At 35.0% G+C, this 115,343-nt stretch carries 108 protein-coding genes, 2 tRNA genes and 9 pseudogenes (2 of these 119 cut by a window edge); 72 read left to right on the top strand and 47 right to left on the bottom strand.

What is annotated here, in order from left to right; translation table 11 throughout:
- From H5J24_RS11285 to H5J24_RS11270, 4 genes are all read left to right on the top strand, one after another.
- A protein-coding gene (locus tag H5J24_RS11285) for an AraC family transcriptional regulator (RefSeq protein WP_068943110.1) crosses the window boundary here: on the top strand, positions 1–623 show its 3' portion. Its footprint begins 223 nt before the window's first position; the window shows 623 of its 846 coding nt (coding positions 224–846); the start codon falls outside the window, past its left edge; its stop codon occupies positions 621–623.
- 137 nt (positions 624–760) lie between these two features.
- Positions 761–1,249 carry a MarR family winged helix-turn-helix transcriptional regulator gene (locus H5J24_RS11280; RefSeq protein ID WP_068943111.1) on the top strand — a complete coding sequence of 163 codons (489 nt, stop codon included), beginning with the start codon at positions 761–763 and terminating at the stop codon, positions 1,247–1,249.
- A gap of 2 nt (positions 1,250–1,251) precedes the next feature.
- The gene (locus tag H5J24_RS11275; protein ID WP_068943112.1) at positions 1,252–2,016 is read left to right on the top strand and encodes a hypothetical protein; all 765 of its coding nucleotides are present in this window, start codon (positions 1,252–1,254) and stop codon (positions 2,014–2,016) included.
- Positions 2,017–2,496: 480 nt separating this feature from the next.
- Positions 2,497–3,156, top strand: a complete 660-nt coding sequence (locus tag H5J24_RS11270; RefSeq protein WP_232816309.1) for a hypothetical protein — start codon at positions 2,497–2,499, stop codon at positions 3,154–3,156.
- A gap of 3 nt (positions 3,157–3,159) precedes the next feature.
- On the opposite strand, the gene H5J24_RS11265 is transcribed toward H5J24_RS11270, so the two are convergent.
- Positions 3,160–3,573 carry an NAD(P)H-dependent oxidoreductase gene (locus H5J24_RS11265; RefSeq protein ID WP_082811193.1) on the bottom strand — a complete coding sequence of 138 codons (414 nt, stop codon included), beginning with the start codon at positions 3,571–3,573 and terminating at the stop codon, positions 3,160–3,162.
- Positions 3,574–3,576: 3 nt separating this feature from the next.
- Here H5J24_RS11265 and H5J24_RS11260 point away from each other — a divergent pair, with 3 nt between their 5' ends.
- Positions 3,577–3,876: a helix-turn-helix domain-containing protein gene (locus H5J24_RS11260; protein ID WP_390881156.1), complete on the top strand. Its 300-nt coding sequence runs from the start codon at positions 3,577–3,579 to the stop codon at positions 3,874–3,876.
- On the opposite strand, the gene H5J24_RS11255 is transcribed toward H5J24_RS11260, so the two are convergent.
- A complete protein-coding gene (locus H5J24_RS11255) occupies positions 3,873–4,106 on the bottom strand; it encodes a hypothetical protein (RefSeq protein WP_068943114.1) in 234 nt (77 codons plus the stop codon). The two genes, H5J24_RS11260 and H5J24_RS11255, sit on opposite strands and share 4 nt — an antisense overlap.
- 315 nt (positions 4,107–4,421) lie before the next feature.
- Between H5J24_RS11255 and H5J24_RS11250 the strand changes: the two genes are divergently transcribed.
- From H5J24_RS11250 to H5J24_RS11230, 5 genes are all read left to right on the top strand, one after another.
- Entirely contained in the window at positions 4,422–5,705 is a 1,284-nt protein-coding gene (locus H5J24_RS11250; protein ID WP_068943115.1) for a cryptochrome/photolyase family protein, read from the top strand.
- 11 nt (positions 5,706–5,716) lie between these two features.
- Positions 5,717–6,745: a ferrochelatase gene (hemH, locus tag H5J24_RS11245; protein ID WP_068943116.1), complete on the top strand. Its 1,029-nt coding sequence runs from the start codon at positions 5,717–5,719 to the stop codon at positions 6,743–6,745.
- Positions 6,746–6,807: 62 nt separating this feature from the next.
- Positions 6,808–7,488: a MarR family winged helix-turn-helix transcriptional regulator gene (locus H5J24_RS11240; protein WP_068943117.1), complete on the top strand. Its 681-nt coding sequence runs from the start codon at positions 6,808–6,810 to the stop codon at positions 7,486–7,488.
- Positions 7,489–7,773: 285 nt separating this feature from the next.
- Complete coding sequence (locus H5J24_RS11235) at positions 7,774–9,813, top strand: hypothetical protein (RefSeq protein WP_232816308.1); 2,040 nt, start codon at positions 7,774–7,776, stop codon at positions 9,811–9,813.
- Positions 9,814–9,818: 5 nt separating this feature from the next.
- Complete coding sequence (locus H5J24_RS11230) at positions 9,819–10,667, top strand: cupin domain-containing protein (protein ID WP_068943119.1); 849 nt, start codon at positions 9,819–9,821, stop codon at positions 10,665–10,667.
- A gap of 190 nt (positions 10,668–10,857) precedes the next feature.
- Here H5J24_RS11230 and H5J24_RS11225 read toward each other — a convergent pair whose 3' ends face one another.
- The 5 genes from H5J24_RS11225 to H5J24_RS11205 form a co-directional block, all read right to left on the bottom strand.
- On the bottom strand, positions 10,858–11,706 hold the full coding sequence (locus tag H5J24_RS11225) for a universal stress protein (protein ID WP_068943120.1): 849 nt from the start codon (positions 11,704–11,706) through the stop codon (positions 10,858–10,860).
- 21 nt (positions 11,707–11,727) lie between these two features.
- Positions 11,728–12,177, bottom strand: a complete 450-nt coding sequence (locus H5J24_RS11220; RefSeq protein WP_068943121.1) for a MarR family winged helix-turn-helix transcriptional regulator — start codon at positions 12,175–12,177, stop codon at positions 11,728–11,730.
- 212 nt (positions 12,178–12,389) lie between these two features.
- Positions 12,390–12,461: transfer RNA gene (locus tag H5J24_RS11215), tRNA-Arg, on the bottom strand.
- 556 nt (positions 12,462–13,017) lie between these two features.
- The gene (locus H5J24_RS11210) at positions 13,018–13,680 is read right to left on the bottom strand and encodes an alpha/beta hydrolase (RefSeq protein WP_232816307.1); all 663 of its coding nucleotides are present in this window, start codon (positions 13,678–13,680) and stop codon (positions 13,018–13,020) included.
- A 237-nt stretch (positions 13,681–13,917) separates the two neighbouring features.
- Positions 13,918–14,151 carry a hypothetical protein gene (locus H5J24_RS11205; RefSeq protein WP_068943122.1) on the bottom strand — a complete coding sequence of 78 codons (234 nt, stop codon included), beginning with the start codon at positions 14,149–14,151 and terminating at the stop codon, positions 13,918–13,920.
- 305 nt (positions 14,152–14,456) lie between these two features.
- Between H5J24_RS11205 and H5J24_RS11200 the strand changes: the two genes are divergently transcribed.
- Positions 14,457–15,092 carry an NAD(P)-dependent oxidoreductase gene (locus H5J24_RS11200; protein WP_068943123.1) on the top strand — a complete coding sequence of 212 codons (636 nt, stop codon included), beginning with the start codon at positions 14,457–14,459 and terminating at the stop codon, positions 15,090–15,092.
- Positions 15,093–15,148: 56 nt separating this feature from the next.
- Here the strand turns inward: H5J24_RS11200 and uvrA are convergent.
- Positions 15,149–17,942: pseudogene (uvrA, locus tag H5J24_RS11195) on the bottom strand (excinuclease ABC subunit UvrA).
- A 657-nt stretch (positions 17,943–18,599) separates the two neighbouring features.
- On the opposite strand from uvrA, the gene H5J24_RS11190 reads away from it, so the two are divergent.
- The 3 genes from H5J24_RS11190 to H5J24_RS25580 all read left to right on the top strand — a co-directional run bounded on the left by H5J24_RS11190 (position 18,600) and on the right by H5J24_RS25580 (position 21,179).
- Positions 18,600–20,291 carry a TonB-dependent receptor plug domain-containing protein gene (locus tag H5J24_RS11190; protein WP_232816306.1) on the top strand — a complete coding sequence of 564 codons (1,692 nt, stop codon included), beginning with the start codon at positions 18,600–18,602 and terminating at the stop codon, positions 20,289–20,291.
- 172 nt (positions 20,292–20,463) lie between these two features.
- Positions 20,464–20,790, top strand: coding sequence for a DUF2490 domain-containing protein (locus tag H5J24_RS25585; protein WP_283250778.1), 327 nt, complete (start codon positions 20,464–20,466; stop codon positions 20,788–20,790).
- Between the two features lie 20 nt (positions 20,791–20,810).
- Complete coding sequence (locus tag H5J24_RS25580) at positions 20,811–21,179, top strand: DUF2490 domain-containing protein (RefSeq protein ID WP_283250777.1); 369 nt, start codon at positions 20,811–20,813, stop codon at positions 21,177–21,179.
- On the opposite strand, the gene H5J24_RS11180 is transcribed toward H5J24_RS25580, so the two are convergent.
- The 12 genes from H5J24_RS11180 to H5J24_RS11125 form a co-directional block, all read right to left on the bottom strand.
- The gene (locus H5J24_RS11180) at positions 21,176–21,622 is read right to left on the bottom strand and encodes a phosphohydrolase (protein WP_068943125.1); all 447 of its coding nucleotides are present in this window, start codon (positions 21,620–21,622) and stop codon (positions 21,176–21,178) included. The two genes, H5J24_RS25580 and H5J24_RS11180, sit on opposite strands and share 4 nt — an antisense overlap.
- An 80-nt stretch (positions 21,623–21,702) precedes the next feature.
- A complete protein-coding gene (locus tag H5J24_RS11175) occupies positions 21,703–22,038 on the bottom strand; it encodes a YegP family protein (protein ID WP_068943126.1) in 336 nt (111 codons plus the stop codon).
- A gap of 142 nt (positions 22,039–22,180) precedes the next feature.
- Positions 22,181–23,956, bottom strand: coding sequence for an acyl-CoA dehydrogenase family protein (locus tag H5J24_RS11170; RefSeq protein ID WP_068943127.1), 1,776 nt, complete (start codon positions 23,954–23,956; stop codon positions 22,181–22,183).
- A 50-nt stretch (positions 23,957–24,006) separates the two neighbouring features.
- Positions 24,007–24,363: a four helix bundle protein gene (locus H5J24_RS11165; RefSeq protein WP_068943128.1), complete on the bottom strand. Its 357-nt coding sequence runs from the start codon at positions 24,361–24,363 to the stop codon at positions 24,007–24,009.
- Between the two features lie 35 nt (positions 24,364–24,398).
- Entirely contained in the window at positions 24,399–25,577 is a 1,179-nt protein-coding gene (locus H5J24_RS11160; protein WP_068943129.1) for an acetyl-CoA C-acyltransferase, read from the bottom strand.
- A gap of 109 nt (positions 25,578–25,686) precedes the next feature.
- Positions 25,687–26,151: an IS200/IS605 family transposase gene (gene tnpA, locus H5J24_RS11155; protein ID WP_068943130.1), complete on the bottom strand. Its 465-nt coding sequence runs from the start codon at positions 26,149–26,151 to the stop codon at positions 25,687–25,689.
- Between the two features lie 101 nt (positions 26,152–26,252).
- On the bottom strand, positions 26,253–28,646 hold the full coding sequence (locus H5J24_RS11150) for a 3-hydroxyacyl-CoA dehydrogenase/enoyl-CoA hydratase family protein (protein ID WP_068943131.1): 2,394 nt from the start codon (positions 28,644–28,646) through the stop codon (positions 26,253–26,255).
- A gap of 53 nt (positions 28,647–28,699) precedes the next feature.
- Complete coding sequence (locus tag H5J24_RS11145) at positions 28,700–29,152, bottom strand: MarR family winged helix-turn-helix transcriptional regulator (protein ID WP_045502437.1); 453 nt, start codon at positions 29,150–29,152, stop codon at positions 28,700–28,702.
- A 165-nt stretch (positions 29,153–29,317) separates the two neighbouring features.
- Positions 29,318–30,241 carry an ABC transporter ATP-binding protein gene (locus H5J24_RS11140; protein ID WP_068943132.1) on the bottom strand — a complete coding sequence of 308 codons (924 nt, stop codon included), beginning with the start codon at positions 30,239–30,241 and terminating at the stop codon, positions 29,318–29,320.
- 86 nt (positions 30,242–30,327) lie between these two features.
- On the bottom strand, positions 30,328–30,705 hold the full coding sequence (locus H5J24_RS11135; RefSeq protein WP_068943133.1) for a GxxExxY protein: 378 nt from the start codon (positions 30,703–30,705) through the stop codon (positions 30,328–30,330).
- Positions 30,706–31,225: 520 nt separating this feature from the next.
- Complete coding sequence (locus H5J24_RS11130) at positions 31,226–32,197, bottom strand: iron ABC transporter permease (RefSeq protein ID WP_068943134.1); 972 nt, start codon at positions 32,195–32,197, stop codon at positions 31,226–31,228.
- A 20-nt stretch (positions 32,198–32,217) separates the two neighbouring features.
- The gene (locus tag H5J24_RS11125; RefSeq protein ID WP_068943135.1) at positions 32,218–32,781 is read right to left on the bottom strand and encodes a TlpA family protein disulfide reductase; all 564 of its coding nucleotides are present in this window, start codon (positions 32,779–32,781) and stop codon (positions 32,218–32,220) included.
- A gap of 32 nt (positions 32,782–32,813) precedes the next feature.
- On the opposite strand from H5J24_RS11125, the pseudogene H5J24_RS11120 reads away from it, so the two are divergent.
- Both H5J24_RS11120 and H5J24_RS11115 read left to right on the top strand, forming a co-directional pair.
- Positions 32,814–33,937 (top strand): annotated as a pseudogene (locus H5J24_RS11120) (2Fe-2S iron-sulfur cluster-binding protein).
- Positions 33,938–33,993: 56 nt separating this feature from the next.
- On the top strand, positions 33,994–34,551 hold the full coding sequence (locus H5J24_RS11115) for a SanA/YdcF family protein (RefSeq protein WP_390881157.1): 558 nt from the start codon (positions 33,994–33,996) through the stop codon (positions 34,549–34,551).
- On the opposite strand, the pseudogene tamL reads toward H5J24_RS11115, so the two are convergent.
- Positions 34,548–37,147 (bottom strand): annotated as a pseudogene (tamL, locus tag H5J24_RS11110) (translocation and assembly module lipoprotein TamL). The gene H5J24_RS11115 and the pseudogene tamL sit on opposite strands and share 4 nt — an antisense overlap.
- Here tamL and H5J24_RS11105 point away from each other — a divergent pair.
- Positions 37,133–37,858: a TrmH family RNA methyltransferase gene (locus H5J24_RS11105; protein WP_068943139.1), complete on the top strand. Its 726-nt coding sequence runs from the start codon at positions 37,133–37,135 to the stop codon at positions 37,856–37,858. The pseudogene tamL and the gene H5J24_RS11105 sit on opposite strands and share 15 nt — an antisense overlap.
- Before the next feature lie 101 nt (positions 37,859–37,959).
- On the opposite strand, the gene H5J24_RS11100 is transcribed toward H5J24_RS11105, so the two are convergent.
- From H5J24_RS11100 to porQ, 5 genes are all read right to left on the bottom strand, one after another.
- A complete protein-coding gene (locus H5J24_RS11100; protein WP_068943140.1) occupies positions 37,960–38,457 on the bottom strand; it encodes a phosphoribosyl-ATP pyrophosphatase in 498 nt (165 codons plus the stop codon).
- Positions 38,450–38,770, bottom strand: coding sequence for a phage holin family protein (locus H5J24_RS11095; RefSeq protein WP_068943141.1), 321 nt, complete (start codon positions 38,768–38,770; stop codon positions 38,450–38,452). The genes H5J24_RS11100 and H5J24_RS11095 overlap by 8 nt, the downstream gene beginning before the upstream one ends.
- Positions 38,771–38,850: 80 nt before the next feature.
- The gene (locus H5J24_RS11090) at positions 38,851–39,201 is read right to left on the bottom strand and encodes a YtxH domain-containing protein (RefSeq protein ID WP_068943142.1); all 351 of its coding nucleotides are present in this window, start codon (positions 39,199–39,201) and stop codon (positions 38,851–38,853) included.
- Positions 39,202–39,296: 95 nt separating this feature from the next.
- Positions 39,297–39,971: a (d)CMP kinase gene (gene cmk / locus H5J24_RS11085; RefSeq protein ID WP_068943143.1), complete on the bottom strand. Its 675-nt coding sequence runs from the start codon at positions 39,969–39,971 to the stop codon at positions 39,297–39,299.
- Positions 39,972–40,044: 73 nt separating this feature from the next.
- Positions 40,045–41,037, bottom strand: coding sequence for a type IX secretion system protein PorQ (gene porQ, locus H5J24_RS11080; protein ID WP_068943144.1), 993 nt, complete (start codon positions 41,035–41,037; stop codon positions 40,045–40,047).
- 168 nt (positions 41,038–41,205) lie between these two features.
- On the opposite strand from porQ, the gene pyrH reads away from it, so the two are divergent.
- The 4 genes from pyrH to H5J24_RS11060 all read left to right on the top strand — a co-directional run bounded on the left by pyrH (position 41,206) and on the right by H5J24_RS11060 (position 44,462).
- On the top strand, positions 41,206–41,913 hold the full coding sequence (gene pyrH / locus H5J24_RS11075) for a UMP kinase (RefSeq protein ID WP_068943145.1): 708 nt from the start codon (positions 41,206–41,208) through the stop codon (positions 41,911–41,913).
- Positions 41,914–42,039: 126 nt separating this feature from the next.
- Positions 42,040–42,594 (top strand): ribosome recycling factor, encoded by a 555-nt coding sequence (gene frr / locus H5J24_RS11070; RefSeq protein WP_068943146.1) that lies wholly within the window; start codon positions 42,040–42,042, stop codon positions 42,592–42,594.
- Between the two features lie 175 nt (positions 42,595–42,769).
- On the top strand, positions 42,770–43,831 hold the full coding sequence (locus H5J24_RS11065) for a 3-oxoacyl-ACP synthase III family protein (RefSeq protein WP_068943147.1): 1,062 nt from the start codon (positions 42,770–42,772) through the stop codon (positions 43,829–43,831).
- A gap of 4 nt (positions 43,832–43,835) precedes the next feature.
- The gene (locus H5J24_RS11060) at positions 43,836–44,462 is read left to right on the top strand and encodes an immunity protein Imm33 domain-containing protein (protein WP_141395681.1); all 627 of its coding nucleotides are present in this window, start codon (positions 43,836–43,838) and stop codon (positions 44,460–44,462) included.
- Between the two features lie 179 nt (positions 44,463–44,641).
- On the opposite strand, the gene H5J24_RS11055 is transcribed toward H5J24_RS11060, so the two are convergent.
- From H5J24_RS11055 to H5J24_RS11035, 5 genes are all read right to left on the bottom strand, one after another.
- Positions 44,642–45,439: a hypothetical protein gene (locus H5J24_RS11055; RefSeq protein WP_068943148.1), complete on the bottom strand. Its 798-nt coding sequence runs from the start codon at positions 45,437–45,439 to the stop codon at positions 44,642–44,644.
- Between the two features lie 293 nt (positions 45,440–45,732).
- Positions 45,733–47,190: an LptF/LptG family permease gene (locus H5J24_RS11050; protein ID WP_068943149.1), complete on the bottom strand. Its 1,458-nt coding sequence runs from the start codon at positions 47,188–47,190 to the stop codon at positions 45,733–45,735.
- Between the two features lie 107 nt (positions 47,191–47,297).
- Positions 47,298–47,945, bottom strand: a complete 648-nt coding sequence (gene lolA1, locus H5J24_RS11045; RefSeq protein WP_068943150.1) for an outer membrane lipoprotein periplasmic chaperone LolA1 — start codon at positions 47,943–47,945, stop codon at positions 47,298–47,300.
- A gap of 119 nt (positions 47,946–48,064) precedes the next feature.
- The gene (locus H5J24_RS11040; protein ID WP_068943151.1) at positions 48,065–48,526 is read right to left on the bottom strand and encodes a hypothetical protein; all 462 of its coding nucleotides are present in this window, start codon (positions 48,524–48,526) and stop codon (positions 48,065–48,067) included.
- Positions 48,527–48,621: 95 nt separating this feature from the next.
- Entirely contained in the window at positions 48,622–51,159 is a 2,538-nt protein-coding gene (locus H5J24_RS11035) for an FtsK/SpoIIIE family DNA translocase (protein WP_429832688.1), read from the bottom strand.
- On the opposite strand from H5J24_RS11035, the gene H5J24_RS11030 reads away from it, so the two are divergent.
- From H5J24_RS11030 to H5J24_RS10950, 18 genes and pseudogenes are all read left to right on the top strand, one after another.
- Positions 51,104–51,334, top strand: a complete 231-nt coding sequence (locus H5J24_RS11030; protein WP_228407700.1) for a hypothetical protein — start codon at positions 51,104–51,106, stop codon at positions 51,332–51,334. The two genes, H5J24_RS11035 and H5J24_RS11030, sit on opposite strands and share 56 nt — an antisense overlap.
- A gap of 388 nt (positions 51,335–51,722) precedes the next feature.
- Positions 51,723–51,863 carry a hypothetical protein gene (locus H5J24_RS11025; protein ID WP_167386995.1) on the top strand — a complete coding sequence of 47 codons (141 nt, stop codon included), beginning with the start codon at positions 51,723–51,725 and terminating at the stop codon, positions 51,861–51,863.
- A gap of 758 nt (positions 51,864–52,621) precedes the next feature.
- Entirely contained in the window at positions 52,622–55,489 is a 2,868-nt protein-coding gene (locus H5J24_RS11020; RefSeq protein WP_141395682.1) for a DUF8202 domain-containing protein, read from the top strand.
- Positions 55,490–55,520: 31 nt separating this feature from the next.
- A complete protein-coding gene (locus tag H5J24_RS11015) occupies positions 55,521–56,021 on the top strand; it encodes a hypothetical protein (RefSeq protein ID WP_068943154.1) in 501 nt (166 codons plus the stop codon).
- A 206-nt stretch (positions 56,022–56,227) separates the two neighbouring features.
- A complete protein-coding gene (locus H5J24_RS11010) occupies positions 56,228–56,788 on the top strand; it encodes a cysteine hydrolase family protein (protein WP_068945080.1) in 561 nt (186 codons plus the stop codon).
- Between the two features lie 69 nt (positions 56,789–56,857).
- A complete protein-coding gene (locus H5J24_RS11005) occupies positions 56,858–57,241 on the top strand; it encodes a Crp/Fnr family transcriptional regulator (protein WP_346729975.1) in 384 nt (127 codons plus the stop codon).
- On the top strand, positions 57,238–57,438 hold the full coding sequence (locus tag H5J24_RS25940) for a cyclic nucleotide-binding domain-containing protein (RefSeq protein ID WP_346729974.1): 201 nt from the start codon (positions 57,238–57,240) through the stop codon (positions 57,436–57,438). The genes H5J24_RS11005 and H5J24_RS25940 overlap by 4 nt, the downstream gene beginning before the upstream one ends.
- A 287-nt stretch (positions 57,439–57,725) precedes the next feature.
- A complete protein-coding gene (locus H5J24_RS11000; protein WP_068943156.1) occupies positions 57,726–61,001 on the top strand; it encodes a cytochrome c biogenesis protein CcsA in 3,276 nt (1,091 codons plus the stop codon).
- A gap of 392 nt (positions 61,002–61,393) precedes the next feature.
- The gene (locus tag H5J24_RS10995; protein ID WP_068943157.1) at positions 61,394–62,260 is read left to right on the top strand and encodes an SPFH domain-containing protein; all 867 of its coding nucleotides are present in this window, start codon (positions 61,394–61,396) and stop codon (positions 62,258–62,260) included.
- A gap of 84 nt (positions 62,261–62,344) precedes the next feature.
- Positions 62,345–62,533, top strand: coding sequence for a type II toxin-antitoxin system antitoxin (locus tag H5J24_RS10990; RefSeq protein ID WP_068943158.1), 189 nt, complete (start codon positions 62,345–62,347; stop codon positions 62,531–62,533).
- Between the two features lie 463 nt (positions 62,534–62,996).
- Entirely contained in the window at positions 62,997–64,547 is a 1,551-nt protein-coding gene (gene amaB, locus H5J24_RS10985; protein WP_068943160.1) for an L-piperidine-6-carboxylate dehydrogenase, read from the top strand.
- A 114-nt stretch (positions 64,548–64,661) separates the two neighbouring features.
- Positions 64,662–65,987 (top strand): L-lysine 6-transaminase, encoded by a 1,326-nt coding sequence (lat, locus tag H5J24_RS10980; RefSeq protein WP_068943161.1) that lies wholly within the window; start codon positions 64,662–64,664, stop codon positions 65,985–65,987.
- A 61-nt stretch (positions 65,988–66,048) separates the two neighbouring features.
- Positions 66,049–66,276 carry a DUF2007 domain-containing protein gene (locus tag H5J24_RS10975; protein ID WP_068943162.1) on the top strand — a complete coding sequence of 76 codons (228 nt, stop codon included), beginning with the start codon at positions 66,049–66,051 and terminating at the stop codon, positions 66,274–66,276.
- 302 nt (positions 66,277–66,578) lie between these two features.
- A pseudogene (locus H5J24_RS10970) lies at positions 66,579–67,092 on the top strand (N-acetyltransferase family protein).
- Between the two features lie 116 nt (positions 67,093–67,208).
- Positions 67,209–67,664 (top strand): transcriptional regulator, encoded by a 456-nt coding sequence (locus tag H5J24_RS10965; protein ID WP_068943164.1) that lies wholly within the window; start codon positions 67,209–67,211, stop codon positions 67,662–67,664.
- 105 nt (positions 67,665–67,769) lie between these two features.
- On the top strand, positions 67,770–68,852 hold the full coding sequence (locus H5J24_RS10960) for an efflux RND transporter periplasmic adaptor subunit (RefSeq protein ID WP_429832561.1): 1,083 nt from the start codon (positions 67,770–67,772) through the stop codon (positions 68,850–68,852).
- Positions 68,852–71,998 carry an efflux RND transporter permease subunit gene (locus H5J24_RS10955; protein ID WP_068943166.1) on the top strand — a complete coding sequence of 1,049 codons (3,147 nt, stop codon included), beginning with the start codon at positions 68,852–68,854 and terminating at the stop codon, positions 71,996–71,998. The genes H5J24_RS10960 and H5J24_RS10955 overlap by 1 nt, the downstream gene beginning before the upstream one ends.
- A 75-nt stretch (positions 71,999–72,073) precedes the next feature.
- Positions 72,074–73,488, top strand: a pseudogene (locus tag H5J24_RS10950) (efflux transporter outer membrane subunit).
- Positions 73,489–73,776: 288 nt separating this feature from the next.
- On the opposite strand, the pseudogene H5J24_RS10945 reads toward H5J24_RS10950, so the two are convergent.
- Together H5J24_RS10945 and H5J24_RS10940 are read right to left on the bottom strand one after the other, a co-directional pair.
- Positions 73,777–76,657 (bottom strand): annotated as a pseudogene (locus H5J24_RS10945) (type I restriction endonuclease subunit R).
- Positions 76,658–76,747: 90 nt separating this feature from the next.
- Entirely contained in the window at positions 76,748–77,674 is a 927-nt protein-coding gene (locus tag H5J24_RS10940; RefSeq protein WP_034866709.1) for a tyrosine-type recombinase/integrase, read from the bottom strand.
- A gap of 109 nt (positions 77,675–77,783) precedes the next feature.
- Here H5J24_RS10940 and H5J24_RS10935 point away from each other — a divergent pair, with 109 nt between their 5' ends.
- The 3 genes from H5J24_RS10935 (at position 77,784) to H5J24_RS26185 (ending at position 80,170) form a co-directional block, all read left to right on the top strand.
- Entirely contained in the window at positions 77,784–78,926 is a 1,143-nt protein-coding gene (locus H5J24_RS10935) for a restriction endonuclease subunit S (RefSeq protein ID WP_232816305.1), read from the top strand.
- Between the two features lie 649 nt (positions 78,927–79,575).
- Positions 79,576–79,866 (top strand): hypothetical protein, encoded by a 291-nt coding sequence (locus tag H5J24_RS10930; protein WP_232816304.1) that lies wholly within the window; start codon positions 79,576–79,578, stop codon positions 79,864–79,866.
- Positions 79,832–80,170, top strand: coding sequence for a restriction endonuclease subunit S (locus tag H5J24_RS26185; RefSeq protein WP_429832558.1), 339 nt, complete (start codon positions 79,832–79,834; stop codon positions 80,168–80,170). Before H5J24_RS10930 ends, H5J24_RS26185 begins: the two co-directional genes overlap by 35 nt.
- A gap of 237 nt (positions 80,171–80,407) precedes the next feature.
- Here H5J24_RS26185 and H5J24_RS10925 read toward each other — a convergent pair whose 3' ends face one another.
- The 4 genes from H5J24_RS10925 to H5J24_RS10910 all read right to left on the bottom strand — a co-directional run bounded on the left by H5J24_RS10925 (position 80,408) and on the right by H5J24_RS10910 (position 84,633).
- A complete protein-coding gene (locus tag H5J24_RS10925; RefSeq protein WP_232816303.1) occupies positions 80,408–81,268 on the bottom strand; it encodes a restriction endonuclease subunit S in 861 nt (286 codons plus the stop codon).
- 47 nt (positions 81,269–81,315) lie between these two features.
- Positions 81,316–82,866: a type I restriction-modification system subunit M gene (locus H5J24_RS10920; RefSeq protein WP_002984843.1), complete on the bottom strand. Its 1,551-nt coding sequence runs from the start codon at positions 82,864–82,866 to the stop codon at positions 81,316–81,318.
- 264 nt (positions 82,867–83,130) lie between these two features.
- Positions 83,131–83,970, bottom strand: a complete 840-nt coding sequence (locus H5J24_RS10915) for an RteC domain-containing protein (RefSeq protein ID WP_002984842.1) — start codon at positions 83,968–83,970, stop codon at positions 83,131–83,133.
- Positions 83,971–84,108: 138 nt separating this feature from the next.
- Positions 84,109–84,633 carry a dihydrofolate reductase family protein gene (locus H5J24_RS10910; protein ID WP_034868159.1) on the bottom strand — a complete coding sequence of 175 codons (525 nt, stop codon included), beginning with the start codon at positions 84,631–84,633 and terminating at the stop codon, positions 84,109–84,111.
- Positions 84,634–84,719: 86 nt separating this feature from the next.
- Here H5J24_RS10910 and H5J24_RS10905 point away from each other — a divergent pair, with 86 nt between their 5' ends.
- Entirely contained in the window at positions 84,720–85,067 is a 348-nt protein-coding gene (locus tag H5J24_RS10905) for a winged helix-turn-helix transcriptional regulator (RefSeq protein WP_002984839.1), read from the top strand.
- 92 nt (positions 85,068–85,159) lie between these two features.
- On the opposite strand, the gene H5J24_RS10900 is transcribed toward H5J24_RS10905, so the two are convergent.
- Both H5J24_RS10900 and H5J24_RS10895 read right to left on the bottom strand, forming a co-directional pair.
- The gene (locus H5J24_RS10900) at positions 85,160–85,768 is read right to left on the bottom strand and encodes a class I SAM-dependent methyltransferase (RefSeq protein WP_002984837.1); all 609 of its coding nucleotides are present in this window, start codon (positions 85,766–85,768) and stop codon (positions 85,160–85,162) included.
- 8 nt (positions 85,769–85,776) lie between these two features.
- The gene (locus H5J24_RS10895) at positions 85,777–86,052 is read right to left on the bottom strand and encodes a hypothetical protein (protein ID WP_034868157.1); all 276 of its coding nucleotides are present in this window, start codon (positions 86,050–86,052) and stop codon (positions 85,777–85,779) included.
- Positions 86,053–86,161: 109 nt separating this feature from the next.
- Here H5J24_RS10895 and H5J24_RS10890 point away from each other — a divergent pair, with 109 nt between their 5' ends.
- Entirely contained in the window at positions 86,162–86,542 is a 381-nt protein-coding gene (locus H5J24_RS10890) for a Fur family transcriptional regulator (protein WP_002984834.1), read from the top strand.
- Between the two features lie 16 nt (positions 86,543–86,558).
- On the opposite strand, the gene mobB is transcribed toward H5J24_RS10890, so the two are convergent.
- Both mobB and mobA read right to left on the bottom strand, forming a co-directional pair.
- Complete coding sequence (gene mobB, locus H5J24_RS10885) at positions 86,559–87,821, bottom strand: conjugal transfer protein MobB (RefSeq protein WP_034868155.1); 1,263 nt, start codon at positions 87,819–87,821, stop codon at positions 86,559–86,561.
- Between the two features lie 4 nt (positions 87,822–87,825).
- Positions 87,826–88,260 (bottom strand): conjugal transfer protein MobA, encoded by a 435-nt coding sequence (gene mobA / locus H5J24_RS10880; RefSeq protein WP_034868169.1) that lies wholly within the window; start codon positions 88,258–88,260, stop codon positions 87,826–87,828.
- Between the two features lie 547 nt (positions 88,261–88,807).
- Here mobA and H5J24_RS10875 point away from each other — a divergent pair.
- The 4 genes from H5J24_RS10875 to H5J24_RS10860 all read left to right on the top strand — a co-directional run bounded on the left by H5J24_RS10875 (position 88,808) and on the right by H5J24_RS10860 (position 90,870).
- A complete protein-coding gene (locus H5J24_RS10875; protein WP_002984828.1) occupies positions 88,808–89,308 on the top strand; it encodes a DUF3408 domain-containing protein in 501 nt (166 codons plus the stop codon).
- Positions 89,309–89,811: 503 nt separating this feature from the next.
- Complete coding sequence (locus H5J24_RS10870) at positions 89,812–90,195, top strand: hypothetical protein (RefSeq protein ID WP_002984826.1); 384 nt, start codon at positions 89,812–89,814, stop codon at positions 90,193–90,195.
- A 100-nt stretch (positions 90,196–90,295) separates the two neighbouring features.
- Complete coding sequence (locus tag H5J24_RS10865; protein ID WP_034868167.1) at positions 90,296–90,592, top strand: helix-turn-helix domain-containing protein; 297 nt, start codon at positions 90,296–90,298, stop codon at positions 90,590–90,592.
- Positions 90,589–90,870: a helix-turn-helix domain-containing protein gene (locus H5J24_RS10860; protein ID WP_034868152.1), complete on the top strand. Its 282-nt coding sequence runs from the start codon at positions 90,589–90,591 to the stop codon at positions 90,868–90,870. Before H5J24_RS10865 ends, H5J24_RS10860 begins: the two co-directional genes overlap by 4 nt.
- 77 nt (positions 90,871–90,947) lie before the next feature.
- Here H5J24_RS10860 and H5J24_RS10855 read toward each other — a convergent pair whose 3' ends face one another.
- The gene (locus tag H5J24_RS10855) at positions 90,948–91,517 is read right to left on the bottom strand and encodes a hypothetical protein (RefSeq protein ID WP_034868166.1); all 570 of its coding nucleotides are present in this window, start codon (positions 91,515–91,517) and stop codon (positions 90,948–90,950) included.
- Positions 91,518–91,601: 84 nt separating this feature from the next.
- Positions 91,602–92,851 (bottom strand): annotated as a pseudogene (locus H5J24_RS10850) (site-specific integrase).
- 470 nt (positions 92,852–93,321) lie between these two features.
- Here H5J24_RS10850 and H5J24_RS10845 point away from each other — a divergent pair.
- The 19 genes and pseudogenes from H5J24_RS10845 (at position 93,322) to H5J24_RS10755 (ending at position 105,739) form a co-directional block, all read left to right on the top strand.
- Positions 93,322–93,768 (top strand): GNAT family N-acetyltransferase, encoded by a 447-nt coding sequence (locus H5J24_RS10845; protein WP_232816302.1) that lies wholly within the window; start codon positions 93,322–93,324, stop codon positions 93,766–93,768.
- A 43-nt stretch (positions 93,769–93,811) separates the two neighbouring features.
- Complete coding sequence (locus H5J24_RS10840) at positions 93,812–94,309, top strand: MarR family winged helix-turn-helix transcriptional regulator (RefSeq protein ID WP_232816301.1); 498 nt, start codon at positions 93,812–93,814, stop codon at positions 94,307–94,309.
- Positions 94,310–94,740: 431 nt separating this feature from the next.
- A pseudogene (locus tag H5J24_RS10835) lies at positions 94,741–96,869 on the top strand (type VI secretion system Vgr family protein).
- A gap of 4 nt (positions 96,870–96,873) precedes the next feature.
- A complete protein-coding gene (locus H5J24_RS10830) occupies positions 96,874–97,680 on the top strand; it encodes a hypothetical protein (RefSeq protein ID WP_068943173.1) in 807 nt (268 codons plus the stop codon).
- 4 nt (positions 97,681–97,684) lie between these two features.
- Complete coding sequence (locus H5J24_RS10825; RefSeq protein ID WP_232816300.1) at positions 97,685–98,275, top strand: PAAR-like protein; 591 nt, start codon at positions 97,685–97,687, stop codon at positions 98,273–98,275.
- Positions 98,272–98,988: a Hint domain-containing protein gene (locus tag H5J24_RS10820; protein ID WP_232816299.1), complete on the top strand. Its 717-nt coding sequence runs from the start codon at positions 98,272–98,274 to the stop codon at positions 98,986–98,988. Before H5J24_RS10825 ends, H5J24_RS10820 begins: the two co-directional genes overlap by 4 nt.
- Before the next feature lie 43 nt (positions 98,989–99,031).
- Entirely contained in the window at positions 99,032–99,361 is a 330-nt protein-coding gene (locus H5J24_RS10815) for a hypothetical protein (protein WP_232816298.1), read from the top strand.
- Positions 99,361–100,029 carry an SMI1/KNR4 family protein gene (locus H5J24_RS10810; protein ID WP_082811200.1) on the top strand — a complete coding sequence of 223 codons (669 nt, stop codon included), beginning with the start codon at positions 99,361–99,363 and terminating at the stop codon, positions 100,027–100,029. Before H5J24_RS10815 ends, H5J24_RS10810 begins: the two co-directional genes overlap by 1 nt.
- 185 nt (positions 100,030–100,214) lie before the next feature.
- Positions 100,215–101,582 carry a Hint domain-containing protein gene (locus H5J24_RS10805; protein ID WP_228407625.1) on the top strand — a complete coding sequence of 456 codons (1,368 nt, stop codon included), beginning with the start codon at positions 100,215–100,217 and terminating at the stop codon, positions 101,580–101,582.
- Between the two features lie 5 nt (positions 101,583–101,587).
- Entirely contained in the window at positions 101,588–102,025 is a 438-nt protein-coding gene (locus H5J24_RS10800; protein WP_068943174.1) for a hypothetical protein, read from the top strand.
- Positions 102,026–102,079: 54 nt separating this feature from the next.
- Positions 102,080–102,571: pseudogene (locus H5J24_RS10795) on the top strand (hypothetical protein); the annotation flags it as partial.
- 15 nt (positions 102,572–102,586) lie between these two features.
- A complete protein-coding gene (locus H5J24_RS10790; protein ID WP_068943176.1) occupies positions 102,587–103,024 on the top strand; it encodes a hypothetical protein in 438 nt (145 codons plus the stop codon).
- Positions 103,025–103,299: 275 nt separating this feature from the next.
- Positions 103,300–103,593, top strand: a complete 294-nt coding sequence (locus H5J24_RS10785) for a hypothetical protein (RefSeq protein WP_068943177.1) — start codon at positions 103,300–103,302, stop codon at positions 103,591–103,593.
- A 7-nt stretch (positions 103,594–103,600) separates the two neighbouring features.
- Complete coding sequence (locus H5J24_RS10780; RefSeq protein WP_232816297.1) at positions 103,601–103,885, top strand: hypothetical protein; 285 nt, start codon at positions 103,601–103,603, stop codon at positions 103,883–103,885.
- Complete coding sequence (locus H5J24_RS10775) at positions 103,777–104,301, top strand: HEAT repeat domain-containing protein (protein WP_346729996.1); 525 nt, start codon at positions 103,777–103,779, stop codon at positions 104,299–104,301. Before H5J24_RS10780 ends, H5J24_RS10775 begins: the two co-directional genes overlap by 109 nt.
- Entirely contained in the window at positions 104,294–104,623 is a 330-nt protein-coding gene (locus tag H5J24_RS10770) for a hypothetical protein (protein WP_068943179.1), read from the top strand. The genes H5J24_RS10775 and H5J24_RS10770 overlap by 8 nt, the downstream gene beginning before the upstream one ends.
- 112 nt (positions 104,624–104,735) lie before the next feature.
- Positions 104,736–104,888 (top strand): hypothetical protein, encoded by a 153-nt coding sequence (locus tag H5J24_RS10765; RefSeq protein WP_346729995.1) that lies wholly within the window; start codon positions 104,736–104,738, stop codon positions 104,886–104,888.
- Between the two features lie 66 nt (positions 104,889–104,954).
- Positions 104,955–105,284: a hypothetical protein gene (locus H5J24_RS10760; protein WP_068943180.1), complete on the top strand. Its 330-nt coding sequence runs from the start codon at positions 104,955–104,957 to the stop codon at positions 105,282–105,284.
- 11 nt (positions 105,285–105,295) lie between these two features.
- A complete protein-coding gene (locus H5J24_RS10755; protein WP_068943181.1) occupies positions 105,296–105,739 on the top strand; it encodes a hypothetical protein in 444 nt (147 codons plus the stop codon).
- Between the two features lie 120 nt (positions 105,740–105,859).
- Here the strand turns inward: H5J24_RS10755 and H5J24_RS10750 are convergent, their stop codons facing one another.
- Together H5J24_RS10750 and H5J24_RS10745 are read right to left on the bottom strand one after the other, a co-directional pair.
- On the bottom strand, positions 105,860–106,486 hold the full coding sequence (locus H5J24_RS10750) for a hypothetical protein (RefSeq protein ID WP_068943182.1): 627 nt from the start codon (positions 106,484–106,486) through the stop codon (positions 105,860–105,862).
- A gap of 140 nt (positions 106,487–106,626) precedes the next feature.
- The gene (locus H5J24_RS10745; protein WP_068943183.1) at positions 106,627–109,236 is read right to left on the bottom strand and encodes a TonB-dependent receptor; all 2,610 of its coding nucleotides are present in this window, start codon (positions 109,234–109,236) and stop codon (positions 106,627–106,629) included.
- Positions 109,237–109,864: 628 nt separating this feature from the next.
- Between H5J24_RS10745 and H5J24_RS10740 the strand changes: the two genes are divergently transcribed.
- Both H5J24_RS10740 and H5J24_RS10735 read left to right on the top strand, forming a co-directional pair.
- Positions 109,865–110,734: an AraC family transcriptional regulator gene (locus H5J24_RS10740; RefSeq protein ID WP_068943184.1), complete on the top strand. Its 870-nt coding sequence runs from the start codon at positions 109,865–109,867 to the stop codon at positions 110,732–110,734.
- A 777-nt stretch (positions 110,735–111,511) separates the two neighbouring features.
- A tRNA-Ala gene (locus tag H5J24_RS10735) sits at positions 111,512–111,585 on the top strand.
- Between the two features lie 118 nt (positions 111,586–111,703).
- Here H5J24_RS10735 and H5J24_RS10730 read toward each other — a convergent pair.
- A complete protein-coding gene (locus H5J24_RS10730; protein WP_068943185.1) occupies positions 111,704–111,931 on the bottom strand; it encodes a glyceraldehyde-3-phosphate dehydrogenase in 228 nt (75 codons plus the stop codon).
- Between the two features lie 201 nt (positions 111,932–112,132).
- On the opposite strand from H5J24_RS10730, the gene H5J24_RS25575 reads away from it, so the two are divergent.
- The 3 genes from H5J24_RS25575 to H5J24_RS10720 all read left to right on the top strand — a co-directional run bounded on the left by H5J24_RS25575 (position 112,133) and on the right by H5J24_RS10720 (position 114,868).
- Positions 112,133–112,498, top strand: coding sequence for a drug/metabolite transporter permease (locus tag H5J24_RS25575; protein WP_283250775.1), 366 nt, complete (start codon positions 112,133–112,135; stop codon positions 112,496–112,498).
- Between the two features lie 76 nt (positions 112,499–112,574).
- A complete protein-coding gene (gene yddG, locus H5J24_RS25570) occupies positions 112,575–113,030 on the top strand; it encodes an aromatic amino acid DMT transporter YddG (protein ID WP_283250774.1) in 456 nt (151 codons plus the stop codon).
- 80 nt (positions 113,031–113,110) lie between these two features.
- A complete protein-coding gene (locus H5J24_RS10720) occupies positions 113,111–114,868 on the top strand; it encodes a DUF885 domain-containing protein (protein WP_228407626.1) in 1,758 nt (585 codons plus the stop codon).
- A 127-nt stretch (positions 114,869–114,995) separates the two neighbouring features.
- Here the strand turns inward: H5J24_RS10720 and H5J24_RS10715 are convergent, their stop codons facing one another.
- Positions 114,996–115,343, bottom strand: partial view of an NUDIX hydrolase gene (locus H5J24_RS10715; protein ID WP_068943187.1) — the 3' portion only. 156 nt of this gene lie beyond the right edge of the window; only the last 348 of its 504 coding nucleotides appear in the window; its start codon lies beyond the right edge, outside the window — the gene reads right to left on this strand; the stop codon is at positions 114,996–114,998.

Genomic DNA, 115,343 nt, shown 5'->3' with positions numbered 1-115,343 from the left:
TAGAATGTCCCATTGCGTTTATCGATAAGATTCGTCTGGAAGCAGACCGTATTGAAAGTTGTGAAAATCTGTATAAACTTCAATATATCAGTAATAATTATCATGCCCGTGCCGGCTGTGTATTCCGTAATAAAAATGATGAAGATTTTGCAAAGACCCTTATTCAGCAGATTGCTTATGAATTCGGGAATAAAGCAGAAGATTATCTTGTGATCCGTAATTGTATTTCAATTTTACTTAATCTTATTGCCAGAAATATCATTCAGAGTGAAACTTCAGATTTACAGGAGAATAAAAAGGCCTTTTCCATTATGAAGATCATTGCTTACATTCAAAAGCATATAAAAGATAGAGAAAAGACCGGAATCCAGACCATTGCAGACCATTTTGGGATTTCGGGAAATTATTTCGGAGAGTACTTTAAACAACAGACCGGAGTTTCCTATCAGGATTACTTACTGGATTATCGACTTAAACTGGTAGAAACCTATTTGAAATACAGCAGCATAAGGCTAAGTGAGATTGCTTATGAGCTGCAATTCAGTGATGAAAGCCACCTTTCCAAGCTCTTTAAAAAGTATAGAGGCATTACTCCAGGTGAATACAGGAAGAAGAACAGATAACAAATTACAGTAATAAAATTTATTTCTGTTTTTGTAAACCGTTGATTTATTAATGTTTAAATCTTTTTCTAAAATTAATATAGCGAACTATATAGTCAACTATATTTTTTTATATATTTACATCAAAGATTTTTAAAATGGATTTTGACTTTATTAAAGAATTGGGATACAAAGCATTAGATAGCAGGTTAAAAAGAATCAGTGACCGGATGTCTCATGATGTAAGGAAATTTTATAAAGAGTTTGGCATTGATGTAGAACCTAACTGGTATCTCATTTTTAAGCTGCTTCAGAAGAAAGGGGAGATTTCTATTACAGATATTGCAGAACCATTGGGGTATTCTCATCCATCAGTAGTGGTTATTGTAAAAAAAATGACAGAAAAAGGATACCTGATCATTCAAAAGGATAATGAAGACAAACGCAAACAGATGATTTCATTATCTACTAAAGCTATTGAAATGCTTCCACAATTGGAACAAATCTGGGACAGCTGTGAAAAAGCTATTCTAAAATTATTGTCAGAAGATTTATCTATCCTTTCTTACCTTGACACCATAGATCAGGAACTGAAAAACGAATCTTTCCACCACCGTTTCAAACAGGAATACTTAAAAACAATATAATCATGAAAACACTTCTTCTCATTACCGCGTTATTTTTTTCTAACCTTGTGATTTCTGCTACCGAAACTAAAGTGATGGTAAGAGCAAAAGCTAAAGATGCCAAATTCATCGGAAGCTCATTGGGGGGTGCTCATATCATTGTCCGGAATAAATTAAACCAAAGAATTTTAGCAGAAGGAAAAACAACCGGGAGTACCGGGAACACTGATCTGATCATGAAAACCCCTAAAGTGAGAGGAAATTCAATTGCTGATGATCAGACTGGTGGCTTTGTAGCTACAGTTGATATTGACGAACCTACATTTGTGACGATAGAAGTTATTTCTCCTTTGAACAGTAAGCAGGCACAGGCTGTTGTCAGTACGGAACTATGGCTGATACCAGGGAAAAACATTTTAGGAGAAGGTATTATCCTTGAAATTCCCGGTTACATTATTGATATTTTAAAACCAAGAACACATCAATATATTGCATTGAATACCATTAAGGATAAACCTTTCCTGTTTCAGGCCAATATTGTCATGATGTGTGGCTGCGTCATTGAAAAAGGCGGAGTTTGGAACTCAGATGAGATTGAAGTGAAAGGAATCCTTAAAAAAGATGGGAAATTCGTTAAGAATATTGATATGTCATGGGTTTCTACGAACCTATTTGAAGGAAATTATGTGATTAATACCCCAGGAAATTATGAACTTGTTCTCTATGCTTATCATGAGAAAACAGGGAACACCGGAGTAGATAAAGTAAACTATGTGGTTTTTGAATAATATATTGTATGGGTATTCCGTTGTGATATCACCTGTAAGATTACTGTCTGATACATATGCATCGGTCAAAAAAATATCTTATTTTTATCATAATATGGAAATGATTATTCCTATTTTTAGAGATTGAACTAATCATCGTGAAAAATCTCATTACAAAGGTTGTATATGAGATAAAACAAAAAATATGAAAAAATATATTGTATTAGGTTTACTATTTTCTCTGTCAGTTCATGCTGAGAAAAAAAATGAATCTATCGGATCTCATCAAAATATCCCTGTAAACAATCGGGAAGTCAAAAAAAAGATAATGAACCTCATTATGGTGTTTATATCTCTACCAATAATTGTTCTTTTGAAGTTTTAATTAATGATATTCCTGTTATAATATACAAAGACAATTCCGGCAGTGGTTTGTCAGGTTCTTATTTCCCACTGAATGAATGGATTACTAAAAAGGGAAATCAAAAAATCACGATTAAAATGACTCCGGGGTTTGATCAGGATAAGAAGATTTTAAATACAGAACTTTCTCCCAACTCAGCAATACAGATGAAGATTGTAAAATCAACAATCAATACAGCCGGGAATTCTGCAGAAGATGAGATACGAAAATATTCAACCTCTAAAAAAAGGATTGAAAACAACAAAGCATTTGAAGATGCATTCACCTTCTTTGCTGAAATTCCTTACGATATAAAAACTCTTGATAATGCTGAGGTTTTACTTACCGACGATAAAGATAAGCTGCAAGCTCTTGAACAGCAAGTATTGACTCAATATGATAAAATAAGAAATATCTACATAAACGGTTCCTGGAGTGCGTTGGCTAACATTTATTATAACAGAGAAAAAAGAGTGGCTCAACAGTTATACTTATTACCAGAAGAAATAAAGCAGAGATGGAACGAATATGTATTCAGAACCAAAACTGATATTTCATCTTTTGATATAAAGCCTATAGAAGATTATAAAATGACTTTTTATGCCAATGGCAAAATCGTATGTTTGCAGAAGATTGATAATGAAAAATCAGCACTTTGGGGCAATTTCAAAAGAAAAGGGAAGGATAATGCAGAGGTTACTTACATTACCCTTTACCTTTATCGTCTTAAAGGCAGTAAAGAATTTGAAGTTTATTAAAGTTTATAGAGAATCGGTAATGGCAAGTTCTGTGATGGTATCTAGCCATTGTTCACGGTTCTTTTCCGTTAATTCATACAAAGGACCAATAAAATGGTTTTCAACAGATGAAACTCCACAATACTCCAAAATTCCTTTCTTTAGCTGAATAAGGCCGCTTGATAGGTATTCATCTTCATATAATTTAAGAGATAGGTCGCCAGCTGTGGTAATGATCCTTGCTGATTTCGCATTGAGTAATCCTTCATGGCTTCCTTTTTTATCCGTTTTAAAAACAATTCCGGGAAGAAATGCCCTATCAAAGAAACCTTTCATTACAGCGGGCATACCCAGCCACCAAACAGGATGAATCCATATCTGATGCTCACTCCACTGAATATCTTCAAGGGCCTTTACGAGGTCAGGTTCCAGTTCCATTCTTTGTTGGTAGCCAAAAATATACGCCAACCCAAACTTCTGAAAGTAGAAACTATTGCCAATGAGTTTGGATTATCTCCAACTTATCTTGGAAGCTATTTCCGTAAACAGTGCAATGAATCTATCCAGCAATATATCTCTTCCTATAAAATCCGTTTAATAGAACATAGATTACGTTTCAGTGATAAAAGAGTTCATGAAATTGCCGATGAGTTTGGTTTTGCCGATGAAAGCCATATCAACAAATTCTTCAAAAGACATAAAGGGAAAAGTCTTAAAGCATATAGGCTAGAAGTAGCTTAGAGTGTATTAAATACTTCCATAATAGCCTCAATAAGCCCTCTTTCTACCTTAGACTCCGATGAGGTATCCTGAATCATAGCCCGCATATTACCTTCATCATCGCGTTCAAAAACGATTTCGTTACCATTCACATCTACATAGAATTTATAACCATAGGTGAAGGTGGCTAATTTTACATTAAAAAGTTCTTCTTTTCCTTTATAGGTTACAGGGAGTTCGAATTCTTCCATTACGCTGAGTTCTGTACGTTTAATGCAGGCAAATTTCGTAAATCTTATTTACAAATGCTAATGATTGTGAGGTTTTCAAGAGAAATCAAAAGCTAAAATGATATTGTTTTAGTATCCTATATACAATGCCGGAAGCCTTTTAAAATAAATTTTTCACCTATTTCTGGCTTTTTTATCCGTCATTTAGATTCAGAATATATTTTCTTTTATTCATTTCTAATCTAAAATTAGTTTATTAATATTCTTTTCACTGGTTTTAAATAGTATATTTGTATTTATTTTAATTGCAAATATTTATATTTTAAAAGAGAGGTCATGAATAGAGTGAATATTTTTTGGTTCAGGAGAGACCTTAGGCTGGACGATAATATCGGGCTTCACCATGCCCTAAATGCTGGGAGAAATGTTATTCCCATTTTTATTTTTGATACAGAAATACTGAATCAGCTTCAGAATAAGTATGATAGAAGGGTAGATTATATTCATCAGGCTTTGCAACAGATCCATAAAGAGTTGAAGAAACATAACAGCGGTCTTCATGTCTACTATGGAAACCCAACGGATGTGTTTAAAAAAATAGCGGAAGAATTTATAATTGATACAGTTTTTTGCAATAGGGATTATGAACCGCAAGCCATAAAGCGGGATCGGCAGATAGCCGATTTGTTATTAAAATACCATATTCAGTTTAGGGACTTTAAAGATCAGGTGATATTTGAAAAAAATAATATTCTGAAAAATGATCTTTCTCCCTATACTGTTTTCACTCCATACTCCAAGAAATGGAAAGAAAACTGTAAAAATATAGAGTCTGTTACTACAAACTGGGATCACTTTGCAGGTTACAGTGGACCTTCAGAAATTATTTCATTAAAAGAAATAGGATTTGAGAAAACAGATCTTGAACTGGCAGAACCTAAATTGGATAGAGATATCATCGATTCCTATGGTGATTATAGAGATTTTCCTGCTATGGATCGTACGACTCATCTTGGGATTGCGCTTCGTTTTGGGACAATTTCCGTCAGAAAATGTGTACAATATGCTGCTAAGCACAATGAAGTATGGCTTAATGAACTTATCTGGAGAGAATTCTTTATGCAGATTCTTTATCATTATCCAAGTGTTGTGCATTATTGTTTTAAAAACAAATATGAGAATATCTCCTGGAGGAACGATGAAAATGAATTTAATGCATGGTGTGAAGGCAAAACAGGCTATCCCATTGTGGACGCAGGAATGAGAGAACTTAATGAAACCGGATTTATGCACAACAGAGTAAGAATGATCACTGCAAGCTTTCTTACCAAACATTTGCTTATTGACTGGCGGTGGGGAGAAGCTTATTTCGCAGAAAAACTCTTAGACTATGATCTGGCAGCAAATAACGGGAACTGGCAGTGGGCTGCAGGATGTGGATGTGATGCAGCACCTTATTTTAGAATATTCAATCCCTATGAACAAGCTAAAAAGTTTGATAAAGACGGTCAATATATTAGGAAGTGGCTTCCTGAAGATTATATTGAAGAACCTATTGTAGAGCATACAAAAGCCAGAGAACGAGCATTGACGGTTTATAAAGAAGCATTGGCAGAATAACAAATAAAAAAATGACTAAAAAAGGAATTTTATTAATCAATCTTGGGTCTCCAAGATCAACGGCGGTAGAAGACATAAAAGAATATCTGGATGAATTCCTGATGGATGAAAAGGTAATTGATTATCGGTGGATTTTCCGTGCACTTTTGGTTCAGGGAATAATTTTAAAAACCAGGCCAGCAAAATCAGCAGAAGCTTATAAAACGGTATGGACAGATGAAGGATCACCGCTCATTGTTATCACTAAAAAGATACAGCAAAAGCTGCAAAAGCTAGTCGATATACCGGTTGAGATCGGAATGAGATATGCGGAACCAAGTATTGAAACAGGCATCAGAAATCTTGTTGATCAAGGAGTCACAGAAATTGTATTGTTTCCTCTTTATCCACAATATGCAATGAGTACCACAGAAACGGTTATTGAAAAAGCAGAGGAAATCAGAAAGAAAAAATTTCCCAATGTAAGAATCAATTATATTCAGCCTTTTTATAACCGGGATCTATACACGGACTGCCTAGCAGAAAGTATCCGTGAGAAGCTTCCGGAAAACTTTGATGCCTTACTGTTTTCTTATCATGGGGTCCCTGAGCGGCATATTTATAAAACAGACCGCACAAAGACTTGTAATATGAATGACTGCTGCCATAAAGAGACTCATCCCAGCCATTCGTTTTGTTATCGTCACCAGTGTTTCAATACTACTGACCGGGTAATCGGCAAGCTTGGATTACCAAAAGATAAAGTCATTGTTTCTTTCCAGTCCAGGTTAGGAAAAGATAAATGGATAGAGCCTTATACAGATCATACATTAGAAACAATCCCCGGCAAAGGCATTAAAAATCTTGCCATTGTTTGTCCGGCATTTGTTTCAGACTGTCTTGAAACGCTGGAAGAAATTTCGGTAGAAGGAAAAGAATCATTTCTGGAAGCCGGAGGTGAAAATTTCACCTATATTCCTTGCCTCAATGATGAAGACCGTTGGATTGAAGTTATCCGAACGCTGTGTGAAGAGCAGCTTAATCAATTCTATTTAGTATAGTTTTGAGTATATTGTAATTATTTTTTATAAAATTAAGTATTTTTGTAGACTATTTGAAACGAATGAATTATACGCTTATTAAAGACTTCATAGACCTTCTGCAGGACTTTGAAAGAGAAGGCCGGATTTATCCTGATGTGTACCCGGGAACCATTCAGGGTTTTAAAGCATGGATTTCTGATAAGGAGAATACCGGAAAAGAATACCATTCTGAAGAGCCTTACTGGGAAGGCAAGGAGAATGGAAGAACCCCGGAAAGTGCTATAAGTACATTGCTTGTTCATCTTAACCGATATGCAAAAACCTATTCAAAGTCTGCCATATCAGATTCTGAATTTTCTACTCAGGAAGACTTTATTTATTTAATTAATTTAAAAGCTTTCGGAGAGATGAGCAAAATGGCCCTGATCAAGAAAAATATCCAGGATAAACCTGTTGGGATGCTTATTATTGCAAGGCTTTTACGCCAGGGACTTATTGAACAGATGGATTCTGATGTAGATAAACGCAGTAAATTAATCCGGATTTCTGAAAGAGGGCTGATGGTTTTGGAAAAGCAAATGGAGAAGATAAGACAGGCCACTAATATTGTTGCGGGAAATCTTAATCATAACGAAAAGATGGAACTTATACGTATTCTTAATAAATTGGATCGTTTTCATTATCCCATTTTTTCACGAAATATCAATTCTGAAGAGCTTATCAGTACTGTGTATGATGAGTATTCATTTAAAGATGAGTAGTGTCTGAAATTTCTTCTAAAGCAGAATTGTATTAAAAGGCTTTATTAATTTTACTCTATAAATCGCCTACTGTTTTCAGTTGGCGATATTTTTTTGAAAATAAATCAACAATGAGGAGATGGATTTTTTGAGATATAATGATAAGGTATTATGTGATTATTTAATATTAATTATTGATTATATGTAAAAACCCGGTACCACAAATTGGGTATAAATACTTAATTGATATCGTTTTGAACCTATTATTTTTATCCCATAATATTAATCCATAAAAAACTAATAACCATGGGAAATTTTGCATCATCTAGAAACCTGGGTAATGGATATCCAACTCCTGGCCCTCAGCGTCCTGATATTCAGGATATCATGAATCACGCTTATTTTTTGACAGAAGGTCAATGGAAAGAAGCTAAAGAAAATAATTCTTACGACTATATCGTTATTGGCTCGGGCTTCTGCGGATATGCCTTCGCTAAAAGAATTTTGGAAAAAGATAAAGAAGCTACAGTTCTAATGATTGAAAGGGGAGGCTTTTTATTGCCAACCCATTTTCAGAACTTAGGAGCAAGCTATAAAAAACTGGTTGGGCCTATTTCTGAGACTTTCCCTTGGAGCTTATCTCAATCTACAATGCTTGAAAAGGCCCCTTATCGCGTAACGCAGCATGGTATGCTGCCTTATTTTGGGGGGAGAAGTTTCTTGTGGAGTGCCTGGTGCCCACAACCGGAAAAAGAACAAGCTGCTAAGTGGTCCCCGGTTTTATTTAAATCTTTAACGGAAAAAAATGGTGAAACATCTTATTTTGAAGATGCTGTCCAGCTATTACATGTCCATAAGTCTAATAGTTTGCCTTTTGTGAAGAACTTAAAAAAATTAAAAGGACTGGACTTGGAAGACAATTTGAGTAAATTACAATTACCAGAATATGGAGGATTACAAGATGCTATTTACAATAAAATTAATAGAAATAGAGAAAAATTCAACTCGAATGTTAATGGAGGAAATCATACCGGAGCTCAACTTATGAAGGTTGAATACGCCTCTCTGGCTTGTGGTGATGGTGAGAATAAAGGGATTGATTTTAATAAGTTCTCTACCCCAACTGCTATTCTGAATTTGGTAGACAGTACTGCATTTGGCACTGAAAAAGATCCTATTACAGAAAAAAAGGGAAAAGAAAGAAATAATATGTATCCAAACAGGTTGCATATTGTTACAGAGTGTGTCGTAGAAGAGATTTTGAATGAGGATAATAAAGCTTATGGCTTATTAACAACAAGGGGTACGATTGCATTGAATGATGCAGAATTAATATTAGCAACCGGTGCGATGCCGCCTGCTACGCTGATTCAGAAATCATTCAATCATGAATTGGCAGGTCAGCATTTTACAGCCCATACGATTTCTGCAATAACAGCCAGAGTAGAGAAATATAAATTTATGGAGCTTTTAGGAAAAGATTCGATTTCAGAAAATGATAATTTGCAGATGGGGGCGATTTACTTGCCATTCTTTGCTAAAAATAAACAGCAGTTTCATATTCAATTGTCGATTATTCATGATCCTCATCCGGATAAGAATAAAGAACTGGCCATGCGCTATATGCCGGATGTGGTATCTACAGCCTCTCCGGAACAATTAGCAGACTCAGAAAACCATGTGATATTAGTATGTGCTATTCTGGGTGAATTAGATATTCATAATAAAGAAGCATCTTTTCATGCTAATAAAGACCATGATGCTACGACTGCTAGTGTCCTTCGCTGTAATCCAAGCTTGATTGATAAAGAAACATGGGATGACATGGGTAAAGCAACCTACGATATACTTGATTACCTATTTGGTGACCCTGAATACTGGTATAGTGATTTGAATTATTATCAAGAGTCTCAATTAGGCAAAGATGTTGTCAAAGACTTGGAAAAACGTTCTGTCATGCAAAATTCTTGGGTAAAGAAAGATAAACGTACGGCTTACCCGCATGTTCCAGCAATGGTGCACGAAGGTTCTACGCTTCCTATAGTTAATAATAATGATATTGAGGCTGTGGTAAACTTAGATTATCAATTGATAAACAAAGGAAAACCTGTATCCAATTTATTTATAACAGGAGCGTCATTATGGGCACAAAGCGGTGCCTGGAATCCTACTTTGACCATGACGGCAATGGCGCTTCAATTAGCTGATAAAAGAATTGCTGCGAAAAACGCAGGTAAGCCGATTAATGCTAAAGGAAAAAGTATCAATGGTAAAGAAAAACATATTAATGATCATAATATTGAGTTTAATGAAGTTTTTTCTTTAATGGACCAATCTAAATTTTAAGCGGCATGGATAATAACGAAACGGCTACACTTGTAGAAGCTGGACTGGATTTAAGTCCTGTACTCAATATGGATGGTGTCTACACCTGCGTAAAAGATGTTGATTCCAGATTTGTATATTGCAATGAAAATTTTGCAAAATTAGTAGGAAGTTCTGTCTCTGATATAGTAGGAACTATTGATGATAGAGCACAGCATGTAAAGGATGATGAAGCGGTACGAAAGTCTGGTGTGCCTTTATTGAACCATCGCGAAGTGATAGAATTACCAGACGGATCACAGCAGCCTATTCTTACCCAAAAGGGTTTATGGCGAAGCTCAACAAATGAATTTGAAATTTTGGGGACTACCGTTAACTTCGCATTGCAGAAAACTAAAGAAGCGTGGATTAAAGATTTGGGATTAAAACGGGTAGATCGTGTCGGTTATTTTGGTATTGATCCTACTCATGAAGCAGATAAAGACAGTACTTATTCCCTGAATTTTATTCTGATAGATAATCATCCAAAGTTAAAACTGCATAAGCTTACAATGGACGAACAATGGTTTTTTCACGAAGGCTCAGCATTGCAAATTTATATCTTCGACCTGGAGAAAAACAGAGTTGCAGTTAAAGTGATAGGCCGGAATACAAATAAAGGAGAAAAGTTACAAGCCATTGTACCCAAAAATACATGGTTTGGCGCTAAAGTTGTAAATGAGGATTTTAATTTGAGCAGCTGTAGTTTAGCACCAGCTTTTCATGAGGGTTGCAGCACCTCTTTACCAAGTGATGACAAAGAGCGAAAGGCTTTTTTAGATCATTTAAAACAAGTTTTTCCGGACTATACCGCTATAATAGACGAATTATCTTAAGTTGATAAGTGGTGACCGCTTATCTAATTCAGAGTTTTACTGAATACATTTTTTGATTCTTAAAATATGCAGTTTATTGATTTAATAAAATCATTGTAAAAAACGCGCCAATAAATTTGGTGCGTTTTTCATCTGCTATAATAAAATATTTTCCAGTTGTCTTAAAAAAGCAATTGTATTCAATCAACCTTTATTTCAAAATCAAAACAGGTAAATTGGTATTTTGATAAAGACCTTCAGAAATGCTTCGGTTTGCTATATAGTAAAGGAAACTATGTCTGCCCGGTAAAGCAATAATAAGATTAGCATTATTTGAAGCTGCAAAAGCCAAAATCCCGTTGATTACATTTTCATCATACGAATAATGAATACTGCTTGGAATCTCTGTTAAATGTTGATGAATATAGCCTTCCAGTTCTTTCTTTTTATCGGGGTTGATATCCGTTTTTTCTTTAGTATTGATATTCAGGAATAATAAGTGTCGATCCTGTTTCTGAATAGTAGATTTGTGCTGAAACAGCCTTTCAAGCTTTTTAACTCCATTGACATCACAAGGAATCACAATATTTTTAATACTGCTGTATTGATAACTATTGGGAACAATCAAGGTTTTAACGGGACTTGTTCTTGCAATACTGATAATATTATCGGACACAAAGCTTTCATTGGAGGAAGTAGAATCATCACTTCCCAAAATGATCATTTCGATAGACGGCTGGTTTTTCAGTACTTCATTAATACTTCTTGTCAGTGCCCAGTCACTTAAAAGCCTGGAGACTTTTACTTCTGGTGAAATCTCTGCAACAACCTTACTTAGCTGGTCAAATCGTAACTCTGTTCTTTCTAAAAGACTATTGACACTTTCTTCATTAACGAATGAATGCCCTTCTGCAATATGCAGATAATCAAATTCAGATTCTCCGGCAATTTTCAAAAGAATAATGTTTTGGTAATCATAATTTTTTGCCCATTCTGCGGCAACTTTTACTGCATTTTCTGTAGTAGATGTAAAGTCAATAGGGACGAGGATTGTTTTCATGTTGTATATTTTAAATCCTGATTATTCTAAATTAGCAGTCATTTTTTTTACTAAAAGAAGAGCTTTGCTGATTTCGTCTTCATGAAGATTACCGGCAGCTTTTTTATAGAGCTCCAGTGCCCATGGATACACTTTTTCTACAAGCTTTTTTCCTTTTGAAGTAAGAAAGATCTGCTTGTTTCTTCTATCATTTTTATAAGCAACCCGTTCTACCAGTTCTCTTTTTACGAGAGCATTGATAAGATAGGTGATGCTTGATTTATCTTTACTTACTTTATTGGCTATTTCCTGTTGATTGATCCCATCATTGCGGGATAGAAGTCCAAGAATTTCAACCAGTTCAACGGAAAGATCCGGATCATACTCATTAACGCACGCCTGAATTTTTTGCCGTAAGCGGCTCTTCATTTCAGTCATTGCCCAGCCTAGTTCTAAGGCCAGTTCGGACAGGTTATTTTGTTTTTCAGACATAAAATTTTATGTTGATGCTTCCTAACAAATGTACGGAAAATTAGTTTTAATTTCAACTAATTGAATATAAAATGTTAGTGAATAGGTTTTTATATCTGAAGAAGAGGGTTTGTAAAATTGTTTGTGGTGGCCAATCAGGTTATTATTGGAAAAAGAAGAAGGAGCTGCTATGGTAGCGGGTCAAAAAATGATTGATAGTAAAAGGAAAGAAATAGCCCCACCAAGAATCGAACTTGGATCTAAAGTTTAGGAAACTTTTGTTCTATCCATTGAACTATAAGGCCAGGGGAATAAAAATACAAATTATTCTTTTATATATTTTTGAATCGATCTGTTTTATTTAACTAAGGATTACAGAAAGTAGAATGCTTCCTATAATTTTAGATAAATATTATTATCTTTACTCTATCATTCAATACTAAATTGAGTTGATAATATTAGCTTTTATCCTCGGAGAGATCCGGGGATTTTTTGTACATATTTTTAATGCATCAGGTTCTGTTGTAAGCATTTTAATCTTTAGAATAAAAAGAATCTGCCCTTTAGGGGCAGATTCAGTAGATAATACATCTCATTTTTTTAATTAGACAACAATAAAAAAGCACAGCCGACAATGCTGTGCTTAAATTTTTATTTCAAATTTAATTGCAATTTCAAGAGTAGTAAGAAAAGCAAATAAAGTTTCCACTTCGATGTTTATTACATAGTAAATGTAGTGATATTTTTAATACGAAATATGAATTTAATGTTAAAATTCACAAGTTATCCACATTTTGTTGTGGATAAGTCTGACTCGGGCCGATAAATTATCATTGAGAAGGAACAAAAAAATGTTTAAATTCAATGCTCATTAAGGTATTTCAGGACAAAGTCATTCAATATCTTTTTCTCTTCATCACTGCCTTTATTGTCCATGTGGCTATGGTTAATGGAGGTGGGTTGAATGGTCATATGATATTTTTTCTGCTCTTCTTGTGTAGGTAAGACTCCTTCATCAGCAGGATAATCATTGGAGCGTAATGAATAAATTTTAGGAATACTTGTTCTCGGAAGGAACATTCTTCGGTTATCCATCGCAATAATTTTATAGACCAGATTAGGATGCTGATTCCCAAATAAAGCCACCATGTCCCCACCATTAGAATGTCCGATTAAGGTAAGGTGTTTGTAATCCAGCTCCGGATTTGTTTTTTTAAGCTCATTCAATACATATAATATATTGTCGGAACCATTTTGCCAGAAAGGTCTTCTTACGATTTGAAGGTTTCCTTCTACAGGTAAGGGAGCATCTGTAGTCTGCTCATGCTGAATACTTACAGTAAAATATCCTTTGGAAGCCAGTTTTTCTGTTAAATAAGAATACACAAAATAATCACCACCTTTATTGAAACCATATCCATGATTAAAAATAATCACCTGCTGATTCGGTATCTTCTTATTGGTTTTAGGAATATAATAAGCAACAGGAATCTTACGGTTTCTATTCTGGTCAAACAAAGTCAATGTATCCCGCTTTGTTTCATATTCATTTTCTGAATTTATATTTTTCTTTACTGAACAACTCATCAGAAAGAGAATGCAAGGCAGAGGATATATTACTTTTTCGAATTTCATGGTGTAATGGGTTGACCACAAAAATCTGAATTTTTACTGATATAAAAGAATGGATTTGATACAAATTATAAAAATATAAAAAGAGCAGTAGGAACTGCTCTGTATTTTATCTTACAAACTATTTTTTTATGAATATACACATCCACATCCTGTGTCCCATGGCATACAGTCGCGCTTAGGTTCGTGGCAGTTATCATCAGGATTACCTCCGCCGGAAGATCTATAACAAATTCCTCCGCTGCAATAGTAAGAACCTGAAACAGCAGGGCATTTTCCTTCTATATCACAATCTGCATAAGGTACATCTCCACCGTTTATGAGTACAAGATGATGTCTTTTTAATTTCTTTAAATTTTTCATAGTAATTGATTTTTAGATTATTAAGTCTAAATTATGTAAAATAGAATACCCGCACAAGTGATTTAAATAATCATTAGTCAACAGGTTAGCTAATTTTTATCTCAAAATTGAGTATCTTTATTTCATTAAAATCTTATTCTAAATATCACCCCGATTCAAGCATAATTCTAAAGCTTGAAAATAATAAGTTCAGAAGTCCTGAACCAAATACTTTATTATTTAAATCCAATCAAATTGTAGAAGAACAGACTCTCCATGATTAAAATGGTTTGAATAATAACCATCATATTTTAAATAAGATTATTATGAAAACAAATACAATTGCCGTTATCGGCGGAACCGGAAAATCCGGAAAATATCTGGTACAAAACCTTCTTGAAAAAGGATATCCAATCAAACTTTTATGGAGAAATCCTGAAGACTTCAAAATGCAGGATCCCTTGATTGAAATCGTAAAAGGAGATGTAAGGGATGGAGAGGCAGTACATACATTAATTGAAGGCTGTGATATGGTGATCAGTACATTAGGTCAGCCAAAGGGAGAGAAGTCTGTCTTCAGTGATGCTGCAGAAAATATCATCCGAACGATGAATTATTATGGAATCAAAAGATATATTGTAACCACTGGGTTAAGTGTGAATACTTCGGCGGATCAAAAAAATGACCGCGTTAAGATGGCTACAGAATGGATGTATCAGAATTATCCTGAAACCACTTCAGATAAACAGAAAGAATATCAGTTGCTTTTAGAAAGCAGTCTGGATTGGACTTTGGTACGATTACCACTTATTAACCTAACAGACGAAAGTTTCACCACTGAAACGAGTCTGATTGATTGTAAAGGTGAAAATATCAGTGCTGCAGATCTTGCAGAGTTTTTGGTTTTGCAGATTAAAAATTCTAATTACATCAGGGAAAGTCCATTCTTATATAATATTTAAACTAAACATTTTGGAGTAATAATAAAACAGAGAGCTCAATGGCTCTCTGTTTCTATTTATTTTTCAAGTTTTTCCTTGATGTATTTCGCTGTATATGACTTTTTATTTTTCGTAAGATCTTCAGGAGTTCCGGCGAAAACTACTTCACCACCATGTTTTCCTGCTTCCGGTCCAATATCAATGATATAATCAGCACATTTGATGATATCCGGCTGATGTTCAATAACGATCACCGAATGTCCAAGATCAATCAGGGCCTGCAATGATTTCAACAGCTTTTGAATATCGTGGAAGTGAAGTCCGGTAGAAGGTTCATCGAAAATAAATAAGGTTTTGTCTGTAGTAACTCCTTTTACCAGGAATGAAGCCAGCTTTACACGCTGTGCCTCACCTCCGGAAAGGGTAGAAGAACTTTGTCCCAGCTGTAAATAACCTAATCCTACATCCTGTAAAGGTCTCAGCTTGGTTACAATTTTTTCTTCATTATTATCCTTAAAGAATTCCAATGCCTCATCTACTGTCATGTGGAGAATATCGGAAATGCTTTTCTCATCGAATTTTACTTCAAGAATTTCACTTTTGAATCGGGTTCCCTTACAAACTTCACATTCAAGTTCAATATCAGCCATAAACTGCATAGAAACATTGATTACCCCTTCACCTTTACATTCATCACATCTTCCGCCATCTACGTTGAAAGAGAAATGTTTTGGTTTGTAGCCCATCATTTTTGCTACTTTCTGCTTAGCAAAAAGGTCACGGATGTCATCGTAAGCTTTCAGATAAGTTACAGGGTTGGAGCGGGAAGACTTTCCGATAGGATTCTGATCGATCAGTTCAATATTTTTGATAAGTTTTTTCGGGAATTCTACAGAATCATAATCTCCTTTTTTTCCACCCATTCCCAGCTGAATCTGGATGTCGTTGGTAAGGATTTCCTTCATCAATGTAGATTTTCCACTTCCGGAAACCCCTGAAATAACGGTAAGACTTTCCAAAGGAACATCTACATCAATATTTTTAAGGTTATTTTGACGAGCTCCTTTAATATGAATCCACTCTTTTGCTTTTCTGCGTTTCTTTGGTACTTCTATTTCCAGTCTTCCTGTAAGGTATTCTGAGGTAAGCGTATTAGCTTTTTTCAGATCCTTATAATCTCCTGCAAATACCAGTTCACCACCAAGATAACCTGCTTCAGGACCAATGTCAATGATATAATCGGCAGCATGCATTACATCTTCGTCGTGTTCTACTACGATAACCGTATTTCCTAAATCACGAAGGTTTTTCAATACTTCGATTAGGTTTTCTGTATCTTTAGAGTGAAGTCCGATAGAAGGTTCATCTAAGATATAAATGGAACCTACCAAAGAACTTCCTAAGCTTGTTGCCAGGTTAATTCTTTGACTTTCCCCTCCGGAAAGCGTATTCGAGGTTCTGTTTAAGGTTAAATATCCTAACCCAACCTTTAATAAAAATTCCAGGCGGGTTGTGATTTCGTATAATAACCTCTTGGCAACTTCCTTATCGTGATCAGATAGCTTTAAGCTGTTGATTAATGGTGCTAATTCATCCAACGGAAGTTCAATCATGGATTGAATATTATGTCCGTCTACTTTTACCCAGCTTGTTTCTTCACGAAGCCTCAATCCTTCACAGGTTGGGCAAAGTGTTTTTCCTCTGTAACGGGAAAGCATAACACGGTACTGGATTTTATAAAGATTTTCTTCAAGCATTTTGAAGAAATTGTTGATGCATGGGAAATTGCTTTTGCCATCACCTTTCCCAAAGAAAGTTTTTCTGTTCCTTGGTCAATTGATGATAAGGTTTATGAATAGGGAAGTCCCCGGCTTTTTTGATGAAATCTTTTTTCCATTCGCTCATGGTTTCTCCTCTCCAGCAGACTACAGCGTCTTCGTAGACGGATAGTGTTTTATTAGGAACCACAAGATCCTCATCTATTCCAATTACTTTTCCATAACCTTCACAAGCAGGACAAGCTCCATATGGATTATTAAAGCTGAAGAAATGAACATTGGGTTCAAGAAATTCTATTCCATCCAGTTCAAATTTATTGGAGAACTCTTTTACCTTTTCTGTATTTGTATTCTTCAAAGAACAATAACCACGGCCTTCATAAAATGCCATCTGAATAGAATCTGCCAAACGCTGTAGGAAGCTTTCATCTTCTTCATAAGAAAAACGGTCGATTACCAGGTTGATTTTCATCCCTTTTTCCGGAGCAAATCCGAAACTTTCAAGATCTTCGATACCTGCTAGATTTCCATTGATCTCAAGTCTTGTAAAACCTGCCAGTTTTAAAACGTTTAACGTTTCCTTAAAATTATCAGCATCGTATTCCAATGGGGCTGTTAATAAAAAGGAAGTATCTTTTTGGGAAGCCTTAATAAAGTCTACCACATCAGAAACGGAATCTTTTTTCACTTCTTCCCCCGAAACCGGAGAAAATGTTTTCCCAATCCTCGCAAACAAAAGTTTCATATAATCATAGATCTCTGTAGAAGTTCCTACAGTAGAGCGCGGATTGGATGAGATTACTTTCTGCTGGATGGCAATGGAGGGAGCGAGTCCTTTAATATCATCAACTTTAGGTTTTTCTAATTTTCCTAAGAACTGACGGGCATAAGAACTTAAACTTTCCACATATCTTCTCTGGCCTTCTGCATAGATCGTATCAAATGCCAGAGATGATTTACCACTTCCTGATACGCCGGTAATAACAATCAGTTTATTTTTCGGGATCAGGACATCTATATGTTTCAGATTGTTAAGATGTGCATTCTTAACGAAAATCTGTTTTTTAATATCTATTTCTGTAGTATCAGCCATATTTTGTTTATTCATAAAAACAACTGTACAGTGTTGTAAACTGCCAGTTTAATGGTGTTTCCCGGAATATTCCGGGCGTCATCAATTCGAACTTTCAACATATCTTCGTATTCATCTGAGTGAGGCGGCTGTTTGTAAAAATGCTGCCAAAGATACAGTTGAAAAAGAATGTTCTCGCTGTAAAATTAAGACCCACAAAATTACGAATTTTTAGCGAAAATTATATGCTTCTCCTGTTACTAAAATTGTATATCAAAAAATAAAAATAGGACATTAGGTACCACAATAGGGCACTCAAAAAAAGGTAATTTAAAATATTTTTTGTGGAATTATTTTCTTTTTGCACTGTGTTTTTATTGAATTTTAAACAGTTTTTGATCTTTTAACATGTTTTTTTATCTGGGTATTGTTTTATGTTTTAAAATTATTTAAAATTGTATTCATAAATATGTAATATAGAAATGAGAAAATTATTCAGAGATCTAGTTACACATTTAATGAGAAAAAGATAGAAACCTCCCTCAAAAAACATAGACGCAGCATTCAGGCTGCGTCTTTTTTTATGACAAGTATCATTTGCCTGTCTTCATGAACTCCCTTACTTTTGAACCTTGTTAAAAGAAACTACGGAAACGGTTATGATCAAAAAGATAGGAAGTGCTTTTTTTTCTGGGATCTCTGCTTTGGGTACAGGCTCAGGAGAAAACTACAGATATTGAAAATATTGAATTTCAGGGGAAATTTATCTCTACACCTTACAAAAGTGCCAACCAGAATATTACGGTTATCACCAAAGAAGAAATTGCCAATGCACCCTCCAAAAGTATTGATGAAATTCTTCAGCAGGTTCCGGGTATGGATATCAGAAGGAGAGGGTCTAATGGAGTTCAGAGTGATATCAGTTTCCGGGGAAGTTCCTTTGAACAGGTTTTGCTATTATTAAACGGGGTTAGAGTCAATGATTCTCAGACCGGACACAATTCTATGAATATTCCAGTTGATCTGGAGGATGTGGAAAAAATAGAGATCATCAAGGGCCCTGCTGCCAGACGTTTTGGTCAAAATGCCTATGCAGGAGTCATTAATGTGATTACCAAACCAGGAATAGGAAAAAAGGTTAAAATCACTGCGGAAGGGGGTGATTATAGTTCTTATAGATTAGGCTTTAATGCCCAGATGGGAAATGAAAAGTTTTCCAATACCCTTCAGGCCAATACTTCAGGATCAGAAGGCTATATGTATAATACTGATTATGAAATCAGAAATGTATTCTATCAGGGAAAACTGAATATTAAAAATGGAGATCTGAGACTTCAGGCTGGTTTTTCGGAAAAGAAATTCGGTGCTAATGGGTTTTATGCTTCTAAAACGGCTGTAGATCAATATGAAGAAATGCAGGCTTCCGTTATAAGTATTGCACATCAACAGACTTTTGGGAAATTAAAAATTAATTCTAATGTATATTGGAGAAGAGGGCAGGATATGTACCTTTATAAAAGACAAGATCCTTCTTTTTACAGAAATATGCACATTGGGAATAATGTAGGTGGTGAAGTGAATTCCAGTTACCAATGGGGACTAGGAACTACCGGAGTGGGGGTGGAACTGAGAAAAGAGTTTCTGGTAAGCAGCAACTTAGGTAATCCAAATCGTTTTGTTTCTCAGGTTTTCTTTGAACACCATTTCTCATTATTAGATAAAAAACTAAACATCAGCCCCGGAATTTCATGGGCTAATTATTCTAAAGAAGGAAACTTTTTCTATCCCGGCCTGGATGTGGGATATAATTTCAATCCTAACAGTAAGATTTACGGAAATATTGCAAAAGTACATCGTGTTCCTACCTTCACGGAACTTTATTATATAAGCCCTACGGAACGTGGAAACCCTGGTCTGCAACCTGAAAATGCGATTTCGTCAGAAATAGGATATCAATACCAGAATAGGAAGGTCTTGGCAAAGGTGAGCGGATTCTTAAGGGATTCAAAGAATTCTATTGATTGGCTTAAAAAGGATCCCAAAGATTTAACCTGGTTAGCTGCAAATGTTGGAGATATCAAGGTGAAAGGTGTGGAAGCAGAGATTAGCTATAAGATAACAAACTGGCTGAAACCTACAGCTGGATATACCTATATTGACAGCAAATATCAGGAACCTAATGAATGGACTTCAAGATATATCTTGGATAACCTGAAGCATCAGATCATTGGTAAGCTGGAAACAAAATTTCTTGGTGGTTTTACCAATGAATTGGTGTACAGATATAATGAGAGAATGAATTTAGGAAGCTACCATCTTTTGGATGATAAATTAAGCTTTTATAAAAAGACTATTCCGTGTATGTTTTAGTGAATAATATCACCAATACAAAATATACGGAAGCATTTGGGGTTGAAATGCCGCAAAGGTGGTTCCATATTGGTTTTTCATACACAATTAATATGAAGTAAGTGTTAATCTAATATTAATGAAAGTTAATATTAACAAATTGTTAAAAAAATTAAATTTGCAAAAATTTTTTATGAAACGTTTTCTAGGTTTAAGTCTACTTCTTAGTCTATCTTTCTTCAAAGCACAGGAACACATTTCCAGCTTCAATGCAGTGACTTTAACCTACAAGTTTCATCCTAAGTTTTTCATGTATGGAGAAGGGCAGTTGAGAGGTAACGAAGATTATACCTATCCTGATTATTATGAAATAAAAGGGGGATTAGGGTATAATCTTACCAAGAATCATAAACCATTTGTGGGACTTGGAAGGTATGTGAATTACAAGGATAAAAAATTAAGCAGAGAAGAGTTTAGGGTTTGGCTTCAGGATATCATTGATGTTAAAAAGGGATTGTGAAGTTTGAGAACCGTTTTCGTGTGGAAAAAAGTTGGTTTTATGAACCACAAACAGATCAGACTTCTCAAAGAATGCGTTACCGTTATCGTCTGAATATAAGTGTTCCTTTAAACTCTAAAACGATCAAAAAAGGGACTGTCTTTGCGAATGCTTATGATGAACTTTTCCTGGTAACCCCGATGAAGCCTACTTTTGCGAGAAACAGAGTCTATGGCGGTTTCGGCTATCAGATCGATGATTACTTTGGAATTGTAAGCGGATACCTTTGGCAGCGCGAATTTGAAGCCAAAGGAAATAAAAATCTACATTTTATCTACCTGGCTTTGAACATCAACATTGATGGCACAGACCATGAGGTAAAAACATATGATTTCCCTGGTGCAGATTAATATTTTTCTATCAGATAACGGTAGGCTTTAAGATATTTATTAAACCTTTTAATGTCCTTAGGAGTAAGCTCACGGTTTACTCTTCTAAGGTCCATATTGTCGCGAAGATCATTAATTTTTACTGCGACTGCAAGAAGAGATCTTTCTGTTCTCTTAATGAAGTCATCATAATCTTCTTCCGGATCAAATTTAGTAAGGCAGCTGATGGCGAAAATAATGTATTCAGGAAAGCCCTCTGTTCTTAAATAATCAAGACTGAATTCCAGTGGATGATCTTCTACAACATCATGCAGTATACCCACAATTTTTTCATCAATTGTTTTCCCGTATTCCATGACACGCATAACGTGGCCAATGTAAGGAGCGTGGTATTTATCAGTTTGTCCTTTATGAGCCTTATCGGCAATCTTTATCGCTTTATTGAGTAATTCTTCTTTTGTCATTTTTCTATGAAAATAGAGTACAAAAATAAAAAATGCCTTAAAAAAATAAGACATTTTTATAAAGATTATTTACAATTATTCTAGAAATTCGTTTCATCCTCTACAGGAGCATTAGGAGCGTTATTTTTTACGGATTCTATTCCGTTTTCCATGCCATTGTCTGATTCATACATTTGACTGGTTCCGATGATTTGTCCGTTTCCGGCTTTAAGATTGAAGTAACACCTGCCGTCTCTGGCCGTGTTCCTTTCAAATTTAGCATCTTCCTGAGAGTTGGTTTTTACAGAACTGATTCCGTTTTCACAAGATGGTTTGGTACTGTATCCCTGGCTTGTTAGAATGACCTGGCCATTCCCGGCTTTAAGATTGAAATGGAATTCGCCATTGGTTCTTTTAGAAATAATAAATTTTCCCATAGGTTTGTATTTTGAGTTAATGGTTTAGTTATAATAAATTTAGGAAAAAATATTGGAATTGTTCAAGATTTGCGTTCAAATGAATAAATAAGAAAAACGCCCCGAAATGGGGCGTTTTGAAATCAAATTTATGGTATAAAGACTAATAAGCTCCTTTTTCAATATAGTGAGCAGCTACTTTTTCAGTTAATGCTACTACATTTGGATGATTAGTATACTTAGTGAATCTTCTTAATCCTGAAAGCATCATTCTCTGCTCATCTCCTTCAGCGAAAGAAATAATTCCTTCTTTAGCGGCTACAATGATTTTCTCAACAGCCTTGTAAAGGTTCAATTGAGCCATCGCTGCTTCTACAGAATCAGGGGAGAAGTGTTTTTCAGCTCTTAATACTGCAGATTCTGCCATATAGATTTGGTTAAGGATCTCAGAAGCATTCAATAATAAATGTTGTTGCTTTTCGATATCCATCATATACTTTTGAAGAGCCGCTCCAGAAACCATAAGGAATACTTTCTTAAGGTTAGCGATAATCGCTTTTTCTTCGCTCATGAATGCTGAATAATCAGGAACTTCAAAAGAAGGAATACCCATCAATTCTTTGCTGATTGCCATGGCAGGAGATAAAAGGTCTAATTCACCTTTCATTGCTCTCTTAATAAGCATTCCTACAGCTAGTAATCTGTTGATTTCGTTAGTCCCTTCATAAATTCTTGAAATTCTTGAATCTCTCCATGCAGCTTCCATTGGAGTATCTTCAGAGAATCCCATACCTCCGTATACCTGAATACCTTCATCAGCAGTGTGCTGTGCAAGATCAGAAACAAACACTTTAAGGATAGAACATTCTACAGCGAATTCTTCAACACCTTTAAGTTCAGCAGCCTGGTGATCCATTCCACCAGCTACCAATTCGTCAATTTTGTCCTGAACGTTTTTCGCAGCTCTGTAAGAACCAGCCTCACTTACGAAAACTCCGGTTGCCATTTCAGCAAGTTTCTTTCTGATCGCTCCGAAAGTAGAGATAGAAACGCCAAACTGCTTTCTCTCGTTAGAATATTGGATAGAGTGGTTTAAAATTCTTCTTTGAGCATCTAAACAAGCAGCCGCTAATTTGATACGACCTACGTTCAATGCATTTAAAGCGATTTTGAAACCATTGTTTCTTTCTCCTAAAAGATTCTCTACAGGAACTTTCATATCATTGAAGAAAACCTGACGGGTAGAGGACGCACGAATACCTAATTTGTGTTCTTCTTCACCGAAAGTTAAACTTTCAGGGTTCTCCAATTCAGATCTGTTGATTACAAAACCAGTGATGTTTTTATCATCATCAATTTTAGCGAATAGTGTGAATGTATCAGCAAAACCTGCATTAGAGATCCACATTTTCTGTCCGTTGATGATATAATGTTTTCCATCTTCAGAAAGCTTGGCTCTTGTTTTCCCAGAGTTCGCATCTGAACCTGCATCAGGCTCAGTTAAGCAATAAGCTCCGAATTTTGTTCCTGTTGCTAAGTCCGGAAGATATTTTTTCTTTTGCTCTTCAGTTCCATAAAGAACGATAGGCAGGGTTCCGATTCCGGTGTGTGCCCCATACGCCGTTGCCAATGATCCTGTAGTTCCGGAAATGTAATCACAAGCTAACATCGTAGTTACAAAGCCCATCCCAAGACCTCCGTATTCTTCAGGAACTGCGATTCCCAACATTCCCATATCTCCAAGCTTACGCATTGTTTCTTCTGTGAATGCATAATCTTTCTTTTCGAAACGTTCTCTTTGAGGGACAACCTCTCTATCTATAAATTCCTTCGCAGAATCACGAAGCATTTTTTGTTCTTCATTCAGTTCTTCAACACTGAAAATTTCGTTTGCAGGAATTTCCTTGATCAGGAACTCACCTCCTTTTAGTGTAGCCATATATTATTTTGTTTTTTTAGATTAAAGAACAAAGAGAAAAGAATAAAGACTTACAATGTTAAATTTTTTTGAAAGCCAGAAATCATTCTCTGTAGTTCTGTGATTTTATTTTCTATTTTTTCGGTTTTAGAAACTTCAAGATAATTTCTGTTGCCCGAAATAATAATTTGAGTTTGTAATTCATAAAGAGAGCCAATACTTATTTCTAAAAAACGATTAAAATCCTTGGTTGAACTTCTGCTTGAGCCTTCTGAAATATTAGAGGCTACAGAAACTGTACATCTTCTAATTTGAGATTTAAGTCCAAATTCTTCGTTTTTTGGAAAACTATCTGTAATACCATAAATTTCATCAGCTAATTCAATGGACAGTTTCCAGATGTTAAGATGTTTGAAATTATGTTTCATTATAGTCTTTGCTCTTTATTCTTTACTCTTTTAGTCTATAAGAGTTCAAAAATTGAAGCCGCTCCTTGTCCTGTTCCAACGCACATAGAAACCATTCCATATTTGTTGCCACGTCTTCTCATTTCATCAAGAAGCTGAACAGTTAGTTTAGTTCCTGTACATCCCAGTGGATGACCAAGAGCGATAGCACCTCCGTTTACGTTTAAGATATCCGGATTTAATCCCAATTCTTTTTTAATTGCTACCGATTGTGATGCAAAAGCTTCGTTTAACTCAATTAAATCAATATCTTTTAGTTCAAGACCTGCTTGTTTTAAAGCTTTTGGAATGGCATAAACAGGTCCCATTCCCATGATTCTAGGCTCAAGACCAGCAGCAGCATAGGCTACTAATCTTGCTTCCGGTTCAAGACCTAATTCTTTTACCATTTCTTCGCTCATTACCATAACGAAAGCAGCACCGTCACTCATTTGAGAAGAGTTTCCAGCTGTTACACTTCCTCCGTTAGCGAAAACAGGTCTAAGTTTAGCTAAACCTGCCAGAGAAGTGTCAGCTCTTGGACCTTCATCTACAGAGAAATCGAATTTCTTAGTCTGAATCTTCTGATTTTCATCAAGGAAGTTATATTCTACTGGGATCGGAACGATCTGGTTAGCAAATTTACCTTCCTGATTCGCTTTTAAAGCTTTCATATGGGACTCAAAAGCAAACTGATCTTGTTCTTCTCGGGTAATATTATATTGCTTTGCTACTTCTTCAGCGGTGTAACCCATTCCCCAATAATAATCAGGGTTTGTTTTTGCAATATCCGTTTCCGGAACCGGCTTATAACCACCCATCGGAATGTAAGACATAGATTCTGTACCACCAGCGATGATACAATCTGCCATACCAGCCTGAATTTTTGCAGAAGCAATAGCAATCGCTTCACTTCCTGAAGCACAGTATCTGTTTACAGTTACTCCCGGAACTTTATCTGTATTTAGACCCATTAAGGAAATCAAACGAGCTACGTTTAATCCTTGCTCTGCCTCAGGCATTGCATTTCCTACAATAAGGTCATCAATTCTGTTTTTATCTAATTGCGGAAGCTCAGCCATTAATTTTTCAATAACGGTAGCTGCCATGACATCAGGACGTGTAAAACGCAGGGAACCTTTTGGTGCTTTTCCTACTGCTGATCTGAATCCTTTTACAATGTATGCTGTTTTCATTTTTTTTAAATTAAATTATTTTTTGAAAGATTTTTGCCTCGTAGAGGTAAACTGTCCATAGCTTGTTTGTGTTGTTTTGCAATTTGAGGAGCTCCGTAGGAGCGACCTGCTAATAATCAATCCATTCAAATAAATAGTTCGAATCATATTCTATTTCAAATTTTGACATAAAGTCCAGATATTCTTCTCTAAAAGTTTTCTTCTTATGATGTTCTTCCTGGTTTAAAATATATTTTACAACCGAATCAACACCGCTTTTAGAATAAGAAAAAGCTCCATACCCTTCCTGCCAATTGAACTTTCCATTCATCCATCTTTTTTCATTGATGAATTTTGAAGAACCTGCTTTAATATCTCTAACTAAATCTGAAACTGACATTGTTGGATTCATACTTATGAGAATGTGTACATGATCAGGCATTGCAAACACTGCGAATAATTTTTGATTTCTATTGGAAACGATACCTGTAATCAACCGATGTAATTCTTCTCTGTTTTCTTTTGAAATCAGGTTTTGTCTTCCTTTTACAGCGAAAACAATTTGAATATAAATCTGGGTATAGGTATTGGCCATAAATCTAACGTGATCGTCTATTATCAGGTCGCCTCTACGAGGCTTTCCTATATTCTAAATTATTCATAGCTATTAACAGTTCGCTCCTACGGAGCTCCCCATTAGTTTCTTAATGGTTTCCCATTTTGTAACATGTACTGAATTCTCTCTAAAGTTTTTCTTTCACCACAAAGCTGAAGGAATGTTTCTCTTTCAAGGTTCAATAAATATTGTTCAGTAACTATTGTTGGTTCAGATAAGTTTCCACCTACCATTACGTTGGCTAATTTATCTGCAATTTTCTTGTCATGTTCAGAGATATATTTTCCTGTTAGCATCTGGTCTGTTCCTACATAGAACATTCCTAATGCATCTCTACCCAAAACTTTTACTTTCTGTTCGATAGGTTGAGTATATCCTTGTTCTGCCAATAGTTTTGCTACTTTTTTAGCTTCAGCAATCTGTCTGTTTTTGCTTACGGAAACGATGTCTTTTCCTTTTTCAAGAATTCCCATATCATAAGCTTCATAGGCTGAAGTTGCTACTTTACCCATAGCAATGTTCATAAAAGCATCACGAAGTCTGTTATTTTTAACATCATCACTGTGGAATTCTCTTGAAGTTCTTAAGGTAAGCTCCTTAGTCCCACCACCACCAGGAATTACACCTACACCGGTTTCTACCAGTCCTATATAAGTTTCTGCTGCAGCAACCACTCTGTCTGCGTGCATTGTCATTTCGCAGCCACCTCCTAAAGTCATTCCGTGAGGAGCAACTACTACAGGAATAGAGGAGTAGCGTACTCTCATCATTGATTTCTGGAAGTAAGCAATTGCCATATTCAAGTCATCCCAATCCTGCTCAATAGCCATCATAAGGATCATGGCAAGGTTAGCTCCTACAGAGAAATTAGCTCCTTGGTTTCCTACTACTAATCCGTCGTATTCTTTTTCTGCTAAATCAATCGCTCTGTTTAATCCATCTAAAACTTCGCCTCCGAGAGAGTTCATTTTAGAGCGGATCTCGAAGTTGATAATACCATCCCCTAAGTCAAGAATAGCTGAACCTGAATTACTCCAAAGCGTTTTATTTTTTCTGATATTATCAAGGATAATAAAAGCATCCTGCCCAGGTATTTTGTTATATGCTCCTGAATTTTTATCTACATAAATGCTTTGTCCTTCATCGTTAACTTTGTAGAATGTTTCTACATTTTTAACCCAGTCAGAAACTTCGTATCCAGCATCTTTCGCTAATTCAATACCTTTTTGAACTCCTACAGCATCCCAGATTTCAAATGGGCCGTTTTCCCATCCAAAACCAGCTCTCATAGCATCGTCAATTTTGTAAACTTCGTCTGAAATTTCAGGAACTTTATGAGAAACATATGCGAATAATGCTCCTAATGATTTTCTGTATAGTTCACCTGCTTTATCTTTACCTCCGATTAGTACTTTGAATCTGTCAATTGGTTTATCAATAGACTTAGTTAATTCTAAAGTAGGGAATGAAGATTTTCCTTGAAGTTCATATTCTAAGGTATCAAGATTTAGTCCATGAATTTCAGATTTTCCATCTGCGTTCTTCACTTTTTTATAGAAGCCCTGCTCCGTTTTTGAACCCAGCCATTTATTATCCATCATTTTCTGGATATAAGGAGGAAGAGCAAATACATCGTTAAAGTCATTCGCTTCAGCACCACTTTGACGAACACCGTTGGCTACCATTACTAAAGTATCAAGACCCACAACATCAGCAGTTCTGAAAGTCGCAGATTTTGGGCGTCCGATTACTGGTCCTGTTAATTTATCAACATCAGAAACAGTAAGTCCTAATTTCTGTACATTGTGAAGAAGATCCATCATAGAGAATACCCCAATTCTGTTGGCAATGAATGCAGGAGTATCTTTTGCTAAAACGGTAGTTTTACCTAGGAATTTAGCTCCATAATTCATGTAGAAGTCTATGATTTCAGGATCTGTATCGTTAGTTGGAATAATCTCAAGAAGAGGAAGGTATCTTACCGGGTTGAAGAAGTGAGTTCCTGCAAAGTATTTTTTGAAATCTTCGCTTCTTCCTTCAGTTAAAAAGTGGATAGGAATCCCTGAAGTATTGGAAGAAATTAGTGTCCCTGGTTTTCTGAATTGTTCTATTTTTTCGTATACAGACTTTTTGATATCCAGTCTTTCAACAACTACTTCAATAATCCAGTCCGTATTTTTAATTTTTGGTAAATCATCATCGAAGTTTCCGATTTTGATTCTATCTGCAAACTTTGGTGAATAAAGAAGTGCAGGGCTTGCTTTTTTTAGTTTTTCGAAGTTTTCGGAAGCAATTCTGTTTCTTACTGCCTTGTCTTCTTTGGTCAAACCTTTTTTCTGTTCAGCTTCAGTCAATTCGAACGGGACAATATCCAAAAGAGACACTTCCACACCAATATTGGCGAAGTGAGCCGCGATACCGCTTCCCATAATTCCTGAACCAAGAACCGTTACATGTTTGATTCTTCTTTTCATATCTATTTTTTTATTATTTATAAGGTTATATGAACCATACGGTTCATGATAATTTATTTTCTGTTATTTAATAGTTCATTGGCTATTTTCATGATCTCAGTCATCACATCTTTAAAAGTATCCATCTTTTCCGGGCTGATCTTCTCCATTACTTTTTTATTAAAGTTGACAACAACTTCCTTAGACATGTTTCTGGAGTTTAATCCTTTATCTGTAAGTTTGATAATCACCTCTCTTTTATCCGTGGTGGTTTTCTCTTTATAGATATAGCCGTTATCTTCCAGAAGTTTAATAATTCTTGTGAGGGAAGTGGGTTCAATGGCCATTTTAGGTCCAAGATTCGTACTTCGCGTTCCTTCTTTGGGATCAATTTTAAGAAGGGTAAGTGCTTGTACTGCCGTGGAATCATGTTCCTGAGCCAATTCTGTGTACATTTTAGAGACAGCCAACCAGGTCTGCTTTAAAATTAAATCTACGTTTTCTATTTTTTCCTTATTATTATCCATCATTTTTGCGCTAATGGTTTTACCCAAATTTAGTAAATATTATGCATGCATAATATTTATTAACGTTAAATTTTGTTAATAGACTGATAATAAAGAAGTTAAATTGTATGATTTGCATAATACTATGCATGCATAGTATGTGAAATAATCAAAGAAAACTACTGATTAATAAATGTTTCCAATGAAATTTGTGATTTCTTCAAAGGATTCGCATTGTTGTTTATGGGAATCATTAGTAATTACCCAAAAACTATTCTTAAACTCAAAATGAAGGGAGGAAAGGTCTTTTGAGAAGTTTTTTTGAAGCAAAGAATAGAGCATTTCCTTCTGAACTTGCGGGGCAGAGATGTGTGGCGGAATAAAACTCTCGTGTATTTGAAATAATGAAGCATTCGTTAGTTCATCATGTTGCAATAATACATCTTCTACAATTCCTGCATGAAGCTGTGAGTCTTTTACATACCAAATTTTATCTGCAAACTCTTTGGCCAGACGCCAATCATGTGAAGAAAAAAGAATAAGTTTATTTTGTTCCTTAGCCAGTCTTCTCAGGGTTTTCAGGATAATAATCTTATTTTTTTCATCCAAATGAGTGGTGGGTTCATCCAGGATAATAACGGGAGAGTTCTGGGTAATAGCGCGTCCAATAAATGCCTTTTGAAGATTTCCATCCGAAAGATTCTTAAGAAGTGTGTATTTGTATTGCCCGAGATCAAGTTCTTCAATAATATGAGCTACTTCTTCACGGTCTTCTTTTTTCAGTTCAAAGTAGAAAGGATAGTAGATGTACTTTCCTAAAGAAATAAGATCTTCCACAGTATAATGCTGTGGGATCATTGATTTTGAAAAAACAATCGCAATATTCTCTGCAATTTCTTTTACAGAAAGCTTTTTTACATTTTTATTATTAATTAAAATCTCTCCGTTCAATAATGGAATCTGATGCAGAATAGATTTGATCAAAGTTGTTTTCCCTACACCATTATTTCCAATCAATAAGCATACATCACCAAGCTTTAATTCTGCATTAGCATTTGAAATTAATGTTGTATTGTATCCGATATTGGCTTGTTTGATTTGTATATACATGCTTGATGTTGGTTAAAATGCAAAGTTGCAAATTGTATTACAAAAATACTGTTTTAGGGCGCATGGAATTTGACTTTATCAAATTTTTATAGATTATTTACTATTCTTGAAATTCCATTTTTAAAAATATCAGATTGAAAATTGAGTAGCATACCCAGTTTACAATTGGCCATTTTTAAATAAGTTAAAAGTTGGGCTTTATGAACAGGACTGATATAATCAACAGTTTTTATTTCTAAGATAACTTTGTTTTCTATAATCATATCAAGCCTGAAAGCATTTTCAATTTTCAAATCCTCATAAATAATAGGAAGTAGTTTTTGTCTTTCCACTAAGAATCCTGATTTTGTTAATTCATAGAACATACATTCTTCATAAACATGTTCAAATAATCCCGATCCAAGTTTTTTATGAATTTTTAAACCAGCATCAAAAACAATTTTTGATAATTCGTTTTCTGTCATTTGTTGTGTGTTTTTTGTAATTATAAATATAAGAATTGTTGGATAAACGCAAAGACGCAAAGGTCTATCATGCATTGTGTATATTTTAAGGCGCAAGAAAATCAAAGATTTTCAGCAAGCAGAGTTTTTATTGATGTGGTATTCAATTTTATCGTAGATAAAATCTTTGCGCCTTAAAGCATTATGCAGATAAATAATTTTTGCGTTTTCCAACAGGAATATCACACTTTATTTTGTCTCAAAAACATCTTTATCACAAGAATTTCAACTCCAGAACTTATTTTGATATTTTATTTCTGTAGATTTTGTAATTATAAATATAGTGATTGTTGGATAAACGCAAAGACGCAAAGGTCTATCATGCATTGTGTATATTTTAAGGCGCAAGAAAATCAAAGATTTTCAGCAAGCAGAGTTTTTTATTGATGCGATATTCAATTTTATCGTAGATAAAATCATTGCGCCTTAAAACATCATGCAGATAAATAATTTTGCGTCTTTGCGTTTTCCAACAGGAATATCACACTTTATTCTGTTTCAAAAGCATCAGCAGGATCACAGGAATTCCAAATACGGAACTTATCACATTCAGCGGGATCTGAGTTTTTTCGGCAATCACAGAGAAAAACAGCATCACCAGCATCCCCAGGAACATATTTAGAATCCACTGCTGCCATAATTTGGAAGGGTTGTAGATCAGTCTGCAAAAATGCGGAACAATAATTCCAATAAACAGAATCGGTCCTAAAAATGCAGTAATAGAGGCAGAAAGTAGGGAAGATGCTACTATTATTAAAAGTTTTAAATGCTTCAGATTAACTCCTAAACTCTGGGCATACGAAGTGCCTAATGAATTTCCGATTAATGGTTTTATAGATTTAAAGCAGAAAAATAACCCTATCAATATTAAGATGGATAACACATAGATCTGATTTCTGGTGACCATATTATTAGCCCCGAAAGACCATAAAATATAGTTTTTCAGGCTTTGATTTTCCGCGTAAAATTGTAATAAAGAAACGATAGCTCCTGCAAAAGCAGATACCAGAAATCCAAAAATAATCAGGTAAGATTTATCCTGAAATTTATTGGACATGGATAAAAGGATCAGCATCAGTAATAAACTTCCCCCAATAGCTGAGAAACTTAGAAAACTGTTCTGCAGAAATTCCGGGATCAGAATATTATGGGAAAAGAAAATATAAAATGCCACTGATAAACTGGCCACAGAGGTAATTCCTAAAATATCAGGTCCGGCTAATGGATTTTGGAAGTATTCCTGCATCAAAAACCCTGATGTTGGAATTGAAATTCCAGCTAATAGCATAACCAGAACTCTGTTAATACGGATTTCGGCAATTTGACTTTGTGCAGAATCCTGGATGAAATCCTGAAGGCTTAAACTCAAAAACCCTGTGTTCAGGTTAACAATTGCGCCTCCAATAATGGCAATCGTCAACAATAAGCACAGGATCTTAAATCTTTTTGACATGATTCAGAAAGATGTATATTTTATTTTAGAAATGCATCAATTTTAGAGTTCAATACTTCCTCTGTCATCATTCCTAAATACTCATCTGTTTGGTTTCCTTTTCTCATGAAGGTAAAAGGAATTGAACCTCCATCCCATTGTTTAAAGTTTTTGGAAAAGAAACTTGGATCCAGCTTTTGTCCATCCAGTAAAATAACGTCGGCTCCAAGATTGTGCTCTGCCACAAAATCTTTTACTGCAGTATCCCAATCTGCCTTGTCATCAAGGTTTACGAAGGTGAATTTTACAGGTTTATCTTTTAATTCCTGCATTTTGTTTTTAAAACTTGGAATTTCTCTGATGCATGGGCCACACCAGGTTGCAAAAAAGTTGGTAACGTATAAAGTGTCATTATTTTTAGCCAATTGCTTTCCGATATTTTCAGGAGAAAGTTCTTTGGGAGTAAATGTTGCTGCCTGGCTTGTTGCGTTTGGAGCTACAGCTGTTGAATCTGTTGCAGAAGGAGTATCTTCAGATTTTGAAGTTTCTTTTTTACAGCTGTAAAGAGCAGTCAGGATCAACGTGGATAAAATTATCTTCTTCATAAATTATTTTTTATCTATTTTTGAATTGAAGTATGGAACAACAAATCTATAAAGGGAAACTTATACAGTTTCATCCGTTAAAAATAGCGAAAAAGGTAGAGCTGACCAAAAATACTTTTTCTCTGGAGTTTGATATTCCTGAGAATTTGAAAGAAAACTTTAAGTTTGATGCGGGGCAGTTCGTCAGTGTAAAATTTCAATCACATGGAGCAGAAGTTATTAATGATTATTCAATGACTTCTGCTCCTTATGAGGGAAAAATATGTTTGGGAATAAAAGTTAATTCTCCAGATGGAGCTACTTCTCAGCTTTTTCAGAACTATAGTGAAGGAGATGAGTTAATGGTAAGTGAGCCTGCCGGAAGATTTACAATAGTATCGAAGCCGAGCGAGTTCAGAACAATTGTTGCATTTGCCGCTGGGATTGGAATTACACCTATTTTAAGTCATTTTAAAAATATTCTCCATAATGAACCAAGAACAAGATTGTTTTTATTCTTTGGAAATAAAAGCTCAGAAGATTTAATCTACAGAGATCAATTAGACAATCTTGCCAGGACATGTGGAGACAGACTTCAGATCTTTTACTTCTTTTCACAAGAAAAAACGGCAGATCAGTTTTTCTATGGCCGTTTAGATGAAAAAAATTAAACTTAATTATCAATCAGATCCTTCATTTGGATGATACTGACGAGGAATCTACAATTTGGGATGCTGTGGATGAAGTATTGATCTGTGGAAAAGGAGAGATGATTAAAACGCTTGCAAATGCTTGTTATCATCACGGAATTCCCAAAAGAAATATTCATTTTGAACTTTTTGAAGAATATAATGATGATATTTATCCTGTAGAAAAAGAATTTCCACTTATTGAGAATATAGAGGTTGAATTTATCATGCTTGGAAAGAAATATACCACTCAACTTCCTGATAATAAGGATAGAATATTACAGCAGCTTTTGATTCAAAAATTTCCGGTTCCTTATTCTTGTAAGTCGGGAATCTGCGGAAGCTGCGAATGTTCTTTGGAAGAAGGAGAAGTGGAACTGCTGGAAAATGAATATCTTACCGAAAAAGAGGAAGAACAGGGACATATATTAGCATGCATGTCAATAGTGAAAAGTAAAAAAATAAAGCTTAACTTTGATCTTAGTTGAGAATTATTAGGAACATATTTAACCTGGGATTGGTATCATTGGAATTGGGAATTTTGATGATATGCTTCTGTAATGTTTGGGTTTTCGGACTTACCAACGGGCGTACCTATACCAAAATTTCAAAAATTCCGCCACGGGAAGTTGCCTTAGTGCTTGGAACTTCTCCAAAGATGAGATCTGGTGTATCTAATCCTTATTTTACTAAAAGAATGGATGCTGCAGCTCTTCTTTATCATCATGGAAAAATTAAGAAAATTATTGTAAGCGGAGAGAAAAGTAAAGGGTACAACGAACCCGCTGCAATGAAAAACTATCTGACCTATCAGGAAGGTGTTCCCGGAGATATCATTGTTGAAGACCCGAAGGGTTTTAACACCTATAAAAGTATTCTTCGCTGTAAAGATATTTATAAGAAGAAAAATGTCATTATTGTTTCTCAGGGATATCATAACCTCCGGGCTTTATTTTTTGCAAGAAATAATGATATGAATGCGTTGGGATTTGATGCGCAGGATGTAACGAAACCTGAAAGTTTCTACAGAAATCAGGCGAGGGAAATCCTCGCCCGTGTTATTGCTGTAGTCTATTTTATTTTGGGTGTCTCTCCGGATTAGAAAGGATATCCGAAAGCAAAGTTGATCGTAGGTTTGAAAGGCTGTAACGTTTTGAATCTCCAACGGTCACCTTCTGGTTTATTCGGATCAAAGATTTTATAAGCAAAATCTAATCTTAGGGTGATGTATGCTACGTTTATTCTTAAACCGAATCCACTACCAATACCCATTTGTCCTAAGAATTTATTGAATCTGAATTCGTCCTTGTGAGCATCATTATGATTACGAAGACTCCATGTATTTCCTATATCCGTAAACAGTGCTCCTTCATACATATTATTAAATGGAACTCTATACTCGATATTGGTTGTTAGTTTTACATCATTGGTCATGTAAGCACGTACTCTTTCGTCAACCTGTGAATCTGCGGGACCTAATCCTCCGAAAGCTACCCAAGCTCTGATATCATTAGATCCACCATTGAAATAAGACTTAATAATAGGCATGTCATCAGAATTTCCATAAGGAATACCAACCCCAATAAACTGGCGGAGAACTAAGGTCTGATTGCCATTGAATTTGAAGTATTTTCTGGTATCAATATCAAATTTTACGAATTGGGCATAAGGAATTCCAAAGATCGTTTTTTGGGGGCTGAAACAACCCCGCCGTCATTACTTTTCTTATTGAATAAACTTAAAATATTACCTGCAAGCTCAACTTTTCCATTAAAATAGAAGGCATTTGGATAATCTTTCTTTCCAATTTCATTATAAACAAAGTTATAGATCATGGAAGATATAAAAACATCCTGTGTCTGTCTTTCTTTATTAATTAAACTTCCTTTGAATGTTGTAAAAAGATCTTGGCCCTGTTGATCAAGGCCGTTCAGATAACCTTGATTATTAAGGATCTTTTCAGTAAGTTCATCTGCCGTAAGTTTTCCGGATTTATAATCCGGTTCAAGGTCAGGATAATTGTTAAAATAGCTCTTAAACATTTCGTCTCTTACAATCCCATCGTTTACAAAATAATCATAATAGGCATTTTTATTTTTTGTCAAACTGATTTGTGTATTAAATAAAGTCAGTTTATGATATACCAAATCATTTACCGTTGCCTGGTAATTTAATCCTGTATTAAAGTTAACCCTTCCAAGCCCGATATTGTTCTGTATAGATGCTCCCAACAAAATTGATGAAGTAGGAGTGTATCTTTTAGGAATGAATTTATAATAATTAAACGGCAATAGTAATCTTGGAAAGTTCAGGGATGCCTGAGCAGATATTTCATATGCCAATACTCTTTTATCTGTATTTTCTGTACTTGCAATAGATCCAAATGTTCCGGAAAGGCTGGTGGAAAGGTTTTCTGCCCCTCTGAAAAGATTTCGGGTAGTAAGATCCACAGAAGGAGAGACTCCAAGATTCAGAATCTGGGAATAATTAAGATCAGTTCCTACTTTAAGCTCATACTTAGGGAGCGGCTTCAATAGGTATAAGACATCTACAATGCTGTCATTAGGGGAAGTAAATCCTCCATGTCTTAGAGAGTCTCTGGCTTTTACGATACTGAAGTTGTTCATCGTGAGAAGATTCCTCTTGGTTACATCCAGTTTCTGCTGATCATAGGTCTGTTTACTGTCTACAATGATGGTTCTCCACAATGATGATGTTTTATATTTATCATTCATTTTATGGAATCTTATCCTTCTTAAACTGTCTTTAACCGTGTTTTTAGGATAATCACTGGCTTCATCTACAATGGCCACATCAATATTTCCAAAAGTAGCCTTTTTATAAGGTCGATCAAGAGAATCCTTATGGATCTCCAGAGTTAATGGAACTTGTTTTTTGCTTTTTAAAGAGTCAGCAACAAAATAGACTTCATCATTGGTACTGTTGAATTTATAATAGCCATATTCTCTCATCAAGTCAGTAATCCTTGTTACTTCCTTTTCAAGGACGGTCTGGTCCAGTATTTTACCTGACCTTATCAATGTTTTGTTCAGATGGGCATTATAAACCTGTTTTATTCCCTGATCCGGAATATTAAAAAAGTAATCTTTAATATAGGTAGGATCATTATGTTTGATGAAGTAGTTTACCGTCGCCTTCTTAGACGCAGAGTCTAAATTATGTCTGTATTTCACCTCTGCATCCCAAAAACCTCTATAGGTAAGTCTTTTTTTGATAGATTCCGAACTCTTTTCACTTCTGGTCTGATCCAGAATAACAGGAGGAGAACCCCATGTGTGCAATAGACGGTCAAAGAAAAGATTTTTTCCGACACTGTTTTTCATATTATACTTAATAAATAATGAATCCCTCAGTTTCTGATCTCTCATTTCACGAGGATAGGTCATATATTCATTAAGGATTGTGTCGTATTTTGGGTTGGCCATATTGTAAAACATAAGGCCTAAAGGCATAAAAAGAACTTGCTTCTTATTAGGCTTCTGCTGAACATAATCTTTCAGCTCTTCATCAAAAAATTCTTTCTTATCTTCGAATTCAAAATTGTTCTTAGTAAGCAGATAATCACCATCTGGAACCTTTTTTGTGGTACTACAAGCATAAAGGAGACCAACAAATGTTGCAAATGAGATAATTTTATAATATTTTTGAGGAGAATTCTTATAATGCTTACAGCTCATACAATAAAAGTTTTACAATCTTTAGATAAAAAGAAGTTCAGACAAAAATACAATTTGTTTTTGGTTGAAGGTAATAAAATCATTTGTGAACTTTTCAATTCTAACTTTAAAGTTAAAGAAATATTATCAACCGATCCGCAAAAATTGGACCGTACTGATATCCCTATGACTCATATCTCTGAAAATGAGTTAAAAAAAATCAGTTTTCTTAAAACTCCCAAAGATTCTGTTGCGGTGTGTTATCTGGCAGAAGAAGAAACATGGGAAGATAAGAAGATACAACTTGTTTTGGATGGTATTCAGGATCCGGGGAATTTAGGAACCATTATTCGATTGGCAGACTGGTTCGGGATAGAACAGATTATCTGTAGTGAAGATACTGTAGATGTTTATAATCCTAAGGTAATTCAGGCCACAATGGGGTCTTTTACAAGGGTAAATGTCGTGTATACAGATCTTGTGGAATATCTTTCTAAAACTGAAAATGTAAATATCGGAACGGATATGGATGGAGAAAATATCTATACTTTTGAGAAACCTGAAAAAATCAATTTGATTCTTGGAAATGAAGGAAATGGAATGAGGCCGGAAACGGAAAGACTATTGCAAAAATGCATCAGCATTCCAAGGTTTGGAAAATCCCAGTCTACAGAAAGCCTGAATGTATCCATGGCTGCCGGAATTATTTTAGGACAGCTATTTTCTAAATAGATTTTAGGCTTCAGATATCAGATTTAAGACATTATTCACGTGGGGAAATTGATTGCCCAACTGATCGTTCTGAAATCTGATATCTAATACCTATAAAGTTTCTATATCAATTGTTCCATGCTGGAAACACTTTTGTTTTTCTGATATACTTCCAGTTTTTTTCTGACATATTTCAGTGCAATAGGAGCGAGGTAAATCAATGCAACACCTACCAGCTTATTTTTCCAATTAGAACTTTTCATATTCTTTTTGGCGTAGTTGCCAACGATAGCGGTAACCCCTAGCTTGATAATACTGTCTGCAATATTTCCTTTAAAAGCTGTGCTGGCAAGTCCTACAGCAGTATTTTTACTGATCAGAAGGTCTTTAACTTCTGAAGTAAGCTGCTTGGCGATGACATCTTTTCGCAGGACCACTTTTTCATCACCGTCTTCATCTACTTTTTCCTGAAGATACTGATCGCTTAAACCATTGGTAAATGCACTCAGGCTTTCTTTGGTATTCTTAAACGTAAGAAGGTTTTCCAGATCACTAATTTCACCTTTAAGCAGTTTTTTCTTTCTTCTTAATTCTTCTATGCTTTCATATTTTCTACTCATGGCTTGAATGATTTAAAAATTTAATAACCTGATCTGCAACAGTGTTCACGATCTTATTTTTGAATGAAATGACAAAAGCCATTACTAAAGCATAAAATGCCGCTACAATTAAGAAACCATAGGAATAATTATCCAGGGCTTTGCCGATAAGAAAAGCGATTCCAAAATTGAAAAGGATAATAAAAAAAGCAAAAGCAACAAGCAGTACTACAAAGTAGGTAATGAGCCCGGCAGAAAGAGATGACTTTTCCGTAGCTTCTATTTTCAGAAGATCGATTCTCTTCGAGGCGTATTCTTTAATAGTTTCTATCATTGTTTTTTTTTAAAGTTACAAAAAAAGGAACTTTCGCACAAAAGTTCCTTTCTGTAATTTACTTAAAAAAGATAAATTACTTATGATTTAAGATCGTTCAATTCAGCTTCTACATCTTTTACTACATCTGCAGTTTTAGAAACAATCTGATCTTTGTATTTATCATACCCGTCTTTCACAGTATGTGCTACGTTATTTGCTGTTTCTTTAAAAGTAGAAGAAATATTGCCATATTGGTCTTTCACTTTTTCAGAAACCTCTCCGTATTTGTCTTTTGCCTGATCTTTTAGATCATTTGCTTTAGTTCTGATTTTTTTTCTGGTTTCTTTACCTTCTTCCGGTGCATATAACATTCCTAAGATTACACCTGCTGCAGCTCCTGCAAGAAGTCCTGCCAATATACCTGCTGTATTTTTTCCGTTTTTAGACATTTTAAGTTTTTTAATAGTTAATAATAGATTAGTTTTTACACTAATAAAACTTACAATTTGTATACCAAAGGAGGCTGTGTGCCTATTAAAAATTGTTAAATCTTTTCGATGTAAGAAAGAATCAGTTCTATGGTTTCTTCTTTAGTAAGCTCAGAATTGTCGATTACTGTAGCGTCGTCAGCCTGCTTTAACGGAGCAATTTCACGCTCACTGTCAATTTTATCTCTCTCAATAAGGTTTTGCTTTACCTGTTCTTTATCGGCTTCAATTCCCAGGTTTTTTAATTCGAGAAATCTTCTGTTGGTTCTTTCATCAATACTGGCAGTAAGGAAGAACTTATAGTCTGCATTTGGCAGAACTACTGTCCCAATGTCACGTCCATCCATAATAACACCTCCTTTTTCTGCTATAGAACGCTGAGATTGTAATAAATAATCTCTTACTTCCTTTTGTTTGGCTACCAGACTTACATTATCAGAAACCTCATTGGTACGAATTTCTTTAGAAATATCAACATTGTTAAGAAAAAGAACTAAGGTTCCTTCATTATTTTTAAATTCAAGATGAATCTGATCTAAAGATGAAAATAAAGTCTTCAGATCAATCCCGCCTTCTTTATTCAGACAATGCTGCAGGGCAAACCAGGTAACTCCTCTGTAAAGTGCTCCTGTATCCATATGAATCAGTCCTAGCTTATCAGCAATGATTTTGGAGATAGAACTTTTTCCGGTAGACGAGTACCCATCGATAGCTATTACAGGTTTTTTCATACTGCAAATTTCAAGATTTTTTTTAGAAAATCAAGAACTAATGAGAAATTTTAAGAGGTATTTAATACTTTTTTTATTCTCCTCTGTGGCTGGAAAGATCCATAGAAACTCCTATCTGATTGACGTTCGAAGCGTTATGATATCTGATATGGGCATAATCTATACGGAATCTTGAAACTTTAATTCCAAATCCGCCGGAAAGTCCTGAAAAGTTTCTTTGATCTGCTACAGCAAGCTCATTTCCTCTTTTTACATTGTATCCCAATCTGATATTAAAGTTTTTTTCAGGGAATAATTCTGCTCCTAAAGAGAAGTGGTCTGCAATTTTTCTTCCTGCATTTACTTCCTGGCCGTCCTTATTATATTCAGATGAAATATTAAACTGCTGAAGATCGTGTGCTGTAATGGTAATCGCAAGAGGAAAGTTCTTTAATATTCTTGTATATCCTACGTCCACTCTGAATGGAAGGTTTTCACGGGTTCCATTGAATGATTTCAGCTGGAAACCGAAGTTTCTCAATACAAGGGAAAGAACTTCTTTATTTTTTTTATTATGATACGTAATTCCGGCAGTTCCTGAGATCGCGGAAGAAGTATAGTTGTCAATTTTTGAGGTAACGAAATTTAATCCTCCACCAATGGTCCAGTCTTCTTCAAATTGGTAGGCATATCCGGCGCCGATAGCTACATCGGAAGCCTTATATTCACCATCCTGAAATCCGCTTTCATCAGTTCTCGGAATACTTCCATAGCTCATGTACCTTGCATTGATAGTAGCCATGTGGCCATTTTCAAAGTCTTTGGCATACGCAATGGTTCCGTATTTGGAGTCGGCAAGATAAGCGGTAGCATTTACCGAAAGCTGCTTGTCTGAATCTTTATTTAACAGGGCCGGGTTTGCAATAGCAAAGGAAACATCATAATCTCTTATCGAAATTGCATCTCCACCCAAGGCTGCCTGTCTTGCAGATACAGGTACATTTAAGAACGGATACACATTTGTTCCTGTTTGCGCATAAGAAACAATTCCTGATAGAAATAATGAAAAAATGATAATTTTCTTCAACTCAATTTATAATTAATGCAAAAATAATCCTTTTTCGTACTTTTCAAAATATTTCTTACATTATTTCTAATTAAATATTTTTCTTTTACCAATATTTTTAATGATTATATTTGCAAAATCAAATTTTGGGGAAACCCACACTAGTAAAAAGTTTATTAAAAATAAAAGATGAAATATAAAAGAATCCTTCTAAAACTTAGCGGTGAGGCCTTAATGGGGAACAGACAATACGGTATTGACAACGAAAGACTGCAGGAATATGCTGCAGAGATCAAAAAAGTAGTTGAAAAAGGCTGTGAAGTGGCGATCGTCATTGGAGGAGGAAACATTTTCCGTGGTGTAGCTGGAGCTGCGAAAGGCATGGATAGAGTACAGGGAGACTACATGGGAATGTTAGCGACTGTGATCAACGGTATGGCGTTACAGGGAGCATTGGAGGATGCAGGGATCAAAACCAGACTTCAATCTGCTATTGAAATGGATAAGGTAGCGGAGCCTTTCATCAAAAGAAGAGCGGTAAGACACCTTGAAAAAGGAAGAGTAGTGATCTTCGGTGCAGGGACTGGAAACCCTTATTTTACAACAGATACAGCGGCAACATTGAGAGCGATTGAAATTGGAGCGGATGTTATTCTTAAAGGAACAAGAGTAGACGGGATCTATGACAGTGATCCTGAAAAGAATGCTGATGCAGTAAAATATAATTCACTATCTTTCGACGAAGTATTTGAGAAAAACCTTAAAGTAATGGACATGACTGCCTTTACTTTAAGCCATGAGAATAAATTACCTATCATTGTATTCGATATGAATAAAGATGGGAACTTAGTAAAAATCGTGGAAGGAGAAAATGTAGGTACTCTGGTTGATTTGTAATCAGGTGGTGGTATCAGATAACAGGTAAAAGAATTTTATAATTACCTATTATTGATTCCTCATCATTTGTTGTTTATCAATCATCATTTATCACTAATGTGCAATTTATCAAACTATACTATAATAATGGAAGAATTAGATCTAATATTAGAATCTGTAAAACAGGACATGGACGCAGCGGTAAAACACCTTGATCATGCATTTCAAAGAATCAGAGCAGGACGTGCTTCTACATCAATGGTTCAGGATGTAATGGTTGAATATTATGGAGCAATGACTCCCATCAACCAGGTTGCCAATGTTTCTATTCCAGATGCAATGACTATCTCTATTCAACCTTGGGACAGAACAGCAATCAATGCTATTGAAAAAGCAATTATCAATTCTAATTTAGGTTTTGCACCTTCTAACAATGGGGAGAATATTATCCTTAATGTACCACCTTTAACGGAGGAAAGAAGAAGAGAGTTGGCAAAACAAGCTAAAAGCGAAACTGAGCAGACAAAAATCGTTGTAAGAAACGCAAGACAAGATGGTTTGAAAGAGCTTAAAAGACTTGAGGGAGTTTCTGAAGACGTTGTAAAAGGTGTGGAAGAAGAAATTCAGACTTACACAGATAAGTACACCAAGCTTTGTGATGAGCATCTTAAGACTAAAGAAGCTGAAATTATGAAAGTATAATTTTCAGTTTTTGAAAATACAAAAAGAGGATTCCAGTGTTGGAGTCCTCTTTTTGCATACTATTATTTATAAATTAATTAGAATTATCTGTTTGTTATAATATATTGCTAAGTATTATCGTTATATTTATCGGATTATTCCTGAAAGTACTATAGAACAGGATAACAGCATAAAGATGATGACCAGAATTATTGGAGTGGGAAACTATATCCCATCTGAAACAATTACCAATTTATTTTTTGACAAGCATATTTTTCTTAATGAGGAAGGTGTTTTATTAAAAGACAATAATGCCTCTATTACAGAGAAACTAAAAAAAATTACAGGCATTGAAGAAAGAAGATATGCCAAAAGTACACAAGTCACTTCCGATTTGGGACTTAAAGCGGCTCAGGCTGCCATAGAAAATGCAGGAATAGATCCTGAAACATTAGACTATATTATATTCGCCCATAATTTTGGAGATGTTCGGTTTGGCACTGTTCAGTCTGATATGGTTCCAAGTCTTGCAGCGAGGGTAAAGCATTTGCTGGGAATACGAAATAATTTTTGCGTCGCTTATGATGTATTATTTGGATGTCCGGGATGGATTGAAGGAATAATACAGGCCAATGCTTTTATCAAGGCGGGGATTGCCAAGCGTTGCCTGGTGATTGGAGCTGAAACCCTTTCCCGTGTTGTAGATATCCATGACAGAGACAGTATGATCTATGCAGACGGTGCTGGTGCTGCTGTTCTGGAAACAAATACAGATGATGAATCGGGAATTAAATCTCATTTATCTGCTTCTTATACCTTTACGGAAAAAGATTATTTATACTTTGGAAAATCATATAACAATGAGCGATGCCCGGACACCAAATATATTAAAATGGATGGAAGGAAGATTTATGAATTTGCTCTTGTACATGTTCCGGAAGCTATGAAAAAATGTTTGGATGACAGTGGGTATTCAATCCATGAACTCAATAAAATTATTATTCATCAGGCTAATGAAAAAATGGATGAAGCTATAGTTAACAGGTTTTATCAGCTCTATAATACTCCAGCGCCGGAACATATAATGCCTATGGTGATTCATAAGCTGGGTAACAGCAGTGTAGCTACAATTCCTTCTTTGTTGGCCATGATTTTAAAGGGTGAATTGGAAGATCATGAGATCAAAAAAAATGATGTTGTTTTGTTTGCTTCTGTAGGAGCGGGGATGAATATTAATGCTTTTGTTTATCAATTTTAACGATATGATTTTACATAAGGAAATTGAAATATACCTAAATGATGATATGTATGTTGAAACTAAAGGATTAAAACTTTATATAGATAAAGAAATCAGAGTGAACTCTGGTGAACATCAATCGGAAAACTACATAGAGGTTATTAAATACCTTATAGATTACATAGTAAGTAGTAAGCCAATTATTTCCGAAAACCAAAATATTGGCTATTATTCATGGCTTTTGCAATTTCGAATAGAAGATCAAAATTACTATGACCTCTACGAAGTAAACGCCGATGGCAGTAAATTTAATAAAGGATGTGATACAGCAATTTCTGTAGTCAGAAGTCAATCTGAAACATGCGCACAGCAGAATCTTGTTCCCCATTTTCCAAACTTCAATCAGTCTGTTGTTATATCAGATGGAGTGTATGAAGAGAAGAATATTGAAGGAATCAGATATGACGCTCCCCAGAACGAAAGTGGTTGGTATCTTATCACAGATGATTATAATGACGATATTAAGTCATTAAAAGTTGTGCATTTTTATCATGTTGCTTTTGCAAGGCCTGATATTCTGAAATATTTAGCGATACCTTTCGGACATAGATTTTTAATGAAAGATGGAAATATTAGTATTTCCAAAGACTAATATTGGCGTTGAGAATTGCATATATCAATTCAGATCAAATGAATTTTAAAAAGGTGTATCACAACTAAACAATGTGGTTTGAGAATCGTTTAAACGAAATCCCTCGATATAGGAAAATTTCATAAAAAAGAGGCCGTTTTCACGAGTTGTGAGACGGCCTCTTTTATAATATTGAGTTATTATTTACAGTTTTCGTTGTAATCTATAATGACTTCTTCCACAATTTCCTGAACATTAGACATGACATCATCAATCTGGCTTTTAATTAATCTGCCAAGGCCGGATCTTTTCTTTTCATCATTCTTCAGGGAAGCATAAGTACCACTGGTCATTTTATCTTTTGCATAACTACAGTCTGCGATAATTATTTTTGCTTTAGCAAAGGTAAGTTCTTCAATTTTGCCTCCTTTTTTACTGTAGATATAAGATGGATGTTCTCTCATTCTCTTGGTTTCTGCATCAGCAGCAGCAATCTGGCTGGTTCCGGCTGAAAAAGTGGTTGGGTAACCGTATAATTTATATACTTTGATTTTTCCATCTGTTACAATTTCAGCAAACTGTGTGCTTTTAGTAAGGTTATTGAATGCTTTGAGGTTACCGCTTAAGCCTCCTGTTGCAGTATTGAAACCTTCTTTCGTATTGGTGTATTTGATATTTTCGAAGTGCCTTTCAACATTGTTGTTATCAATAGCCATATATTCTTTAATATCATCAGTGTCTAGTGTTTTGAACTTCTGTTTCTTTTTAGATTTATCAATATCAGATACGGCAACAAATTTTACTTTCTTCTGATTGTCCCAAGGAGACATGGCATCTCCGTTCAGTCTTACGATTCCTTCGACTTTTTTGCCGCTTTTGTCAATAATATAACCATATCTTTCATCACCTCTTAATTCGTAATCCGTATTGTTATCTTCCTGCGCATAAGCATTAAAAGAAACCAGTGCAAACAGGCTTAAAGCCAGTACTTTTTTCATGGAGTTAAAGTTTTATTTTTTGCAAATATAATCTTTTTGGTATAGTCTGGAAGCGGGAAGCAGGAAGAGTGAAGTTATTTTTGTTTTATAGAGTAATTAGAGCCTATTTAGAGATCAAAAGTGAGGTGTGGAATCTTTTTAATGAAGCAGAAAATTCAATTAGGATAACTACTCATTATTGTTTTAGAAATCTGTTTTGATAATAAACCTGTAAGTAACTTCCAGCTTCCCATTTCCAGCTTTCAAGAAATCAAAAAGGCCCGGATTTTCCGGGCCTTTTTGATTTCTTGAAATTATTGATATCTCTGATGTTCTTTACTTTTCGAGAATCTTTTCGTAATGGGTTTGAACAGTGCTTTGTACTTTTCTGCATCAAACAATTGTGAATCAGTTAGTGCTTTATAGGTCATCCATACTCCAAAAGGAAGAAGGATGAGATTAGGAAGCCACGCTGCTAAATAAGGGTTCATTTTACCACTCCAGGAGACGTTTTCCACTCCAACATTGATCACATAGAAAATGATAAAAATAACAATCGCTATAATGACCGGAAGTCCCATTCCTCCTTTTCTGATGATAGAGCCCAAACTTGCTCCAATCAAGAAGAAAATAAGACAGGTTACCGAATAAGAGATGTATCTCTGCTGGTAAATAACAACTTTACTGAAGTATTTTACATTGGTACTGAACTCATTTTTTTTAGCATCCAGAGTAGATTTAAGATTATCAAGCCTGTTATAGGAGTTATAAATCATCTCAAGCTTCTTGTCACTTTTTACTGTATCCATTTTTATCTGTGCTTTGGGAGCAACTTTAGGCTTATTAGCTTGGTCCATGTAAGCAACGAGACTATTGGTTTGATTTAAGACATCAGTTCCTATGCTTTTAAAGAACACTGCATTTTCCTTTTTACTGGTAGCAATGGTGGTGTTGAGCTCATTATAAGTTTGGAAGCGGTAGTCATCCGTGATCTGTTCTTTTTCGATGGCTTTGTTGATGAGCTCACTGATGTCAAAGTGATTCACTAATGTATCGAACTTAATCGCCTGATCAGGTTGTTTTTTTCTTACATCTTCTCCTTTTCCTGCAAAACTGTCTTCAAATACATATCCATTATAAAGAATAAGTTTTAGAAAGTTCTTGTTGGCTGCCGGCACAAATTTTCCTTTTTCAGCTACAACAGATTGTTGGTTTTCATAAGTATTGGCCTTTTTATGAACAAATACCCCTTCAATATTTTCTCCGTTCTCCCCATAGATTTTATCAAATTTCACCAGATATCCGGGAATCTGATCAATGAACTGTCCGGGAGTAAAGTTGATTGCTGGTTTTGTTTGGGCAATATTAAAAAGCATATTCTTTGCCTTTCTCTGAAAATCAGGAATAATATTGTTAGAAAAGAAAAACAGCATAATGGCAAGAATCGTTGTAATTCCCAGTAGAGGAGTCATTACCCTGGTGAGAGGAATTCCAGCAGCTTTCATAGCCGCAAGCTCATACCGTTCCCCAAATTCTCCGAATGACATAATACTTGCCAAAAGGATGGTAAGCGGTAGAACCATACTGATAACGTTCACCCCAAGGTAAAAAAGAAGTTTCAGGATCTGCCAATAGCTTAATCCTTTTCCCATAAACTGTCCTAATTGAACCCAGATAATGTTTACAATGAAAATGAAAAACAATACGCTGAATATAAAGAAAAACGGTCCAAAGAAGGTTTTTATGATATATCTGTCTAGTATTTTTAACATGCGCCAAAATTAATCAAAAAGCCGCAAACTTGCGGCTTTTATATTTTGTTATTTTTTTTCTGAAGTGAAATTCTTAAAAGGTGATTTACCTTTTTGATTATCAACTTTTAAAGTTCAGTAATGACATAGTTTTTGAACTTATTCTTGTCAAAAACGAACATATTAGGGTCCAGATCCTGATTCTCTTTGTATTCTTTAATCGCAATCACAGCAACATCTTTATTGTTTCCATGCTGTTCCAGTTTTACCATTTGCTTTTTCGCAGAATCTACAAAAAGATATACAAATTGAATTCCGTTTGCCTTTACCGGAGTAAGTTTTATGAAATCTGTGTTTACACCATTTACTGTTTTCTTACCATTATAAGTTACATTGTATTCGTTTCTGTAATTAGTAAGGTAATTAATAGGAGAGAACATAGCACTGCTTCCGTTAGGTTTTGCAATAGTTACTTCCATATCATCGGCGTTGATATTATAGATTTTATTTCCATCGAAGATTTGTTCAGTATCCATAATCTTCAGTTTATATTTGTCTCCAGCGGCATAATAAATCCCAGGTTCTGTTTTGTTCACCTGCCCATTTAATCCGCTTCCAAAAGAAAATTTGAAGTAAGAATTCTTTTTAGAATTGTAATTGGCTGTAATGTCATCCAATATTTTTTTAGCTTTTGCGTCTATTTTCTGAGCATTAGCCATACCTACTGCACCTACTACAAAACTTCCCAATATAACTTTTGAAATAATATTCTTCATTTTTCTTATTTAATAATCTTTAGATAATTTTAAAATTTCAAGGGTAAAACAATAGCGCTTTTTCCCTGTATTAATGCTGTTCTTCCAAAAACTGTTCCAAAAAAACACTTTCAGCACAGTTATCTTATCTCCGGTCTTTCAATGTACTTATCAAAGTTTTCCGGCAGGATATTAGTAATGGTTAGTTTATTAGAAGTAATAGTGGGTTCAATTTTTATAACTTTAGTATGTTCATTAATTTCAACCGTATGCTTACTTCTCATATTCACCATGTCTATGTGGAGTGCTGTAAACTCATGGTTTCCATTTTGTAAATTAACAATAACATATTCTCTTGGTCTGATTTGTCCCAGAGATTTACCATCCAGCCCAATATTTAATCTTGCTGTATTGTCCACTTTATGAAGAACTCCGGCACCGTTATAAATAAGTACTTTACCATTTCCCAAAGTATTATTGTCAATGACCTCTAGTTTTACAGAAGTATAATCACTGGGAACGGATCGTAAAGCACATGAAGATAGGGTAAGAGTGCATGCAAAAAGACCCAGTTTGATAGTTTGCTGTATTGAAATTTTCATGATTATTTTTGAATTGAATATAATTTATATTATTCGGGCATATTTAAACAAATATGCCCGAAATTGATTTTTTGAATTACTATTTTTAGGATGGATTAGCTTCTTAAATCTTCAAGAAACTGTTCCAAAGAATGAAGGTCACTAATCAAAACTTCTCTTGCTTTAGCTCCGTTGAATCCACCTACAATACCGCTTGCTTCTAGCTGGTCCATGATTCTTCCAGCTCTGTTGTATCCAAGTTTCAATTGTCTTTGAAGCATAGATGTAGATCCTTGTTGAGTAGAAACAATAATTCTTGCTGCATCTTCAAATAATGCATCTTTTTCATTAGGATCAAAAGAACCGGCAGCAGAACTATTCGCGTCTTCTGAAACATATTCCGGTAAAAGGAAAGCTGATGAATATCCTTTTTGTTCTCCAATGAATTCTGCAAGTCTTTCCACTTCTGGAGTATCTACAAATGCACACTGAAGTCTTAATATTTCATTTCCATTGAAATAAAGCATATCTCCTTTACCAATCAGCTGATCTGCCCCAGGAGAGTCAAGAATTGTTCTTGAATCTACACTTGAAATTACTCTAAAGGCAGCTCTTGCAGGGAAGTTGGCTTTAATCATCCCTGTAATTACATTTACAGAGGGTCTCTGTGTAGCTACGATAAGGTGAATTCCCACGGCTCTTGCCAGCTGTGCCAAACGGGCGATCGGTAATTCAACCTCTTTTCCAGCTGTCATGATTAAGTCTGCAAACTCATCTACCACCAACACAATATAAGGAAGGAAACGGTGGCCATTTTCAGGATTTAATTTTCTTTCTGCAAACTTTTTGTTGTATTCTTTCAGGTTTTTACAGAATGCATTTTTAAGAAGATCATATCTTGTATCCATCTCAATACACAGAGAGTTCAGGGTATTGATTACTTTATTGGTATCAGTGATGATGGCTTCTTCAGCATCCGGTAACTTGGCTAAATAATGTCTTTCAATTTTTGAATATAAAGAAAGTTCCACTTTTTTAGGGTCTACCATGACGAATTTTAGTTCACTTGGATGCTTCTTGTAGAGTAGGGAAGTAAGGATTGCATTGATCCCTACAGATTTACCTTGTCCTGTTGCTCCCGCCATCAATAAGTGAGGCATTTTGGAAAGGTCCGCCATAAAGATCTCGTTGGAAATGGTTTTTCCGAAAACCACCGGAAGATCCATATCCGTATTTTGGAATTTATGAGAGGCAATCACTGAACGCATAGAAACCATTGTAGGATTTTTTCTAGGGACTTCAATACCGATTGTTCCCTTTCCTGGCATCGGAGCAATAATTCTGATTCCTAAAGCGGAAAGGTTCAATGCAATATCATCCTGCAGTTTTTTAATCGCTGCAACACGGATTCCTGCTTCCGGTACAATCTCATATAAAGTAACTGTAGGACCGATGGTTGCTTTGATCTCTGCAATTCCTACATTGAAATTTTTCAGAAGTCCAACGATCTTATTTTTATTTTCTTCTAATTCTTCTTTGTTGATGGAAATTTCTTCGCTTCCATAATCTTTTAATAGCTCAACAGGCGGCATCTGGAAGTTAGCCAGATCCAATTTGTGATCATATAAACCATGCTTTTCTATAAGCTCCTGAGATTTTTTATCAGAATCATCCAAAACATCAATTACTGGAGCTACTTCTACATTAAATTTAATGTTCTCCTGTGCAGGCGTTGGAGTTACAGGAACTACAGGAGCAGGGGCAGTCACAGGAACAGAAGGTCTGATATCAAATGCTTCCTCCGGACTTGAAACAGGAACTGCTGGTTTTGAAGAAAGGTTTAAGCTTACAGGTTGAGAAATCTCCTGTGGTTCATTGTCAAATGAGGTATGATTAGGAGTTGTAATGGTTTCAATAGCACTTGTTGCCGGAACTTCGGGAAACCCTTTTGGAATATTTACCGGTTCCGGTTCTTTAAATTTGTTGATGGTGCCGTTGGAAGTAGGAGGCGTAGCATCACTTACTGTAACATGAGGGGTAACTTCTTCTTTAATTTCTGTTTCCTCAATTTCTTCTTTTAAATCTTCATCAGCCTCAAAGTCTTCATCAGAATCAGGCATCATAGATTTTACTTTTCCAATGGTATTTTCATTGATCTTAGTCAGCTTTGCTTTGATAGAGCTTGGACGAAGATTGAATTCAAGAATGAAATATAACAGGATACTGGCAGCCAATACGGTCCATAATCCTACAGATCCGATAATGGCATGTAAGTAATCCATGATCTGATATCCGTAAACACCACCCAGAACTCCTTGTCCTTTTGTAAGTGCTCCCATAAAAATTGGAAGCCAGCAAATGAAAAACAGAGAATGGCCAATTGTTTTCCATGGTTTGAATATCTTCTTTTTAAGGATCAGGGTTCCAACAACCAGAAATAAAAATGCTATAATAAATGAGGCGATACCAATGCTTTCAAATATGAAAATGTTGCCAAACCAATCTCCGGCTTTGCCAAAAATGTTTGAAGATTTTATACTTTTGTCCAGCATGGTTCCTGCCTGGCTTTGGTCTGCCTTCCAGTTCATTAAATAAGAAATGAACGATAGAGCGAGAACAGCAGAGAACAGTATAAAAGTAAGCCCGAAAAATATACGTGGCTTAGATAAAATTCTGCCTTTTTCAGGCGATTCAGTCGGTTTTTTTTGTGTCTTTTTATCCATAAATATCAATGAGGCAAATTTAATGTTTTTTCAATATGAAAAAGAATCTTTTTTCTTCAAAAAACATTTTGTAATACCACTTTTTACTGCGATTGTTTTAAGTTGATTTGAAAATATTTTGTGCTAGAAATATTGGTTGAAATAAAAGTAAGGTTATTTTTATAGTTAATCCAAATACAGTGCTGTTAAATTATATTAATTGATCAGTATTTCTTTATAATATTTCTAGAATAACATCAGATTTGAATTTATAATTTACAAAAAAATATTAATTATTTCAGTCAGGTTTTTATTTTAAATTGAAAAAAAGTTATCATATCTAAAGAAATAGTAACAGTTTCAATTTATTTTTTATCAATTTACATTTTCCTTACTTCTTAGCAAATTGGAAACTTGTTACCCGATTTGCTGATTTGAAAAAACAGATACAAACATTAAAACTAGATCAATGGTAAAAGTAATGCTCTTTGCGTCTTGTTTGATAATTGTATGTTATGGACAATATTCGGATGATATCAAGAGTGGCAAATCCTTATATCAATATCAAAAGTCCATATTCAGGAGTAATTTGCTATGATACAGTAAGCAAAACAATGGCTGTATTTGATGGATTAAAATGGAGCTATTGGAAATAGATAATGTTTAAATGAATAGGAATGCTGAAAAATAGACTTTCAGTATTTTTTTTTATGCCACAATATTGATAAAAACAATTATCTTTTTTGACGTTCTGATACCAACGTGAGCAATTTATTGTTTTTTTACTATTTTTTTAATGGTAAAAATTATTAATTTTTATTCTTAAATTGATTTAAATTTGAATCAGTATTAGCTATGATAAGTAAATTATTTGCAAAATAATGAAAAATTATATTTAATATTTTCTTGTCATTTTTTAGTGAATTAGTATTGTTTTCTGGTGTAATATGGTAATTATTTAATATTTTTAATAAATAACCATTGTTTTATTAAAAAACAAGATATATCTTTGCTGTCAATATTAATAATTACTGAACTCTTAAATTCAGTAGTAAGATTAATGGCTATTGATCATATTTTAATTTTTAACATATGAAGTGAAATATTTATCATTAGTAAAAAACACAATTTAACACAAATGAGAAAAGATAAACAAATATGGATAACAAATGCCTTGTTATTGCCAGCACTACGTGCCTGTATATACTGATTAAATTCAATATAATTTACCAAGATTAAAAACTAAAACAAAAGGATTAGGTCTTAACAGACTTTATATTTACCTGTATTTTTTGTGATTAATTGTACTGCTTAATGGAGTACACAGGTATTTTATTGACTTTATGTTCCAATCCCTACTTATTCATAAAATAATTATCAAAATAAACACAACAATTGAAAAAAAAACCAACAAATGAAAAAGCTATTTTTTTTAGCCCCAATGCTATTAAATATTGTTGCTTGGGGACAGGTAGCTCCAGGTGGTGTTAGCCAAAACCTTGAATTTTGGTACAAAGCAGATCAGGGGTTCTCCGGTTCTCGATGGGATGATTCTTCATTGAAAGGAATACCTTTAGTCCAGTCGCAATCTCATCCGACTCCGGTACTCTCTAACACTGCAGCTCCTCAACGTAACTTTAATCCTTCAGTGGGATTTTCCCAGGTTTCTAATTACAGCATATTATTCAGAAATCAAAATGTTTTGCCTACTCCTTATGTAGCCGGGCAAACCCAGGGCTCTTTTTATGCCGTAGCCAGGCCTAAAGTAATAGATGGTAATTGGCAGACTGTGTGGGATATGAAAGATAATGGAAGTAATTTAACTCTTGACAGAAAATGGACTTTCTGGAATAACGGATATTTTAATAATGCAGGAAATACAAATGATCCTGCGTTGCAACCCAATGTCAACACCATACAGATAGCAACGATACACTTTGCTTTCCAGCAAAGGTCTTCTTTTGAAGTAAATGGGTATTGGACAAATGGTAATGCAAGTGCCAATGGCCTTGGGAATGGTTTTTATACAGTGGGAAATCAAAATCCGAATGGGAATGTTGAGCCATGGAGAGGAGATATTTCAGAGAATTTTGGGTACTCAAAAAAACTCATTGGCACTGATCTGGAAAAAGTGAATACTTATCTTGCTATTAAATATGGAATTACGCTTAAAGACACTAATGGACTGTATGATTACAGAAGAAGTGATGGAATGGCCATATGGAATGGTGCTACAGTCAATTCTGCTTATCACAATAATGTGGCAGGGATAGGAAGAGATAATGCTTCTGCATTGCACCAAAAACAAGCTAATTCTGTAAACGATGGTCAGCAGGTAGTTATTTCAGTAAATGATTTTGTAACAAATGACAATGCTGCTAATGGGGGAAGTATTCCTAATTTACAGTTTCTAACCTGGGGTGATAATGGACAAAGCAGATCTTACGGAACAAGAATTACGGCTCCTTCAGGTATTATTGCAAGTAAAAGAATGAATGCGATTTGGAAAGTACAGCGTACTTCTGAATTTAACCAACATGTAACGGTAGCACTTCCGAATGCAGTACCTGCTAATACTATATATATGGTAAGGTCTGTAGATGAAGTTTTTGATTCTTCAGATACCTGGATCCCAATGAGTGTAACAACAGTAGGTGGGATAAGCTATGTGCGTACACCCAATAATATAGATTTTTCTGTTAAAGGTGAGTATTTCACGTTTGCAATGGCAGAAGCTTCTCCTGGTGGTGTTAGTGAAAATTTAGAGTTTTGGTACAAAGCAGATCAGGGATTCTCCGGTTCTCGATGGGATGATTCTTCATTGAAAGGAGTGCCTTTGGTCCAGTCGCAATCTCATCCGACTCCGGTACTCTCTAACACTGCAGCTCCTCAACGTAACTTTAATCCTTCAGTGGGATTTTCTCAGGTTTCTAATTACAGTATATTATTCAGAAATCAAAATGTTTTGCCTACCCCTTATGTAGCCGGACAAACCCAGGGTTCTTTTTATGCCGTAGCCAGGCCTAAAGTAATAGATGGTAATTGGCAGACTGTGTGGGATATGAAAGATAATGGCAGTAATTTAACTCTTGACAGAAAATGGACTTTCTGGAATAACGGATATTTTAATAATGCAGGAAATACAAACGACCCTGCTTTGCAACCCAATGTCAACACCATACAGATAGCAACGATACATTTTGCTTTCCAGCAAAGGTCTTCTTTTGAAGTAAATGGGTATTGGGCAAACGGTAATGCAAATGCCAGTGGCCTTGGGAATGGTTTTTATACAGTGGGAAATCAAAATCCGAATGGGAATGTTGAGCCATGGAGAGGAGATATTTCAGAGAATTTTGGGTACTCAAAAAAACTCATTGGCACTGATCTGGAAAAAGTGAATACTTATCTTGCTATTAAATACGGAATTACGCTTAAAGACACTAATGGGCTGTATGATTACAGAAGAAGTGATGGAATGGCCATATGGAATGGTGCTACAGTCAATTCTGCTTATCACAATAATGTGGCAGGGATAGGAAGAGATATTGCCTCTGCATTGAACCAGAAACAAGCTAATTCTGTAAACAGTGGTCAACAGGTTGTTATTTCCGCGGGAGACTTTATAACGAATGATAATATTGCAAACAGTACAAATATTGACAATTTGCAATTTTTAACCTGGGGAGATAATGGACAAAGCAGATCTTACGAAACAAGAATTACAGCTCCGTCAGGGATTATTGCAAGTAAAAGAATGAATGCGATTTGGAAAGTACAGCGTACTTCTGAATTTAATCAAAATGTAACGGTAGCACTTCCGAATGCAGTACCTGCTAATACTATATATATGGTAAGGTCTGTAGATGAAGTTTTTGATTCTTCAGATACCTGGATCCCAATGAGTGTAACAACAGTAGGTGGGATAAGCTATGTGCGTACACCCAATAATATAGATTTTTCTGTTAAAGGTGAGTATTTCACATTTGCAATGGGTGATAATAATAGTCATTGTACCAAAGATCCAGCAACAGGAACGCCTACAGGATTTACTAAAATAGGAATCACTGGACAATCGAGTATTCAAAACGGATGGCCTGGAAATATTCCTAACGGATTTATTGCTCTTGAATCTAAAAACAAAGGAATGGTAATTACGAGAACTACTTCAGCAAATATAGCAGTACCGGTGGAAGGAATGCTGATCTATGATACTGCAGACAAGTGCTTTAAATTGTACAATGGTACTGTATGGAAATGTATTACCAGATCTTGTAATGACTAGGATTTTCAATAATGATTAAAAAAAAAACAAAATGAAAAAAAATATTCTAATAATAATGCTGTTTTATACAGGGATGATCTCAGCACAGATTGCCATTGAGAAACCTCAGGTAGATGGAGATGGTCTTTTGGATTTTGCTGCTAATACAACAAAAGGTATTTTATTACCCATTGTAGAAACGCTTCCTGCCAATGCTGTTGCGGGAACTCTTGTAATGGATAAAAATGATAAAACAATAAAAATGAATGTGGAATCTTCCTGGGTGTTTTTAAGTGATGAAGGTTCTATTACGAGTGCCGTTTTTAATACCAATGAAGAAATTCCAGGACAAAATAGAATTATCATGGGGGCGAGTACTACGACTGCTCCGGGAGTTTTGGTATTGGAATCCTCAACAAAGGCGCTTATTTTACCTAAAGTAGCTGTCCCTCATACCGTTGTCAAAAGTCCATATCCGGGAATGATCTGTTATGATACGGTGAGTAAAACGATGGCTGTATTTGATGGATTGAAATGGAGTTATTGGAAATAAAAAATGTAAGGCCGAAGGAATATTCTTCGGTTTTTTATTTTTCAATCTTTACACGTTTTTTTGAACTAGTTCAAAGGATAGGTATTTAGGATGTGGTAATTTTGCTCCATAAAATATAATCAATGAGAAATATACTGAAAAGGACACTAATTTTATGTCTGGTTTTACTATCGCTGATATCAACGAACGCACAACAAAAAAGAAAAATGGAAAATACTGCATTATTAATTATCGACGTACAAAATGATTACTTTCCCGGAGGAAAAATGATATTAGAAGGAGCTGAACAGGCAGGTAGAAATGCTCAGCAGGTTTTGGGGTATTTCAGGAAAAATAATCTTCCTGTATTTCATATCCGTCATATTTCAACCAATGAGGGAGCTTCTTTCTTTTTGCCAGGAACTTCAGGAGCAGAAATACATCCTTTGGTTTCTCCTTTAGCTAATGAGATGATCATTGAAAAACATTTTCCTAACAGTTTCAGGGAAACAGATCTTTTAAAATATCTGCAATCAAAAAACATTAAAAACCTTGTTATTACAGGAATGATGACAGATGTTTGTGTAGAATCTACGACAAGAGCCGCTTTTGATTTTGGTTTCAAGAACACGATTATTGGAGATGCTACAGCAACAAGAGATCGGGAACTTAACGGGCAGACCATAAAAGCCTCAGAAGTTCAACAGTCTTTCCTCGCAGGAATATCTGCACTGGGTGATCTTTATGCGAATGTCATCAATACAGAGGATTTCTTAAAAGGAAAATAAAGTTCACCAACTTATTAATGAATAAAGATATCAGGAATATGGGTATCTTTATTTTTGTTAAATCATATTATGTTCAAACAGCTTTATGACAATATCAGTCATTATATTGATCTTTCTGAAGAGGAATTCAGTCAATTTTCCGGACCTTTTCAATTAAAAAGTTTTAAAAAGAAAGAAACAGTTCTGAAAGAGGGAGAATATTGTCTTTTTGAAGGCTTTGTACTGAATGGATGTTTCAAAGTCTATTATCTTAATGAAAACGGATTTGAACAGACTCTCTATTTTGCAATAGAAGGGTGGTGGATCACGGATATAGACAGCTTACTGAATGATGTCCCAAGTATTCTGAATATTGAAGCCCTTATGGAGAGTGAAGTACTGATGATTTCAAAAAAGATAAGGACGCGCTTTATGAAACCATGCCGCAAATTGAAAAGCTTTTCAGGATCATGAATCAGCGGTCATCAGTGGCATTGCAGAGAAGAATTCTTTCTTTAACAGGAAAAACGGCAGATAAACGGTATCTTGAATTTCTTGATAAATATCCTGGTCTTGAGCAGAAGCTTACCCAGCAACAGGTGGCATCCTATCTTGGAATTACCCATGAGTTTTTAAGCAAGATCAGGAAAAGAATATCTCTTGAAAAATAAATGAGTAACTGATTGTTTTTTTAGGTGAAAGCTGGTGGTAATATTTGAACATATTTTTCTATCTGAAATAAAAAGTATTACTCTGAAATAGAAGTTTTCAATCTCTGGTATAGGTATTATAAATCCTTATTTCTTCGGTGTTAGAAATTGATTTTTTCATAATAGCTTCAATATTATTAAGAATAGTTCAAAATAAGGCTAGCAAGGCTCAAAATGACAAAAAACAGCTTTTTTTCAGCTCTTTATGGTTTATCATCCTTATTTTTGCATGTCAAGTACATATCAACATGAAGAAGCTCCAAGATATTATTATCTCAACCAGGACAATGGCTGTATTGTTACTGGTTTATGCATTCGCAATGGCCTATGCAACGTTCTTAGAAAACGACTACGGAACTCCTACAGCAAAAGCATTAATTTATGAGGCGAAATGGTTTGAACTCATTATGGTGCTGCTTATCGTTAACTTCATAGGGAATATCGGAAGATACAGACTGTGGAAAAAGGATAAATGGCCCGTTTTGGTTTTTCACCTTGCCTTTGTATTCATTTTTATTGGTGGTGCCATCACAAGATACATCAGTTTTGAAGGGACCATGCACATCAGAGAAGGGGAAACATCCAATGAAATCGTAACGGATAAAAACTTCCTTAAAATCCAGATCGAGGAAAAAGGAGATGTGCTAAACTACCAGGATATTCCTTACCTGATGTCTCCACTTCACAAAGATCTTAATGCTACTTACGATTTCCACGGAAAAGAAGTAAAGATCTTTGCAAAAGAATATATTCAGAGAAAAAAAGACAGTTTACTGGCTGATCCTAACGGAACTGAATACCTTCACTTAGTTTCAACAGGAACAACAGGAAGACAGAATATTTATATCAAAGCAGGAGATACAAAATCCATTAACGGAACTTTGGTAACTTTCAACAGAGCTATTGATGGAGCTGTTGAATTCAAAAACGAAGGGGGGAAATTATTCATCAAGACTCCAGTAGACGCAAGTTACATGACCATGGCAACACAGGCTACCGGAAATACTGTAAAAGATGAATTCCAGCCTTTAGCATTGAGAAGTTTATACAGCATCAATGAGCTAAAGCTTGTAGTACCTGAAGGCCTTAAAAAAGGGAAACTGATGGCTATTGAAGGGGACAGAAAGAAAGATGCTGCTGTTCCGGATATGCTTCAGATTGAATTGCAAGGGCCAAAAACAAAACAATTGGTTGATCTTTCCGTTGAAAAAGGAAATCCAAATGCTTACAAGCAAATTACGATGGACGGGTTAAACATTATGGTTGGATTCGGACCAAAAGTATACAATACTCCTTTCGCATTGAAATTAGATGATTTCGTGATGGAAACCTATCCTGGTAGCAGCTCTCCGAGTGCTTATGAAAGTCACGTGAAAATTGTTGATGAAGGAAAAGAAACCCCTTATAAAATCTATATGAACCACGTTCTAAACTATAAAGGTTACCGTTTCTTCCAGTCAAGTTTTGATCCGGACAGAATGGGAACTGTATTATCTGTAAACCATGATTACTGGGGAACTTTAATTTCTTATATCGGATACGGTCTTTTATTCTTAGGAATGTTTGTGATCTTCTTCTGGAAAGGAACACACTTCTGGAAATTAAATAAGATGCTGAAAGACGTTAATAAAAAGAAAGCTGCAGCAGTACTTTTATTGTTCTTAAGCTTAGGGTTAAACGCTCAGAAAATTGAAACCCATGGAACTACTGACGGAAGCAGAGACCATGTACATGTAGAAGGTGACGGGCATACACACGCAGCACCGGCTCCTCAAGCTCAAACATCTCAGGATAGTGAGATGAGACAAAACTCATTAGCCTCTCCAATGGGGAAAATGAGAACCATTTCAGCGGATGAAATTATTTCGAGAAATAAAATCAGCAAAGAACACGCAGAGAAATTCGGTTACCTTTTGGTTCAGAACTTTGAAGGACGAATTATTCCAATGAATACACAGGCTTTGGAAGTTTTAAGAAAACTTTACAAGCATGACAGCTTTAAAGGGACAGACGGAAAATCACTGGATGCTAACCAATGGTTCCTTTCAATCAATACAGATACAGAAAGCTGGACATCAGTTCCTTTAATCAAAGTTGATGAAAAAGGAGGAAAAGCACTTCTTGAAAAAACAAAAGCCAATGAAGAGGGGTATACTTCTTTACTAAATTTATTCCCGGTAGATAAGAGAACAGGAATGTTAACTTATATTCTGGAAAAAGACTATAACACAGCTTTTGCCAAAAAACCAGGAGACCAGTCTGAATACGACAAGCAGGTAATTAAACTTAATGAAAGAGTTCAGATTTTCAATGAATTTTTCAGTGGTCAGTTCTTGAGAATTGTTCCTGTGAAAAATGATGCAAACCACACTTGGCACTCTTGGCTGGATCAGAAATTTGAACCGGACATGGAGTCTCAGCAGGTAATGGGACCTTATTTTTCAGAAGTAATCGGGGCACAGAGATCCGGAAACTGGAGCAAAGCAGATACTGAATTGGTAAAGCTTTCAGACTATCAGAAAAAATGGGGGAAAGCCGTAATTCCAGATCAGTCTAAAGTAGATCTTGAAGTATTCATGAACAATGTGAATATCAACTTCAAATTATTGATTTTCTATACCATTATTGGAGGACTTCTTTTAATTCTAGGTTTTATTGAGCTATTCAAGCCTAAGAAAGCTTTAAACAAAGCTATTAAAGTAATCATTGGTATTGGATCTATAGGATATGTATTCCACTTCCTGGGTCTTGTTGCAAGATGGTATATTTCAGGACATGCGCCTTGGAGTAACGGATATGAAGCGATCATCTTTATCTCATGGGTAGGTATTTCCGCTGGATTTGCATTATATAGAAATTCAAACGCTTTGATTCCTGCTTCAGGTTTCATGGTAGCGGTTATCATGATGGGATTTGCACACGGAGGTTCAGCACTTGATCCGCAGATCACACCACTTGTACCAGTATTGAAATCTTACTGGCTGATTGTTCACGTAGCGATCATTACATCTAGTTATGGCTTCTTCGCCCTGTCGATGATTATTGCTGTACTATCTTTAGTATTCTATATTATTTCGAGCAAAGAAACATACAAAATTCACCACGATACCACATTGAAAGAATTGGTAATTGTTTCTGAAATGTCATTAACGGTAGGTCTTTTTGCCTTGACAGTAGGAAACTTCCTTGGAGGGATCTGGGCGAATGAATCTTGGGGTAGATATTGGAGCTGGGACCCGAAAGAAACCTGGGCTTTCATTTCCATCATGGTATACGCTTTTGTATTACACATGAGATTAGTCCCTGGATTAAGAAGCAGATGGGCATTCCATGTAGCAACTATGTTTGCTTTCTGTTCAATGGTAATGACCTATTTTGGGGTAAACTATTACCTGAGCGGGCTTCACTCCTACGCAGCAGGAGATCCGGTACCAGTACCAGCTTGGGTATACATCGGAATCGCTACAATGATTACTTTAGCTGCTGTATCTTATTTCAAGTTTAAAGCTTTAACAAAGAAATAATCTTTTAGAACATACAACTCAAAATCCCGGAATTCATTTTCCGGGATTTTTTTGTGTAATAAGAAATAAAATACAGAGTTTTCTTCGAGATGAATTATGAATAATTAGAACTGTAGCCGTATTTCAATATCTGAAATTTTAACCACAGATTCTGATAAAAAAAGAATGCAATATAATTTAAAAAATAAAAAATAGAGTATAAGCATCTGTGAAAATCTGTGCCATCTGTGGTTTAATTAAGAATTCAACTCGTAATTGCAGGCGTAGATTTCAAGCGCATACCATAAATAGCAAATCTTATTTTCATCAAAAAAACAAAATTTATCATTCAGAATCCAAAAATTACTGCTATCTTTATGATATCAAAATAATATCAAATTAAAAATTCAATCATGGAAAAAACATTAAAACCTATGTCAGGTTATCTTACATTAGTCATCTGTCTGATACTCTTTGTTGCTGCTGCTTACTTTTTTATTTCAGGAGTAGATCAAAGTGCTACATTCGTTGTTATTTCAATGTTGTGCTTGTTGCTTGCTTTCTTTTTCTTAAAAGGGTTAATGATTATTCAGCCTAATCATTCAAGAGTATTGAATTTCTTCGGAAAGTATGTTGGAACCGTAAAAGATAACGGGTTATTCTTTATCAATCCATTATACTCATCTCAGAAAATGTCATTGCGTTCAGAAAACTTACAGGGACAAACTTTGAAGGTGAATGATAAGATGGGAAATCCTATCGAAATTGCAGTAGTAATGGTATGGAAAGTAGGAGATACTTATAAAGCAGCTTTTGATGTTGAGCGTTATTCAGATTTTGTAAGAATGCAGAGTGAAGCAGCTGTACGTCATTTGGCGATGAGTTTCCCTTACGATAATTTGGAAGACGATCATGCTCCGATTACATTGAGGGAAGGCGGAGACAAAATCAATTCTATTTTGGAGCAGGAACTTACAGACCGTCTTTCAAAAGCAGGAATCGTAATTCAGGAAGCAAGAATTTCCCATTTAGCGTATGCTTCTGAAATTGCCGGTGCAATGCTTCAGAGACAGCAGGCTACAGCTATTGTAGCAGCAAGAACAAAAATCGTGGAAGGAGCAGTAGGAATGGTAGATCTTGCGCTGAAAAAACTTTCAGAAGAGAATATCGTTGAACTTGATGATGAAAGAAAAGCAGCGATGGTAAGTAACCTGATGGTGGTACTTTGCGGTGAAAAAGCGGCAACCCCGATACTGAATGCAGGAACGCTGTATAATTAATCAAAATAATCAATAATTTCAGGTTTATCAGAGTTGTAAATCTGGAATATAATCCAATGCATCTTGCATCAAAAACAAGAATAAATGAAATCAGAAAAAGCTCAGAACACTTCGGAAAACAAAGGCAAAAAATCCTTTGTCTTAAGGATAGATGAGTCTACTTATAAACTCCTCGAGAAATGGGCCAACGATGAATTCAGAAGTGTAAATGGTCAGATTGAATATTTGCTTCATCAGAGCCTTGTTAACTCAGGAAGAAAGAAAAAAGAGTAGCTGGTAGATGAAAATGGCGAACGAAAAGACTTTTTCAAACCATTTTCAAGTCAATAAAAGAGTGTAAACAGGTTTAATAGATGAAAAATTCGTTATTTTAAGACGCTTTGTTTATCAAAAAAACATTTAATTAACCCTAACCTTAAAAAGAAAGCAGAGAAAATTTTCTCTGCTTTTTTATTTCATACAACTTTGAAGCGAATCTGCTCCAAAGTAGAATATTACGAGCCAAATCAAGCCTTTAATGGTAAAGAAAGCAAACCCTGCCCATCCCACACGCTTGAACCACTTTTTAAACTTTGAGTTATTTTCTTGTGAATTTTCCATTGGTGACTGTCAAAAAGATTACCCTACAAAGATAAGCATGTTTATAATTAGTCCAAATAAATAACATATTAAAAAATTAAAGTTTTGAGGTTCGCATAATATTTTTATCTTTAGAGAGAACGAAAAGTAAGATTTTATGTCAAAAAAAGTAAAGGATTTCGGAATCGAAAAAACACTCAAAAACCTTGGTATTAAAGAAGAGAATAAAGGGACTTCAGTGGGCGGTAAATATTTCGCTTCAGGAAAAACGATTGAAAGCGTATCTCCTGCAGACGGGAAATTAATTGCTAAAGTAAAGACTTCCGGAGAAAGTGATTATGACAAAGTAATTGAAACGGCTCAAAAGGCATTTCAGGAATTCAGGCTGATCCCAGCTCCTAAGAGAGGAGAGATTGTAAGGCAGCTTGGTTTAAAGTTAAGAGAATATAAAGATGATCTTGGAAAACTTGTTTCTTATGAAATGGGTAAATCTTTGCAGGAAGGGCTTGGAGAAGTACAGGAAATGATTGATATCTGCGATTTTGCCGTAGGACTTTCAAGACAGCTTCAGGGATATACAATGCATTCGGAAAGACCTGGTCACAGAATGTACGAACAATATCATCCGCTTGGGGTGGTGGGAATCATCACTGCATTCAACTTCCCGGTAGCAGTATGGTCTTGGAATACGGCTTTAGCTTGGATCTGTGGTAACGTTACCATCTGGAAGCCATCAGAAAAAACTCCGCTTTGTGCGATTGCATGTCAGAATATTATGAATGAAGTTTTGAAAGAAAACAATCTTTCAGAAGGAATTTCAAGTGTATTGGTTGCTGACCATGAGATTGGACAAAAGTTGGTAGATGACAAGAGAGTAGCTTTAGTATCTTTCACAGGTTCTACAAGAGTAGGAAGAATGGTTTCTTCTAAAGTAGCAGAAAGATTCGGAAAATCTATCCTTGAATTAGGGGGTAATAATGCGATCATCATTACTAAAGAAGCAGATCTTAACATGTCTATCATTGGAGCGGTATTCGGAGCGGTAGGAACTGCAGGGCAAAGATGTACTTCTACAAGAAGACTGATTATCCATGAAGATGTATATGATGAAGTAAAAACAAGATTGGTAAAAGCTTACGGGCAGTTGAAGATTGGAAATCCATTGGATGAGACCAACCATGTAGGACCACTTATTGACGTTGATGCTGTAAATCAATATCAGGAATCTATCAAAAAATGTAAAAAAGAAGGTGGGAAATTTGTTGTTGAAGGTGGCGTTTTATCTGGAAAAGATTACGAATCCGGATGCTATGTGAAGCCTTGCGTTGCTGAAGTAAAGAACTCTTATGAGATTGTTCAGCATGAAACTTTTGCACCAATTCTATACTTAATCAAATACAAAACATTAGAAGAGGCTATCGCTATTCAGAATGATGTTCCACAGGGATTATCTTCTGCGATCATGACACAAAACCTAAGAGAAGCAGAATTATTCCTTTCTCATGCAGGTTCAGATTGTGGTATTGCGAACGTTAATATTGGTACTTCAGGTGCTGAGATCGGAGGAGCTTTCGGAGGTGAAAAAGAAACCGGAGGTGGAAGAGAGTCAGGATCAGATGCCTGGAAATATTATATGAGAAGACAAACCAATACTATAAATTACACCACACATCTTCCTTTAGCACAGGGAATTAAATTTGATTTATAAAAGCTTTACTTAAAGCAGCCAAAAAACTATAAAAAACTTAATAACCTGAATGATTACATGCTCAGCCTTTTGATCGTTTCATCATTCACTTATTAAATCACACAACAATTTATTATGGAACACACATTAGATATACAAGCAAATAAAGTTAAAGAAACAGTTGGAAAACATGTGTTGGCAGATGGTTTCGATTTCGTGATGGATATTGAAAAATCACATGGATCATGGCTTTATGATAAACTTACAGACAGAGAGTACCTGGATATGTTCTCTATGTTTGCATCAGCTTCCATTGGGTACAACCACCCGTATCTTGTAGAAAGATCAGAATGGTTGGGAAGAATGGCTGTCAACAAACCAACATTGGCAGACGTTTATTCAGAAGAATATGCTCACTTTTTAGAAGTATTCGAAAGAGTAGTAATTCCTGAAGAATTACAATATGCTTTCTTTATCGAAGGGGGAACTTTGGGGGTTGAAAATGCATTGAAGGCTTGCTTCGACTGGAAAACACGTAAAAACTTTGAAAAAGGTCTTGATACTGAAGCTGGAATCTGTATTCATTTCAAACAGGCTTTCCACGGAAGAAGTGGGTATACTTTAAGTTTAACAAACACTTCAGATCCTAGGAAATACCAATATTTTCCAATGTTTAACTGGCCAAGAATCTTAAATCCGAAATTATCATTCCCGATTACAGAGGAGAATCTGGCAGAAACAATTAAGAATGAGCAATTAGCTTTAGTTCAGATTGAAGAAGCTATCCTGATGAATCCTAATAAGGTAGCTTGTATCATCATTGAGCCTATTCAGGCAGAAGGTGGTGACAACCATTTCAGAGATGAATTCTTGTTAGGCTTAAGAAAAATCTGTGATGACAATGAAATCTTACTCATATTTGACGAAGTTCAGACAGGTATTGCCATTACAGGAAAAATGTGGGCTTTCCAGCATTTTACAGCGAAGCCGGATATCATTTCTTTTGGTAAAAAAGCTCAGGTTTGCGGGGTATTAGCCAACAAAGAAAAATTTGACGAAATTCCTAATAACGTTTTCAGAGAAAGTTCAAGAATTAACTCTACATTCGGAGGAAACTTTATTGATATGCTTCGCTTCCAACTGGTAATGGAAGTTATTGAAAAAGAGAATCTTGTTGAAAATGCAAGAGTGGTAGGAGATTTCCTATTAGAAAGCTTAAAAGCCATGGCTGACAAATATCCTTCAAAGATTTCCAATGCAAGAGGAAGAGGACTAATGTGTGCCATTGATCTTCCTTCCGGAGCAGACAGAAACAAAATGATGACTGAATTATTCAATGATGGATTGATTATTCTTCCATGTGGAGATCAGTCTTTACGTTTCAGACCACATCTGAATGTTACTAAAGAAGAAATTCAATTAGCATTAGATAAAATTGAAAATAATATTAATAAAATTTAAAAACAAAGATTTGTAATTTTCGAAAAAACATTGTACATTTAGATACTCAAACAATTAGAATATGGAAAGAAGTACGAGAGTATCAGTTTACGAAAGTGATAACCCTTCAGAAATTCAGTTGGTTAAGTCTAAATTGGATGACGCTCAAATTACAAACTCTGTTGAAAACAACTATCTGACATTTACCACAACCCCTACAGCAACATCGCTAAAGGTAATGGTGGATCTGGAAGATGAGAAGAAAGCATTTGAAATTATTGATGCTTATCTTCAACAAAGTGAAAATTAATAAAACAATTTCATAATTTTAAATTTTACTACTTCGAACCGAAAATTAATTCTTAATTAATTTTCGGTTTTTTAATTAAATCAATCATTAATTCATTAAAAAATTAAATGTTTAAAAGATGACTTGAAGAACTATGTTCGCTTATTCAACGACGAGGTCGCAACCTTTGCTTACTCAAAATTTTAAGCCTTATAAATAAATCTTTGCGTTAATAAAAATTGGGCTTTAGTTAAGATAATTAGAGATAAATAGTTCAGAATTTTACCTTTTTACCTTTATGTTTTTTAATCAAAATCAACAACATGAATCCAGAAATCAAACTAAGAAAATCGGAAATTGAAGACAGAGACATTATTTGGGGAATCATCCAACAGTCCATTGAAAGAAGAAGACAGGATGGAAGCACACAGTGGCAGAATGGCTATCCAAATCTTGGAACCGTAGAAAGTGATATAGCGAAAGGTTTCGGATATGTGCTTACAGTAGACGGGGGAAATTGCGGTATACGCTGCTTTGATCCTTAATGATGAACCAGCCTATAGTAAAATTGAAGGCGCATGGTTAAGTGACGGAGAATTTGTAGTGGTACACCGTGTTGCTATTGATGAAAAGTTTGCAGGGCAGGGAATGACAAAGAAGCTTTTCGATCATATTGAAGATTTCACCAGAGATAATGGAATTCAGAGCATTAAGGTAGATACGAACTACGATAATATTGCAATGCTGAAAATTCTTGAAAGCAAAGGATATTCGTATTGTGGAGAAGTTGTTTTGGCAGACGGACTGAGAAAAGCTTATGAGAAGATTATAATTTAAGCAAAAAGTTAAATCCAATTTCATTGAATTTTTAAACCACGCTGTATTTATAATGTCTATCAGCTTTGTTCGTTTGGTTCTGAACTAATTTTTACTTTTGTTCAAATTTTTATATTATGCACCAAAGTATAGAAATTGATGAAAAAATTTTTCAGGATGCCGTAAAATTCTACGGCACCATTTTCAACCTACCCCCATTAGCTTCAAAAATCTATTCCTACCTTCTTTTTGATTATGAGAAAGTAGGAATTACTTTTGACGAGTTTGTTGAAGTGCTCTCTGCGAGCAAAAGTTCTGTTTCCACTAGTATTTCATTACTATTGAATGCTCAGCTTATCGTAGATCATAACAAGATGGATGAGCGGAAACGGTATTTTTTCATCAATGATGAATACAAAAAGATCCGATTTGAGAAAATTGTCCAGAAAATGCAGGACGAATTAAGACTACTAGATGATTTAAACAATTTTAAAAAAAGTAAAGACGATGGATACAACGAAAGAATAGAAGTTTACAAAGCACTCTTAAATAAAAACATAGAAAATATTCAGGAATCTCTTAATAAACTATAAAATGAATAATAAGCTAGTTATACTTTCCATTGCAGCGCTTTCTCTCACAGCCTGCAAAAAGAAGCTCCGAAACAGGATGGTGCCAAGCCGTACCCTGTTGTTTCTGTGGAGTCAAAAAATATAGTAGGATATCAGACGTTTCCGGCTACCATCCAGGGTAGAGTAAACAATGATGTACGTGCTAAAATACAGGGATATATTACCCAGGTATTGGTAGACGAAGGACAATACGTTACCAAAGGGCAGCCTTTGTTCCGTTTGGAAACCAATATTCTTACTGAAAATGCCGCTGCTTCTAAAGCAGGAATCGGGGCTGCTGAATCTACTATTGCCGCCGCACAGGCATCTGTAAATGCTGCCCAGGTAGAAGTGAACAAACTCAAACCTTTGGTTCAGAAAAATATTATCAGTAATGTACAGCTACAAACGGCTCAGGCTCAGTTAGCCCAGGCTCAGGCTCAATTACAGCAGGCACATGCTGCCAAAAGACAGGCTGAAGCCAATTACAAAGGAGTAGAGGCGAACATCGAATATTCAATCATTCGTGCACCGATTTCAGGAGTTGTAGGAAGACTTCCGTTAAAAGTAGGAAGTTTGGTAGGGCCGTCTGATCAGACCCCTCTTACAACAATTTCTGATACTTCTGAAATCTTTGCCTACTTTGCGATGAATGAAAAAGAGTATTTTGATTTCCTAGAAAAATCTCCGGGAGCTTCTATGCCTGAAAAAATCAAGAACTTACCCATGGTTGAGCTCCAGTTAGCCAATGGAAGTCTTTATCCTGAAAAAGGAAGGATTGAAGCCATTACCGGTCAGATTGATCCTACTACAGGGACTATCCAGTTTAGAGTTGCCTTTACTAATGCCCAGAAATTATTAAGCAATGGTAACAGTGGAACCATCAGATTCCCTCAGAATTATGATAACGTTCTTGTAGTTCCTGAAAGTGCTACTTACGAACAACAAGGCATTGTGTACGTATATAAAATAGAAAAAGGAGATACTGCGAGAAACGTTGTTGTTAATGTTATTGACAGAATCGACAATTTAGCGCTTATCAAATCAGGAGTTAACAAAGGTGAAAGAGTTGTTGCAGCTGGTATCGGAGGTTTGAAACCGGGAACAGCAGTGAAACCAAAGCCAATTAAAATGGATAGTCTTGTTCAATCAATAAAACCGAAATTCTAATGATAAAAAACTTTATTAACAGACCGGTTTTATCTACCGTAATCTCAATCTTGATTGTGATTCTCGGTGTGCTAGGGCTGATCTCGTTACCGGTTACACAGTATCCGGATATTGCGCCACCTACGGTAAGCGTTTCTGCGAACTATACAGGAGCTAATGCTGAAACGGTGATGAAAAGTGTAGTAGTACCTTTGGAAGAGCAGATCAACGGGGTGGAAGGAATGGACTATATTACTTCCTCTGCAGGAAATGATGGTTCTGCGCAGATCCAGGTCTTCTTCAAACAAGGAATAGATCCGGATATTGCTGCGGTAAATGTACAGAACCGTGTTGCCAGAGCAACACCTCTTTTGCCATCTGAAGTAACCCGTTCAGGGGTTGTAACCCAGAAACAGCAGACCAGTGCCCTAATGTATATGTCTTTCTATTCTGAAAATAAAGATCTAGATGATGTGTATCTTCAGAACTTCCTGAATATCAATATTATTCCAAACCTGAAAAGGGTAAATGGCGTAGGGGATGCCAACGTTTTCGGAGGTAAAAACTATTCCATGAGAATATGGTTGGATCCTGCAAAAATGGCAGCTTATGGTGTAACTCCTACGGATGTTACCAATGCGATCAATGAGCAGAGTAGAGAAGCCGCAGCGGGTTCTATTGGTCAGAACAGTGGAAGTTCTTTTGAGTATATCATCAAATATGTAGGTAAGTTCAACGATAAAGAACAGTATGATAACATCATCATCAAATCTCTAGCAAACGGCCAAAACCTGATGCTGAAAGACGTTGCTAAAGTAGAATTGGCAGGTCAGTCTTATACAGGAGTCGGGGAAAACGGAAACAATCCTTCCATAAGTATGGGGATCTTCCAGACGCCTGGTTCCAATGCACAGGAGATTATTAAAAATATCAAAACCTATCTGAAATCTGCAGAAGGTACATTCCCTAAAGGGATTAAATATACTTTCAACTTTGATACCAACGAATTCTTAGAAGCTTCTATTGAAAAAGTAGTGCATACGCTGATTGAAGCTTTTATCCTGGTATTTATTGTGGTATATATTTTCCTTCAAGACTTCAGATCTACCCTGATTCCGGCCATTGCGGTTCCGGTATCTATTGTAGGGGCATTTTTCTTCCTGAATTTATTTGGATATTCATTAAACCTATTAACTTTATTTGCATTGGTACTGGCGATCGGTATTGTTGTGGATGACGCTATTGTCGTCGTCGAGGCTGTGCATGCAAAGATGGAGCATGGTATTTCAGATGCTAAAAAAGCCACCGTAGAGGCGATGGATGAGATTACAGGAGCTATTATTTCTATTACATTGGTAATGGCAGCAGTATTTATCCCTGTGACATTTATTACGGGCCCTACAGGAGTATTCTACCAACAGTTTGGGATTACCCTGATTATCGCGATCATCATTTCTGCGATTAATGCATTAACGTTGAGCCCGGTTTTATGTTCATTATTCTTAAAGCCACATGCTGAACATCACAAGGAATATCAGAACATGAATTTCCTTCAGAAGTTCTTCTATAAATTTAATATTGCCTTCAAAACAACAACAGATCGTTACGGAAGAGGATTTGTATTCTTATTGAGACACAAATGGGTAACCTTAGTGATCTTTGCCATTACAGGAGGTATTTTATATTGGGCAAGTGGAAGCATGAAGAAAGGTTTTGTACCTACAGAAGACAGAGGGATTATCTTTACCGATGTCCAGCTTCCTCCGGGAGCTTCTATGGAAAGAACTTATAATGCATTGAAAACACTTCAGGCTAAAGCAATGAAAGTTCCGGGAGTACAGAATGTAACGATTTCCACTGGTAGAGGATTCTTATCCGGAAACGGTAGTAATAATGGTCTTGCCTTTGTTAAGCTAAAACCATTCGAAGAAAGAAAAAAAGACGGCCAGACTTCTGAAGATATCACCAAAAAATTATTTGGAATTGTAGGAGCTGTTCCTGATGCTAAAGTAGTATTCTTTCAACCACCAAGTGTACCGGGATTTGGTAGTAGTGCAGGTTTTGAAATGGTATTGCTGGATAAATCAGGTGGAGAATATGTTGATCTGGATAATAAAACCAATGAATTCATTGGGAAATTGATGGAGAGACCGGAAATTCAGTTTGCACAGACTTCATTCAATACAAAATATCCTCAGTATCAGATGGAAATTAACGTTCCTCTGAGCAAGCAGCTTGGGGTTTCTGTAAATGACATTCTGGCTACCATGCAAGGATATATTGGTGGAATTTATACGGCCGACTTTACCAAGTATGGAAAACAGTTCAGAGTAATGGTTCAGGCTCTTCCTGAAAACAGAAAGAGCATCGAAAATCTGAACCAGCTTTATATCAGAACAGGTTCAGGTATCATGTCTCCGATTTCACAGTTTGTAACCCTTAAAAAAGCATATGGACCGCAATCTGTAAGCCGTTATAACCTATTTACTTCAGTGAAAGTGACAGGAGCAAACTCTGAGGGATACAGTTCCGGGGATGCTATTGCTGCAGTACAGCAGGTAGCCCATGAAACCCTGAATCAAAACTACGCAGTAGAATTTACTGGGTTAACCAGAGAAGAATTAAATTCAGGCTCTCAGACACTCCTTATTTTTGGTTTAAGTTTGGTCTTTGTTTACTTTATTCTTTCCGCACAGTATGAAAGTTATATTCTTCCGCTTATCGTTGTTATCTCTCTTCCTCTTGGGGTAATGGGAGCTTACTTCGGACAGAAGATTATGGGCTTGGAAAATAATATTTATTTCCAGATTGCCCTGATCATGCTCGTCGGATTGTTAGCAAAAAATGCGATCCTTATTGTCGAATTTGCAGTCCAGAGAAGGCATCATGGTGAAACCATTGTAATGTCTGCCATCAATGCAGCGAAAGCGAGAGTAAGGCCGATTCTGATGACTTCATTTGCCTTTATCTTCGGTTTATTACCATTGGTGTTAGCAAGTGGAATTGGAGCTGTAGGGAACAGATCCATTGCAACAGGAGCAGCCATAGGATTGTTGATAGGTACTATTTTAGGGCTTTTTGTAATTCCGGTATTGTATGTGATTTTTGAAACCCTACAGGAAAAAATTAAGCCTATTAAAAAAGAAGATATCAATTTAGCAGAGTAAATTAATTTAGTTTAAGGTTTTAGAGTTAAAGTTAATACTGAAATCCAGAAACCTTAAACTTTTAAATTTCAAATAATGAAAAGTTTAATAAACATCATAAAAGGAATCACTTTCTCAGCGATTATGCTGGGAGCCATCACGTCCTGTATGGCCAGAAAGGAATACGAAAGGCCGAAGAACGTTGTTGACGAAAAGCTTTTCCGTACAGATATGCTTCCTTCAGACAGTACTACTGTTGCCAATGTTTCCTGGAAGGAAATCTTTACAGATCCCTTGCTTCAAGGACATATTTCAAAGGCTTTAGATAATAATCTGGATATCAGAATTGCTTTACAGAGTATCACTTCTGCAGAAGCTTACCTTAAACAAAGTAAGGCGGCTTATGCACCAACCCTTTCGGTAGGACCTAATTACACTTTCCAGACCCAGTCTATCAATACTCAGTTTGGGCAGATCATTGGAGAAAGACGTTATGTTAATCAGTTTGACATTACTGCAAGTTTAGGTTGGGAAGCAGATATATGGGGGAAAATGAAAGCACAGGAAAAAGCACAATTAGCGGCTTATTTAGGAACTGTTGCAGCTCATAAAGCAGTAAAAAGTAGTCTAGTTTCTTCTATTGCTTCTGCATATTATCAGCTGTTAACATTTGATGCTCAGAAGAAGATCATTACAGAAACCATGCAATTCGTGAGAAGAACCTGGAAACAACAAAAGCACTGAAAGCTTCCGGAACCCTTACAGAAGTAGCCGTACAGCAGAGTGAAGCCCTTGTTTTCAATGCAAAATCTTTATTGATTGATATCGATACACAGATTCAATTATTGGAAAACACCATGAGTCTTTTAATGGGAGAGCCATCACATACTATTGAAAGATCTACATTGGAAGGTCAGAATCTTCCAATTGATCTTAAGTTGGGTTACCCGGCTCAATTATTGGCTAACCGTCCGGATGTCATGAGAGCAGAATACAATTTAATGAATGCTTTTGAGCTGACCAATGCTGCAAAAGCACAGTTTTATCCTACTTTAAAGCTTACAGGAACGGGAGGACTTCAGTCTGTTGATATTGATCACCTGTTCAATGTGAATTCATTATTCGCAAATGTGGTAGCAGGATTGGCCCAGCCTATTCTTAATAAAAGAACTATTAAGACGAACTATGATGTGAGTCTTGCCAATCAGGAGACAGCCTATCTGAACTTCAGAAAAACAGTTCTTACAGCAGGAAAAGAAGTTTCTGATGCGATCAGAGTGTTTTCTGTTCAGGATTCTTTTATAGACTTAAAGCAAAAAGAACTGGATGCCTACAAAAAATCAGTAGATTATTCTCAGGAATTGGTCAATTACGGTATGGCCAATTATCTTGAAGTGTTGAATGCCAGTGTAAACTCATTGAACGCGGAACTTAATATTTCTAATGCGAGATATAACAAAATGAAAGCCGCCGTTGAACTGTATCAGGCTCTTGGTGGAGGCTGGAAATAATACGGTTTTATAATAATTTAATGAAAACGTGTATCAGTAATGATGCGCGTTTTTTATTTTAAAGTTTTCAGGGAAAAGCTGTAGAGGTTGAATACTAAGCTTTTATAAAGATTATCAAAAAAGTCAGGTAACGATTTGGTAACGGTGCTTACTGCTTTGCTTTTCAACGTACTTCCGTTAGCTCAAGGCAAATATACAAAAATAGAAGGATAGGAAAATTAAAACCTATCCTTTATTTATCACTCTTAAATATTTTTGATTCTTATTAATAGCTACTAGAATAAAACATTAATTTCCTGATATTCCATTAACAAAAGTATCTACGAAACCTATGATTTTATTTAGAATACGATCTCCGATTTCCTTAGATTTTAATACACTTGGTCTTCCTTCTTTCCGTAAATCTAAAATTTCTTTTCGCAAAGGTTCACGTTCTGTAAACAAATAATTCTCTATAAGTCTTTCTGTTTTTTCTTCGGAAAGATTTTCTGTATTGACTAATTCCTGAAGTGCCTTTTCTTGCTCTACAGTCCAGAATTTTTCAAACTCCTCAGGAATGGTATCCGTATCTTCAATATGTGGTAAACTTTCCTGAATAAATTTTTCAATTAATTCCCTTTTGCTTCTTAATGATACTTCGGTGTTCAGTAAATTGAATATGTCTTTTTCAATACTTTCTTTGTCTTTTGCACTATGTTTCGACTTAAATTTAATCAATAACTGGAGTATGTAAGTTACATTGATTGTATCACGCCTAATCAATTCCAATTCAAAATCTATATCATTAAGAATAGACGCTTTTTTAGACGGGTCAGTAGGATCAAGTCTTTCCTTTAAATCCAAATATTTACTGGTATAATCTGCAAAAAGCTGTTCTTCCATCTGTAAATCATCCCAAGTAAATTCTGTATAATGACTCATTTTCTTGTGCAAACGCATCATGGCGCGGAAAGCCAAAATAAATTGTAGCTGATCTTCTTCCGAATATAAGCCATCAACAGACACTATTTCTGGAACAATTTCTAATAATTTCTGCGTGGCTTCGTTGAACTTTTCTACATACACTTCGTAGGGTTCAACTATGATTTCGTCAATTGCTTCTTTATTGCTGAATAAAGCGATCGCTTCGTCTGTCTTGTCTTTAAGGTTTCGGAAACATACAATATTTCCCTGTGTTTTATTCTTATCCAGGATACGATTGGTACGGCTAAAAGCTTGTATCAATCCATGATATTCTCAGATTTTTATCAACGTATAAGGTATTTAAGTTCTTGCTATCGAATCCTGTCAAAAACATATTGGCGACTAACAGAATATCTGTTTCTGGCTTAGGATGTTTTGATTTTTTAGCTACGGCATTGTAATAGTTGTAAAATCCTTCCGTGTCTTTGATGCTGTGCTTTTCACCAAATAGTTCGTTAAAATCCGCTACATAAGTTTCCAACAGTTCCCTGCGATGGGGTACATAACGACTTTCGTATTCCACCTCCGGCTCTGCGACCATATTTAGCGGGGCATATACTTGCTCTTTCATCTCCTCTTCGTTCTGAGCAAAGCTAAAAATAGTCGCTATTTTTAAATCGTGTTGTCCCTCTTGTTTTTTACGTTTAAAGATTTCATAGTATTGAATGACCGAATCAATGTCCTGTACACACATCATGGCACAAAATTTCCTGTTTTGCGTTTTCTGATCGTGGTATTGAATGATGTAATCGACAATGGCTTCCTTTCGTTCAGGAGCCTCAAAAACTTCAGTTTCATTGATTTCCTCTACTTTTAAATCAATGATATGTTCTTTCTGTTTGAAAGTCTGAATGTATTCTACAGAAAACTTCAGTACATTCTCATCACGTATGGCATCTGTAATTACATATTTATGTAGACATTTCCCAAACAAGCTTGCGGTTGTTTTTTCTCCATCTGCATTCTCTGCCAAGATAGGTGTACCTGTGAAGCCAAATAGTTGAATATTGGTAAAATAATTGACGATATTTTTATGGGTATCACCAAATTGCGAACGATGGCATTCGTCAAAGATAAAAACCATCCTTTCGTTCTGAATGGATTTCATTTTTGATAAGTTTCTTCCTGAAATCGCATTATTCAGCTTTTGAATGGTCGTAACGATAATGCGAACATTCGGGTCGTTTAATTTGCGAATAAGGTCATCCGTATTCGTTGCAGAACTTACGGATCCTTTACTGAACTTATCATACTCTTGATTGGTTTGATAGTCTAAATCTTTTCTATCTACCACAAAAACCACTTTTTTGATAGCTGGAATTTTAGATAGAATTTGACTGGCTTTAAAGCTCGTTAAAGTTTTTCCACTTCCAGTTGTATGCCAGATGTAGCCATTTTTTTCGATGTTATAGCCATTCAGAATTTCGTTTTCTTTTACCTTTTTGATAATACTTTCTACCGCATAATACTGATATGGACGAAGTACCATCAGACGTTTATCAGTTTCATTCAGAACGATATATTTACAGATCATTTTACTGATATGACAAGGTTCTAAAAAAGAATCGGTAAAGCCGTTTAAAATATTATTTAATGGATTATTTTGTTCGTCTGTCCAATGAAAAGTTTGAAGATATTCCTGTTTATGTGTTCCAAAATTGCTGAAATATTTGGTATTTACACCATTGCTAATAATGAATAACTGTACAAAATGAAACAAACCCTTTCCTGCACCAAAGCTATGTTTTTGATAGCGGTTGATTTGGTTGAATGCTTCTTTCATTTCCAAACCTCTTCGTTTCAGCTCGATTTGTACCAAAGGCAAACCATTCACCAGTAAGGTAACATCATAGCGGTTTTCATATTTCCCCTCCTGCGTGATTTGATTAGTTACCTGATATTCGTTCTGACACCAATGTTCTACATTGAGAAATTCAAAATAGAGGTTATCACCATTATCCCGAATAATATGATGTTTCTTTTCACGCAATATCTTGGCTTTTTCAAATACAGAACCTTTGTTGAGTATGTTCAACACTTTTTCAAATTCACTATCGCTAAATTGTATATGATTGTGCTTTTCTAATTGTGTTTTCAGGTTTGCCAGTAAAGCTTTTTCATCAGCAATAAAAGCGTATTTATATCCCAATTTTTGTAATTGGGCAACGAGTTGCTCTTCTAAAATTTGTTCGGACTGTTTGCTCAAAATAATTATGAATTAGGAGTTTATCTTGTTCTTTTCATCTATGTACAAATTTAACAAAATAAAATGTTCTCCTAATCCATAATCTAAAACTTATCTAAGAGCCTTAAACATCTGCTCAATAGCTTTCTTCTTTTGTTCCATATTAGGATGTACATAAAGATTTAACGTGGTGCTGATGTTGGAATGCCCTAATAGTACACTTACCGTTTTATAATCGCAATTACTTTCAATACATCGGGTTGCGAAACTATGTCTTAACCCGTGAAATTTAAGTTCAGGCATTTTTAATTCTTTCATTAAATTTTTGTAATAGCTTCTGTAGGTTCTTGGCTCCGTTGGTTTAGCATCGTTTGTCAATACAAAGAATGATTGATTTACAATCTTTTTAAATGGTTTCAATATTCTTAATAAATCCTTACTTATCGGAATTTCACGAATAGAATTTTTAGTTTTCGGGGTATCCAGAATCAATTCCGTTCTACGAGTTCCATCCTCTATCACATAAATACGCTGGATAGTTCTGTTAACACTGATAATTCCGTTATCGGTATCAATATCTTCCCAAGTTAAGGCACATACTTCCCCAATACGCATTCCTGCACTTAAACATATATATACACCTAAATTTCTAAATGTAAAATGTTCTTGTATATAGTTCATTATTTTTTTCTGATCAGTCTTGGTTAGCACTTCAATATTATGCTTTTCTCGTTCAGTAGGAAACTGAATATCAAAAGGGGTATACTGTAACCATTTGTTTTTAGCTCCAAATTTCAAAATCATTTTCAGAACAATTAAAATATCCTTAATTGTTTTATGACTTAAACCCGTTTCCAATTTTTGAAAAACAAAGCTTTGAACATCAGCTTCCTCAATCGCAATTTTGTTCCCGAAATTAGGCAGTAGATGATTTTCAATCAATAGCGTATAAGCTGAGAAACTTGATTTTTTTACATACTGTTTTTTGTCTATTTTCCATAGATCGATAACTTCTGAGAGTTGTTTTTGTTCATTCATTATAATTTAATTTTTTAAAATCTCAAAGGAAAGCAATTGAAGATTAAGGATTATTAATCTTTCGAATAGATTTGGAACTAAGGTTCCCAATTTGAGATTTCCTGAATTTATGGAGGAGTGGGAAACTAAGAAGTTGGGGGAGATTGCTACGTTTTCAAAGGGAAAGGGAATTTCTAAAAGTGATATAGAAGAAAATGGAATTATTGAATGTATAAGATATGGCGAACTCTATACGCATTATAGAGAGGTTATCAACGAGATAAAATCCAAGACTAATGTAAATCCATCGACTTTAGTCTTAAGTGAAAAGAATGACGTCATAATTCCTGCTTCTGGCGAAACAACAATCGATATTGCAACAGCTTCCTGTGTCTTGAAATCTGGCATTGCACTAGGGGGTGATTTGAATATTATTAAGACTAATATTAATGGAATCTTTTTGTCTTATTATCTAAACAGTAAAAAGAAAATGGAAATAGCTAATTTAGCACAAGGTATTTCCGTAGTACATCTATATTCAAGTCAACTAGCTTCTCTTTCTTTAAGTCTGCCAAAGCTCAATGAGCAAAATAGAATTTCTTCATTTTTGGCTTTAATTGACGAAAGAATTCAAACCCAAAACAAAATAATTGAACAATTAGAAACCTTAATTAAAGGGCTTTGTCAGAATTTAGCAAATAACAAACAATGGGAAAAACAATATTTACGAAATATACTTACTGAACGTAAAGAAACGAATAAAGACAATTTGCCAATTTTTTCTGTTTCGGTTAGTAAAGGTGTTATTAATCAAATAGAATATCTTGGGCGTTCTTTTGCGTCAAAAAATACAACTAATTACAATGTAGTACATTTTGGCGATGTTGTTTATACTAAAAGTCCAACGGGTGAATTTCCGTATGGAATAATAAAACAAAGTTTTATTAGTGAAAATGTTGCAGTTTCTCCACTATATGGAGTTTATGAACCCAAAAATGTATGTATTGGAAATATTCTCCACTATTATTTCAATAGTCCGATCAATGCTAATAACTACCTGCATAGTCTAGTGCAGAAAGGTGCAAAAAATACTATAAATATTACCAACCAAAGATTTTTAGATAATACGATTTTTTTACCAACCGATGAAAAGGAAGTAGAAAATATTGCATCATTGTTAAATAATATTGATCAAAAAACCCAAACCGAAGAAGCAATTTTAACACAGTTTGAAAATCAAAAAAAATACCTTCTGAATCAAATGTTTGTATAGATTTTTATACAAACATTTGTTGAAATAAAAACGTTTTCTGTTCCTTCAGCTCTTTTATATATTGAGTTTCGATATTAATTTTTGAATCGATTGAAGATAATAAACTTTCTATTTTATTTTGTTCTTCCAAAGGGGGCAATAAATAAATGTTTCTCCATAATCTTTGAAATAGATATGTGGAATCCCAGAACCAACTTTGTATTTCTCAAAGTTGAAGTATTTTAAACAGAAAAAAATTATTTCAAATTAACATCTGGTTTTACAGTCAGATAGTTCAAAGTACCAATAACCGAAAACTTATCTGATGCGTATTGAACCTTTCCAACTCCAGATCCATCTTTGATTATTAAAATTGCATCTTCATTAATTTGAGGATTTTCCGTAAATGCAATAATACCTGTAGCTCCATAAACTGGGTAAATCCCATTTTTATCAATTACATCGGATTCTGTTAATGATGATGAATAGGAAGAAACACAATTATTTATTTTCTTATTTGGTACTTGATTTAGAATTAGCTTCTGACAAAGCCCTTTAATTAAGGATTTTATTTCCTATGTGATTACGATTAGTAAAGAAATTATTCTCAAGTCAATTGAGATTTAAAAATGGAAACAATGAAAACTATATAGATTGGAATACTAAAAGGTTGGGAGAGGTTACAACTCTTGTAAATAAGAGAAATAAAAATAACGAAAAGCTTCCTGTTTATTCTATAAATAACAAATTAGGATTCGTTCCGCAAAGTGAGCAATTCGAGGGAGTTGATAGCGAAGATAGAGGCTACGATATTAAACTATACAAAATAATTGACACGAACACCTTTGCCTATAATCCAGCAAGAATTAATGTGGGGTCTATTGGCTATAGTGAAAACTTAGAGAATATTATTATCAGTTCATTGTATGTTTGTTTTAAAACAGATAACCACCGTAAATGACAACTTTCTATATCAATATCTAAAGACAGATTTTTTTAATAGAGAAGTTTTAAGAAATGTTGAAGGAGGAGTAAGAGATTATCAATTTTCTACGACAATTTTGCGAGAATTAAATTTGGTTTACCTTCGTATTGAAGAGCAAAAAAAATTTGCTGATTACCTTTCATCTATAGATTCAAAGATTGATATTGAAAGCCAACTATTGCATAAATTTGAAAAACAAAAGAGATACTTGTTAGCTAATTTAATTTATATAAATAAATTAGCTAACAAGTATTGTTTCTGCTTAAGTAATAGCGTATGAATTTCAAATTCAGTTTTTATTTTATCGTCAATACTTGCTAGAAAATCTGCAACATATGTTTGTTGAATATAATTTGGTAATTGCATTTCCATAGTCTCAATTTCGGAGATATAATGCCGTTTGTGTTCATTTGATGATAGATTTAAAAATGACAAATACTCAAATATAAATTTTAGGTTCACATTTGGTTTCGCTGTCAGTATTTTAATTGCTGAAGATTTTACTTTGAATGGAAAATTAACAAACTTTATATCCAGTTGTAAAATCATCGAAAATGATACATTGACCTTTGTCATAAATACCAAATTCTTCATCGGTATATCCTAATACAAAAGCTTTATTTGCAGTTAGAACTGGAATTAGCGAAATATCAGATGAATAATCCGTATTTGTAACCAAATATTTAGTTGGCTGTTCATAGTTTAAAGTATCCTTAACTTGAACATATTCATTTTCGTGATTAAGAATTTGTTCGTATAGTTGATAGCGAAGCGTAATCTTTAATAATTTCAACTCCTCAATTATTTTGTTTTGGGTTTGGATTCGAGAGTCTATTAAGGATAGAAATGACGAAATCTTTTCTTGTTCTTGGATTGACGGAATGACTATTGGTAACAATTTATATTCTTCCGCATTAATTCCTGGTTGCCCTGAGCGCATTGACATTGTTAGTACCCATCTTTGATATTTTTCGGTCAGTGTTTGTGAAAAAATAAAATATGGGTCTTCGGCTCTCACATTAAGACGAATTAAAAAACCTGCAAAGTAAATCTTACCATCCTTATCATTATATAGATAAGACTTTCCGACACTCGCTCCTGTCCTTGCAAAAAGTATATCTCCCTTATGTAATAAGTATTTATTGTCTAACTCTCCATCTGGAGATGATAAAGGATTAGGACAAAATAATCTAGTTTGTTCGTCGATATCTGTGATTCGTATATACTGATTTTCGCCATCGTAATTAGTTGCAGCAGCATTCATACCGTACATAACATTTGTTGCTACTTCCCCCAACTTCTTAGTTTCCCACTCCTCCGTAAATTCAGGAAATCTCAAATTGGGAACGTTACCTACTTTTAATTTTTTATTTATCATCTCGATGATTCAATTTTCGTTAGTAAAAACATTAAGGATGTAAAAAATTAAAAAACAAGTCCCAATTCTTTGAAATACACGTCGATTTCTTTGTCCAGTTCTGCTCGTTTTGCTTCTAAAGATTTGATTTCCTGCATTACGGCTTGGATATCGATTTCTTCTTCGGCTTCAAAAGTGTCCACATATCTTGGAATATTAAGATTGTAGTCATTCTCTTCAACTTCTTTCAAAGTAGCTAAGTGACTGTATTTTTCAATAGTCGTTCTGTTACGATAGGTTTCAACAATCTTATCAATATGTTCTTCCCGCAACATATTTTGGTTCTTTACCTTTTCAAATTCCTTACTAGCATCGATAAATAAAATATGGTCAGGATCTTCCTTACACTTTTTAAACACCAGAATACAAGTCGGAATACTGGTTCCGTAGAAAATATTGGCAGGCAAGCCGATGACTGCATCCAAATAATTTTTCTGTTCAATCAGGTATTTACGGATGTGTAATTCTGCTGCTCCACGGAACAACACACCATGAGGAAGAACAATAGCCATTGTTCCATTCTCTGCCAAATGATAAATCATGTGTTGCACAAATGCAAAGTCAGCCTTGCTTGATGGTGCTAATTTTCCATATTGACTAAAACGGTCATCGTTTAAAAATAATGGATTGGCACTCCATTTCGCTGAAAAAGGAGGATTTGCGACAATTGCTTCAAATGGCATATCGTTTAAATGCTGTGGATGTTCTAGTGTATCCTCTTGTTTTATATCGAACTGACGATAATGCACTCCATGCAAGATCATATTCATGCGAGCAAGATTGTACGTTGTACGGTTCATTTCTTGTCCGTAGAAATTATTGACATCTTTTACTTCTCTTGCAACACGTAATAGTAATGATCCTGAACCACAAGTTGGGTCATATACCGATTTTAAACGATTTTTACCTGTTGTAACAATTTTTGCAAGAATTTTGGATACTTCTTGAGGCGTATAAAACTCTCCCGCTTTTTTTCCTGCACCGCTGGCAAACTGACCGATCAAATACTCATAAGCATCTCCTAAAACATCCAATTCTGTATCATTCAATTTGAAGTCAATTTCATCGAGATGCTTTAGAACTTTTACAATAAGTGTATTTCTAGCATCAGCAGTTCTACCCAGATTATTACTATTCAAATCCATATCAGAGAACAAGTCCTCAAAGTCTTCTTCACTTTGTGTACCCATTGTACTGAGCTGGATATTGGTCAGGATTTTTTGTAAATCTTCAAGAATAAAATTGTTATCACCTCTTTTGGTAATTTCGCTAAATAGCTCAGAAGGTTTTAAAAAATACCCTAATGTTTCCAGAGCTTCTTCTCGAATGGCTTCAATATATTCTAAACCTTTAGGCGTATCTTCTTTGATATCTCTGAATTGAATTTGATCTTCTTCCAAAATGGAATTTGCATAGATTTCCATTTTTTCAGCCAAGTATTTATAAAAAATAAATCCCAAAATATAATCTCGGAATTCATCGGCGTTCATTTTTCCACGTAATGTATTGGCTATATTCCAGAGCTGTTGCTCTAATATTTTCTTCTGTTCTTCTGACATTGAAATAAGCGTTATTTGATTAGGGATTTTTAATCCTTAAGAATCCACTAAAATAGTAAACTTTTAGCTACTAAACATTATTTAGGCTGTAAAAAAGGTAGTTGTTTGAATAGACAAATTTGGTTTAGAAAATTTTGAAAATGCATTTGTTACAAGTAATACTAGAAGAAATCAGCTATTTCTTTCTATAAGAATTTAAAGAACATTTTTTTTCTCTTTCGTTTTATTCATCTGTTTTTGACAAGGATATCTTAGAAGTATTTTTTATAAATCTTTGTCCATATATTCTTCCAAAGAAGATTTCAGTTGGTCTAAAAATGCTGTTCGGGATCCAGCACGATATTTCATTCGGTGGAAAGAATGATGCAAATCTCCTAAAGAAATTTGAAACATTCTTTCTAAAGCCAAACTGATTTTGCGTATACCTATTTTACCATTAGAAAGAGAGCTATTTGCGTAAAGAGCATAAATCAGTTCTATCAAGGCATTTTTGGTATCCGTCCAAAGGATGCTATCAGATATATCCCTCGCAGAAAAATCTGCCATTTCATCATCATTGATTTTTTGGAGAATGTAGGTATAGAGTAGTTCATTGGCTATTATCCGAGCCACTTTGTTATCATAATAAGTTGAAAACAGAGGGTCAATTTCAAAGACAAAACTGTTCAAACCATCGTGGAAATTGATGTTGCCTAACCTAAAGTAAGTTTCATCACGATCGGTTCTTCCTGAACGGTAATATCTGTAAAAATCTGAATTGTAGATATGCTCCCTGTATTCCTGTTTTAATTCCTTCAACTGTTCCAAAAAATAACTCGCATACATTTTCCCACCATCAACAGGGCAAGCTGTCTGTATGCGAAATATCTTATTGTGATAAATGAGCTTGGAGAGAATATATGGCTTGATATTGCGAAAGAAATTGATCTCCTCCCAATGGTTTTTAAAACCTTGCTTTGTAACATCCTCTCGTATAGACCATAAGTATTCTTTTAGGTATATAGTCATTTGATATGCTTCATCAATTGCATTAGGTGCAGACAGCGAAATAGCATTTTCTTTTCGCTGTATCTTTGAGATAATATGATTTAATGAAGATATCATTCAGTTTATATAATGGATAACTTGCAAACGCTAAAACAAAAGATAATGTCCATCTATTTCACAATTTCTTTAAACTCATTTCTGTCTTGTTATTACAAATAAAAATTCAGGAATCGGTTCAACTCCTGTTTTCCAGGGCTATAGGTTCGTTTTTATTCCTTCTTTAGCTAGATGTAGCTGAACAAAACCGTTTTTAAGTTTCTGTTCTTTATACTTAAATTTTGAATGTAACTCGCTGTTGTTTCCTAAAATAGCTCCAGCTCCAGTGATTATTGGGTTAACGTTAAAATAAATATCTGTAACCAAATCTTTGTCTATAAATGCATTGAAAGTACCTGCTCCGCCTCCAATGGCAATTTCCTGCACATCTTTTCCAGACATATATTCAACTGCCTCCTCCGGACTACTTACGGTCTTGTAGCCATCAACTGTATAAGGTTTATCAGACAATATGATGATTTCTACCCCTTTAAAAAGCTCTTTTACTTCTTTTGGGAATTTTAGAAAATTTTCAAAGGTTTTCAATCCTATCACAATGTTACCAACTTGTCTTACAAATTGCACGTAAAATTCCATAGCTTCTGGTGGTAACTGATGATGAGGATTATCAGCTATTAAAATTCTTCCATTAGCCGAAATGTTTGCTATTACTGTTACTTTCATAATGAATTATATTATTTCTGACTACAAAACTATCAGATATTCGATTTATATTTGTTATTCATTACCTTTAGGAAAGTAACTATTTTATGGAAGATAAAAAAAATAACATCAATAAAGAAAGCATATTGGCGTTAAAAGATGGCATTGAACTGTTGAGTGGCAAATGGAAATTTTGTATCCTGCACAATTTGCAGAACTATGGTACAATGAGGTTTAAAGATTTGCAAGAAATGGCTCTGGGAATATCACCAAAAGTTCTATCTAAAGAGCTTCAGGAATTGGAAGATAATTTATTGATTACCCGAACGGTTAATAATACCAAACCTGTTACCGTTTCTTATGCACTTACCGCACACGCCAAAGAAACTGAAACAGTTGTCAATGCTTTAATTGATTTTGGACTAAAGCATAGAAAGAAGATAAAAGGGAAATAGTTTTTCTATATTGAGTTCAGTTTGTCATTTCTGAAAAAATATTCAGGCAATAGAACAATTGCCTATCTATATAACGGATAAGTTCTTCTTCGTTATAGTGTTCTTTTCTTGCATTTGATTAAGTAAAACGGATAGTTTTCTGTCACTTCGGTTATTTCAAGAAGTCCTGTATCGGCAAATTCTTCTTCAATGGTTTGCCTATCATAAAAGAAGATTTTAACTCCACCAAACATTTCATAACGATCTTTGCCTATTAGCGTTCCTTGTCCATAACTTTGAGCGTCCTTAGTTATTGCTGTAAAAATGATTAATCCATCTTTGGTCAATTGACTAAAACAGTCTTGGATCAATTTTGCTCTTTCGTCCTTATCCAACAAGTAAATTAAACCGTAGCAAAATATTCCGTCATATAAATTGTTGTCAAAAGGCATATCTGTAACAGAACCGTGATAAATTTTCAATCCGCTTCCAAAATGTTTTTGAGCCAAATCAATGGCTGTCTGCGAGATTTCAATACCTGTTACGGTCATTCCCTTCTCAATAAAAATTTGTGCATTACGTCCATACCCAATTCCTGGGATAAGGACATTCTTGATATTATGTTCAAGAAAAATGTCCTTTGTCAAAACGGCAGATTTTGCAGGTTCTAAGCCCCACATTTCTTGTTTGTCTTTAAATGCTTCTTCCCAAAATTCTGTCATATTCTTTATTATTTACAGACTTTATCTTCTAAAATATCGCACATAAACCCCGATTGCTTTATGATTGAAATTATATTTTCTGAATTTATTTCGTTGTCTTCAACTCGTAAAATCGTATGTCCACAAGGATAAGATAATTCGGTTTCGCATAAATCAAAATTGATTTTCAATTTTGGAAAACTGCTTTCAAGTATTTGTACAATGCGTTCTGCCTGAATTTTGCTTTTGATATTTGTAGTGAAAACTTCTATTCCATCAAATTTTAAGGTTTTTTCTGCTGTCATTTTATTCAAATCTTTTGGCAAAGATAAAAAAGTTTCTATTATTGCGACAATGTAGCAATAAGTTAATGCAAATTATTTGCATTAACTTTGCCAAAGAGAAATAGTAGATATGAAACGTAGAAATACACCGTCAAAAGAAGTTATTTTTAACTTGTTGGCAAATACAGGAAAAGCAATGAGCCGTGATGCGATTGAACAAAAAATAGATGTAGAAATTGACAGGGCTACTATTTACAGAATATTAAATCGTTTTTGTGAGGATGGGTTAGTGCATAAAATTGTAGCCGAAGACGGAAAACAATATTTTGCCATATGTATAAAATGTGATGAAAAAAGTTTTGCCGATAATCATTTTCATTTTCGCTGTGTCAAATGTCAGACAATAGAGTGTTTACCCGAAGCTGTTAATTTTTCTGTTCCCAATGGCTACAATGTTGAAAGTGTGAATTGTGTACTCACGGGAATTTGCAAGGATTGTTCGATTTTATAGTAAGAAAAACAGATTATTACAATCTCCTCCCTTTCTTCTTTTTTTTCATTCGTTTGGCAAACTGTTCTTCCTCGTAGTCCTCGCCCTGTGCATCGGGTAATAAGCTGAGCAATCCTAAATCGGAATTGGACGAATGCTCTTTTGAAAGAAATTCAAAAAGGTCTTTTGTCGGTACGCTGTCTATTTTATTTGCTTTAGAAACAGGGTTATTCTGTATCTTCAATTCGGGTTTGTTTCCATTGTTCCACCAATCATTGAACACGTTTGCCGAGAGGTTTTTATCCAATTGCGAACCGTTCCAAACGCTACGGCTTTCGTGGTCAATAAATGTCATACCGTAAATCCGTCCGCTGTCGTTCCTACGGACAACTGTATTGATGCCCTGCTCGGACAATTGCTTTTTAAAATCCGTTTCGTTGCTTGTCGTATGAATGGCAAGTTCAACCATGTTTTTCAGAACAGACCTTGCAGTATTGGTTTTCATTTTCTCTTTGGACTGTTCAAGGTGTTTTTGAAGTTGTACAACGCCTGCATCTTTTCCGAATAGCGATGCTTTGAACGGATTGCTAACCTTGTTTCCATTCTCGTCCAATGCTACATACACCAATCCGTTTACAGGTTGTCCGTTCCGTTCACCTCTGACTTCCTCCACTGTGATGTTGAAAAGAGAAAGTAACGCATTGTAGCTACCCATAGTTGAAAAGCTATAATACTTTGGCAGATGCCGTACTACCGAAGCAATCTGACTTTTGATGTCGCCATTTTTATGATTTACAGGCTTGAAAACTTTATTGGCTTGTTTCTGCTCTTGTTCAGTAGCCTTTTGCAGATTATACTTCTGTTCCAAATCCCGACAGATTGCCATTGAACGTGGATGGTCGTAATCATCGGGGATTTTCTTTCCGTCAATACCTACGCAGGTTGAAACGATATGAATGTGCGTGCGATCAATGTCCGTATGTTTGAAAACTATGTACGGTTGGTTGCCATAGCCCATACGTTCCATATACTCCTGTGCCATTTCCATAAATTGTTCATCGTTGACCTTATCCGAAGGATCTGGGTTCAACGATATATGCCTTACTGTTTTTTCCGTTTTGATATTTACCGATAAATACGGCTCAAAGCATTTGTTAAAATAGGCTACAGAATACTTGCTGTCAACTGTGTCAGGTATCTTGTTCAAGAGCAGAACCGCTCCGTTTTCTTTATCTACTTTCTGTTGATTGTACAAAATCGCTCCATACATATTGCTTCCCTTTCCAATTTTTGCAATCATAACTTTACTCTCTTTTCAGATGTTTTTCTTCAAATTCCTGTGTCAAACGGATAACCTCTTTAGTAACTTGTACCAATTCTATGGTTTCCTTTTCCAATTTAAAAAGATATGTTCCTGCTTTTTTCTCGGAAAAATTGCGATACAATACCTTCACAATCTGATTGTAATTTGTTCCGATTGATCGGAACTGGCTAAAAAATCGGGTCAATTTTTCGTGATATTCGATAGCATCCATATCAATTTTAACGGTCTTTACCGTCTTCTGAAAGATGCAGGCTGTAATGAAATGTGCCTTTACGTTCATACCCGATTGGTCAAAGAGGGCAAGAAATTTGGCATTATCCTGTGCATTCAGGTTGATGGAATACCGATGTACCGCAGGGTCAATCTTTGGTTTTCTTCCTGATTTCTTAATCTGTTTTCTGTTTTTCTCTTCCATAATAATCCATTTTAATATTAAACAAACGAGCGACTTCGGAGCCGTTTCCAGCCCCCCTGCAGGGCAAGTGCTCTTGAGGTACGGAAATTCATTTCGAGGACCTCAAGAGATAACTTGCTCTGAACAGGAGTTCAGAAAAATCCGTTTTGCAAACGGATTGGAGTTAGCCGAAAAAAGCAGTCGCTTCCATTACAAAGTTCCATAAGACTATTTGAATAACAACAACTTACAATCACGCCAAACAAAGCCAATAAACGCCAAATACTACCACCTTTATGGGGATTGGAATTGCTTTTATTTCCTTTGTAACTGGTTATCTGGCTGATTGGTTATAACCTTAACTATGTAGCCAATCGGCATAAAGCCCGACAGCAAATCTGCGTGATTGAATGAAAACGAATTATACACTTTTCAGTTAACGAAACAGCTAATTAAGGGTATGCAGGTGCATAGGTAGATAGGTTGTTACATAGGTGCAATCGTACATACAACTGACTGCTTAGCTAGTCAAACAGCTAATTGGATATAATATTAAAATTTAGAGATAATGATACACGAAGAAAACAAAAATCAGCAACCTGAAAAAGAGGATTTTTCTATTGAAAATTTCCTAACTGATGAAAAGAAACAACCTTTGATGAAACAACAAGGAATAACACATCGGGAAGACTTTGCCAAACCTGATGTGGATGAGGAAGCTATTATGCGTGTAATGGCAGGAAAAGAACCCGAGGAAATAGCAATAGAAACGGAACAAACTAAACCGTCAGCGAACAGTACGAAAAAAAGTACCTCCAAGCCTAAGAAGCTGACCAAACAGGACTACTGCGGACAGTTCTTTAAAATTCCGAACAGTACTGCAAGCAAAGGCAAATCGGTGTATGTACGGCAGGAACACCACGATAGATTTAATAGGCTTACAAGTATTATGGGTATCGACAAGTTGACGATTTATGCGTATCTGGATAACATTATCGAATACCACTTTCAGGAGTTCGGAGAGCTGATTAAGGAAATTTATAACGATAAGCACAAGCCGTTGTTTTGATAACTGTCCTTTGGTAAGGATGCGTAACTCCTTTTAAAATTGTTTCCAAAACAAAAAAACAGAAAAAAAGAAAGCCATTTTATCAAGGCGGACAAGCGGAAAACCAAAAGGAAACGGAATAAGTCCCGAAGGGTGGCAGGGCAATCACACAACAACTGGGCGAAGCCACCATATTTGCCCTGCCATTATGCCGTAAGCTTTTGGTTGGGTGGTGCGGTGGCTGTCCGCCTTATCTTTGCTATCTTTTGTTCTTTTTTTAATCCATTCCAATCAAAGAAAGGATACAAAAAACACGTATGGGATAAATATTGGGTGTTTTTTGGATGCTTTCTCTTATCCGTACAAAACTTTTTAAATGTGAAGGGGCTTTGCGAGGAAAATTTAAAGTGTTTTGAGGATTGCTTTCCATTTATATTGTGCCAACACAAGCCAAATACTGCCACGTAATGTCAAATTAAAATAATACATTCCTTGTGTTCTAAATTAGGGGAAATTTTGAACCTATGGCACAAAAAACAATTACCGAAAAAGAGCGTAAAGAAAACGAGCTATCCGAGAAGAAGAAGAACACTCCTTTTATGCAGGTCGATAAGCATAGCGACCCGATTTCCAATTTCATTACTAACTTTAAACGTCAATTCAAAGATACAAAGGGCTTAGGTCTGGGCAAGCTGTTCGGTGGCAAGCTTGTTGAACAACAAAAACAAACTACCGAACCTGAAAGCATAATAGGTGCAACAAAAACGGTTATACTTTCGGATTTCAAAAACGATGAAAAAAGTCAGATTGTACAGAAAAACAATAAGCCTGCCTTGAAGGTAGACAACGCAATCAAACCACAACAAGCTCTCCAGAAGAAAAACAATAAGCCAAAGTTGGGATTATAGCCGAGTATTTTACATCTGAACGCCAAATGCTACCTCTGACGGCAACATTGGAATGACCTATGTAAATAGCTTTTATTTTCGGGGTTTAAATGATGCAGATATGGAAATAACAGTTTTAGACATTCAGATTTTAAAAGCATTGCATGGGGAAGTTAAGGAAGTTTCCAATTTGATAGCGGAAATGACTGCACCATACAAAGCATTGCAACAGGCAACGAAATGGCTCGACCAACAGGAAGTCTGCCAACTGCTCAATATCAGCAAAAGAACATTGCAGACGTACAGGGTTAAAGGCATTCTTGGGGCAACGCAAATCAATCGGAAGACGTATTTCAGGTTATCCGAAGTGGAATTACTTATGCAGGGAGAGCGACCATCAAAAAAGCAAAAGAAATGAAACAGATTGGAAATTCAAACGAGGATATGCTTGCTCTGCTCGAAGCTGTGGTAGGCATCAAAAATGAACTGCTGTATATAAGGGAATATTTCCACCCTTTATTGAAAGGGGAAATCTATCTTTCAGGCGAACAGGTTTGCCAGATGTTACACATTAGCAAACGGACGTTGCAACAATACAGAGATGACGGACTGATACCTTTTATCAAACTCGAACGGAAAATCCTTTTCCGTGAAAGCGATATTATAAAAGTGTTGGAAGATAACTATCAGCGTTAGCCGATTGTTTGAAACTGTAACCGTATCAGTCAATTAAAGAAACAGCCCACTGCTTAAAGCAGTGGGCTTTGGTATTATTACATTTCTATCATTCCATTATTTAATATACTACCAAAATAGCAAGTCAAATTTGATGAAATTTTTTCAAAGACATTAGGAATATAGTCTGATATATTTTCAACAGTCAATTCCTTTTCGATAGGATAATTATGATATGTATTAAGGTAGTTTTTTATATCATATTTCTCCGTATCATTGAGTTTTTCAAAGGGGTTTTGAGCCGTGTAGTTGTGGAAATCTGACAAATGAATGGAAGCACAACCAAATTTATATACATATTGAATATACCCATAAAATTCATTTGCCTTCCCAACCATATCTTTATCTGTTATTTGTTTCCATTTGTTATTTGACGTTAAAACGGTCCATTTCTCTCCTGACAAAGTCTGGTTCATCATTCTTTCTCGTTCATCGAAATCGGATATTCTACCTAAATACATTACTCTGATAAAAGAGTCCAACTCTTGTCTTAATATAGAAACGCAGTTGCCAAATAATCCTTGTGAAAATAAAAGTGTCAATGCTTTTTTATTTTCTTCACTTCTATTCTGAATTAGTGAAATATATTTTTGTCTTATATCCGCCATTATTTGAAGCATTTTTTCTAATAGCTAAAGTACAAAAAAAGCCAATGCTTATATCATTGACTTTCCTTGGTTACTTTATAGATTTCAGAGTTGCGAAACAAAAGAGCGTTCCATACCTTTAAATTTATGCGATACTTTTTGCATATCCTTACCAACTTTCTCGTTGAGTATCTTGGCGTAAATTTGTGTGGTAGCAATATTTTTATGCCCTAACATTTTGCTCAAACTCTCGAGCGGAACGCCCTCGCTCAAAAACAGCGTGGCAAACGTATGGCGTGCTAAATGAAAGGTTACTTTCTTTTCTTTCAGGCATTCAATCTGTTGTGATATTCTCTTTAGGCTATCATTACAGACTGTATTTGATGGAACAGGAAATACCTTTCCATCCTTTGAAAATCCTGCATATTTTTCGATAATCATTTTGGGAATATCCAACAGCATAACATTTGACGATGTGGCTGTTTTTTTCTACGTATGATAATCCACTGGTTACTGTCAAAGAAATCCTGAATATTGCTGTTTCTAAGCCCTTTCATATCTGAATAGGAAAGACCAGTAAAGCAACTGAAAACAAACAGGTCTTTAACCAATTCGTCTTTCTTTTTCTCGCAGTTGAACGTTACAAGCTGTTCTAACTCGTTCCGCAACAGATAACCTCTGTCTTTGTCCTTTTTGGTGTTCTTATACTCGCTGAACGGATTAAAAGCAAGATGCTTTCTGCTCATTGCCAATCGGCAAAGTGTGGTAAAGCCAATCATATACAGCCAAATCGTGTTATGTGTCAAGCTTTGGTCATCACGTAGGTAGTAATCAAAGTCCTGTACAAAATCAGGAGTAAGGTCGTTAAAAGACACATCGGAGTAACCGTATTTTGTAAGTACAAAATTGCGAAGATGTCTTAATAGTGTTTTATACTTACTTCGTGTTCCATTTACCCGAAGCCCGCTATTGACCTTTTTCTCATAGTCGGAAAGAAACTGTTCATAGAACTTGAAAAAGGTCATTTCTCCGCTTTCCATACCGAGGAAGGCATTTTTAAGTTTAGTACTGTTTACAGCCCCCTCGTTCTTCAGAATTTTGGAATAGCATTCCTCAATGCCCAAACGAATTTTATCAAGCTTGCCGTTCACATCTTGGGCTTCTCGGCTTTTACCTAAAACCCTGCCGTACTTCAAATCCCAATTTGATGCAGAAATATCCAGCTTGGTACTGAATGCAGACTGATTACCGTTTATGGTAATTCTGCACATAACCGTAACTTTCCCGTTCTTCTTCGGGGCATTCTTTTTAAGGTAGAAAAGAACCTTAAACGTTGATTTTTTTGTCGTTTCCATACTCACAATTCTTAATGATAAAATTAAACCTATGTGAGCTACGGAACAATATGAAAAAATATGCAGAAAGCTGAAATACAGTGTTTTATATCGATTGTTTCGAATATTTAAAAGTAACGTTTTAGTAACCTTACTTTTGCCTAACCTCGCTTTTTTCTGCTTTTTACATCATTACCAAAAAATCAAAAACGATTGTAAAGCCTTTATTTACAATCGTTTTACCTGTTATTAATCTTTGATGTATTTTTACTGAAAATTTATTTTAAATAAGCTTATAAATTAATAGATATAGAGTTTGAGTAACAAAAGTATTTTGTTATTTGTGATGACTTGGTTTCTTCAACCTTCAGCGTATAATAACACAAATACAATATCCATCCTACAGCTCTCTTTAATTTCTTATAAAAATAAATTTCCATTTGTATATATGTATTTAACTACGTAGTTTTATACTTTAAAAATCAAACACTATGAAATTGCAGATTCAACCCATAGGAAATGCTTACTCGGAACAACTTATTGATCTGATTCTGACTATTCAGCAAAAAGAGTTTAATATTTCCATTACAGTTGACGATCAACCTGATTTGAAGCAGATTGAAAGTTTCTATCATGAGGCTGGGGGAAACTTTTGGGGTGCTTTTATAGACGGAGAATTGGTAGGTTCTATCGCCTTGGTAAAATTTGATGAAAGAGCAGGAGCGATAAGAAAGATGTTTGTAAAAAAAGATTTCAGAGGCAGAGAATTGAATATTGCTCAAATTTTATTGGAAGTCTTAATTGCTTTTTGTCGTGACAACGGGATTGATGACCTATATTTGGGAACCATCACAGTATTGAAAGCGGCTCAGCGTTTTTATGAAAGAAATAATTTTGAGAAGATAAAAAAGAAAACCTTCCGGAGCGTTTTCCATTAATGAGTGCTGACGATATTTTTTATCACCTACACATTGACTGAATATGAATGTTATCAACGAAGCAGGAATTCTAGCGATATCTACAAGACTCCATCGCCTCAGTGAACAGCTGAGAAAAGATGGAGCACTCATCTATAAAGCCTTTGGGATTGATTTCGAACTCAAATGGTTTCCCGTCATTTATACTATTTACCAAAAGGAACTGGCCAGTGTTGTAGAGATTGCCAATGAAATAGGATATACTCATCCATCCACTATTACACTTCTCAAAGAATTGGAAAAGCAGGAGTTGATAGTATGGAAAAAAGACAAGCAGGATGAACGTAAAAGATTATTTAATCTTACTTCCAAAGGAAAAGAGCTTATTGAAAAGATGAAACCGGTATGGGAACTGATGTCACAAATATTAGGAGACATTTCTGATAATCAGAATAACTTGCTGGCCGCTATTAATGAAGCAGAAGAAAAAATTGCCAATCAGTCTTTTTATCAGAGAGCGTTGCAGCTTAAAAAATTTAAAGTAAAGATTAACTTTTTATAAAGAGTTTTAACTAAAATTTAACATCCATGTTACTGATAATCTGATGGTAACGTGGATTTTTTTTTATTCGGGAGTCATTGGGAAGCCCTGCTGAAAAGACATTGCAAAATTCAATGTCGTAGTTCTACTACAATTTTTCAAATAATAGGCAATTCATTTTGTGGTGAATATTTAAGGTGATATATTGGCTCTACCAAAATCACTGAAAAACTTATGAAAAAATATAAAAATCAATCCTGTAAAAAAGTGCTTCCAGGTACTTAAATTTGGAATTATTTTCTGAAAATTCCAATTGCACCCATCTCGGATCAATCATTAAAAAAGCTTGTTCAAGAGGCCGTTTCAAGCTGCCGATTGGTTCTTTGAGTTAAAGGGTCTCACCTACAAAGGTAGAATATCCAATTAAGTCATACACCAAAAAAAAAGATGTCATGTTTCAGGAACAGAATAATCTTCCCAAGCCGGAAATAGATTCAGACAAGACAGGGTTTGTAAACAAAATCCAAGACAATAAAAAGATCAAAGAAGTAAAGAAAGCTGCTTCAAAAGTAAATAATGCAGCCAATGTGGTGAATACAGGAAAGCAATTCCTGAATCAGCCATTATTACCCAATGAACCCTCCATTATTAAAGAAAAGCTTTGGACAAAACAACCTACTTCCAAAATATTTAATGCAGACAGCATTCCGGAAAGTGCTATCGCAGGAATCAACCGCGTTGTAAAGCTTGATATCCATGTGGAAGGCAAACCCATCAAATATTTCAAACACTTTAAACTTACTCAAAGTGCTACTAAGCATCATGAGTTTGAGCTTATTCTTGCCCACGATACTTTAGGAAGTGCAGAAAATCATAACCTTGAAGAAGTGCAGAATTTTCTGGGAAAAAGAATTACGATTGTTTTCAAATATAAAGATGTTGAAGGCGGAGCCGAACGAAACTTTGTAGGAGTTGTCACGGAAGTTGGATTCAGTCAGGAAAAAGGCAGTCTTGGCAATCTTGTTTTGTCAGGTTTCAGTCCAACGATCTTGTTAGATGCAGCACCTCACATTCAAAGTTTTGGAGGGGCAAAACCTATCAGTTTAAACAGTATCGCCAATGATGTCATTAAAGAAGGGTTAGGACAGGGAAAATTTGATTTCAGGGTAGATGCCCGCCATGGCAATGTATCTTACAGCTCTCAATATGGAGAAACACACTATAACTATTTGGCAAGAATGGCGGAAGCGTATGGAGAACAATTTTTCTACGATGGAGAAGTTTTACATTTCGGACAGCTTCCACCACAGGAAAAACCTGTATTGCTGACCTATGGTAGTAACCTGACTGATATTAAAATTAAAATGAAAGCTCAGCATGTAAATCCTTCGTTTTATGGGTATAACAGCAGTAAAAACGAAAAGTTTAAAGGCGGAAGCTCAAAAATTAATCATACTTCAGATATTGCAAAACGTGCATACGAAATCTCTGAAAAAACCTTTCAAACCCCATCTTTAAGAGTAGCTCCCATCAAAGCTTCATCCTTTATGGATATTGATGCTTCTCAAAAGGAACAGCAGGAAGCAATGCTTCACAGGTTTTTATTACTTCCGGAAATACCACAGTCCCGTTTCTATATCCGGGATGTATTGCAGACATTCAAATGCGTAAAACAGATACCAACGATACTTCTTATTTTACAAAATTAATGCTCATAGAGGTAACCCATGAAGTGGACGCCCGCGGGTATTATGACGGATCTTTTCAGGCGATAGCTTCCGATACCGGATATATTCCAAGACCGGAATTTACAGTTCCTGTAGCAGAACCACAATTTGGAAAAGTAATTTCCAATACCGATCCTGATAATCAAGGCCGTGTACAGGTTCAGCTTGACTGGCAGAATGGGCAGGACACTACCGAGTTTATTCGTGTAATGTCTCCAGATGCCGGAAGCAGTGATAAAGTTGGGAAGAATCGTGGCTTTATGTCTATTCCTGAAGTAGGAGATCAGGTTATTGTCAACTTTGTACATCTTCATCCGGACCGTCCTTTTGTAATGGGCGGAATGTATCATGGCGGAATTGGAGCGGGTGGTGGTACTGGTAACAATGTTATGAGTTTCAGCGGCCGAAGTGGTGCTGAACTGAAGTATGACAATGGTGCCGGATCTATGAATCTTAAAGACCAGGGTGGGGCTAATATGTTCTTTGATGGAGCAGGAAATGCAACCACAAACGCCAATAAAAATAAAGAAGTCAACGTAGGGAATGATAACACCGTAAGAGCAGGAAATACCAATATGATTAACGTAGCTGATGCTTCGGTTCTTCAGATGGATAAAACCGGGAAAGTATCTCTTACGGCCAATACAGAATTTAAAATTGTGGTGGGAGCCAGTACTGTGATTATTGATAAAGAGGGAAAAATTACCATCAATGGAAAAGAAATAAAGGTAGATGCCAAAGAAAGTCTGGATCTTTCAGGAAAAGACAGTACTAAAATAGGGGGTAAAAATGTAGTGATGACAGGAGGGGATGAAGTACAAGTTAACAGTAAAAAAGTAAATATTAATAAGTAGAAGAATGGAGATTGGAAAAGAATACCTCTACAATACTGCTATTACCGGAAAAACCAAAGTACACAGTCTGGACAGCAATTATAAGATCAATATCAAAACATCAGTAATTTATAAAGGAAAAGATCCCGATGAAGATTATCACATTTTTGAAATCACAGAGACAGATTATGCCTTAGAAATGTATGAAGATCCATTAATTGTTCAGATTACTGAAATGACCAATAAAGTTTGCAGTATCTACAGTACTCTGGAAGTTGGGATCAATAAAAAAGGAGAAATTGCCAAAATCTATAACGGGGATATGATCCGTGAAAAATGGAAAGGTGTAAAAGAATGGCTCACGAACGCTCATCCTATTGAAGCTTATGAAATTATACGGGCTAAAGAATATGAACTGACGAATGAAGAAATGGAAATAAAAAGTATTCGTTACATCCATTTTATCTATCAGTTCTTCTATATTTTTGGAAAAGAGCCCATGCAGGAAGGGTCTAAAAGCTATCTTAAAAGAGAAGATATGGACCGGTTTGGTGCTGGCATTGTAATCCCTATTAATCTTTCCGTATCGGAAAGACAGACGGAACAGGGTTTCGATGAATGGGATGCAGAAGGAAAGATGATTCGTGATGAAAAAATGATCCGAAGGTTACGGGAATTTGCAAAAGACAATTTTATGCATCCCGAATATCAAGTAAAAGGAAAATACCTGTATGATAACCGGATATTGTTAAAATCTGATTTTACCATTACTGAGAAACTGGGTGAATTTTTCTATTATCATTGTTATATGGATACTCATTTAGAATTGTAACATTATGGAAGATGAACAATATCTTACCGAAAAACATTATCTGGTCTGTGATAAAGGAGTAGCCCCGAAGCAAATGAAGGTAACCAGTCAGGATTTTGTAACCTTCAGTGGAGATAAAGCTGCTACAGAACTGGATACCCTGAAAGGTAATAACTTTGTCTGCCTTGGAAGTGTTGCTTTTATGGCAGGAGCCGTAGCTGGAATTGCTGTGGGGATTTGCGCCATGATTCCTGGACCAGGCTGGTTGGTTGCTGCCATTATTGCTGCCGCTATTTTAGCTGCAGTTGCAATAGGCCTCATAAAATGTAAAGCTGCAGCTTCCCAAAGAGTCTGGACCAATACCTCTCAAAAATTTGCTATACAGGATCATAAAACACTTACTCTTTCATCCATTATGGTTTGTCCGGCAGAAGGTGGAACCATAACAGCCAAAGAAACCGTTTGGGAAGCGTGGGGAAGTGCTGCTCTTACCAACCTGGGACATGTTGCCAACTTTGCTTTTGGATTTCTTGCCGGGCGAGGAGCAGTTGGGATGGTAGGGGAGCCGCAGGTGCAACTTCTGCCGCAGGAGCAACAGGATTACGACAAACAGTGACTACTTTTGGTCGTGAATTTGGTCGCCAGTTTGCCAATACAGCACGAAAAGAATTAATAGAACAGTTCACTTTTAAAGGGTTTAAAAATGCATCATTATTCTGTAAGACCATGCGTGGACTGGGAATTGGAGGAGCTTATTACGACCAGTACAGTATCTGGAGCAGTGATAAAGATGTTCTTGAAAAACTGAAAGACAGTGGAGTAAGTCTTGTATTGGGAATTTTTGCAGCAAAAGGAGCTACACTGGTTTGTTTTCCTGCAGGAACAAAAGTTCATACACCGAATGGAATGCAGAATATTGAAGACCTTTATGAAGATGATCTTGTCTTAACCTATAACGAAACTACTAAACAGCAGGAATATAAACCTATCCTTACAAAGCATGAAAGGTTTACCCAGCAAATGCTTTCTTTGGAGCTACCCACCGGAGAATTCGTACGTGTTACTCCTGAACACCGCTTTTTCTGTAATGATGAATGGATAGAAGCCGGAAGTCTGAAAGCAGGAGACTTGTTACATTTGAAAGGTGGAGATTATACAACAGTGATCAGCATAGAAGTCTTGCCACATTACGAAAAAGTTTATAATTTTGATATTGAGGATAATGAAAACTATTATGTAACCGAAGATGGAATTCTGGTGCATAATGGGTATGGTGAGAGACAAATTACTCAAGCAGAATATGATGCATTAAGAAAAAAAAACTCCTAGTCGACCAATACAAAAACATGTAAATGAAGGAGTAACACTTCCGATGGCAGACCCTGCTTTACCAGGGCTAACAATTGATAAAAGTTTACATGCTGATCACATTGTTTCAATGGATGAAATAAGTAGAATGGATGGCTTCGGAAAATTAACAAAGGAGCAACAAATTACAGTATTAAACAACAAAGGGAATTTTAAAGGCTTAAGTGAAACTGCAAATACATCTAAAGGAAGTAAATCATACGAGGAATGGACAGAATACAAAAAAGAAGGTATTAAGGTTGATGAAAACTTCAGACAGGAAATGATGAAAAAAGCAGAAGAAATGCGAACTACTATACAAGAACAAATCAATAACTTTTTAAAGGATAAATAATGAATATTCAAGAAATTTTCAATGATAATAATTTAAAAAATGCTGTTTTTTTAAATGCAGAGAGCAAACAATACAATATTCTACCTAAGAATTGGCAAGAAATTCTTAACACAAATAATTCTAATGATAAACTAAAAATAATTCATAATTATTGGCGGCCTTTTGCAGATAAATTACCTAAAATTTTTAGAATCATTACACAAGACCTAATTGATGCATATATAGTTGATGATGATGGGCAAATAAAAATGATTTATATTTTTGAAAGTAACGGTGATATTATTACTTATCAAGGAGAGTTACCTACAACAACCAGTGAGTTTTTGATAAAACTACCATCTGAAATTGCAGACTTTTATAAACAAATCCACAATGGTTGGAATGATTCTATAAATGGAGGACTTGGTTTCGTTGCTTTAGATGATATAAAATATTTAGATGAGTTCGAATGGGGAATCCTACCAGAAATTAAGAATTTAGAAATTGATTTATCAAAAACTTATTATGTATTCCACAATGGTGCAGGTGGATATATTTGTGTCTATTACAATGGAACTGATTTTGAGTATTTAGTTTGGTGGAAAGATGAGCAGCCAACTTATAATATTAATTTTTGGTCATATTTTGATGCTTGGGTTCAAGTTAATTTTGGTTATGATGAACTTTAAAATGCCTGCTCATTTTTTTTAGTAATATAAAATCCAATAAAGTTGGAGAAATATTGGGGGAAATAACAAAATAAAAGAGGCTGTCTCAAAAGTACCCCCTCTCTCGAACTCCTGTCTGACAACTTTTGTTGTTTAGGAGATTTTCAGAGCGTTAGTTTACCTTTTGAGACAACCTCTTTTTCATTGTGGTTCCATCTGCTATTGGACTCATAAAATGTAAAGCCGCAGCTTCCCAAAGAGTCTGGACCAATACCTCTCAAAAATTTGCTATACAGGATCATAAAACACTTACTCTTTCATCCATTATGGTTTGTCCGGCAGAAGGTGGAACCATAACAGCCAAAGAAACCGTTTGGGAAGCGTGGGGAAGTGCTGCCCTTAACAACCTGGGACATGTTGCCAACTTTGCTTTTGGATTTCTTGCCGGGCGAGGAGCTGTAGGTATGGTAGGCGGAGCTGCCGGAGCAACTTCGGCCGCAGGAGCAACAGGATTACGACAAACAATGACTACTTTTGGTCGTGAATTTGGTCGCCAGTTTGCCAATACAGCACGAAAAGAATTAATAGAACAGTTTACTTTTAAAGGGTTTAAAAATGCATCATTATTCTGTAAGACCATGCGTGGACTGGGAATTGGAGGAGCTTATTACGACCAGTACAGTATCTGGAGCAGTGATAAAGATGTCCTTGAAAAATTAAAAGACAGTGGAGTAAGTCTTGTATTGGGAATTTTTGCAGCAAAAGGAGCAACACTGGTTTGTTTTCCTGCAGGAACAAAAGTTCATACACCGAATGGAATGCAGAATATTGAAGACCTTTATGAAGATGATCTTGTCTTAACCTATAACGAAACTACTAAACAGCAGGAATATAAACCTATCCTTACAAAGCATGAAAGGTTTACCCAGCAAATGCTTTCTTTGGAGCTACCCACTGGAGAATTCGTACGTGTTACTCCTGAACACCGCTTTTTCTGTAATGATGAATGGATAGAAGCCGGAAGTCTGAAAGCAGGAGACTTGTTACATTTGAAAGGTGGAGATTATACAACAGTGATCAGCATAGAAGTCTTGCCTCATTACGAAAAAGTTTATAATTTTGATATTGAGGATAATGAGAACTATTATGTTACTGAGGATGGGATTTTGGTACATAATGGTAGATATAGAGCTATAGATAAAGCACAGCAATACGAAGATGATATTCAAGATTTATATGGGGGAGCTGCAAATTTTAATTCAAGACAATATACTGCGATAGTTGATGGGCAATTAGTAAACGGTGTTGCTGATAATGTTGCTGTTATTAATGGGAAAAATGTAGCTATTGAGGCTAAATTTGTAGAAGATTGGAACAAGTCTTTAAGAAATCCTTTGGATACTAAACCTTGGGCAATAGCTGAACAAAACAAAATGCTTGACCAAGCAAAAAAATATTCTAATGCTTTTGATGAAGTTATATATCACACAAATAGCCAAGAACTGGCAGATCATTATTCACAAGTCTTTAGTCAAAATGGTATTACTAACGTAAGATTTGAAATAACACCTTAATTATTATGAAAATAGAAAATGTGATTCTTCCAGGAAAAGAAGAATTTGATTTTAGAGAGTACAGATACATTTATATTCAAAGTGGTAATGGAAAAATTACAAAAGATAATTTTGTTAATATAATTGCATCTGCCAATTCACCTTTAATCCCCAAAACAGGTGGTGTTTTAAATGAGAATTTTATTATAATTACTCCGGATAACAAGCACTTTTATGGGTTATCCTATTCAAAAGATTTAATTGGATGGAGGGAACAGATTGAAAAAGGGATAGTAATACTTGATCTAAATATAGGGGAAATTAAGGATGGAAAATATTTTTCTATACTTAATGGAGAAAAATATAAATTAGAAGATTGTCAGTTTGAACGTTATAATTTTTATGATGAAACAGGTAATTTAATAAAGTCCAACACTCCTGTAGAAAAAGAAAAAATATTATAAAAATTAGACTGTCTGTTATGACAGTCTAATTTTTTACCTCATTACGAAAAAGTTTATAATTCTGATATTGAGGATAATGAAAACTATTATGTAACTGAAGATGGGATTCTTGTGCATAATGGGTATGCAGCAGGTTCGCCGGAACATAAAGCTGCACGATGGGAAGAGTATCAGGCAAATGGAGGCAAATGGGATTATGATAGATGGAGTAATGTTTATGATGCCAACATGTTAAATGCAAAAAGGGGTAATGCTGCAGCGGACGCATATAGAGATCAACTTGGCTGGGGTAAAAGAGAGGTGACGGTTGATGTAAATGGAACACCAAGAAGATTAGATATAGCAGATATTGATGATATGCGTGGTGTAGAGGTTAAGTCAGGAGATTATTTTTCAAGAACAGAAGAAATAAGATCAGAAATAGCAAGAGACAAGCAGCTTGTTGAGCAAGGATGGGATATTGAATGGAGAATAGAAGGAGGAGCAAGTCAGCCATTGTTAGATGAGTTAAAAGAGGCTGGAATTAAGGTCACACATATAAAATAAAAAATTTGAAATAAGATGAAAAATATTACAATTGAAGATTTTGAAGAGTGGATTTTTGCATTATCAGATAAAGAAGAAGAATTTAAAGAAATTTTTAAAAATGAAAATAATATTGATTTAGATTATTCAATAGATTCTTTAGATTATGTTGAGAAATGGCTGTTAGAGAAGTTTAAAACAAAAGAAAATTTGTTGGCTGAAGAAAATAAAGAAATCTTTGACCTTATTGTAAGCTATATTGGAGGAGTATTTAGAAGAAATTTAGAAGGGAAATGGGAAATTGATTTAAAAAATGAAAAAAATGCTTACTATAGGTTGCCCGTTATTGTAAATGAACAAGTACCATCTCCAGTTTCTCCACATACTTTAATAACTGCTTCTTTTAGTAGAAATAAAGGGAATTTTATATCTACTGTATTAAAAAATACTATAAAATCCAAAAGTAATAATTAATTAAAAAGAATGATAGCAAAAGGGAATGTTTGAAACATTTCCTTTTTTATGTTCAATAGGCTTATAATTTTATAATGAAAACTATTGTGTTACTGAGGATGGGATTTTGGCACATAATGGGTATAATAATGCTGCTAATAATTTAGATAATGATCCTCCAGGTACTTTTAGAGATAGTAATGGTAAATTAAGAATGAAGAAATGAAGACGGCACATATGCTAAAGACCCTAATACTAAATCAAAACCAAAAGGAGAAGATGATTACTCAAGGAGTATGGCAGAAAGGAGAAAAGCATTACTTAGAGATGCAGATGACCCGGCTGCAGATTTAACTGATGATACTCGAAAATTCATAAAAGAAAATAATGGAAACAAAGTCCCTGATAATTATGAAGTTTCCCATGAAGAACCACTTTATACCAGAAAAACAAAAGAAGGTAAATCTGAGATTGATGTTGCAGATAATATGAAAACACAACCAAAAGATACACATAGAGCAAGACATAAAATATGTGGAGATCAGTATCATGAATTTGGTCCGGCAAATAAACCTAAGATTTTAAAATAGTAAAATTATGATAGATAATAAAAACCAGCAACTTACTATAGATTATGAAAAAGCAAATGAAACAGATAGTTTCAAGGTGCATAATGATTTTTTAAATTCTTTATTAAGTGATTCTTCGGAAAAAGGAATGGAACTGCATTATTCTTTTTTTCAAGACACTTCTAATAGTGATTTGAAAAGAATATTAGGAAAAGGTTTTTTAAAGAGAGGAGAAAGTGGATTAGAATTTTTAGTACAAAAGTTAAAGGTGGAAAAAGATTCATTAAAAAATCTAATATTATACATCTTATAGGGCTTTCTTATAATAAAAAATATTTACCCTATATCATTCCTTATTTGAAAGATAATGATGAAGATGTAAGGTATAAAGCAATAGTAGCTATTGGCTGGCTAGGAGATTCTTCTACGATAAATGTTCTGGAAAATAATTTTGATATAGAAAAAGAAAATCTGTTACGCGGATTTACAATCACAGCGATGCGTCAAATTTATTTTCGTAATCCTGATACAAAAGAAAGTATTTTATCTTTTATATTGAGTAAAATAAAGATAGAATCTGATGAAGAAGTTTTAGCAATTATGATTGCAGTAATTCAAGATCTTACTAAAACAAAATTTGGTCTAAAAGAAGATCCCAATACAGGTGAAATTTCTGGAGATATAGTAAAATCTAAAGAAAAAATTATAAAAAAATTAATCCATGAATAAATTATTTTATAATGATGAATATTTAAATGAAGAAATTACTTCTAATAATGCTATTGAAGTAACTCTTGATGATGTCCTGAATAGATTTTATAATTTATCCGAAACCGATGGAAGCTTTTTAGGAATTAAAAATGAATTTAATAAAATAAGACAATTTGCATGGATAAACGATAATGTTTGGCAGCTGGATATTCCTGAAATAACAGAAATGGGTTCTTATCAAAAAGAATGTACATATGAAGAGTGTGTAACAATTATTAAATCTTTATTTCAAAATAGCTCTTGGCAGATACCAGAAGGAGTTTTTTTTCAAAAGTGGTAATAGGTAGAAGATTGTCAGTTTGAACGTTATAATTTTTATGACGAAACAGGTAATTTAATAAAACTCAACACTCCTATAGAAAAAGAAAAAATATTATAAAAATCAGACTGTTATAGACAGTCTGATTTTTTTATCCCATTACAAAAAAGTTTATAATTTTGATATTGAGGATAATGAAAACTATTATGTAACTGAAGATGGGATTCTTGTGCATAATGGGTATAAACCAGAAGCAGGAAGTCCTGAGCATAGAGCTCAAGCGTGAGAGGATTACCAAGAACGAGGAGGAGAATGGAGTAAAGATAGATGGGACAAAACTTATGATGCCAATATGCAAAATGCAAACAAAGGGAATGCAGCAGCAGATAGTTATCATAATGAATTAGGTTGGGGAGCTCGAGAACAAACCGTTAAAGTGAAAATTGATGGAGAAGAAGTTAATAGAAGGTTAGATATTGCAGACGTAGACGCCAAAATGGGAGTTGAAGTAAAATCAGGAAACTATTTTTCCAGAACAGATGATATTAAATACGAAATATTAAGAGATAAACAGCTTGTAAAAGATGGGTGGGATATTGAATGGAGAATTGAGGGAGGAGCAAGCCAACCATTAATAGACGAACTAAAAGCAGCAGGAATCAAAGTTACTCATATTAAATAATTATATAGTTTATGTCATATACACAAGAAAACTTTCAGGAATGGATTTTTTTCATTGGAGAAAAAATGGACTCTTTTATAGAAGACTTTGCAAAAGAGAATAGCATTAATTTAGATTATAGTATCAAATCACTAGATGAATTAGAGAAATGGATTATCAATAATTATCCATCTATCAACAATTTAAAGGAAGACCCTAAAATGTTAGATCTTCTTACCATTTATATTGGAGAAACATTTAGAAAACATTTAGGAGGCAAATGGGTTATGGATAATGAAGATCAGGATAATGCTTATTATATGATGCCGGTTCTTACAAGCCCTGATTATAAAGGGGAAGTATATAAAGCCCCAAGAACATTTGCAACAGCTTCCATTCCAAGAAAAAAAGGAAATTATATCAGTACTATTTTAAAGAATAATATGGAAGATATGGGGATTCCTATTAATGAATAAAGGATGCTCTGAAATCTAAAACTAATAGTTAATTATAACAAAAAGGAAGTGTTTTTAACATTTCCTTTTTTATATTCAAAAGGGTTATAATTTTAATATTGCAGCCTCAAAAGCCATAAATTATGACTGGGAAATATTGATAATAGGGCTAAGAGAGGATTTCTGTTCTAAATATTGCTTATCTTCTTCTGTTAGATCATTGATCCCAAGGCCAATACCATTCCATGGTTTTCCGTTATTGAGTTTATTACCTAATTCAATAGATTCAATTTTAATTTTTTTATGAAGTCCAATTGTTGTTAAATCCATCAGTTGACCTTTGTTTATTTCTCCTTCTATAATTTCCCCAAGGAGATAAAAACTTCTGTTGGTAAGTTGGAAGACGCTGTCAATTTTAAATTTTGCAACCAGGCTATGCCAGCTATAACCACAGTGTCGGCATTGCTTTGCATAGGGAGTGCGGGCTAATCTATTACATTGTGGACAATTATTGAAAAATACTTTTTCTGGGTTTTCAATCATTATTCGCTGTGCAACATTCAATTCAAATTCATCATATCCATTCTGAAGAAGAGAGGTGATTTCAGGATCAGAACTTATCCAGTTTCTCTTTGTAAGTATCTTTCTCATTTCTGGGTTATCAGAAGTTTTATAAGTAAACATTTGGGATTTCAGCGCTAATTTCTCATGATTAGTCATCAGATTACTGAAATAGGTTATAATATAATATATAGTTTCTTTGTCCATTAAAATAGAAATGATTTTTAGTTTTTTGTCTTGTCTAATTTATCATTTATTTAGATTAATTGGGGAGTGTTATTTTATTTTAAAGAAAAAGAACCCGCCAAAAATGACGGGTTCTTGTGTTTTTATTAAGATGATATAGCTTAGAATCTGAAAGTAGCAGCCACAGACCACGTTCTTCCGAATCCTAAGAAACCTGTATTGGCATCAGCAACACCCTGATACACTCTACCTGCTTGCTGATACGTTTTTCCAGCATCAGGACCAGCAGCAATTTTATCAGTAGCATGAATATTAGAACTTAGTTCAGAAATATAATATTTGTTGAATAAGTTATAAACATTCGCTCTTAGTGTTAAAGATTTTTTCTGACCGATTTCGAATTTGTAACTAGCTCCTACATCAAATAGGTTATAGCTAGGTAATTTTACAATTCCTCTTTCTCTGTCAGCCTCTGTAAGGAAATTGATAGGGTTGAACTGGGCATATAATTTGTCATAATATTCCCAGTTAGCATCAATACTGAAAGCTTTTGTAATGTTATAATCAATACCTAAACTTGCTGTTGTTTGCGCTGCATCACCAACTTTCAGGTCCTTGATGTTGATCATCCCTGTAGCTCCGGAAATTTCCTGGTTGCTTTGAACATCCAGAATATTGAAATTTGCGTTTCCTTTGTACTTCCAGTTACCCAATGAAACCATCCCTCTCACTCTAAGATTAGCAAAAGGTCTTGCCTTAGCTTCCAATTCTACCCCTTGGTGAATTTGTCCAACATTTAGAGCATTATAGAAGTACGCATTTCCAAGTTTCAATTGAGAGAATTTCGCAACATCTGCTGCGCCTGCATTGAATGTTCTTGAAATGAATCTATCATCCCATTGCGTTCTGTAAGCATTGATGTTAACATCTATATAACGTGATTTGAAACCATATCCTAATTCCAGAGAGAATATTCTTTCATTTTTTGCATCATTGTAGATATTCTGATTTGAAGGGAACAACGCATTGAATAATGGCTGTCTTGAAATTACTCCTGCATTGAAAAATACATTGTGATGATCATCAATATTGTAATTAGCACCACCTTTTACAATATAACCTGTTTTGTGATACCATTTCGTTTCTTGGTTTCCAGGGGTATACAGCATATAGTCTCTTCTCTTGTAATACTGTTCAGAAACTGATGCCTGAACTGATGCACTTAGTTTTTCAGAGCTATATTCCACCATTCCATAAATACCAGCCCATTTTACAAGGCCTTCATTGTGGATTGATATTTTTTGAGTATTTCCAGTCTTTGTCAATGGTTCTGGTTTTACCGTACGGTCGATATAATAACCGTTTGGAGCGTTCACTGTACTTTTAACAAATAGAGCATCTGATCCTAATAGATCAGTAGTAATATCATAAAGAGCTCCTTTGTAAGTTTTAAGGTCGATTCCTCCATTAAAAGTCCAGTTATTCTTTTTATAGTTAAGGTCTGCAATGACACCATACCAGTCATGAGCATTAATACTTTGCTTTCTTACAATACCGCTTGTTCCGTTTAAAGTAGCTACATTTTGTCCATTATAATCAGTAGGGGATCCTGCAGGAGCAGTAAAAGGAGATTTCTGGAAGGTATTTCCATTATAATCTGTTACAGCACCGCCTCTGTTATAACGATAGATCATATCCCAATTGATAGTACCATCACCACCAGGTCCATAATTCATGAAGTTCATGGTTTGGTCTTTGGCATTTTTAATAGAACCGTTAAGTCCGGTTCCACCGCCGCCACGTCCCCAAGAACCGTAAACAACTGTAGATAATTTCAGGTTGTCATTAATATTCCAATCCCAGTTTAATGAAGCGATTGGCTTGTGGTAGAAGTTAGGAGCTAAGTTGAACTGAGAACCGTTCAGCATTCCTGTTTGTGGGTTGTATCTTCTTCCATAAGTTTCAAACTGCTGTAAAGTTGCAACATTGGCTCCGGTTGCAGAAGATCTTCTGGTATCGTGTACCTGTGGCGCACCTGTTGCAATTAAATTGAATGCATGTTTTTCATTCGGCTTAAATCCTGTAGAGAAAAACCAAGAATATCCTTCACCTTTAGTTCCGTTGATGTAACCATCACCTTGCCAACGGGAAAGCAATACGGTAGTTCCCCATTTGTTTTTCAATCCGGAAGAGTACATTGCGGAGAGTCTTGAGTAATTGTCATTACCCGCTTCTGCCTTGATCATTGCTTTTTGCTCAGAATCAGTAGCTTTGGTTACAATGTTGATGGTTCCTCCTACAGATGGAACTACAAATTTAGAAGCTCCCAAACCTCTCTGGATCTGAATAGAGCTTGCAATATCTGCCAGTCCAGTCCAGTTAGACCAGTACACAGTACCTCCCTGCATGTCATTAACAGGCTGTCCGTTGATGATCACCGCAATATTGGCACCATCAAAACCTCTCATGTTAATTCTGCTGTCTCCAAATCCACCACCTACTTTAGTAACGTAAACAGATGGAGTAGACTTCATAATTTCAGGGAATTCTCTGTTTCCCAGTTTCTCCTGAATTTCAGCTGCCTTAATGTTGGAAACTGCAACAGGTGTCTTTCTCTCTTTGGCGGTTTGGGAAAGGTTCCTACCTACCAACATCACCTCATCAATAGATTTAGATTTTTCTAAAGAATCCTTCGTACTCTGCCCATAATACAAGGCGGCCGTTGGTAATACAAGCGCTATAAGAAGTCGCTTTTTTAAAATAATGCTCATGAAATAAACTAGCGTGTTTGATTTTAAGGCTGCAAAGATGAAAATTTATTTTTGAATTGAGTATTAAATGTTTTTTAAGAAATTTTGTAAACGTCGAAGAATGAGCATGATTGCTGGTTGTTTTATGATATATTAACTTTATTTAACAGTTTAATTTGTAGATTGTTATATCAATAATTTTAACCGAAATGAGTTTGTTTTGATGATAATATAAACATTTATTGAATAAAAAATATTGAGAAATATCATCATTTTTATACAAAAAATAAATTTTTATATTTTAGATCTAACTAAAGGAAATTATTGTATTTGATATTTTATGATGGGTATGGAAAGGTTGTATTATCATTGAGTTTTGTAGGAGAATTATACTTAAATAATTCTTGAAGGAAAAAAGAAAAAGCTGATCGTTTTCGTTATGGATATAATTTCGTAATATGGATTTATCTTTGCTATATATTCATGAAAAATAAATATTTCGGTTATTAAATTCCATAAAAGATCTATATATCATAAGCCGGAACTATTTGACATTAGCTAAGTAAGGCATGAGACTTGTAATAAATGGATATTTATTATTAATAATAAAGTAGTTTTTTAATATTTAATTGTAGATAAATAAAAGTTTATGGAGGATTTTAAAATTGAACCTTTTTTGCATAGTGAGAATAGTTCACATTTTATCACAACAAAAAGGGTATCAGATCTTTTATTAGCTAGACCCACCCAACTTTTTCAACCACATAAAATCTTATTTAACTGTATTCATCTTTTTTGTGAAGGTGAAGGAAGCATTAATATAGATTTTAAAACAATAAATATTAAGGAAAGGCACATTTTATTTGCTTCACCTAATCAAATCTGCCAGTTTAATAGACCTATTAATTATAAAAGCAGGATAATGATTTTTACCGAAGATTTTCTTTGCCAAAACAGTACACAAACTCAATTTTATAGTGAAACCAGTTTGTTTAATGATCCTTTAAATATACGATATTTCAATTTAGAAGATAGGTTTGAAGAAGTATTAGCTTTATTCGATTACATTAAAAATGAATTGGCCAGGCCATATAGAGATGTACAGAGTACTATATTAAATAACTATTTGTTTAATATACTTCTGATTGCGGAGGAAATTTCCATACATTCTAAAATTAACCTGGATTTTTGTGGGGATAAACTTTTAGTTGCTAGATTTAAATCTTTGGTAAATAAAAATCTAAATCAACATTTAAGTCTTGACTACTATTGTGAAGAATTGAATATAACGCTTCGTGCACTACAGAAGACTTTTCTTAAAGTAGAAAAGGAGACGCCCAAACAATGGCTAATGAATAGGATGATATTAGAGATTAAAAGAAATCTGATGTATAATACATTAAGCGTAAGTGAAATTGCCTACGATTTGGGGTTTAAGGAGGTAACCAATTTTACTAAGTTTTTTAAGATAAAAACAGGGGTGACTCCAACACAATTTAGGAAGTCTATACAAAGATAGTTTCTATTAAAATGAACGATCTGGTTAGCAGCATATTATTTTTTAGCATCCGATCAATTGTGATTCTTTACTAAATATAAGGAAAATTGTTGTGTGTCATTTATTATCATTTTTTTACGCTTTTTTATCATAATGTATGTGGTAATATGTATAATTTTGCAATTCGAAATAATTTTTTTCATCATTTGTGTTTTTATCTCCGGTTCTGCCGGAGATTTTGTTTTTTTAATAGCAAAAGAATACAATAAGCTGTGTAATTCTTAGCAGATTCTTTATCAATAAAATTATCATGTATTTATTCGGAATAATGATTCAAAAATTTAGCAATAGAAATCAAATCTATTAAACAGCATGGGAGGATCCATTTAGTTTTAGAAAATTTTTAATATCCAAAGAGAAACTAGTCTAGTGAATTTCGGAGTAGCCTTATTTGTGTCATTTATTATCTTTTTTTACGCTTTTCTATTATAGTATTTGGTAATACATTTAATTTTGCGGCTTAAAATATATCATAGGATTAATGTTAAATAGTTTGTTTTAGATAAATTGTGAATTTTATACTAAAGTCAGCGGGAGAATTGTTTAAGAAGAATTTTGCTTTTGCTTTGAGAGAATAATTGCCTTTACAAATAGGAATTAATAATAAAAAGTTTAATTTGAAGTTTTTTATTGTCCTGATTAATTAAAAATTCCATTAAGCTATTAAATTTCAAAAAATATTCATACAAATACTTGCAAGTATCATTTAAATACTTACTTTTGTATCACTTTAAAAATGGGGGATTGGCGCAGTTGGCTAGCGCGTTTGACTGGCAGTCAAAAGGTCACGGGTTCGAATCCCGTATTCTCCACAACGGGAAATCTATTTAAATAGATTTCCCGTTTTTTATGTATTAAAAATTGTTTCGTTTATAAGATCATGTAAGCTTCAATTGCTTAGGACTTTATTCCTAATTTAGAGGCTTTTTACTAGAAGACTTCAGGAGTAACTTTATCGACTATTGCAATAAAGCTATTTTTCAAAAGGTCTGATGGGTAAATAAACTGTTCTCCATTGTCGTTTCGAACAACTATAGCGGCCTGTTCATTATTTAAACATCTGTCAATTTGTTCCTGCATTTCATTAAGCCTGCCTGGCAATATATCCAATGTATATTTTCCTGTAGAATGGATAATCTGAACGATTTTTTCTTTCATGATTAAAATTTTAATTCTTTCAAAGATAACTTTTTTCCCTTACGTGGGAAGATCTGTAATTAGAAAATCAAGATATATAGAAATTTGCAATGTAGAGCTGTAAACGATTTTCTTAATTAGGATTAGTAATATAGAATAGCTCAATATGATTAGTCATCTGCTTTTTCTACTTTTGGTATCAAATAAAACCGAAAACTTTCCATGACTAAACAAACCAAAGCCACCGCCATCGGATTTTGTGCTATTTTATTATGGTCCTCTATTGTTGGATTGATCAAAGAGGTAAGCCATTCTTTTGGAGCAACAGCTGGTGCAGCTTTAATATATACTGTAGCTTCTATATTCTTGCTTTTTACCATGAAGTGGGTCCCTTTATCAAAATTTTCAAAGAAATACTTGATATTCGGTGGATTGCTTATGGTTTCTTATGAACTTTGTTTGGCACTTTCTATAGGATATTCTACCAACAGCCGTCAGGCGATTGAAGTAGGGATGATTAATTATCTCTGGCCTACCTTTGCAATGGTGGGCACCATTCTTTTACCCATAAAAAAGCAAACTGGCTGATCGTTCCAGGAATCATTCTTTCCATGCTGGGAATTATTTGGGTATTGGGGGAGAGCAAGACCTTGATATTTCTCAGATGACTGCCAATATTAAAACTAATCCTTTAAGCTATGGATTGGCTTTTATTGGAGCGCTATTGTGGGCTGCTTATTGTATAGTTACGGTTCGTATAGCCAATGGAGTAAACGGAATCACATTATTTTTCATGATGGTAGCTGCTGCCTTATGGATAAAGTATTTAATCGTTAGTGATACAGGCGGTATGGAGATCAACCTTTCTTCCGTTGTATATCTTTTACTGGCAGCATGTGCCATGGGATTTGGATATGCAGCATGGAATATCGGAATTTTGGAGGGAAATGTTACGATTTTAGCAGGTGCATCTTATTTTATCCCTGTTTTGTCATCCGCATTGTCATCCGTCCTTTTATCTACAGCCTTAGGATTGTCTTTCTGGCAGGGAGCTGTGATGGTTTGCGCAGGTTCAATACTCTGCTGGCTGGCGACCAGAGAACGAAAAATTAAGCAATAATTTCAGATTACTAATTAGTGTATTTAATATTAATAGAATAATTAACGTATTTTTATTGTTCATATAAATAAACTAATAATATGATGAAGCATAAGCTAGCTTTACTTAGCACTGTTATTGTTTCCTGCATGAGTGCGCAGCAAAAGAATACCCAATTACATCAGATCTTTGATGAATATTATAAAGAGTCAAACGTACTAAGCCCATTGAGTGCAACCTTTAACGGTATTGATGGTTATAATGATCAGCTTACTGCTGATGATGAAAATCAGCTTAAAAAAATCCATGATTTTTATATAAAATATATCCATCTTCTGAAACCTTTTGGAACTCAGGATTTGAATAAAGAAGATCGTATCTCACTGGCAATTTTGGAGAATGACCTGCAAATTGCTCTGAAAACAGAAAAATACCATCAGGAATATATGCCTGTCAATCAGATGGGGAGTATTCCCACCTATATGGCATTGTTGGGTTCCGGGAGTTCAGCACAGCCTTTCAAAACGGTAAAAGATTATGAGAACTGGATGAAACGCTGCCAGGCTTTCTCAAGGTGGACAGATGTTGCTATACAGAATATGCAGAAAGGTATCAAAACAGGAGTTGTTTTACCCAAAGCTTTAGTAGTGAAAATTATTCCGCAATTACAGAAACTGGCACAGAACGATGATCAGTCTTCTTTTTATAACCCGATAAAGAATTTTCCCAGGGATATTTCAAAAAAAGAACAAGATCGTTTAACTAAAAATTTTAAAGAAGTTCTGTCGAAAAATATTTTCCCTTCCCTACAGAAACTTGCAGATTTTTTCCAGAATGAATATCTGCCGAATGCCCGTTCATCTTCAGGAATCAATGTTTTTCCTAATGGCAAAGAAATGTATAAAGACTATATTTTATCAATGGTAACCATTGATAAAGATCCGGAAGAAGTATATCAGTTAGGCTTATCTGAAGTGACAAGAATTACCACAGAGATGGAAAAAATTAAGAAATCTATCGGTTTTAAAGGTTCTCTTCCCGAATTATTTGAATTTATGAAAACAGATAAGCAATTCATGCCTTTCAAAACAGATAAAGAAGTATTAGAAGCTTATCAGGATGTTTATAACAAAATAAAACCTAATTTATCGAAGTATTTCGGGATTACCCCTAAAACGCCTTTTGAAATCCGTAAGACAGAAGAGTTCAGAGCAGCTTCAGCATCACCACAATATTTTCCAGGAAACCTTCCTACCCATCGTCCTGGTATTTTTTATGCTCCTATTTTAGATCCAACAAAAATCAATATTACCAATATGGATATGGAAAGTGTATTTTTACATGAAGCCATTCCAGGCCATCATTATCAGATAAGCATTCAATATGAAAATACCTCTGTTCCGGAATTTCGACAGAAATATATGAACGGGGCATTTGTAGAAGGCTGGGCATTATATACTGAATCCCTGGGAAAAGACCTTGGAGTGTATACTAATCCTTATCATCAGTTGGGAGCATTGGGTACAGAGATGCACCGTGCGATCCGATTGGTAGTTGATTCCGGATTGCATACAGGAAAAATGACCCGTGAAGATGCCATACAATATATGCTGGATAACGAACCTGTTTCTGAACAATTTGCCACTGCTGAAATAGAGCGGTATATGGCTAATCCTGCGCAGGCACTTTCCTATAAAATCGGAGAACTGAAAATAAGAGAACTGCGTGATAAGTACAAATCACAGTTAGGCTCCAAATTTAATATCAAGGATTTCCATGATACTATTCTGACAGGAGGAGCAATGCCGCTCACTGTTTTTGAAAACTATATGGATGATTGGGCAAAAAGTATCAAATAAAGATATTGAACTTTTAGAGTTTGGATATTAATACATTGGCTGCCTCATGAGGCAGCCAATGTATTGTTGTTTACAACATGTAATAAATATTCTCTATTTGGATTCAAAATAAAAAATAATTCAATAATCAATATTTATCCAGTTCTGGAAGTTGAATATTTTCAAACTCCTCACTCATTGAGATAAGGTTCAGATGACCATCGTAATCAGCATTAAAAGCAAAAGCTTTCTTTTCCAGAATATATTTATAGATGTACCAGTCGGTTTTTGGGGTAGGGACACTTAGCAGATCATCAAAAGAAATCCATTTTAAAGTTCCTTCGTTGCATATCGGAGGCTCTATATAATCTATCTCAGCCAAATAAACGTAACTAATCCAATTGTATTTTGTAGGAGATGTTTCTGTCAGCATTCCACAGAATTTCATCGATTCAACATGAATGCCGGTTTCTTCAAATGTTTCCCGGATAGCTGC

Source organism: Chryseobacterium capnotolerans (assembly GCF_021278965.1).
GTDB lineage: Bacteria > Bacteroidota > Bacteroidia > Flavobacteriales > Weeksellaceae > Chryseobacterium > Chryseobacterium capnotolerans.
This window is presented reverse-complemented; position numbering and strand designations above follow the sequence as displayed.

Coding starts and splice junctions, on each gene's coding strand:
- H5J24_RS11280 (WP_068943111.1), top strand. CDS start 761: ATGGATTTTGACTTTATTAAAGAATTGGGATACAAAGCATTAGATAGC.
- H5J24_RS11275 (WP_068943112.1), top strand. CDS start 1,252: ATGAAAACACTTCTTCTCATTACCGCGTTATTTTTTTCTAACCTTGTG.
- H5J24_RS11270 (WP_232816309.1), top strand. CDS start 2,497: ATGACTCCGGGGTTTGATCAGGATAAGAAGATTTTAAATACAGAACTT.
- H5J24_RS11265 (WP_082811193.1), bottom strand. CDS start 3,573: ATGGAACTGGAACCTGACCTCGTAAAGGCCCTTGAAGATATTCAGTGG.
- H5J24_RS11255 (WP_068943114.1), bottom strand. CDS start 4,106: ATGGAAGAATTCGAACTCCCTGTAACCTATAAAGGAAAAGAAGAACTT.
- H5J24_RS11250 (WP_068943115.1), top strand. CDS start 4,422: ATGAATAGAGTGAATATTTTTTGGTTCAGGAGAGACCTTAGGCTGGAC.
- hemH (WP_068943116.1), top strand. CDS start 5,717: ATGACTAAAAAAGGAATTTTATTAATCAATCTTGGGTCTCCAAGATCA.
- H5J24_RS11240 (WP_068943117.1), top strand. CDS start 6,808: ATGAATTATACGCTTATTAAAGACTTCATAGACCTTCTGCAGGACTTT.
- H5J24_RS11235 (WP_232816308.1), top strand. CDS start 7,774: ATGGGAAATTTTGCATCATCTAGAAACCTGGGTAATGGATATCCAACT.
- H5J24_RS11230 (WP_068943119.1), top strand. CDS start 9,819: ATGGATAATAACGAAACGGCTACACTTGTAGAAGCTGGACTGGATTTA.
- H5J24_RS11225 (WP_068943120.1), bottom strand. CDS start 11,706: ATGAAAACAATCCTCGTCCCTATTGACTTTACATCTACTACAGAAAAT.
- H5J24_RS11220 (WP_068943121.1), bottom strand. CDS start 12,177: ATGTCTGAAAAACAAAATAACCTGTCCGAACTGGCCTTAGAACTAGGC.
- H5J24_RS11205 (WP_068943122.1), bottom strand. CDS start 14,151: ATGAAAAATTTAAAGAAATTAAAAAGACATCATCTTGTACTCATAAAC.
- H5J24_RS11200 (WP_068943123.1), top strand. CDS start 14,457: ATGAAAACAAATACAATTGCCGTTATCGGCGGAACCGGAAAATCCGGA.
- H5J24_RS25585 (WP_283250778.1), top strand. CDS start 20,464: ATGAAACGTTTTCTAGGTTTAAGTCTACTTCTTAGTCTATCTTTCTTC.
- H5J24_RS11180 (WP_068943125.1), bottom strand. CDS start 21,622: ATGACAAAAGAAGAATTACTCAATAAAGCGATAAAGATTGCCGATAAG.
- H5J24_RS11175 (WP_068943126.1), bottom strand. CDS start 22,038: ATGGGAAAATTTATTATTTCTAAAAGAACCAATGGCGAATTCCATTTC.
- H5J24_RS11170 (WP_068943127.1), bottom strand. CDS start 23,956: ATGGCTACACTAAAAGGAGGTGAGTTCCTGATCAAGGAAATTCCTGCA.
- H5J24_RS11165 (WP_068943128.1), bottom strand. CDS start 24,363: ATGAAACATAATTTCAAACATCTTAACATCTGGAAACTGTCCATTGAA.
- H5J24_RS11160 (WP_068943129.1), bottom strand. CDS start 25,577: ATGAAAACAGCATACATTGTAAAAGGATTCAGATCAGCAGTAGGAAAA.
- tnpA (WP_068943130.1), bottom strand. CDS start 26,151: ATGGCCAATACCTATACCCAGATTTATATTCAAATTGTTTTCGCTGTA.
- H5J24_RS11150 (WP_068943131.1), bottom strand. CDS start 28,646: ATGAAAAGAAGAATCAAACATGTAACGGTTCTTGGTTCAGGAATTATG.
- H5J24_RS11145 (WP_045502437.1), bottom strand. CDS start 29,152: ATGGATAATAATAAGGAAAAAATAGAAAACGTAGATTTAATTTTAAAG.
- H5J24_RS11140 (WP_068943132.1), bottom strand. CDS start 30,241: ATGTATATACAAATCAAACAAGCCAATATCGGATACAATACAACATTA.
- H5J24_RS11135 (WP_068943133.1), bottom strand. CDS start 30,705: ATGACAGAAAACGAATTATCAAAAATTGTTTTTGATGCTGGTTTAAAA.
- H5J24_RS11130 (WP_068943134.1), bottom strand. CDS start 32,197: ATGTCAAAAAGATTTAAGATCCTGTGCTTATTGTTGACGATTGCCATT.
- H5J24_RS11125 (WP_068943135.1), bottom strand. CDS start 32,781: ATGAAGAAGATAATTTTATCCACGTTGATCCTGACTGCTCTTTACAGC.
- H5J24_RS11115 (WP_390881157.1), top strand. CDS start 33,994: ATGATATGCTTCTGTAATGTTTGGGTTTTCGGACTTACCAACGGGCGT.
- H5J24_RS11105 (WP_068943139.1), top strand. CDS start 37,133: ATGCTTACAGCTCATACAATAAAAGTTTTACAATCTTTAGATAAAAAG.
- H5J24_RS11100 (WP_068943140.1), bottom strand. CDS start 38,457: ATGAGTAGAAAATATGAAAGCATAGAAGAATTAAGAAGAAAGAAAAAA.
- H5J24_RS11095 (WP_068943141.1), bottom strand. CDS start 38,770: ATGATAGAAACTATTAAAGAATACGCCTCGAAGAGAATCGATCTTCTG.
- H5J24_RS11090 (WP_068943142.1), bottom strand. CDS start 39,201: ATGTCTAAAAACGGAAAAAATACAGCAGGTATATTGGCAGGACTTCTT.
- cmk (WP_068943143.1), bottom strand. CDS start 39,971: ATGAAAAAACCTGTAATAGCTATCGATGGGTACTCGTCTACCGGAAAA.
- pyrH (WP_068943145.1), top strand. CDS start 41,206: ATGAAATATAAAAGAATCCTTCTAAAACTTAGCGGTGAGGCCTTAATG.
- frr (WP_068943146.1), top strand. CDS start 42,040: ATGGAAGAATTAGATCTAATATTAGAATCTGTAAAACAGGACATGGAC.
- H5J24_RS11065 (WP_068943147.1), top strand. CDS start 42,770: ATGATGACCAGAATTATTGGAGTGGGAAACTATATCCCATCTGAAACA.
- H5J24_RS11060 (WP_141395681.1), top strand. CDS start 43,836: ATGATTTTACATAAGGAAATTGAAATATACCTAAATGATGATATGTAT.
- H5J24_RS11055 (WP_068943148.1), bottom strand. CDS start 45,439: ATGAAAAAAGTACTGGCTTTAAGCCTGTTTGCACTGGTTTCTTTTAAT.
- H5J24_RS11050 (WP_068943149.1), bottom strand. CDS start 47,190: ATGTTAAAAATACTAGACAGATATATCATAAAAACCTTCTTTGGACCG.
- lolA1 (WP_068943150.1), bottom strand. CDS start 47,945: ATGAAGAATATTATTTCAAAAGTTATATTGGGAAGTTTTGTAGTAGGT.
- H5J24_RS11040 (WP_068943151.1), bottom strand. CDS start 48,526: ATGAAAATTTCAATACAGCAAACTATCAAACTGGGTCTTTTTGCATGC.
- H5J24_RS11030 (WP_228407700.1), top strand. CDS start 51,104: ATGAACGATAGAGCGAGAACAGCAGAGAACAGTATAAAAGTAAGCCCG.
- H5J24_RS11025 (WP_167386995.1), top strand. CDS start 51,723: ATGGACAATATTCGGATGATATCAAGAGTGGCAAATCCTTATATCAAT.
- H5J24_RS11020 (WP_141395682.1), top strand. CDS start 52,622: ATGAAAAAGCTATTTTTTTTAGCCCCAATGCTATTAAATATTGTTGCT.
- H5J24_RS11015 (WP_068943154.1), top strand. CDS start 55,521: ATGAAAAAAAATATTCTAATAATAATGCTGTTTTATACAGGGATGATC.
- H5J24_RS11010 (WP_068945080.1), top strand. CDS start 56,228: ATGGAAAATACTGCATTATTAATTATCGACGTACAAAATGATTACTTT.
- H5J24_RS11005 (WP_346729975.1), top strand. CDS start 56,858: ATGTTCAAACAGCTTTATGACAATATCAGTCATTATATTGATCTTTCT.
- H5J24_RS25940 (WP_346729974.1), top strand. CDS start 57,238: ATGAATCAGCGGTCATCAGTGGCATTGCAGAGAAGAATTCTTTCTTTA.
- H5J24_RS11000 (WP_068943156.1), top strand. CDS start 57,726: ATGAAGAAGCTCCAAGATATTATTATCTCAACCAGGACAATGGCTGTA.
- H5J24_RS10995 (WP_068943157.1), top strand. CDS start 61,394: ATGGAAAAAACATTAAAACCTATGTCAGGTTATCTTACATTAGTCATC.
- H5J24_RS10990 (WP_068943158.1), top strand. CDS start 62,345: ATGAAATCAGAAAAAGCTCAGAACACTTCGGAAAACAAAGGCAAAAAA.
- amaB (WP_068943160.1), top strand. CDS start 62,997: ATGTCAAAAAAAGTAAAGGATTTCGGAATCGAAAAAACACTCAAAAAC.
- lat (WP_068943161.1), top strand. CDS start 64,662: ATGGAACACACATTAGATATACAAGCAAATAAAGTTAAAGAAACAGTT.
- H5J24_RS10975 (WP_068943162.1), top strand. CDS start 66,049: ATGGAAAGAAGTACGAGAGTATCAGTTTACGAAAGTGATAACCCTTCA.
- H5J24_RS10965 (WP_068943164.1), top strand. CDS start 67,209: ATGCACCAAAGTATAGAAATTGATGAAAAAATTTTTCAGGATGCCGTA.
- H5J24_RS10955 (WP_068943166.1), top strand. CDS start 68,852: ATGATAAAAAACTTTATTAACAGACCGGTTTTATCTACCGTAATCTCA.
- H5J24_RS10940 (WP_034866709.1), bottom strand. CDS start 77,674: ATGAATGAACAAAAACAACTCTCAGAAGTTATCGATCTATGGAAAATA.
- H5J24_RS10935 (WP_232816305.1), top strand. CDS start 77,784: ATGGAGGAGTGGGAAACTAAGAAGTTGGGGGAGATTGCTACGTTTTCA.
- H5J24_RS26185 (WP_429832558.1), top strand. CDS start 79,832: ATGTTTGTTTTAAAACAGATAACCACCGTAAATGACAACTTTCTATAT.
- H5J24_RS10925 (WP_232816303.1), bottom strand. CDS start 81,268: ATGATAAATAAAAAATTAAAAGTAGGTAACGTTCCCAATTTGAGATTT.
- H5J24_RS10920 (WP_002984843.1), bottom strand. CDS start 82,866: ATGTCAGAAGAACAGAAGAAAATATTAGAGCAACAGCTCTGGAATATA.
- H5J24_RS10915 (WP_002984842.1), bottom strand. CDS start 83,970: ATGATATCTTCATTAAATCATATTATCTCAAAGATACAGCGAAAAGAA.
- H5J24_RS10910 (WP_034868159.1), bottom strand. CDS start 84,633: ATGAAAGTAACAGTAATAGCAAACATTTCGGCTAATGGAAGAATTTTA.
- H5J24_RS10905 (WP_002984839.1), top strand. CDS start 84,720: ATGGAAGATAAAAAAAATAACATCAATAAAGAAAGCATATTGGCGTTA.
- H5J24_RS10900 (WP_002984837.1), bottom strand. CDS start 85,768: ATGACAGAATTTTGGGAAGAAGCATTTAAAGACAAACAAGAAATGTGG.
- H5J24_RS10895 (WP_034868157.1), bottom strand. CDS start 86,052: ATGACAGCAGAAAAAACCTTAAAATTTGATGGAATAGAAGTTTTCACT.
- H5J24_RS10890 (WP_002984834.1), top strand. CDS start 86,162: ATGAAACGTAGAAATACACCGTCAAAAGAAGTTATTTTTAACTTGTTG.
- mobB (WP_034868155.1), bottom strand. CDS start 87,821: ATGATTGCAAAAATTGGAAAGGGAAGCAATATGTATGGAGCGATTTTG.
- mobA (WP_034868169.1), bottom strand. CDS start 88,260: ATGGAAGAGAAAAACAGAAAACAGATTAAGAAATCAGGAAGAAAACCA.
- H5J24_RS10875 (WP_002984828.1), top strand. CDS start 88,808: ATGATACACGAAGAAAACAAAAATCAGCAACCTGAAAAAGAGGATTTT.
- H5J24_RS10870 (WP_002984826.1), top strand. CDS start 89,812: ATGGCACAAAAAACAATTACCGAAAAAGAGCGTAAAGAAAACGAGCTA.
- H5J24_RS10865 (WP_034868167.1), top strand. CDS start 90,296: ATGGAAATAACAGTTTTAGACATTCAGATTTTAAAAGCATTGCATGGG.
- H5J24_RS10860 (WP_034868152.1), top strand. CDS start 90,589: ATGAAACAGATTGGAAATTCAAACGAGGATATGCTTGCTCTGCTCGAA.
- H5J24_RS10855 (WP_034868166.1), bottom strand. CDS start 91,517: ATGGCGGATATAAGACAAAAATATATTTCACTAATTCAGAATAGAAGT.
- H5J24_RS10845 (WP_232816302.1), top strand. CDS start 93,322: ATGAAATTGCAGATTCAACCCATAGGAAATGCTTACTCGGAACAACTT.
- H5J24_RS10840 (WP_232816301.1), top strand. CDS start 93,812: ATGAATGTTATCAACGAAGCAGGAATTCTAGCGATATCTACAAGACTC.
- H5J24_RS10830 (WP_068943173.1), top strand. CDS start 96,874: ATGGAGATTGGAAAAGAATACCTCTACAATACTGCTATTACCGGAAAA.
- H5J24_RS10825 (WP_232816300.1), top strand. CDS start 97,685: ATGGAAGATGAACAATATCTTACCGAAAAACATTATCTGGTCTGTGAT.
- H5J24_RS10815 (WP_232816298.1), top strand. CDS start 99,032: ATGGCAGACCCTGCTTTACCAGGGCTAACAATTGATAAAAGTTTACAT.
- H5J24_RS10810 (WP_082811200.1), top strand. CDS start 99,361: ATGAATATTCAAGAAATTTTCAATGATAATAATTTAAAAAATGCTGTT.
- H5J24_RS10800 (WP_068943174.1), top strand. CDS start 101,588: ATGAAAATAGAAAATGTGATTCTTCCAGGAAAAGAAGAATTTGATTTT.
- H5J24_RS10790 (WP_068943176.1), top strand. CDS start 102,587: ATGAAAAATATTACAATTGAAGATTTTGAAGAGTGGATTTTTGCATTA.
- H5J24_RS10785 (WP_068943177.1), top strand. CDS start 103,300: ATGGCAGAAAGGAGAAAAGCATTACTTAGAGATGCAGATGACCCGGCT.
- H5J24_RS10780 (WP_232816297.1), top strand. CDS start 103,601: ATGATAGATAATAAAAACCAGCAACTTACTATAGATTATGAAAAAGCA.
- H5J24_RS10770 (WP_068943179.1), top strand. CDS start 104,294: ATGAATAAATTATTTTATAATGATGAATATTTAAATGAAGAAATTACT.
- H5J24_RS10760 (WP_068943180.1), top strand. CDS start 104,955: ATGCAAAATGCAAACAAAGGGAATGCAGCAGCAGATAGTTATCATAAT.
- H5J24_RS10755 (WP_068943181.1), top strand. CDS start 105,296: ATGTCATATACACAAGAAAACTTTCAGGAATGGATTTTTTTCATTGGA.
- H5J24_RS10750 (WP_068943182.1), bottom strand. CDS start 106,486: ATGGACAAAGAAACTATATATTATATTATAACCTATTTCAGTAATCTG.
- H5J24_RS10745 (WP_068943183.1), bottom strand. CDS start 109,236: ATGAGCATTATTTTAAAAAAGCGACTTCTTATAGCGCTTGTATTACCA.
- H5J24_RS10740 (WP_068943184.1), top strand. CDS start 109,865: ATGGAGGATTTTAAAATTGAACCTTTTTTGCATAGTGAGAATAGTTCA.
- H5J24_RS10730 (WP_068943185.1), bottom strand. CDS start 111,931: ATGAAAGAAAAAATCGTTCAGATTATCCATTCTACAGGAAAATATACA.
- H5J24_RS25575 (WP_283250775.1), top strand. CDS start 112,133: ATGACTAAACAAACCAAAGCCACCGCCATCGGATTTTGTGCTATTTTA.
- yddG (WP_283250774.1), top strand. CDS start 112,575: ATGACTGCCAATATTAAAACTAATCCTTTAAGCTATGGATTGGCTTTT.
- H5J24_RS10720 (WP_228407626.1), top strand. CDS start 113,111: ATGATGAAGCATAAGCTAGCTTTACTTAGCACTGTTATTGTTTCCTGC.